We start from the raw sequence: 113,204 nt of genomic DNA on the forward strand, positions 1-113,204 counted from the left end.
TCGTCGAAGGCAATCACTATTTCCCCGCCGACAGCATCGTCGCCGAATATTTCGAGGACAGCGCGACGCATTCGCATTGCCCGTGGAAGGGCGAGGCGAGCTACAAGACGATCGTCGTAGACGGCAAGCGCAACGCCGATGCCGCCTGGTACTACCCCGACCCCAAGCCCAAGGCGGCCGAAATCAAGGACCGCTTCGCCTTCTGGAAGGGCGTCGCGGTAAAGTAAGACGACGCCGCGCCGGCGCCCGATGCGGGGCGCTGGCGTCGCATCGCGCGAGGCGCTATTCGCGTTGGCCATGTCCACGACCTTCACGATCGACACCGCGACCAGTCGCGCCAATCCAACCCCGGCGCCGATGAAGCGCCTCACCGTTCCGGCGATCCGCGCCCGCAAGGCGGACGGGCAGGGCGGCGGCGAGCCGCTGGTGATGCTCACCGCCTATACGGTCCGCACCGCGCAGTTGCTCGATCCGCATTGCGATATGCTGCTCGTCGGCGACAGCCTCGGCCAAGTGATCTACGGCCTCCCCTCAACCATTCCCGTCACGCTCGAGATGATGGCCGCGCATGGCGCGGCGGTGGTGCGTGGGAGCTATCACAGCGTCGTCGTCATCGACATGCCGTTCGGCAGCTATGAGGCGAGCCCCGAAAAGGCGTTCGAGAGCGCGGCGTGGTTGCTCAAGCAGACCGGCGCCGCCGCGGTGAAGCTCGAAGGCGGCACGGCGATGGCGCCGACCGTCGCCTTCCTGTCCGAGCGCGGCATCCCGGTGATGGGGCATGTCGGGCTCACGCCGCAGGCGGTCAACGCGCTCGGCGGCTATGGCGCGCGCGGCCGTAGTGCTGCCGAGGCCGCCAAGATCGTCGCCGATGCCAAAGCGGTGGCGGAAGCCGGCGCCTTTGCGGTGGTGATCGAAGGCGTGGTCGAGCCGATTGCGATCCAGATCACGCGCAGCATTGCCTGCCCGACGATCGGCATCGGTGCTTCGGCCCAGTGCGACGGGCAAGTGCTCGTCACCGAGGACATGCTCGGCATGTTCGAACGCACCGCGCGCTTCGTGAAGAAGTTCGACGATCTGTCGGGTCGTATTTCCGCCGCGGTAGACCAGTACGCCACCGACGTGCGATCGCGGGCCTTCCCCGGCGTGGAGCAGATCTACGCCCCGAAGGACTAGCGTCCGCACCCGTTTTTTGAACGCTTTTGTTTGGCGGGCGGCGCGGCTAAGGTCCGTGCCTTCCTGCCCTGATCCGATGGAGTTCCCCCTTGGCCCTGCCGCCGAATACCGATGCCGCATTCCTGCGCGAAGTCGACGAGGAACTGCGCCGCGATCAGATGGCGAAGGCGGCGCGGCGTTACGGCGTCGCGGCGATCGCGGTGATCGTGCTCGCGCTCGTCGGTTTTGCCGGCTGGCTGCTGTGGCAGTCGCACGAACAAAGTGTCGCTGCCGATGAAGGCGCGGCGCTCTCCAAGGCGTATGACGATCTCAACGCCGCCAAGCCCGATGCGGCGCAGGGCGAACTGACCGCGCTCGCCCAGTCGCGCGGCGAGGGCTATCGCGCGCTCGCGCTGATGAGCCAGGGCGACGCGCTGCTGCAGAAGAAGGATTTGCGCGGTGCCGCCGCCAAGTTCGGCGCGGTCGCCAGCGACACGTCGATCGGCCAGCCGTTCCGCGACCTCGCGCTCGTCCGCCAGACCACCGCCGAGTTCGATACGGTGAAGCCCGACGTCGTCGTCGCGCGGCTGCGCGGCATCGCTGTCAAGGGCAATCCGTGGTTCGGCAGCGCGGGCGAGCTCGTCGCGATCTCGTATCTGCGGATGGGCCGGCGCGATCTGGCGGGGACGCTCTACGGACAGATTGCGCAAAACCCCGATATGCCCGAAACGATCCGGCAACGTGCGGTTCAGATGGCGGGTATATTGGGCGTCGACGCTGTGGCCGGGTCTAAGGAACAAAAATCGCAATGAAGATGACCAACCGCTATCTCCTGATCGCCGTCTCCGCCGTTGCGCTGAGCAGCTGCGCCGCGTTCAAGGGCAAGAAGAAGACCCCGGTGCTCGGTCAGCGGATCGCGATCCTCGCCAGCGAGAACGACGTCGTTGCCGACAAGACGATCGCCGGCGTCGAAGTGCTGGTGCCGCCCGCCACGGCGAACGAATCCTGGGCGCAGCCGGGCGGCAACCCGTCGAAGGCGCTTGGCCAGGTTGCCCTCGGCACCAATCTTTCGCGCGTCTGGACCGCCGCGATCGACGGCGGCAGCAACCGCCAGCGGCTCGGTGCGGCGCCCGTCGTCGCCGGTGGGCGGCTTTATACGATCGACGTCGATGCGACGATCCACGCTTTCTCCGCGACCACGGGCGCGAAGGTCTGGGCGACCGACATCGCCAAGACCGAGAAGGCCAAGGCCGACAAGAAGGCGCGCGGCGCGCGCTTCGGTGGCGGCGTGAGCTTCGATGAGGGCAAGGTGTTCGCGACCGACGGCCTCGGCGACGTCGTCGCGCTCGAGGCGGCGACGGGCAAGGTGCTGTGGCGCGTCAAGCCGGGCTCGCCGCTGCGCGGGGCTCCGACCGTCGCCAATGGCCAGGTCTATGTGCTGAGCCAGGACAATCAGCTGTTCGCGCTGTCGCAGGCCGATGGCACGGTGGTGTGGAACCAGTCGGGTTCGGTCGAGACGCAGGGCGTGTTCGGCGTCGCGGCGCCTGCGGTCAGCCAGGGGACGGTCGTCGCCGGCTTCTCCTCGGGTGAGCTCAACGCCTATCGCTACGAAAACGGCCGCACGCTGTGGCAGGACGCGCTGTCGCGCTCGACGATCTCGACCTCGGTCTCGTCGCTTGCCGACGTCGATGCCGATCCGGTGATCGACCGCGGGATCGTCTATGCGGTCGGGCAGGGCGGTCGCATGGTCGCGATCGAGATCGATTCGGGCCAGCGGCTGTGGGAGCAGAATTTCGCAGGCATCTCGACCCCGTGGGTCGCGGGTGAGTGGGTGTTCATCGTCACCGACGATGCTCGGCTCGTTTGCCTCGCGCGTGCGACGGGCAAAGTACGGTGGATCAGCCAGCTGCGCCATTACATGAGCGAGAAGACCAAGAAGGACGGCACCCTCAAGGAAGGCAAGAAGGCCAACCCGGTGACGTGGTTCGGCCCGGTGCTGGCGGGTGGGCGTCTGGTGCTGACCAATTCGGCGGGGCAGATCGTCTCGGCCTCGGTCGACAGCGGCAAGGTCGGTACGGTGATCGAGAACAAGACGCCGTTCACGCTGCCGCCGATCGTGTCGAATTCGACGCTCTATGTGCTCGATCAAAAAGGCCGCGTCGCAGCCTATCGCTGACCTGTTACCCGGTAGTACCGGGCGGGGGTGACGAAACGTTGCGCGTGCCGTAAGGAGCGCGCATGTCCAAAACCCCCGTGGTCGCGATTATCGGCCGGCCGAACGTCGGCAAATCGACGCTATTCAATCGCCTTGTCGGCAAGAAGCTCGCTCTGGTCGACGATCGCCCCGGCGTGACGCGCGATCGCCGTGAGGGCGATGCGACGCTTGTCGGTTTGAATTTCCGTATCATCGACACCGCCGGCTACGAGGACGAGGACGCCGCGTCCTTGCCCGGCCGGATGCGCCAGCAGACCGAGGCGGCCGTCGCGCAGGCCGACGTCGCATTGTTCATGTTCGATTCGCGCGTCGGGCTGGTGCCGCTCGACGAAGAGATTGCGCGCTGGCTGCGCGGCTCGAAGACCCCGGTGATCCTCGTCGCCAACAAGGCCGAGGGCAAGGCGGGGGCCGACGGCATCCTCGAATCGCTGTCGCTTGGCTTTGGCGATCCGGTCGAACTGTCGGCCGAGCATGGCGAGGGGCTGGTCGAACTGTTCGACGCATTGCTCCCCTATATCGAGCCCGAGAAGAACGCCGCTGGCGAAGACATCCCGCACGGCCTCGACGAAGACGAGGAATATGCCCCCGACGCGCCGCTCAAGCTGGCGATCATCGGCCGGCCTAACGCGGGCAAGTCGACGCTGATCAACCAGATCCTCGGCGAGCAGCGCCTCATCACTGGCCCCGAGGCGGGCATTACGCGCGATTCGATCGCGGTCGACTGGATCTGGCACGATCCCGAGCGCGAACATGGCGAGGATGCGCGCAAGGTCAGGCTGATCGATACCGCGGGAATGCGCAAGCGTGCCAATGTCCAGGACAAGCTCGAAAAGCTGTCGGTCGCCGACGCGCTCCACGCGATCGACTTCGCCGAAGTCGTCGTGCTGCTGCTCGACGCGACGCGCGGGCTCGAATCGCAGGATCTGCGGATCGCCGACGCCGCGCTGCAGGAAGGCCGCGCGCTGATCGTCGCGATCAACAAATGGGATATCGCCGAGAACGGCTCGAGCCTGTTCAACGGCATTCGCGGCGCGCTCGAGGAAGGGCTCAGCCAGATCAAGGGCATGCCAGTGCTGACCGTGTCGGGCGCGACCGGCAAGGGCATCGACACGTTGCTCAAGGTCGCGTTCGAGACGCGCGACACTTGGTCGCACCGCGTCGGTACCGGCGAGCTCAACCGCTGGTTCGAGAAGGCGGTCGAAGCCAACCCGCCGCCCGCACCCGGCGGCAAGCGGATCAAGCTGCGCTACATGACGCAGGCCAAGACGCGGCCGCCAGGCTTCGTGCTCTTCGGCACGCGAGTCGATCAATTGCCGATGAGCTATCAGCGGTATCTGATCAACGGTATCCGGCGCGACCTGGGCTTTGGGGCCGTTCCGGTCCGGCTAACCTTGCGGGCGCCGAAGAACCCATTCGATCGCTAATCGAACGGGCAAGTCTTTATCCACACTATTGATTGAACCATTATTCTGCGCTCAATTTTGGTGTTTCCTGCTCGATATCAACCACTCGTTTACTTCAACTGCCTAATATTACGGTAGTGGAGCGGTAGGTCCGTGGGAGGTTGCAGTGGCGGTCGAAGAGAAGGATTTGGTCGACTGGACCGCATTCGCGCGTGCGCGTGCCGAACTGGGCGCCGGGTTCGTACGGATCCTCGGCTATTTTCGCGAAGACGGCGTCAAGTCGGTCGCCGCGATCGAAGCCGCGATGCGCGCTGGCAGCGCCGCCGGGATGGTGATCCCGGCGCATACGCTTAAAGGCGAGGCGCTGCAGTTCGGGGCAGGGCCACTGGGTGCTGTGGCAGAGCGGATCGAGACGATCGCGCGCGATTGCGTCGAGAGCCGCGATACGCCCGAGGAAGCGCTCAGCGACATCGTCGCGCTGCGCCCGCTGTTCGATGCGACGCTGGCGATGCTCGAGCGCGAGTCGAACCCGCTGGTGGCACGCCGCCCAGCCTTTGGGCGTCGCGCGGTCTGACGGCGCGGCTCAGCGCAGGCGTTCGATTGCCTGCGCCAGCGCCACGTACAATTTGCCCATGTCCGACGACAGCAGCGTCACGCCGAGCGGCGAGCCGTCGCGCTGCGACAGGATTGCGCGCAGCATCGCTTCGAAATCATGGATGTAGCGATTGACCTGGTCGCGGAAGGCCGGGTCCTCGTCATGCAGCCGTGCGATCTCGCGCGCTTCGCCGGCATCGATCAGCCGCACCGCGCGACGCGTGAAGACGCCGCGATCGCCCTTGAGATAGGCTGACCAGGCGCTGTCCGAGACATCGGTCGAAAACGCCTTGGCGATGTCGATCGAGGCCGAGTTGAGCGATTCGATCAGCAACGAGACGCGGCGCGTCAGCGTATCCTGATCGGCCTTGTCGCGCTCCTGCCGCGCCTCGACCAGCCGGGTCTCGACGATGGCGGTCGATGCGGCGATCGCCGCCATCTGGTGCGTCAGGCGCTCGGCGACGCGTTCGGCAGCGTCGGCTGCGACGTTGGCCGCGTCGCCGATGCTGGCGATCTTGCGATCGAGCGCGCTGGCGGTCGCGCGTTCAATCGCCGCGGTGCTTTGTTCCTCGAGCGCAGCCGCTGCTGCAGGGATGACATTAGCGAGCGTATCGCGCGCGCGGTCGGCAGCGGCGCTGGCGGAATCGCGCACGCGCAACAGCGCCTCGACCAGTCGCGGCGCGGCCTCTTCGGCGAAGCGGTGCGTGCGATCGATCGTGTCGTCGACCATCTGGCCGAGCGCATCGGCGCGAAGCTTGCCGTCGCTGAGCGTGTCGAGCAGCGTCCCCGCCAGCTTCTCGACGGTGTCGCGCTGCGTGGCGATGACGTGGGCGATCGCCTCGATCGCGTCGTGCGTGCTTTCGGCGGCGGTGACGAGCGCCAGCAGTTCGGGCTTGGCCAACGCGACGATACGCCGGCTCTCGGCGGTGCGCGCGTCGAGCCGGGTCAGCGCGTCGGGCAGCGTCTCGTCGATCTCGCGCGCGGCGGCATCGAGCGCGAGCAGCAAGCGCTCGGTCGTCGCAATGGCGTTGGTCGCCATCGTGTCGCCGCTCCGGAGCGCTTCGGTCATCGCATCGGCCGATCCGCCGAGCGCGCTGATCGAGGCTGCCAGCGCTTGCGCGCGGACGACGCCTTGCGTGTTGAGCTGGTCGAACTGCGTGCTGACATGCGCAATGCCCTGATCGATATCGCGCACGATCCCGTGGCTGAGCTCGCGCTGCTCGCCGAGCCGCGCGACGACTTGTTCGATCAAATGCTCGATGTCGATAATGCGCGCGGCAAGACCCTCGGCGCTGTCATGCGCCGCGCGATCGAGCGCCGCCTGGTTCGTGCCGAGCATCGCCAGCATCGCGTCGCCTTGGGCGGCAATGCCCTTGCGCGCTTCGTCGACCGCGTCGGCGGTGCGGCCGAGCAGCGCGTCGACCGCATGTGACATGTCGCCGGTGACCTGTTCGAGCCGCGCGCCCGCGGTCTCGCTTGTGGCCTCCATCCGGGTGATATGCGCCGCGAGCTTTTGCGCGGCGCCGTTCGCGACGGCATCGGCCTCGCGCCCGCGCTCGGCGAGCGCGGTGAGCTGCGCGTCGAGCGCCGCTGCATGTTCGCTCGCGGTGACGCCGGTAGTCTTGAGCAAATGCGCGAGCGCATCGGTCTCGCCATGCGCGCGCGGCAGGAGCGCGAGCAGCACTTCGAGCCGCGTATGCGCCTGGTCGGCGGCGGTCGCGAGAGTTGCGGCATGCGCATCGGCGTGCGCGACTTGCGCGGCGAGCCCCGAGCCGACGCTCGCGAGCCGCGCGGCGGCACCATCGCCGAGCGCCAACAGCGCGGTGGTTTGCTCGGCGAGGTTGGCGCGGTGCGTGTCGATGCTGCGGCCGAGCACTGCGACGGTCCGCTCGAGGCTTGCGGCCTCGGCGCGCATCGCGCGTGCGGTCATGCCGAAGCGCTTTGCCTCGGCACGGCTCGAGCGCATCGCGAGCTGGAAGACGATCCCGATCAAGGCGGGTGGCACGCACAGGCTGGCGACGAAGCTGGCAAGCGCCGGGGGCGTCAACGTGGGCAAGCTCGTCCACGACAAGGCGACCATGCCGCCGACCCAACCGACCGACGCAGCGGTGCCGAGCAAAGCTGGCCAAGGAAACGGACGGCGCCCGGATTCGTCTTCGATCGTGTCTTCGATCACGTCATCAATTACGTGGGTCAGCTCGATCGGTTCCTCATAGGGGCGTGTCAGGGGTAGGGGTTCGGCCGCAGCGACGCCGTCGCGCGCTTCGGCCGAGAGCGCGGCGCCGTTTGGCCGCAAGTCGATGATCCGCGAACCCCCGTTCATCCCCCATGTTTACCACGATTATGCCGCGCGCAAAGCGAATAGCGAAACCTTGGCTTAACCGGTCGTTCGGTATGCGAGGGGCATGGCCTATGATCCCGGTGCAATCGATGCGACGTTGGCGGCAGCCGTGGGCGACGAGCCCGCGCTGATCGCCGAGTTGCGCGCAGCCTTTCTCGAGAGCGTTCAGCACGGGCTCGACGTGCTCGAAGCCGCACGCGGTGACGTGGCGTGGCGCGAGGCAGCCTTCCGGCTGCGCGGGTTGGCCGCGAGTTTCGGTGCGGTGCGGCTGATGGCGATAGCGACCGAGGCGGCCGAGGCGGAAGCGCACGATGCCGCACTGCTCCGCCGGCTGCGGCGCGCGGTCGAGCGCCTCTAAGCATTTCTCGGGCTTTGCCTTAATCGCGCTAAGGCCTTAACAGCCCTGCGATGCTGGCAGGACTGATTTTTGCGACCGAAGATGCCGATGACCGGATGGGTGTGCTCGCCGCGACGCTGCCGTTCGGCGGATTGACGCTGATCGAGTTCCAGGCGCGCTTGCTCGCGGCGGCCGGGGCAACGCAGATCATCCTGATCGTTGCGCGGATGACCCCCGAATTGCTTGGTGCGATCAGCCGGATCGGGCGCCGCGGCGTCTCGGTCGATGCGGTGCGCACCGCGGCCGAGGCGCTCGAGAAGCTCCACCCGCTCGCGCGCGTGCTCGTCGTAGCGGACGGCGTGGTGACGACGGGCGACGTCGTCCAGGCGATCGCGCTGATGCCGCACGATACCCTGCTTGTCACCAACGAAGGCGATCCGCATTACGAACGCGTCGGCGCGGACACCGCGTGGGCGGGCCTGGCGTTGCTCGACGGCAAGCGCGTCGCCGAGGTGGCCGCAATGCCGCGCGACTATGATTTTCAGTCGACGCTGTTGCGCGTCGCGGCGCAGGGCGGCGCCGATCACGTCCATCTCGACTCGCATATGGCGGTCAACCACAGCATCGAGCGGAGCGCACAGGCGCTGGCGCGGCGCGGCAACGGGATGGTCGCCGCGCTCGTCGCCAAGCCGTTGCGCTGGGCGGACCGCTATCTGCTTGCGCCGCTCGTGCGATTCGCGCTCCCGCCGCTGATGGCGCGCACCGTGCCGACGCTCGGGCTGATCGCGGCGAGCGGCGCCGTGGCGATTGGCGGGTTCTTCACGATCCTTTCGGGGCATCCGGCGATCGGCATGGGCATCACCTGCCTCGCGATTGTGCTCGCGACGGTAGCTTCGGCGATCGCGTGGGTGCGCGATGAGAGCGGGCTCGCGCAGTTCGCCGACCATGCCAAGCCGGGCATGGCTGCACTTGCGGCGCTGCTGGTCGGCTATGGCGCCGCGCGACCGGCCGGACTGATTCTCGCGGTCGCGTTGGTGATTGCGGCGGCGTTGCTCGAGCGGGCCGCCGATCCGGCGTTGCAGCGGCGCTGGTGGGCGAGCCCTGCGGCCTATCCCGCGGTGCTGTTCGTCGTGCTGCTGCTTGGCCAACCGCTGCTCGCGCTGGCTGCGGCGGGGCTTTATGCTGCCGGGACGCTTGCCGCTGCCATTGAGGGGTTTCGTCAAAAGCCTTAGCTTGGCTTTAACGACAACCCCCTAGATGCTTGACGCATGTCGATCGAACGTCGCGACATCGATGACGGCGCCCAAGCGGGTGCCATGGCGCTGCTTGCCCGGGCAGCGGCGGCGGATGGCCGTGCCGATTCGCGGCTGCGCGGCGCGATCGACGATTTCTATCTTTCCGATCATGCCCGGCTCGACGACCGGATGCGCCTGGCGATGGGGCGCGTGCTCGATGATCTTGCGCTTGGCGTGGAAGCCGCGCTGCGGGGCCATGCCGCGCGCCTGCTCGCGGCGCGCGCGGTGCCGCACCTGGCCGATGCGCTCGGTCGCCAATCGCCTGCGACGCGCGATCGCTTGATCGGCTCGGGGCTGATGCGCGATCCCGATCTGATGCGCGAACTGTTCGGGCGTGTGCGGCAGGATCTGCTCGCCGACGCTTTGCCGAGCGAAGCGCCCGAGGATCCCGATCGTGCAAGCTTGTTGCCGCGGCTCGTCGGCGCGGCCGACGGCGTCGTCGCGGCGGGCGCGATGGCTCTGCTCTCGGCGGAAAGTCGGCGGCGCATCCCGCTGCCGCCCGGCCAGCCCTTGTCGACCGAATTGCCTGCGGAATTGCATCACCGCTTGGTCTGGTGGGTCGCGGCGGTACTGCGCGAACGCTTTGGAGATGGCGCGCCCGATGCCCTGGCACAGCTCGATCGTGCGCTGTCCGAGGCTGCGTTGCGCAGCATCGCCGCGCATGACGAGGGCGAGCGGCTCGAAGCGGTCGCGCTGCGGCTTGCCGCCGCGCTCGATCCGCAGGCGGACGAATTCGCCGGGCTGCTGGTCGAAGCGCTCGCCGACCGCCGGCTCGCTTTGTTCATCGCCTTGCTCGCGCATGCGATGGGGATCGATTACGACGACGCGCGCGAGATCGTGCTCGATCCGGGCGCCGACCGCTTGTGGCTGTTGCTGCGCGCGCTCGAGCTCGACCGCCAATCGATTGCGCGAATCGGGCTGGCGTTGAGCGAGGCCGATCCGGCGCGCGATATCGATCGCTTCGCCGATGGACTTGATGCCATCGCCGCGATCGATCCGGTGCTCGCGCGACAGGCGCTCGCGCCGCTGCTGCTCCACCGCGATTACCGCGCCGCGCTGGTTGCGCTAGGGCGCGGACGATGAACGTGAACGAACCGATGCTGCCGCCGGTGCGCGGGCTGATCGACCGCGATGGGGGGCTGGTCGAGGCCGACCAGCGGCTGTACGATCTGAACGCACGCGCGGGCGGGGCGATCGGGCTTCCGCTCGCAGTGCCGCAGATCGCGACGCTCGTGCATCTGGCGCAGCGGCTCGGCATCCTCGTCTCGCGCGGGATCGTCGCGGCGGACGGCGACGAAGACCTCGAACTCTGGGTGCGCGCGCAGCCCGAGACCGGGCCGAGCAAGGCGCCCGACGGCGTGCGGCTGACGATCACCGGCTGGCGTGTGCGCGCGCCGTGGTATCCCGGCGACATCGCCAATGACCGCGCCAGCGATTTCCTGCGCAGCGAAGCCGACTGGCTGTGGGAAACCGACAGCGCGCTGCGGCTGACCTTCCTGTCGATCACCGCTGGGCCCCGCTACGGCTTCGATGCGGCCGCGATGCTTGGCCAGCCGCTGACGCGGCTGTTCATTCTCGGCGAGAGCGATGGCGGTGCGTTCCCGATCCTCGGCGGGCTCGCCTTGCAGCAGCGCTTCGACGATCAACCCGCGCGGATCCGCGATTCGGCACGCGCGGTGCGCTTGTCGGCGACGCCGCGGACCGACGCGAGCGGGGCGTTTGCCGGGTTCGTCGGCGCGGTCGAGATGCTCGACGATGCGCCGGTGGCAGAACCTACGCCTAGCACCGACGCGACGATCAGCGCGTTTGCCGAGCGGCTCGATCAAGCGCTGCGGCTGCCGCTCGACCGGATCATTGCCAATGCCGACAGCATTCACGACCAGTCCGAAGGGCCGCTGCGCCAGGATTATGCCGATTATGCTGCCGACATCGCGAGTGCGGGGCGGCATCTGCGCGGGCTGGTCGACGATCTGGTCGACCTCCAGGCGATCGAGCGACCCGATTTCGCGGTGCTGCACGAGTTCGTCGATCTGGCCGACGTTGCGCGTCGGGCCGCTGGCTTGCTGCAAGTCCGCGCGAGCGAGGCGCGTGTGCGAATCGATCGGCCCGGGTTTGGCGAGACGCTTGCGGCAACGGGTGAATTCCGCCGTGCGCTCCAAATTCTCGTCAATCTGATCGGCAATGCGGTGCGCTATTCGCCGACCGACGGGATGGTGTGGGTCCGCGCCGAGCGTGAGGGTGGCATCGCCGCGGTGATCGTTGCCGACCAGGGCAAGGGTATCGCGCTCGACGACCAGGCGCGCATTTTCGAGAAGTTCGAGCGCGTCGATCCGCGCGAAGCCGGCGGCAGCGGGCTCGGCCTCTATATCGCGCGGCGGCTGGCGCGGGCGATGGGGGGCGATGTCACGGTCGATTCAGCGCCGGGGCAGGGCGCCCGCTTCGTGTTTACGCTGCCGGCGGCGTAGCGCGGGACTGTCACCCCGGCCTCGTGCCGGGGTCTACCGTGCCGAGCGTTCTACGCGGGCAGTACGCGTATCCGAGTGGGCCCCGGCCCGAGGCCGGGGTGACGATAGGGGAGGCGCCTCAGCGACGCGCCCACCAGATCAAACCAGCGCCCGCGAGCGCGACAATCGCGCCATACAGCACCCAGCTGCTTTGTTTGAGCATGAAGCTCGAGGCCGGCCACATGATGAGCCCGGCCCCCTGGCCTGCGAACAGCAGGCCGAACGCAAGGATCAAGACGCCCGCCATCAGGACGAGCGCCTTGACCCCGCTCACGTGCGGTCAGCCAGCGGCACGAAGTCGCGCTGCGTTGGACCCGTGTAGAGCTGGCGCGGACGGCCGATCTTCTGCTCGGGATCCGAGATCATCTCGTTCCACTGCGCGACCCAGCCGACGGTGCGGGCAAGCGCGAACAAGGCCGTGAACATCGTCGTCGGGAAGCCGATCGCCGAGAGGATCACGCCCGAATAGAAATCGACGTTCGGGAACAGCTTCTTCTCGATGAAGTATGGATCGCTCAGCGCCATTTCCTCGAGCGCGATCGCGACGTCGAACACCGGATCGGTCACGCCGAGCTCGCCGAGCACTTCGCGAACGGTCTGCTGCATCACGGTCGCGCGCGGATCGTAGTTCTTATAGACGCGGTGACCGAAGCCCATCAGGCGGAACGGATCGTTCTTGTCCTTGGCGCGCGCGATATATTCGGGAATGCGGTCGACAGTGCCGATCTCGCGCAGCATGTTGAGCGCCGCTTCATTGGCGCCGCCATGCGCCGGGCCCCACAGGCAAGCGATGCCGGCCGCGATGCACGCGAACGGATTGGCGCCCGACGAGCCGGCAAGCCGGACGGTCGAGGTCGACGCGTTCTGCTCGTGATCGGCATGGAGAATGAAGATGCGGTCCATTGCCTTTTCGACGACGGGGTTCACGACATACTCTTCGGCCGGAACGCCGAAGGTCATCTGCAGGAAGTTGCCGGTGTAGCTGAGATTGTTCTTCGGCGACATGAACGGCTGGCCGATCGAATATTTGTACGCCATCGCGGCGATCGTCGGCATCTTGGCGATGAGGCGATGGCTCGCGATCATGCGCTGCTGCGGATCGGTTATGTCGGCCGAATCCTGGTAGAAGGCCGAGAGCGCGCCGACGACGCCGCACATGATCGCCATCGGATGCGCATCACGACGGAAGCCGCGATAGAAGGTCGCGAGCTGCTCGTGCAACATCGTGTGGCGGCTGATCGTGTAGCTGAACTTGTCGAGCTCGTCCTTGGTCGGCAGCTCGCCGTTGAGGAGGAGATGGCAGACCTCCATGAAGGTCGACTTCTCGGCGAGCTGGCCGATCGGATAGCCGCGGTGGAGCAGCACGCCCTCGTCGCCGTCGATATAGGTGATCGCCGAGTCGCACGACGCAGTCGACGTGAAGCCCGGATCGTAGGTGAACATGCCCGTTTGCGCATAGAGCTTGCGGATATCGATCACATCGGGACCGACGCTGCCCGACAGGACCTTGAGATCGAGGTCCTTGCCTGCGGCGTTCAGCTTGACGGAGTCAGTCATCGTGGTCCTTTCGAAATCCTAAGCGGCCATCTGGTCGGCGATACGCCCCAGGCTCTCGTCGCGCCCGAGCAGATCGAGCACGTCGAAGATTCCGGGCGAGGTCTTGCGTCCGGTCAGTGCGGCGCGCAGCGGCTGCGCGACTTGACCCAACTTGACCCCTGCATCCTCGGCGACCTGCCGGACCGCAGCTTCGAGCGTCTCCGTATCCCAGCTTTCGGTCGCGTCAAGCGCGACGTGCAGTCGGGCGAGTAAAGCGCGTGCATCTGGGCTTAACAGCGCGGTCGCTTCGGCGTGCATTTCCACCGGTCGAACGTGGAAAAGGAACGCTGTTCCCGCCGCCAGCTCGTTGAGGTTGGCGGCGCGCGGCTTGAGCGATGCCATACTGCGACGAAGTATGTCTGCCTGAGCGTCCGTCGGTTCGAAGCCGAGCTGCGGCGTAATGAGCGCGGCAAGGCGCGCATCATCCGCCTGGCGGATATATTGACCGTTAAGGTTCTCGAGCTTCTTGAGATCGAACCGCGATGGTGATTTGCCGACGCCGTCAAGATCGAACCATTCGATTGCCTGGTCGCGGCTGATGAGTTCGTCATCGCCATGCCCCCAGCCGAGACGCAGCAGATAGTTATCGAGCGCCTCGGGCAGCACGCCCAGTTCATCGCGATAATATTCGACGCCGACCGCGCCGTGGCGTTTCGATAGCTTGGCACCGTCCGAGCCGTGGATCAGCGGGATGTGCGCATAGACCGGATCGGGCCAGCCACCCTCGATCGCGTGCATCGCGCGGATGATCGGTAATTGGCGGAAAGCGTTGTTGAGATGATCGTCGCCGCGAATCACGTGCGTCACGCCCATGTCGTGATCGTCGACCACCACCGCGAGCATATAGGTCGGCGTGCCGTCCGAGCGGAGCAGGACGAGATCGTCGAGCTCGGCATTCTGCACCGTGACCGATCCCTGGACCTTGTCCTCGATCGTCGTCGCGCCATCGAGCGGGGCCTTCAGCCGGACGACGAACGGGCGCGTCTCGGCGCTGGTGTCGGCGTCGCGATACGGGCTGCGCACGCGCAGCGGCTTCTTCGCGGCATCGGCCTCGGCGCGCATCGCGGCGAGTTCGTCCTGCGTCAGATAGCAGCGATAGGCATGGCCATGCTCAACCATCGTGTGCGCGACCTGCGCATGGCGGTCGGCGCGCTGCGATTGATAGACTTCGGTGCCGTCCCAATCGAGCTCGAGCCAGCGCAGCGAGGTGACGATCGCGTCGATCGCCGGCTGGGTCGAGCGCGCGCGATCGGTGTCCTCGATCCGCAGCAGGAACTCGCCGCCGTGATGCCGCGCGTACAGCCAGTTGAACAAGGCGGTGCGCGCCCCGCCAATGTGCAGAAATCCGGTCGGCGACGGCGCGAACCGCGTGACGACCTTGGTGTCGGATGCGCCGGCGGCGGGGGCCGCGGCGGGGTCAGATATTGCGCTCAATCGCGCATGCTCCCAGACTAGAGATTGGATGGCCGGATCAGCCTTGAGCGCCTCTAGCACGCACCTTCCTGCGCTTCAAATCGGCGTGCCGCGGGGGTGGTTCGGCGTCGGCGATCGACTCGAGAGCTGGCTCGAGGCCGAGCGCGATCAATTGCCGCTGTGGTTGCCGGTGGCGCTCGGCGCGGGGATCGCGCTGTGGTTCGTGCTGCCCGATCCGGCGGCATGGGAAGCGGCTGGTCTGGTGGCGATCGCGGTGGCGCTCGCCGGGGTCGCGCTGGCGCCGCAGGGGCGTGCGGCGCGGGTCGTCGCGGTTGGCGGGTTTGCGGTTGCGATCGGGCTCGGGCTGATCTGGTGGCGCGCCGAGCGCGTGGCACACGTGGTGCTCGCAGAACCGACGATCGCAACCTTCACTGCACGAGTCGAGCGGATCGAGCCGCTTGCGGCGCGCGACGTGGTGCGGTTGCGGCTGGCCCCGCTGCACGTGCTGGCGGTGCCCGCGACGCGCGGGCCGGTTCGGCCGTTGCCGACGCTGCCAGCGCATATTCGCGTCAATCTCGTCGATGCCGACGTTCCCGTGGGACTGGTGCCGGGGGCGACGCTGCGGCTCTCGGCGCGGCTGATGCCGCCGCCGCCGCCAGGCGTGCCCGGCGCGTACGACTATGCGCGGACCGCCTGGTTCGACGCGATCGGCGCGACCGGGCGTGGCTTTGCGCCGATCACGATCCTCGCTGGCGGTGGGACAGGCGGCGGCGGCCTGCGGCAGCGCCTATCGCAGCATATCCAGGCGAGCGCTGGCGGGGGCGGGGTGGGCGGCATCGCCGCATCGCTCGCGACCGGGGATCAGGGCGGGATCCCGCTCGCCGACAATGAGGCGATGCGCCGATCGGGGCTCGCGCATTTGCTGTCGGTGAGCGGTCTGCATATCACCGCGGCGGTCGGCGCGGTGATGTTGCTGGTCGGGCGCTTGCTCGCGCTCAGCCCGTGGGTCGCGCTGAAGACGCGCGTTCCGTTGATCGCGGCGGGCGCGGGGGCGCTTGCGGCGATCGGCTACACGCTGCTGACCGGGGCCGAGGTGCCGACGATCCGCTCGTGCGTCGCGGCGTTGCTCGTGCTGGTCGCGCTGGCGCTGGGCCGGCAGGCGCTGACGCTGCGGCTGGTCGCGGCGGGGGCGATCGTGGTGCTGTTGCTGTACCCCGAGGCGCTCGCCGGGCCGAGTTTTCAGTTGTCGTTCGCGGCGGTCGCGGCGATCGTCTCGCTCAACGAACATCCGCAATTGCGCGCGTGGTTCGGGCCGCGCGAGCAGACGCGGGTGGCAAGGATCGCGCGTGAACTGGCGTCGCTGCTGCTGACCGGGATCGTCGTCGAGCTCGCTTTGCTGCCGATCGCGCTGTTCCACTTCCACAAAGCGGGCATTTACGGCGCGGTCGCCAATATCGTCGCGATCCCGCTGACGACGTTCGTGACGATGCCGTGCGAGGCGCTGGCGTTGCTGTTCGATACGGTGGGGGCGGGGCTGCCGTTCTGGTGGCTGACGGCGCGCTCGCTCGATCTGCTGTTGTGGATTGCGCATACGACGGCGGCGGTGCCGGGCTCGGTCGCGCCACTTCCGGCGATGCCGGGCGCCGCTTACGCGCTGATGGTGGTAGGCGGATTGTGGATCGGCCTGTGGCGCACGCGCTGGCGGCGGCTGGGGGCGCTGCCGCTTGGGATCGGCTTAACATGGGCGCTGCTGACCCCGGCGCCCGATCTGATCGTCACCGGAGACGGTCGGCATGTCGCGATCCGGACCTCGGCGGGCGACGTCGCTTTGCTGCGCGACCGGACCGGGGACTACACCGCCGACATGCTTGCCGAGAATGGCGGGATCGCTGCGCTCCCGGTGCTGATGTCCGAGCAGCACGAGGCGCGCTGCAGCCGCGACCTCTGCCTGATGACGCGGACCGTGGCGGGACGACAGTGGCGCATCCTGGCGACGCGCAGCGCGTATCACGTCCCGACGCTCGACCTCGTCGCGGCGTGTGCTGGCGCCGACATCGTGATCAGCGAGCGTCGCTTGCCGCGCCGTTGCGTGCCGCACTGGCTGCGGCTCGACCGCGAGACGCTGGCGCAAACCGGCGGCGTCGCGATCGCTCTGGCATCGCATTCGGTGCGGACCGTTCGCCATCCGGGCGACCGGCATCCGTGGATCGCTGCGCCGGAGGGCGACGCTGGTCGGCGGCGGTGGGCTGGCGGGATGCGTTGGCGCTCGCGACCGCCGGGGAAGGGTGGGACCGCCGTGATGGACAGGAAGTGATTGGGCGGGGTGTCCTTGCGGCTCTTCCCCAGATACCGGAAGATGCTCGGGACGTTACCGCATCTTGGAGCCTGCACGCCGTGGCTGACCAACCGATCACAGGGCCCGCATCGTACTTTCCATCGATCGAGAAGACCTATGGCCGTCCGATCGCAGAGTGGCAGGCGCTGGTGCGCGTGCGTTTGCCGGCAAAACACATGGCGCTCGTCACCATGCTGAAGACCGAGCATGGCATGGGCCACGGCCATGCCAACGCGATCGTCGCGCACACCCTTGCCGAGCACAAAGACTGAGCCGCTCGATCGCTCGCCGCGCGACCATCAAGCGCGACGGTCGATCACGCCGACCGTGGCTCAGTCGTACCGGCGCAACAGCCCGGCGAGCTTGCCCTGCACGCGCACTTGGGCTGGGGCATAACGCTGCGGGTCGTAGGCACGGTTGGCCGGATCGAGCCGCACCATCGCACCTTCGCGGCGGAAGAATTTGAGCGTCGCCTCGCTCTCTTCGATCAAAGCCACGACGATCTCGCCGTCGCGCGCGACATCCTGGCGCTTGATCAGCGCATAGTCGCCATCGAGAATGCCCGCCTCGACCATCGAATCGCCCGACACCTCGAGCGCATAATGCTCGCCATTGCCGAGCAACGCCGCGGGAACCGAGAGCATCGACGCGCCCTCGAACGCCTCGATCGGGACGCCTGCCGCAATCCGGCCGTGCAGCGGGATTTCGATCACGTCGTTGGCAGGCTGTGGTGCTGCGCGTGGAACGGCGGCGGGGGCCGCCTTGGTCGGGGTCTTGATCCCACGCTCGGGCATCTTGAGCACTTCGAGCGCCCGCGCGCGGTTGGGCAGGCGGCGGATGAACTGGCGTTCCTCGAGCGCGCTGATCAAGCGATGGACGCCCGACTTCGACTTGAGGTCGAGCGCTTCCTTCATTTCCTCGAAGGACGGCGATACCCCGGTCTCGTCGAGCCGGTCGTTGATGAAGCAGATCAACTCATGCTGCTTGCGGGTAAGCATCGCGCGGCCCTTTCGTCGGAACAGACGACGAACCTATACGGAACGAAAAATCGTCCGTCAAGCGATGCTGTCACCGTCCGGCGCAGATATCCTGCGAGTCGCTGGTCGCACTTCCCGCGATGCCGCGGAGCTTTTCGATACATGCGTCATGGTCAATGTTGGTGCCCTGCAGCCCCCCGCGAAACGCGCTGGCCAGCGCGAGCCCGACATTGTGGAAGGGTTCGCCGATCCGGCGATCGACGCGCCGCGGCGGCGGGGTGCCGTAATCGGGCGTCGGGGCGGGCGGCGGGGTGCCGATCGCGCTGACCGGGAGCGCGAGCGCGGCGCTATGGCCTGCCGAAATCAGCGTGTGGAAGTGCGTGCGCACCGCTTCGGTTGCGTTCACGAGCAGCCGCCCGATCTGGGCGTCATCCGCGTCGGCCGCGGCGCCGGCGCGGGGTGCGCCATGGTCCAGCCGCCGAATTCGTGGGGGCGAATATGGCGGTGCTGGAGGACGGTCGGCGCATGATGACGCGGGTCGGCGAGGATGCGGGCGAACGTCGCCATGACGCTCACGCGCGAACGCTCGAGCACTTGCAGGAAGCTGCGACCATCCGACCATCGCAGCCCGGTGATCCTGTCGAGCGCGGTATTATGCCGCGATTGTTCGCGGATGCCGGCGAGGTCGGCCGTGACGCTCGAAACGGTGTTCCCGCTGACATAAAGGATTCGCCGCATGCCCTTGTGTCCTTCTCGTGAGGGCCGGGGCTAGGGGCGTGTCGGCAGCCTGTCGTTGCGGTGGATCGTGTATTCGTATCGTATCCTGAATCAGGTGCGCACTGTCGCTGATGATCGCGCCGTGGTCGGCGTCGTGCAGGCCCCGGTGCAACTCGAAAGCCACAGCCAGCCGACAAAGCAGACGTGGCGGCACACCTGTCATAATCGCGTCACAATACCGACCTAGCCGCGCGGTGGGGGTCACACCGCACCACGCAGGAGCGCGGACGCGTCGCCGCGCAGGACAACAAGTCCGCTGCGGCGAACGGTGTGGGCAGCCTATTTCATCTATCGGGGGAACATCATGTCCAAGTCACACGCCGCCAAGGCGCTCCTTCTGCTCGGTACCGCGTTCGGCGCGATCGCCAGCACCGGTTCGGCCAGCGCGCAGGACGCAGCAGCGCCCGTCGCCGCGGTTCAGGCCGCGCCAGAGAGCGACAGCCTCGGCGACATCGTCGTCACCGCGCAGCGCCGCAGCGAAAACCTGCAGAAGGTACCCGTCTCGGTCGGCGTGCTGTCGGGTGCCGATCTGCGCACCTACACTTCGGGCGGCAGCGACACGCTGCTCGAACTCGCCAACCGCGTGCCCGGCCTCTACGCCGAGACGACGACCGGCAAGATCTTCCCGCGCTTCTACATCCGCGGTCTCGGCAACATCGATTTCTACCTCGGCGCATCGCAGCCGGTGTCGATCATCCAGGACGAGGTCGTGCTCGAGCATGTCGTGCTCAAGTCGAACCCGGTCTATGACGTCAACCAGATCGAAGTGCTGCGCGGGCCGCAGGGCACGCTGTTCGGCCGCAACACCACCGCCGGCATCATCAAGTTCGACACCAACCGCCCGACCAACGAGTTCACCGGCCGCGCGACTGCGTCGTATGGCAGCTACAACACCGTCAGCGTCGATGCCGGCGTCGGCGGGCCAATCGTCAAGGACGTGCTGAGCTTCCGCGTGTCGGGCCTGTACCAGCGCCGCGACAACTGGATCGACAACACCTATACCGGCCCGAGCGACGACGGCACCGTCGGCGGCAAGGACAAGCTCGGCGGCTTCGAAGAGAAGGACATCCGCGTCCAGCTGATGCTGACCCCGCCCGAGACCGGCTTCACCGGCCTGGTTTCGGCGCATGCGCGTGATTATTCGGGCACCTCGACGATCTTCCACCGCGGCGCGATCCTGCGCGGCAGCAACGACGTCAGCGCGGCACCGCGCGCCAGCGTCGCGCTCGATGAGGGCGGCGGTAACCGTCAGGCGTACAAGACCTATGGCGGCTCGTTCAACGCGAAGAACGATTTCGGCGCGGTCACGCTGACCTCGATCACCGCATACGAGACGACCAAGGGCTATAGCCGCGGCGACACCGACGGTGGTGCCGCGAGCAACTTTGCGGGCGGTAAGTTCTACGGCGAGAGCCAGGGCCGCGTGCGCGATCTCGACCAGCTGAGCGAGGAAGTTCGCCTCGCCAGCAACGGCACGGGCCGCTTCAAGTGGCAGATCGGCGGGATCTACTTCGAATCGCGCGACACGACCGAGTTCGACCAGCGCGGCTTCTTCCTGCTCAACAACTCGTTCGGCACCAATCCCAACCCGAACAACTTCGTCGTGCTGCGCAACACCAACACGTCGTATGCGGGCTTCGGCCAGGCGAGCTATCAGATCCTCCCCAAGCTGACGCTGACCGGCGGCGTGCGCGTGACCTATGACGAGAAGAAGACGCGCCTCGTCACCCCGCCGCGCACCGCAGCGGGCGTGTCGACCTTCCCGGCGACCGCGGCGACCAACGTCCGCCTCGCCGACACGCAGCCGAGCTGGGAAGCGAGCCTCAACTATGCGGTCGATCCCGACGTCAACGTGTTCGCGCGCGTCTCGCACGGCTTCCGCGGGCCGACGATCCAGGGCCGCAACGCGGTGTTCAGCTCGGCGTTCGTGACCGCAGGGTCGGAGACGATCACGTCGTACGAGGCAGGCTTCAAGTCGAACCTGTTCGGCAACACGCTGCGCTTCAACGCGACGGGCTTCTACTACAAGGTCCACAACATCCAGCTGAACGGCAACGATGCCAACAACAACGGACTGCTGTTCAACGCCAACCAGGCGCAGGCGTGGGGCGGCGAGGCCGAGCTGACGTGGCGCCCGGTGCGCGACTTCACGCTGGGTCTGGGGGGCAGCGTGCTGCACACCGAGATCAACGATACGCGCGTCTATACCCCGGCGTGCTTCCTCAACGGGGCGCTGACCTGCACCGTGCTCAACCCGACGATCGCGATCCGCAACGCCGCAGGGGTTACGACCGCCACGCTCGCGCAGATCAACGGCAACGCGCTCCCCAACGCGCCGAAGTATCAGCTCGACGCGAACGCACGCTACGACTTCCCGCTCGGCAATGGCGGCAAGCTGTTCGTCGGCGGCGACGTGACGCTGCAGGGCTACACCAGCTTCGTGCCGTACAAGACGGTCGAATATACGTCGAAGGGCACGTTCGAGGCTGGGCTCAAGGCGGGCTATACCGGTCCCGACAGCAAGTATGAGCTGGCGGTGTTCGTGCGCAACCTGACCAATGAGAAGAACCTCAAGGGCGTGCTCGACAACTATAATGCCGCGGTGTTCAACGACCCGCGGATCATCGGCGTGACGCTTAGCGGCAAGTTCTGATGCGGTGAGGGCGGGGCGCTGTAGCGGCCCGCCCTTACGATCCGGACTCATCCCCGTCATCCTCGCGAAAGCGAGGATCCCGCTTCTTCTGCTGGTATCCGGGCAAGGCAGCGCGATCCCCGCTTTCGCGGGGATGACGAAGGTTTGGTCAGACGTCTAAGCCGGGGCCGCCCGGCGAAGCGGTGTCGCCCGACCGCTCAGCCGACCAGCGTGCGCGTCGCGGCTTCGACGTCCTGCTGGCGCATCAGCGCCTCGCCGATCAGGAAGCAGCGGATGCCGTGCTCGGCCATCGCGTCGAGATCGGCGCGCGTCGTCAGGCCGCTCTCGGCGACGAAGGTGCAGTCCTTGGGCGCTTTCGACACCAGCTCGTAGGTCCGCGCGAAATCGACGGTGAAATCGCGCAGGTTTCGGTTGTTGACGCCGATCAGCCGCGACTTGAGCTTGAGCGCGCGCTCCATCTCGGCCTGCGAATGGACTTCGACGAGCACGTCCATCCCGCATTCGATCGCGCTCGCCTCGATCTCGGCGAGCGTCACGTCATCGAGCGCCGACATGATCAGCAGGATCGCGTCGGCACCGAGCCCACGCGATTCAGGGACCTGCCACGGATCGACCATGAAATCCTTGCGCAGCACCGGCAGGTCGCACACGCCGCGCGCGGCGGTCAGGAAGCCGTCCGCCCCCTGGAACCAGGCTTCGTCGGTCAGCACCGACAGGCAGGTCGCGCCGCCCGCCTGATAGGCGAGCGCATGCGCCGGAGGATCGAAATCCTCGCGGATGAGGCCCTTTGACGGGCTCGCTTTCTTGATCTCGGCGACCAGCGCGTAGCCGCCCTCGGCCGCGCGCGCGTCGAGCGCGGCGCGGAAGCCGCGGGGCGGCGACTGGCCGGCGATCCGCGCGTCGAGTTCGCTCAGCGCGGTCGTCGCCTTGCGCGCGGCGACGTCGGCGCGCTTGGTTTCGAGGATACGGTTCAGAATATCGGTCATGAGTAAGCGATCCAACGATCGAGCAAGGCGTTCGCCGAACCGCTGTCGAGCGCTTCGGCAGCGATGGCTACGCCTTCGGGAAGGGTTTGCGCGGTCCCCGCGACGATCAGCGCGGCGGCGGCGTTGAGCAGCACGGCGTCGCGATACGCGCCATGCTCGCCGGTGAGAAGGCGGCGCAGCGCGGCGGCGTTGTGCGCGGCATCGCCGCCGCGGATCGCGCTGACCGGGTGGCGCGGCAGGCCGGCATCATCGGGCGTGATGGTGTCCGGAAGGTCGATCTCGCCGACCGCGACCGCGATGCTCGGGCCAGCGCTCGACAGTTCGTCGAGCCCTTCCTCGCCAGAGACGACGAGCGCCGCCTCGGTACCGAGCTGCTCGAGCGCGGCGGCATAGGTCGCGGCATAATCGGGGCGGGCGATGCCGATCAGCTGGCGCGTGACGCCCGCCGGATTGGCGAGCGGTCCCATCAGGTTGAAGATGGTGCGGCGGCCGAGCGCCTGGCGGATCGGGGTGATGCGCTTCATTGCCGGGTGGTGGTTGGCGGCGAACAGGAAGGCGATGCCGATATCGTTGAGGCTCGCCTCGGCGTTGAGACCGGCGCGGTGCATGTCGAGCCCCAAAGCCTCGAGCGTATCGGCGGCGCCGGACTTGGAGGAGGCCGCACGGTTGCCGTGCTTGGCGACGGGCACGCCGGTGCTCGCGACGACGATCGACACCGCGGTCGAGACGTTGAGCGTGTGGTGGCCGTCTCCGCCGGTGCCGCAAACGTCGAGCGCGCCGGCGGGGGCCGCGATCGGCAGCATCCGGTCGCGCAGCGCGCGTGCGGCCGCGGCGATTTCGATGCTGGTCTCGCCGCGTTCGGTCAGCCCGATCAGGAAGCTCGCGATCGCCGCATCGGGGACGTGGCCGTCGAGCAGGTCGGCGAACGCTTGCGCTGCGGACTCCCGGCTCAGCGGGGAGGACGGGTCGGGGAGGAGGGCGAGGGTCGTCAAATTCCCCTCCCGCTTGCGGGAGGGGTTAGGGGAGGGGAGTCCGTCCCGTGCATCTCGAACAGGCCCTCCCCCGGCCCCTCCCGCAAGCGGGAGGGGAGGATCATACCCGCATCCGCCAGGAAATTGCCGAGCAATGCGTGACCATGCTCGGTCGCGATGCTCTCGGGATGGAACTGCACGCCGTGGATCGGCAGCGTGACGTGGCGTACGCCCATCACCGAGCCGTCGTCCGCGCGCGCATTCACCACCAGCGCATCGGGCAGATCCTCGACGATCAACGAATGATAGCGCGTCGCGGTGAAGGGCGAGGGGAGGCCGGCGAACACGCCCGACCCGTCATGCGTCACGGGCGACGTCTTGCCGTGCATCAGCCCGCCGCGCACCACGCTGCCGCCGAAATGCTGGCCGATCGCCTGATGCCCGAGGCATACGCCGAGCAGCGGCCGTCCCGCGTCGGCGCACGCTGCAACCAGATCGAGCGACACGCCCGCCTCGGTCGGCGTCTTTGGGCCGGGGGAAATGAGAAATCCGGTGGCGTTGCTCGCGAGCGCATCCGCCGCGGTGATCGCGTCGTTGCGCACGACCTTCACCTCGGCGCCAAGCTCCATCAGATAATGGACGAGGTTCCAGGTGAAGCTGTCATAATTGTCGATGACGAGGATCTGTGCACGGATCATAGCGCGCCGCTACCGCTTTTGTGGTGTAGCGACAATGATCGAATGTGTGCGTTCAGCTTGGATCAAGCTGGCCTGGCAGACGTTGTTGATCCTCGAGGAGATTTTTCACCATGCTGCGCCCCTTTGCCATCGCCTTGACGCTGGCCGTCCTACCCATGTCGAGTTTCGCGCAGACCGCGGACCAGAACGACGCCGCCGCCAAGCAGGCCGAGTCTGGGAAGCCCCCGCTGCGCATACGCTCGATCACGCTGACGGGGAACCAGGCGTGCCCCAAGTCGACCAATCCCGATGCCGAGATCGTGGTATGCGCGCGCCAGGGCGAGCCGTATCGTATCCCGAAAGAACTGCGCAACGACAAGCCGATCCCGGCGCAGAACCAGAGCTGGGCCAATCGCGTCGCAGTCGCCGATGAGGTCGGCCGTCGTGCAGCTGGGCTGCCGGACACATGCTCGCCGACGGGGTCGGGCGGCCAGACCGGCTGCGCGATGATGCGCGCGCAGCAATATGCCGCCGAAAAGGCCGAAGCCAAGCGTCAGGCGGCAGCGATCCCGTGATCGCCGCCGGATGATTACTGCCCGAAACTGACCTCCGCCGCGCGCGCGATCGCCTCGCGCGCGGCGGCGAGCAGCGCGCCGGCCTTGGCCTCGCACTCGCGTTGCTCATATTCGGCGACGCTGTCCGCAACGATCCCGGCGCCGGCCTGGACGTGCATCGTGCCGTCCTTGACCACTGCGGTGCGCAGCACGATGCATGAATCCATCGATCCGTCCGGCGAGAAATAGCCGACGCCGCCGGCATACGCCCCGCGCACCGCATCCTCGAGCTCGGCGATGATCTCGCACGCGCGCACCTTCGGCGCGCCGCTGACGGTGCCTGCGGGGAAGCCGGCGAGCAGCGCATCGATCGCGTCATGCTCTGGCGACAGTCGGCCGACGACGTTCGACACGATGTGCATCACATGGCTGTAGAATTCGGTGGTGTAGCTCGCAGTGACCGTGACGCTGCCCGACTCGGCGACGCGGCCGACATCGTTGCGACCGAGATCGAGCAGCATCAGATGCTCGGCACGCTCCTTGGGGTCGGCGAGCAGGCCGACGCGGTTGGCTTCGTCCTCGGCGGCGGTCTTGCCGCGGGGGCGCGTGCCCGCGATCGGGCGGATCGTCACTTCGCCGTCGCGCACGCGGACGAGGATCTCGGGGCTCGAGCCGGTCAGCGCGAAGCCTGGCAGGTCGAGGTGATAGAGGAACGGCGACGGGTTGATCCGCCGCAGCGCGCGATAGAGCTCGAACGGCGGCAGCGTGAACGGCGCGGTGAAGCGCTGGGCGAGCACCACCTGGAAGATGTCGCCCGCGACGATATAGTCCTTCGCCGCTGCGACCATCTCGGCGTAACGTCCCGGCGCGAGCGTCGGCGTCAGCGCGATCTCCTGCGCGGCGGGGGCGCGCACAGGGGCGGGGAGCTGGGCCGTGGCGAGCCGCGCAGCGGTCGCCTCGATCCGCTCGCTGCCCTCGGCGACGATCGCCTCGGGCGTGCGCTTGGCATCGGGCCAGACCGGGGCGACGAGGAACAGCGCATCGGCGAGCCGATCGAAGATCAGGATCACCGTCGGACGCACGAACATCATGTCGGGCAGGCCGAGCGCGTCGTTGGCGGGGCGTGGGAGCCGCTCGACCAGCCCGATCGTCTCATAGCCGAAATAGCCGACGAGGCAGGCGAGCGCGCGCGGCAACTCGGCCGGCACGTTCATCCGGCACAACGCGACGAGCGCGCGCAAAGCGTCGAGCGTCGGCGCGTCGCACGGCGCGAAGGCGTCGCGGTCGGTCAGCCAATGCGGGTTGATCGCGGCCTCGGCACCGTGCGCGCGGAACACCAGGTCGGGGGCGAGCCCGATCAGGCTGTGCCGCCCGCGCGTCTCGCCACCCTCGACCGATTCGAGCAGGAAGTCGCCGCGGCCGGGCTCGATCAGCTTGAGGGCGGCGGCGACCGGCGTCTCGGTGTCGGCGACCTGGCGCTGCCACAGCAGCGCGGGCTTGCCCGCCGCCAGCGCGGCGCGGGCTGCGACCCGGTCGGCGCGATCAGGGCTGCTGGTCATCTGCGCTCACGCCGCCCATCAATTGCGCCTTGAGCTTGGCGATCGCCAAGGCATTGCGCTTGGTGCCGACGGCGTTCTGCACCGCCTTGCCGAACTGCGCGACATATTCGCGACCGATCACGCTGCCGATATCGCTCTGCGTTCCCGCGATGACCTTGGGATTGGCGCTCGCGTCGCCCGGCGTGATCGTGTCGAGATGGACGATCAGATAGCCCGCATTGTTGGGCGCCTCGAGCAATTTGGTCGTCTTCGCCGGCATCGCGAAGAGCATCTGCAGCGGCGCCGAGACCGCGCGCGGATCGGCGAGCAACTGCGCACGCGGACCTGCGATCGGGCGGAGCGGCGGCAGCTTGAGCTTGGTCGCGGCGAAGGCTTGTGCCAGCGGCATGCCCTTATTGGCTGCGGCGACGACACCCGCGGCGATCTGGCGGACCGCCTTCTGCGCGCGCGCCAGCTCGAAGTCGCGGATCACGAGATCGCGGATCTGCGCGAGCGGGCGCGGTGCGGCCGGGACGATCTTGTCGAGCGTGACCAGCGCGAAGCTGCCGTCCTGGCCGAGCGGCACCGTCTGCGGCGAATCGCCGGAATGCGAGGCGAACGCTGCGGTGAGGATCGGCGCGATCGCAGGATCGGGCTTGGCGGTCGGGTTGGCGATATCCTGGCCGCTCGCGAGCAGCGCCGGCGTCGTCTGCACGGCCAGCTTCTGCTGCGCGACGATCCCGTCGAAGCTCGTCTTCGACAGCGTATCCTCGAACGCGTTGCGCTTGTCGGTGAGCAGCTTGGCGGTCTTCTGGGTTGCGAGCGTCTTGGTCAGCTCTGGCGTCGCGGCGGCGAGCGTCGTCGCGGCACGAACGCGCTGGCTCTCGACCTTGAGCACGATGAAGCCGAGCGGCGCGCGCAGCGGCCCTGCGACGTCGCCCGCCTTGCTACCGAACGCCGCGTTCGCGATCGCCGGCGAGGTCTGCGCGGCATAATCCGCCTTGGTCGTATCGGTGAGCGTCACCGGCTCGAGCCCGGCGGCCTTTGCCGCCTGTGCAATCGGGGTACCGGCGCGGACCTTGGCGGCGAGCGCGTTGGCGGCGGTCTGGTCGGCGACGACGACCTGGACGATCGTGCGCAGATCGGCGGCGGCATATTTGCCCGACTGTGCCTGGTAGGCAGCGGCGATCTCGGCTGCGGTCGGCGTCGCAGCGGCAGCAACGGCGGCGGCGTTGACGAGCGCATAGCGCACGACGCGGCGCTCGGGCACGCGGTAGCGCGAGGCGTTGCGCGTGTAATAGGTGTTCAGCTCGGCATCGGTCGGCACGGCGCCGGCGGGCACCGCCTGCGACGGGATGAAGCCGATCGTGCCGGCGCGCTTCTCGAGCAGTAAGCTCGCATAGGGAAGCGCGAGCTGGAGCGGGACTTGGTTGGCCTTGAGCGGCGACTGCCACAATTGCTTGACGAGGATCTGGTCGGTGGTCTGCAGCCGGACGTCGGCGTCGGTCATGCCGATCTGGCGCAGCACGCCTTCATACTTCTCCTGGCTGAACTTGCCGTCGAGCCCCGAAAGCCCAGGCTGCGCGGCGATCACCGCATCGACTGCGGGCTTGCCGACGACCATGCCCTGCGCCTGCGCGTACTGGCGATAGGCGGTCGAATCGATCAGCCGCTCGAGCGTCGCGTCGAACCCGCCGCCCGCGACGAACTGCGCCATGTCGAGCGTCGGGTTCTGCTGGCGATAGCCGTCCATGTCGCGCTGAACGGCAGTCTGCAGCTCGCTGACCGAGATCGTCTTCTTGCCGACGGTGGCGACGATATCGCCCTTTGCGACGGGATTGGCGCTGCCCGACAGGCCGGCGCGGTCCCCCAGCACGAATGCCAGGCCGAGCAACGCGACGAAGCCGAGCGCGATCGCGCCTCCGAACCGGTGGGCAATCATTCGGCGGAAAAAGCTGAGCATGGTCGGAAACGGCCAATCTGTCTGGAGCGTGGTGCCGCTGCTTTAGGGGGCAGGCGAGGTCGCATCAACCCAGGCGGTTGGACTTGTGCCGCGCGCACGCTTCGGTATCGCTGTCGCGCAACGATCAAAACGGGAGAGACGCAGGATGGCGCGACGCAAGCTGGTGGCAGGCAATTGGAAGATGAACGGCAACCGTGCCGCCTTGGCCGAACTGGTCCTGATCGCCGAGGCGGCGCGCGCGGCGCCCGGGGTCGACGTGTCGATCGCGCTGCCCGCGACGCTGATCGCGCCCGCGGTGGCGCTGGTGCCTGGCTTCGCGTTCGGTGGCGAGGATGTCCATGCCGCCGAAAGCGGCGCGCATACCGGCTGCCTGTCGGCGTCGATGCTCGCCGAGGCGGGGGCCAGCTTTACGATCGTCGGGCATAGCGAACGCCGCGCCGACCAGGGCGAGACGAGCCAGGACGCCTGGGCCAAGGCGAGCGCGGCGCACCGTCACGGGCTCGGCGTGATCCTGTGCGTTGGCGAGACCGATGCCGAGCGCGATGCCGGCCGTGCCGCGCGCGTCGTCCAGGCGCAGATCGAGAAGTCGGTCCCCGATCTCGCGACGGGCGACTGGCTGACGATCGCGTACGAACCGCGCTGGGCGATCGGCACGGGGCGCACCCCGACGCTCGACGAGATCGGCGAAGTCCACGCGATCGCTCGCGCCAAGCTGCGTACGCTGGTCGGCGATGCCGCCGACGGGATCCGCATCCTCTATGGCGGATCGGTGACGGGCGCGAATGCGGCGGCGATCCTCGAGACCGAGGATGTCGACGGCGCGCTGGTCGGCGGCGCGAGCCTCACGGCGGCGAAGTTCGTGCCGATTATCGAAGCGGCGTAGCGGGACCCTGGGCATGGCGCGGAAGCTCAAGGTCTTCGTCGTGCCGGCCGGGTTCCATGACGCCTATGTCGCAGCGCCGAGCCGCAAGGCCGCGCTTGCGGCGTGGGGAAGCGAGCACGACCTGTTCGCGCGCGGGATCGCGCAGGAAGTGAGCGATCCCGCATTGATGGCCGAGCCGCTGGCGCATCCGGGCGAGGTGATCAAGCGTTCGCGCGGGACGAGCGCCGAGCAGATCGCGGCGTTGCCGGCGCTACCGGCGCGGGCGGCGAAGGCGGCGGAGGATGTGCCGGCCGAGCGCGCCAAGGTTCGTCGGGGCGGGGCCAAGCGCGCGGCGTCGGCTCCGCGCAAAGCTGACCCCAAACCCGAACCACCGCCCAAGCCCTCGAGCGAAGCGCTTGCCGCCGCCGAGCAGGCGCTGGCCGATCTCGAAGGCAGCTACCGCGCCGCCGACGCCAAGCTCGTCGCCCGCCAACGCGCGCTCGACCGCGAGCGGCGCGATCTCGACTCACAGCACGACCGCGAGAGCAAGGCGCTGAGCACAGCGCTCGCGGCCGAGCGCGACCGTTACGACACGGCGATGGCGCGCTGGCGGAAGGGGCGGGGCGCTGGCTGATCGTTTAAGGCGCGGCGCCGGGCGGTTGACTCGATTGACCCCAAGACGCGGTGTTTACAATCGCGATCGTTTCCGTTTTCGTGCTAATGCAGTCCTGCCGGTCCGACGATGTCAAAGAGCGAAACAGTCTATATCATAACCGCCGACATGTAGGACAGCGTCATGGGTAATGGTGACCCGATACCGACGTCAGGAGCGCGGTTTTCCGCGCGGCGGGCCGATGATATACGGCGCACACGCGAAGGCGGGGTTGCAGTCCGTGGGCAGCCGTCCGCGCTTGTCGGGAAACACCAGGACCAAGGCAACGTAAGGGGGCTTCTTCGACTCCCGCACCTTTAGCCGATCCTCTGCGGTCAGGCGGTAGAGGGAGGTCGCGCCAAGGGCGGACGACCGGACCTCCTGACGATGGGGTTCGACCGCTTCGATCGTGCAGCCCGTGAGCGTCCCCCGCGCAGCGACCTTGCAATACACCATGGCGCGCGCGCCGCCGGTGATATGCGCTGCTGGCATCGCTGCGATCTGTTTCGCCGTCGGCTGCACCGCCCAATGCGCCTGCTCGGTTTCCGGTCCAGATCGCGGTCGCGACGAGCGATAGACGGAGAGCGTCGTATATGGGTGCGCGATCAACCCCATCGTCGCGACCGAGAATTGGAGCAGGAGCGATGCCGCCATCAGCATGGGCCGTAATCCCGACTGCGAGTCATTTTCCGACGGTCCTTTCGATCGAGAGCTTCGCCCATTTCAACGGGGCGCGCCAGCGATACCAGTGCAATCACCGTCCGGCCGATCCCGCCGCCGGCGGGACCCGTTGCATCCGCTTCCTCGCCAGCGCCTGCGCGATCACCGTCACCAGCAGGGACAGGCTGGCTGCCGCGATCTGTCGGGTTGGCGCTTCGCGAGCGCGACCCCCGGTCCCGACGCGTCGACGCCCGCGTTCTGACGCAAAAGGGGATCGGCGGAAATCGATCAATCACAGTCGTTCGATCAAGCCCAACGATGCCAGAAAGCAGTCGGTATGATTGCCCCGATTGCCAAGAATGGCATCGATTTGAAAACAAGAAACGAGACGACCTCGATTGCCCATTGCCATAGCTGCGATACTCCACAGAACGGAGTTCTAGAATGAAACTGATCGACGGTAAGGTCGCCATCATCACCGGCGCGAGTTCGGGAATCGGGAAAGCTGCTGCCCTGTTGTTTGCAGCGAACGGTGCAGCGGTGGTTCTGGTTGCCCGTCGACAAGATCCTCTAGATCAGTTGGTTCGGACGATCGAGGAACGGGGTGGCCGAGCGCTTGCGGTCGTTGGAGATGTAAAAGAGGAGCGGACGCATCAGCAGGCTCTCGCTGCCGCGCAATCGACGTTTGGCGGATTGCACATCGCCTTTAACAACGCGGGTCTGGTTGGTGCCGTGAAACCGCTCGCCGAGATACAGCCCTCGGAATGGGCGGAGGTGCTGGCAGTCAATCTTACCGCAGCATTTCTCGGAGCCCGCGCGCAAATTCCGACGATGCTGGAGCAGGGAGCGGGTGCTATTGTGTTTACGGGCAGCTTCGTCGGGAACAGCGCGGGACTGCCGGGCATGAGTGCCTATGCGACAGCAAAAGCCGGGCTGATGGGATTGGTTCGCGGCATAGCTGCGGATTATGGCGCAGTCGGCATCCGTGCGAACGCTCTCTTGCCGGGTGGCACCGCGACCGAGATGGCAGGTGACGCTGCCCAGCGCGAATGGGCGGCGGGCCTTCATGCGATGAAGCGGATTGCTGACCCTGACGAAATAGCCAACGCGGCATTGTTTCTGGCAAGCGATATGGCAAGCTTCGTTACGGGCTCCGCTTTGTGGGCCGATGGCGGTAACGCCGCGGTAAAAACCTGAAGATCTTGGAGCAGTCCGCTTTCGGTTTGAACCGGCTGAAAGCGGACCCTCTGCTCCCCACCAATAATTGACGTTCAACCGCTCGCCGACATCAAGCCGGCGGCGGGACCAGTCCGATCAGCTTCATAGCCACCGCCTGCGCCACCATCGTCACCAGCCAGAACAGGCTGTCCCCGACGATCCGCCGCGGCGCCGCGCCGTGGTAGCGCTGCGTGACGGCCACCACCGGCAACACGAACCCCGCCCAGATCACCACCGCGCTGCCCACCGCCATGATCCACGGTGCCGCCTTGGGCGGCGCAAGGATCAGCGCGCCGGCGAGGATTGACGCGAACCAGAACAGGCCGAGTGCCGCCACGACGATCACGCTGACCGCTACGCGGCCGCGCCCGAACGCCACGTGATAGGCGGCACCCAGCATCAGCCCGATCAGCGTCGCGACGAGGATCGGCACGAGGTTGATCAGGATGTAGATCATGCCGGGAAGCGCCCTTTCAGCATCGCCCAGGCCGCGCGCAGGCCGAGCGCCTCGCCGCCCTTGGGGCGCCCGGGCTTCGAAGTCGGGCGCCACGCGAAGGTGTCGAAATGCGCCCAGGGCGTGCCCTCGGGCACGAAGCGGCGCAGGAACAGCGCGGCGGTCACCGATCCGGCGAAACCGCCGTCGGGGGCGTTGACGAGGTCCGCGATGTCCGAAGACAGCATGTCGTCATACCCGTCCCACAGCGGCAGCCGCCACAGTGGATCGCCGACCGCCGTCCCCGCCGCGAGCAAGGCCGCCGCCAGCGTCTCGTCATTGGCAAAGGTCGCGGGCAGATCGGGCCCGAGCGCGACGCGCGCCGCGCCGGTGAGCGTCGCGAAATCGAGGATCAGCGTTGGGTTTTCCTCGACCGCGCGCGTCAGCGCGTCGCCGAGCACGAGCCGGCCTTCGGCATCGGTGTTGGTGTTCTCGACCGTCAGCCCCTTGCGCGTGCGGAGCACGTCGCCCGGGCGGAAGGCGTTGCCCGCAATGCTGTTCTCGACCGCGGGGATCAGCAAGTGCAGCCGCACGGGGAGCCGCGCCGCCATCACCAGTCCGGCAAGCGCGAGCGCGTGCGCCGCGCCGCCCATGTCCTTCTTCATCAGCCGCATGCCCGACGACGGCTTGATATCGAGCCCGCCCGAATCGAAGCACACGCCTTTGCCGACGATCGCGATGCGGGGATGCGCGGGGTTGCCCCATTCGAGCTCGATCAGCCGCGGCTCGCGCCCGCGTGCGGCGGCCTGGCCGACCGCGTGGATCATCGGATAGCCCTTTTCGAGTGCGTCGCCTTTGGTCACGGCCACGGTCGCGCCGTGCGCCTGGGCGAGTTGCTGCGCCTCGGCTTCGAGCTCGGCCGGGCCGAGATCGGCGGCGGCGGTGTTGACGAGGTCGCGCACCTTGGCGGTGGCGCGGGCAAGCCGAACGGTTTCCTCGATCCGCGCGGGCTCGCCCGTCAGCAGTACGCGGGCGCCGACCGGGGTCTCCTCGCTGCGATAGCGATCGAACTTATGCTGCGCGAGGCACCAGCCGAGCATCGCCGCGCCGGGCTCGCCATTGGCGAGGCGATACGTTCCCTCGGGCAATTGCTCGCCGAGCGAGGCGATCCGCCACGGTGAGTCGAGGCTTTCGTTGCAGACGAGCAGCATCGCCCAATCCTCGGGCTTGTCGCCCGGCAGCACCGCGCGATTGCCGGGCTTGCCGGTCAGCCGGTGCGCGGCGACCACGGTGCGGATCCGCGGCGGCTGCGCGCCGAGCCACGCCTCCCACGCCTCGGGGCGAACGACGTGGATGAGGCGCGCGGACTGGCCGCGATCGGGTTGCAGCAAAGCCGCGGGGTCGAAGGTCATACCCCTTTATCGGAAGCGCAGCGCCGGGGCGCAACCCGCGGGTGTTTCAGGCGACGGGCACGCCGTACAGATCGTGCTCGTCGGCATCCTCGATGCTGACCGCCACGATGTCGCCCTGCTTGAGGTGGCCGGCGTCGCGCAGGAAGACCTCGCCGTCGATCTCGGGCGCGTCGGCCTTCGAGCGGCCGGTGGCGCCGCCCTCTTCATCCACCGCGTCGATGATGACGTCGAGCGTGCGGCCGACCTTGGCCTGGAGCTTGTCGGCCGAGATGCGCGCGGTGAGCTCCATCAGCCGCGCGTAACGCTCTTCCTTGATTTCGTCGGGCACGTGGTTGGGAAGGTCGTTGGCGGCGGCGCCCTCGACCGGCTCGAAGCGGAACGCGCCGACGCGGTCGAGCTGCGCTCCCTCGAGCCAGTCCATCAGATAGGCGAAGTCGTCCTCGGTCTCGCCGGGGAAGCCGACGACGAAGGTCGAGCGGATCGCGATGTCGGGGGCGATCGTGCGCCAAGTCTTGATGCGCTCGAGCACCTTGGTCTCGTTCGCCGGGCGCTTCATCAGCTTGAGCACGTTGCGGCTGGCGTGCTGGAACGGGATGTCGAGATAGGGGAGGATCAGCCCCTCGGCCATCAGCGGGATGACCTGGTCGACGTGCGGGTAGGGGTAGACGTAGTGCAGGCGCACCCAGGCGCCGAGCTTGCCGAGTTCGCGCGACAGATCCGTCATGTGCGCGCGGACTTCTTCGCCGTGCCACATGCGCGGCTGGTGGCGGATATCGACGCCGTAGGCCGAGGTGTCCTGGCTGATCACCAGCAATTCCTTGGTGCCCGCCTCGATCAGCTTCTCGGCTTCGCGCAGGATCGCATCGGGGCGGCGGCTGACGAGGTCGCCGCGCAAGCTGGGGATGATGCAGAAGCTGCAGCGGTGGTTGCAGCCTTCTGAGATCTTCAGATAGCTGTAGTGGCGCGGGGTGAGCTTGAGGCCGCTGTCGGGAACGAGGTTGAGGAACGCGCTCGGCGGCATCGGTGCCGCTTTGTGCACTGCGCCGACGACTTCTTCGTACTGGTGCGCGCCGGTGACGGCGAGGATGCCCGGGAATTTGGCGCGGATCATCTCCGCTTCCTTGCCCATGCAGCCCGTGACGATGACTCGGCCGTTCTCGGCGATCGCTTCGCCGATCGCTTCGAGCGATTCTTCCTTCGCCGAATCGAGGAAGCCGCAGGTGTTGACGAGCACGACGTCGGCGCCGGCATAATCGGGCGACATCGCATAGCCATCGCTGCGCAGCTTGGTCAGGATCCGCTCGCTATCGACCAGATTCTTGGGACAGCCGAGCGAGACCATGCCGATCTTCGGCGGGGAGGGGAGTGTTGTTGCCATGTGAACGGCGGCACATAGGCGTGTTCGCGCGAATTTTCCAGCGCTAGCCGTCGCGGCGCTGCGCGCGCGTGCTCTGGCAGGCCGATTCTTGGCTATCGCGGTGGCGCGATCGCATTTATTCCCTCGGCCGCATGACCCATCGCGCATCCTGGCTGGCCGTGCTGCTCCTCCTGGCGGGGTGTAGTCCCGACCGACCGCCCCCGGCGACGGTTCGCTATGCCGGCCTGCCCGTCAGCGGCAGCGTCGGCGATGCGCGCCGCGCGGGCTTCACCGACTGCGTCCAGCCCGATTGGGGGCGCCTGCGCTGCCGCCGTCACGACGTGAGGTTCGAAGGCGCGGGGCCGTATGAAGCGGCGGTCGATCTGGTCGGCCATGATGGCGGCGGCGGGTTCGACCAGCTGACGCTGTGGCACGCGGACGACCAATATGCCGTCTACAAGATCACCGACGCGCTCGAGAAACAGGGCTGGCAGAATTGCAGCACGGGCGATGGCGAGCGCGGCGACCAGATCGTCTACACGCGCAAGGGCGCGCCGGTCCGCGTCTCGATGGACCTTAGCTATTGGGGCAAGCGGCGGTTGCGGCTGATCCCCGCATGGAACACGAAGGAGCGACGCTGTTGAGCGAATTTATTCCCGAGGCCCCGCGGCCGCTGGCAACGCGCTACCGGTTGGTCGCGCATCCCGATCTGCCGCCCACCGCGGTCGAAGCGGTCGATGTCGATGTCATCAGGGACGGCGACACGCTGCTGCTGACCTTCATGGTCGAGGGCAACGACCATGTCGCCTTGCCCGATTGGGTCGCGGCGGCGCGCACCGACGATCTCTGGAAGACGACGTGCTGCGAGCTGTTCCTCGGCGTGGCGGGCGATTCCGGCTATGTCGAGTTCAACTATTCGCCCTCGACTCGCTGGGCGGCGTATCGCTTCGCGGCGCATCGCGCGGGTGGGCACGATCTGCCGCTCACGGTCGACCCCCGTGTCGACCGCGGTGATGACAATTCGGCGTATCTCGTCGAAGTCGAGCAATCGCTCTCCGATCTCCCCAGGGGGCCGTTCGAGATGGCGCTGACCGCGGTGATCGAGGAAACCGACGGCACCAAATCCTTCTGGGCGCTCGCCCACACCGACGGGCCGCCCGATTTCCACAACCGGGATTGCTTTATCGCGACCCTCCCGGCCGCCGACCACCCTTGACCCCAATTCGTTCCCCGGCGAAGGCCGGGGCCCAGTCGTGGAACAGCGGTTTGCCGACGCAGCGCTCGCCAACGATCGCGGTCGCGACTGGGCCCCGGCCTTCGCCGGGGAACGGACGAACCAGCGAGACCTTTGACCCATGAAATTCGGTATCGATCGCCTCCTCGCCGACCCCGCCTTGCGCGCCCCGCTAGAGGGCAAGCGCGTCGCCTTGCTCGCGCATCCTGCCTCGGTCACCGCCGACCTGACGCATTCGGTCGATGCGCTAATCGCGGCGGGGCTCACTGTCACCGCTATGTTCGGCCCGCAGCACGGCGTACGCGGCGACCTGCAGGACAATATGGTGGAGTCGCCCGACTTTACCGATCCGACTTACGGCATGCCGGTGTTCAGCCTGTATGGCGAAGTGCGCAAACCCACCGGGCAATCGATGAGCACGTTCGACGTGATGCTGGTCGACCTGCAGGATCTCGGCACGCGGATCTACACCTTCATCACGACGCTGCGCTACGTGCTCGAGGCCGCCGCCGAGCACGGCAAGACGGTGTGGGTGCTCGACCGCCCGAACCCGATCGGCCGGCCGATCGAGGGGCTGACTCTGCTGCCAGGCTGGGAAAGCTTCGTCGGCGCCGGGCCAATGCCGATGCGCCACGGCCTGACGATGGGCGAGCTCGGCCACTGGTTCATCGACCTGCTGAAACTCGACGTCGAATATCGCGTCATCGAAATGGAGGGCTGGCAGCCCGACGTCGCGCCGGGTTTCGGCTGGCCGAGCGACCGCGTGTGGATCAACCCCAGCCCCAACGCCCCCAACGTGATGATGGCGCGCGCTTACCCCGGCACGGTGATGCTCGAGGGCACGACGCTGTCCGAAGGCCGCGGCACGACGCGTCCGCTCGAACTGTTCGGCGCCCCCGATATCGACGCCCGCGCGGTCGTGGTCGAAATGCGTCGGCTGGCGCCCGAGTGGCTCGATGGCTGCCAGCTGCGCGACATCTGGTTCGAGCCGACTTTCCACAAGCATGTGAAGACCTTATGCAACGGTGTTCACATCCATGCGGAGGGTCCGGGCTATCATCACGCCGCGTTCCGTCCATGGCGCGTCCAGGCGCTGGCGTTCAAGGCGATCCGTGGGTTGTATCCCGATTACGATCTGTGGCGCGATTTCCCGTACGAATATGCCTTTGGGAAATTGCCGATCGACGTGATCAATGGCGGCCCGGGCTTGCGCGAGTGGACCGACGACTCGGCAGCGACGCCGCGCGACTTGGACGCGATGACACAGCCCGACGAGGCCGATTGGGCCGAGTCGCGGGCGCGTTTCCTGCTCTATTGAGCGATAGGACGGATACGACACTCGTTTCGTCGCGCTTGCGCAACGACTCGGGGGTGTGACGGGATTCGAAGGTGGCGCTTCATCCCTCGGTATTCCATGACAATTCTATCGATTGCCGGCCCGGGGGGGTCGTATCGTGTGCCGGAGAAACGTCGTGGAATCCGATCGTCACTTCTACATGCGCCGTGTCGTCGCAGAACGCCTTGCCGCCGCTCGCGCCGTTACCGAGGAGGGCCGCCAGCGCCGCCTCGTCCTCGTCGAGACCTATCTGCAGAAACTCCAGGCGATGCCGGCCTGACCCGGATCACCGCTTGCGCGTCAACTCGCGCATCGCCTCGTCGAGGCCGGCGAGCGTCAGCGGGTACATCCGGTCGGTCATCAGCTCGCGGATGATGCGCAGGCTCTGCGAATAGCCCCATTGCTGTTCGGGGATCGGGTTGAGCCACACCGCCGCTGGGTAGGTGTTGGTCAGCCGATGCATCCACACCGCGCCCGATTCCTCGTTGAAATGCTCGACCGAGCCGCCGGGATGCGTGATCTCGTACGGGCTCATCGAGGCATCGCCGACGAACACCAGCTTGTAATCATGGCCGAACTTGTGGAGCACGTCCCACATCGGCGTCCGTTCGGAAAAGCGGCGGGTGTTGTCCTTCCAAACGCCCTCGTACGGGCAATTGTGGAAATAGAAGAATTCGAGGTTCTTGAACTCGGTCGTCGCCGCCGAGAACAGCTCCTCGCAGAGCTTGACCCACGGGTCCATCGATCCCCCGACATCGAGGAACAGCAGCAGCTTGACCGCATTGCGCCGCTCGGCGCGCATCACGACGTCGAGCCAGCCCTGCCGCGCGGTGCCAGCGATCGTCGCGTCGATATCGAGCTCGTCCGCCGCGCCGTCGCGCGCGAACTTGCGCAGGCGGCGCAGCGCGATCTTGATGTTGCGGGTGCCGAGCTCCTTGGTGTTGTCGAGGTTCTTGAAGTCGCGCTGGTCCCACACCTTCAGCGCGCGCTTGTGGACGCTTTCGCCGCCGATACGGACGCCCTCGGGATTGTAGCCGCTATTGCCGTACGGGCTGGTGCCGCCGGTGCCGATCCACTTGCTGCCGCCTTGGTGGCGCTCGTGCTGCTCGTCGAGCCGCTTCTTGAGCGTCTCCATGATCTCGTCCCACGAACCGAGCGATTCGATCTTCGCCATTTCCTCAGGGCTGAGATATTTCTCGGCGACGGCCTTCAACCAGTCGGCGGGGATATCGGCGCTGGTCTGGCCGAAGGTGGTGGCGATGCCCTTGAACACCTTGGCGAAGACCTGGTCGAACTTGTCGAGCAGCCCCTCGTCCTTCACGTAGACGGCGCGCGACAGATAATAGAAATCCTCGGGCGTGCGGTCGATCACTTCGGCGTCGAGCGCCTCGAGCAGGAGCAGATGCTCCTTGAGGCTGGCGGGGATGCCGGCGGCGCGGAGCTCGTCGAGGAAATTTAGGAACATGGCGCCATGCTAGGGCCGGCGCTCGTACAGTGTCCAGTGGGATCCGGACAGGCCATGCGCGCGCGCGGACGCAAAGGCGCGATAGCGTACCCCGCATCGGACCGGATCGACCGGGAAGGTCTCGCCCTTGAACCGATCGACGAACAGGAAGCGGACGGGCTTGCACCCGGGGGCCAGGACCCTGATCGGGTAGTGCAGATGCGCTGCGGCAACCTCGAGCATCGCTTGTCCCATCCAGCGGTCGATGACCACCACGCCACCGCGCGGCGCGCGCGCGCGCATCGCGATGATCGCTTGGGTGGGGTCTCCGCGCTGGTTGCGGATGAGGTCGACATCCTGCCACAGGCTGCCGGCGGTTATTCCTGCCAGCGCGAGCAAAGCGAGTCCGCGGTGCCACCCGCCCCGCGCGATCATCGTTCCGCTGGCCTCGGCGATCAGCAACAGCAAGGCAAGCGCTGCCACCAGGTAATAGCGCGGGTGCCCGGGATTGCCGGCGTGGAGGATGGCGAGGGTCACCGGAAACGCCGCTATCGCAAGCGTATAGAAGATCGCGCGGTCGGTGCCGAGACGCCGCGCCAGAACCACCAGGATCAGCGCGGCGGGCATCAGCCAGAGCGAAACGATCGGCCAGCCAATCGTGTAGCCGAGCATCTCGACGATCGCGTGGAGGAAGAGCAGAAGCTCGAACGGTTTGTAATCGCCGAATTGAAACCCCAGCGGGCTGGCCAAGGCCGCCCCGGCGAGGACGCCGAGCACGATGCCGAGCGTGATCACCGCTGGAAAGAACAGGACGAGCGCCCGCCTCGCGGCCACGACCACGCCGTGTCGCGCGTACAGCGTCAAGCACACCCAGCCGATCAGGGCAATGCAGCCGAACAGCATCGTCAGTTGCGACAGCGCGCCGAGCGCAAAGCACAAGGCCAGCCGCATCCGCGTACGCTCGCCGCGTTCGTCGACCAGCCAGCGATCGATGAGCAGGATCGCGAGGAGCAAGGCGAGCGACATGCCCGCATAGCCGCGCGCTTCCGATCCCATCGTCACGACCATCGGCGAGACGGCGAACAGCAGCGCTGCGATCAGCGCGATGCCGTGGCTGCGTCGGCGAAAGATCTCCGCGGCGACGGGAATCGCCAATGTGCCAGCGACGATCGACAGCGCGCGCTGCAGCAATGGGGGCGCGTCGAATCCGACGAACTGCAACCATAGCGAATTGAGATGGTGATTGTTGTCGTGATTGATCTTGAGGAAAACCCCGAGCGGCGTCCCCGCCATGTGCGCGAGCTCGGCCGACCACGCTTCATCGAGCCACAGCCCGCCCGTCGCCGCGGCGGTTCGCAGGCCGAGGCCAAGCAGCATGATCGCCGCGAGGAAGAAGGAAAATTGCCGCTGCACTCGATACGCCCCCCGATACGGCGGGTCTAGCGACGCGATGTTGCGCGATGGTTAACGCTTTACCGAACGTACGAGTCGATCAGCGCACCGACATAATCGGGATCGCGTCCGGTGAGTTCGGGGGCGGGCTGGGCGCGGCTGCCATGATCGAGCGTGCTGCCATAAACGAAGCCGTAGGTCGGGTAGATCGTGCTCCCCAGGCCATCCATGTCGCGGTACCACACCTTGACCGCGCTCCAGTCGCCGCGTGGCGAAACGTCGGTGAGCGTGACGTCCTGCTCGGCATGGCCGCGTTCGCCGTTCTGGCGCGACCAATTGGCGTGCGTCACCATCACGACATGGCTGTCGACCACGCGACTGATCACCGCGACATGGCCGAGCGGCAGCCGCGACGTGCGTTCGAACACGATCACCGCGCCAGGGCGGGGGATATCGCCGCGCTGATACCGTCCCGCGGCTTGCGTCCACCAGGTCCAGGCGTCGCCATAGATCGCGATGCCCGAGGCCGCGCGCGCGAACGGTACGCACTGGCCGACATAGTCGAGCAGCGAGGTCTTCGCGCCTGCGGGCATACCGAGCGGCAGCAGCGCGGCCGCGAACAGCAAGGGAAAAAGGTTACGCATACAGGCATCCGATACCGGGTGCCCCCCAAAGACCGCGTAACGGGAAAGGGTTTAAGCTGAGGTTACCATCGTTCGACCGGACCCCGCGCGATCAACCGCTCAGCCCTTGTTCTGCTGTCGTTTGGCCATGAAGGCGAGGCGTTCGAACAGCATCACGTCCTGCTCGTTCTTGAGCAGCGCGCCGTGCAGCGGCGGGATCGCCTTGGTCGGATCGCGGTTCTGCAACACGTCGAGCGGCATGTCCTCGTGGAGCAGCAGCTTGAGCCAGTCGAGCAATTCGCTCGTGCTCGGCTTCTTCTTGAGGCCGGGGACGTCGCGCACGTCGTAGAAGATATCCATCGCGCGGTTGACGAGGATCTTCTGGATGCCGGGGAAGTGGACGTCGACGATCGCCTGCATCGTCGCACGGTCGGGAAATTTGATGTAGTGGAAGAAGCAGCGGCGTAGGAATGCGTCGGGCAGTTCCTTCTCGTTGTTGCTGGTGATGATGACGATCGGGCGCTCGATCGCGCGGACCGTTTCCTTGGTTTCGTAGACATGGAATTCCATGCGATCGAGTTCCTGCAACAGATCGTTGGGGAATTCGATGTCGGCCTTGTCGATCTCGTCGATCAGCAGGACGGGGGGCGTGTCGCGCGTAAAGGCTTCCCACAATTTGCCGCGGCGGATGTAATTGGCGATGTCGTGGACCCGTTCGTCGCCGAGCTGACCGTCGCGGAGCCGCGCGACGGCGTCATATTCGTACAGGCCTTGCTGTGCCTTGGTGGTCGATTTGATGTTCCACTCGATCAGCTCGGCACCCAGCGCCTTGGCGATCTCATACGCGAGCACGGTCTTGCCGGTGCCGGGCTCGCCCTTGACGAGCAGCGGCCGGCGCAGCGTGACGGCGGCGTTGACCGCGACCTTGAGATCGTCGGTCGCGACATAGCCCTGTGTGCCCTCGAAACGCTTCATCGCTGCAATCCCGTTTCATTTGAATACCGGGTACGGCGATAGAGGGAAACGGGGGCGCAGCGCAAGCCGCGGCTAGAGCCGATCGCGCGCGATCGCGCGCGCCTCGATCAAGTCGCACAGGCCACGATGCTGCGCGAAGGTTTGTTGCGCACCGAACGCCATCGCGCGGCGGACCGCAGCGCTGGCGCCGTGGCCTTCGGCGATCGTCTTGGTTTCGGCGATGTCGGGAAGCTGCGTCGCGGCGATCGTCGAGCCGGCCCGGCGCGCCGCCGCATCGAGGATTGCGCGGAAGGCGTGCCAGTCGATCACCAGCGCGAGCGCCGCGCCGGTCGAGCAGCCCGCGCGATCCGACCGCGCGAGCATGTCGAAGGTATGGCGCATCGCGGCGAAGGCGGCGTCGCTCTCGGCCTGGCCCGGTGTCGATGGCAGTGGCCCGACCGCGGCCGTCAGATGCGCGAGGTAGCCGCGTTCGAGTTGGAAGCCCTCGGCGGCCGCGGCGATCCAGCGATTGTCGAGCTTGGCCACGCTGCGTCGCGCGGCTTCGTCGAACAGATCGTTGAGCCGGCCGTGGACCGAGCACAAGGCGTGCACGGCATCGGCGAGGTCGCGCCCGGCAGCGCCAGGCGCCGACAGCCGCCGGAACAGCGTGTGCCCGGCAACGCCGTCGTCGATCGCCAAGGCCGCGATGCAGCCTGCGTCTGCCGCTGTCGTGGAATGATTGGATGCGATCGCCATGAGCTCCGTATTGTCCCTCTTGTCCCGAGCCGGAAGTGGCGCGGGCGTTGTTCGCTGCGAGGAGTGCAACAAAGGGATATACCGAACCGCGTAAAGAGCTGGTTTAGAGGCAGTTAAGGGTACCTAAACCAGATCGCTGATCTGACACGCGGCTATGATCACCGCGACCGCCCCGACGATCGCGCCATCGCGGCGGATCGGCGCGAGCGCAATCCGAACGCGAAGCGCCGGATGGGCGGCGCGGAGCAGAGCGCTGTCGAGCGGGGCGGTCGCCTTGCCGCCGAGCGCGTCGGCGAGCGCCGCCTCGAACGCGGGGCGTTCGTCCGCTGCGAAAAAAGCGGCGAAGCGCTGCTGGAGCGGCACCGTAGAAGCGAGGTCGAGCATCGCACCGAACGCCCCGCTGATCGGCTCGCCGAGCATGCCGTCGGGATCGAGTGTTACGGTCGCGATTCCGGCGACGGCGAGCGCCGCGCTGGTAGCGTGCGCTGCGCGCGAGTCGCGATCGCGTGTCGCGTCTTGAGCGATGATCGCGACGCCGGCACCGGCCGGCTCGATTGCGAGCAACAGCATCCGCCCCGCGCGCGCCGCCGATGCGATTTCGAGCCGCTCGCCGATGCCGCGGTCGATCACTTGGCGGATTGCCGTGGCAAGCGTCGCGCGGACGCCAGGCGGCACGATCGCATCGACGGGCGCGCCCGGTCGCGCCAGAACGCCGAAATACGCGCGCGCCGCCCGGCTCGAACCGAGGATCGCGCCAGACGAATCGGCGACGAGCACCGAGTCGCCGATCGCATCGAGCACCGCGATCGCATCGATGGGCGTTGGAGCGGGCAGAGAGGGTTGCGCCGCGCACAGCGCATCCATCGTCTCGATTGAGGTCAGCACGAAGCGCGGGCGACCGCGATGGAGGACATAGAGCGGGGCACGCGCGGCGCGCTCCTGCCACGCGCCGAAATGGCGCACGAGGTCCGAGGCGGTAACGAGCTGGTCAGCGGCGAGGGCGGGGTGCGACGACATCGCGCAAGGCGTACGCAAAAGTCGCCGCTGCCGTCACACGGTCACGCCGATATGGACCCATCTTGCGGCGGATTTGCAAGGGTCGGCGGTACGCAAATCGCGTATCTGACGGTATCGCGGCGGAGCGGTCGCTCGGCCGCGCCCAGCGAAGCGGCAGCGGTGGCGCCGGGCCACCGCTGCCGTCTGGCTTATTGGTCGAGGAACGACCGCATCTTGCGGCTGCGGCTCGGATGCTTGAGCTTGCGCAGCGCCTTCGCCTCGATCTGGCGAATACGCTCGCGCGTGACCGAGAATTGCTGGCCGACTTCCTCGAGCGTGTGGTCGGTGTTCATGCCGATCCCGAAACGCATGCGCAGCACGCGCTCCTCGCGCGGGGTAAGGCTCGCCAGCACCCGCGTGACGGTTTCCTTGAGGTTCGCCTGGATCGCGGCATCGACCGGGATGATCGCGTTCTTGTCCTCGATGAAATCGCCGAGATGCGAATCCTCCTCGTCGCCGATCGGCGTCTCGAGACTGATCGGCTCCTTGGCGATCTTCATCACCTTGCGGACCTTCTCGAGCGGCATCGACAGACGCTCGGCCATTTCCTCGGGCGTGGGCTCGCGGCCCTGCTCGTGGAGGAACTGGCGGCTGGTGCGCACCAGCTTGTTGATCGTCTCGATCATGTGCACCGGGATACGGATGGTGCGCGCCTGATCGGCGATCGAGCGGGTGATTGCCTGACGGATCCACCACGTCGCATAGGTGCTGAACTTGTAGCCGCGGCGATACTCGAACTTATCGACCGCCTTCATCAGGCCGATATTGCCCTCCTGGATGAGATCCAGGAACTGCAGGCCGCGGTTGGTGTATTTCTTGGCGATCGAGATCACCAGCCGCAGGTTCGCCTCGACCATTTCCTTCTTGGCGATACGCGCCTCGCGCTCGCCCTTCTGGACCATGTTGACGATGCGGCGGAATTCGGTGAGCGCCATGCCGGTGGCCTGGCTGATCTCCGAAATCTCGGTGCGGATGCGGTCGGCGGCATCGCTCTCGTTGGTGACGAAGGCGGTCCACTTCTTGTCGATCTTGGCGACCGACGGGAGGAACTGCTCGTCGAGCTCGTGGCCGATATAGCGATCGAGGAAGTCCTTGCGCGGCACCTTGTGGCGCTCGGCAAGGCGCAGCATCTGGCCGCCCAGCGCGGTCAGGCGCCGGTTGAAGGCGTAGAGCTGGTCGACCAGATATTCGATCTTGGCGTTGTGGAACTGGACGCTCTCGACCTCGGCCGTGAGCTCCTCGCGCAGCTTGTGATACTTCTTCTCGTCGCCGCTCGACAGCTCGCCGCCGCCCGCCATCGCGTCGAGCCGCGCCTGCTGGATCTTGGAGAACTTCTTGTAGAGCGCGGTGATGTTGGCGAAGCGTTCGAGCGCGATGGGTTTCAGCTGCTCTTCCATCTGCGCGAGGCTGAGGGTGTTGTCCTCTTCCTCGTCGTCCGAAGCGCGCGGCGTACGGCGCTCGCCATCCTCGTCCTCGTCGACCGACGGCTCTTCGGGCTCGGCCTCTTCCTTGAACGACGGGCCGGCGTTCTTCTCGGAGATCTCGCCGTCGCCCTCTTCGGCTTCGGCCATCGCCTCAGGCGCCGGGTCCTTCGACAGCATCGCGTCGAGATCCATGATCTCGCGCAACTGCATCGTGCCCTCGTTGAGCGCGGTCGACCAATCGATGATCGCGTTGAAGGTGATCGGCGATTCGCACAGACCGAGGATCATCGTGTCGCGGCCGGCCTCGATCCGCTTGGCGATGGCGATTTCGCCCTCGCGGCTGAGCAATTCGACCGCGCCCATCTCGCGCAAGTACATCCGCACCGGATCGTCGGTGCGATCGATGACTTCCTTCTTCTTGACGTCGAGCGCGGGGCCGGCGTCTTCGCCCGGCTCGGCCGTCTCGGCATCGTCCTCGTCGTCCTGCTTGGGCTGCTCGTCGCCTTCTTCGCCCTGCTCGTCATTCTCGACGATGTTGATGCCCATTTCGCTCAGCGCGGCGCTGATGTCCTCGATCTGGTCGGACGACATCTCGCCCTGCGGGAGCGCTTCGTTGAGCTGCTCGTAGGTGATGTAGCCACGCTTCTTTGCGCGGGCGATCACCTTCTTGATCGACGCATCGTTCAAATCGATCAGCGGCGCATCGCTACCCTCGGTGGTTTCACCGACATCCGCCATATCCGTCTTCGCCATCAACTGCCCTCAGCAAAAGCCCTGGCGTCCTCGTTCGACTGCACCAGATTGGCGAGTCGCGCGTCCAGAGCCTGTTGTTCCTTCACGAGCGACACTTGCCGCTCGAACGCCTCATCCGAATAATCGGTCTGCATCATCGCCGTCGCTTCGGCCAGAGCCGCGTCCACTTCAGGCCGCGCCACCAGGATCGCGATCGCCTCATCGAGCTCCTCGCGTGCCCTGGCGGGCTCGGCATCTCTTTGGGTGAACGAACACATGAGTTGGTCGGCCCGCAACAGATCGTGCGCGATTATATCAAATCCAGATGTGGCCAATATGGTAAGAAGGCGCTCACTATCAAGCGTCTGTTCTTCAACGGCTGCATCAATCATCGCATCGAGCAGGTGCGAGAGGCGGTGATCGGTGATGGTGAGGCGGCTGAGCTCGCCGATATGGCGCCCGATTTCGGTCGGATGGCGGAGCAGGCCGATCAGCACCGGTTTGGTCAGCACGCCGTCCATGCCGCGTGCGTGGATGCCCTTGGCGCCGTCGCCGACCGGGCCGGGGGCGGGCTTCCACGGCTGGTTGCCTTTGCGCCCGCCACCGCCTTGCGGGCGGGGGACGAACGGCGCGCGGGGCGGGCGGGCGTTGAGCGCGTCGGTGCGGCGGCGGAATTCGGCGATATATTCCGACTTCACATTGGCATCGGCGATGGTGTTGGCGATCTCGGTGAGGCGTTGCTTGAGGCCGGCGCGCTGTTCGGGGGTGGTGAGCGGTTCGGCGGCGAATTCGCTCGCCCACAGCCGGTCGACCAGCGGCTCGGGCTTGGCGAGCAGCGCCTCGAGCGCGCCGGGGCCCTTGGTGCGGACGAGATCGTCGGGGTCGACGCCCGGCGGGAGCGTGACGAAGGCGAGGCTGCGGCCGGGCTGGAGCAGGGGAGTGGCACGGTGCGCGGCGCGGATCGCGGCCTTCTGCCCCGCGCTGTCGCCGTCGAAGCACAGGATCGGGACCTCGGCGAGCCGCCACAGCCGCTCGAGCTGCGCTTCGGTCAGCGCGGTGCCGAGCGGGGCGACCGCCTCGCGGAACCCCGCCTGGGCGAGCGCGATGACGTCCATATAGCCCTCGACCACGAGCACGCGGCCGGTCTTGCGCGTGGCGGGGGCGGCCTTGTCGAGATTGTAGAGCGTGCGGCCCTTGTCGAAGAGCGGAGTCTCGGGGGAGTTCAGATATTTCGGCTCGCCATCGCCGATGATCCGCCCGCCGAACGCGATCGTGCGGCCGCGCGGATCGCGGATCGGGATCATCAGGCGGCCGCGGAAGCGATCGTACGGGGTCTTTTCCTCGACCTTGATGAGCAGGCCCGCCTCGACCAGCAGCGGGTCGCCATAGTCCTTCAGCGCGCCCTTGAGGCTCCCGCGCGAATCGGGGGCGAAGCCGAGCCCGAACTCGCGCGCGGTCTCGGGCTTGATCCCGCGCTTGGCAAGAATGTCGCGTGCGGTAGCGCCGGCGAGGCCGTTGAGCTGGTCGGTGAACCAGCTGGCGGCGTCGGCACAGGCTTCGTGCAGGCCCTTGGCGGCTTCGGCCTTCTCGGCGGCGCGCGGGTCCATCGCCGGGAGTTCCATCCCGGCGTTTTGCGCGAGTTCCTTGACGGCATCCATGAAGGGCAGGCCGCGCTGGTCGGTCATCCAGCGGATCGCGTCGCCATGCGCCGAGCAGCCGAAGCAATGGTAGAAGCCCTTGTCGTCGTTGACGTAGAACGACGGCGTCTTCTCGTTGTGGAACGGGCAGCACGCGCGCCATTCGCGGCCGGCCTTCTGGAGCTTGGTGGTCTGGCCGACCAAGCTCGACAGCAGGGTGCGCGCGCGAAGTTCGTCGAGGAATTGCGGGGAGAGGGTCATGCGCGAGGTTCTGCGACTGAGGGAGCATCCGCCCATCCGTTCGTTTCGAGCGAAGTCGAAAAACCGGAGCTGCTGCCGGGTTTCTCGACTTCGCTCGAAACAAACGGGGAGCAAATGGTGTCTGTTGGGGCGGCGGTTCGCTCTTTCGGCGGGCGGGCGAAATGCGACACCAAGGACCAATTTCCCGCGATCAACGCCTCCTTCTTCGCGCGCGACCAGCCGCCGCCCATCCGCTCGGCCTCGAGCGCTTCGATCCGGCTTGGGAAATATTCGCTCCACACCAATGCCACCGGCATGCGCCGCGAAGTGAACTCACAATGCCCGCCGGTCTGGTGCTCGCCAATCCGGCGATCGAGATTGTCGGTGTGACCCATGTAGAATTTGCCGTCGGAGCAGCGGAGTATGTATGCCCAAAACGCCATGCGCCCATAATGCGCGCATCGTACCGTTCGTGTCGAGCGCCGTCGCCGGTTTCTCGACTTCGCTCGAAACGAACGGTGGAGGAGCGCGTCCTCCCGTCGACGATTACGAAAGCGCCGCCTTCACCGCGGCACTCGCCTTGCTCATATCGAGCGTCGTCGCATGGCGCGCCTTCAGCTCGGCCATCACGCGGCCCATGTCCTTCATGCCGGTCGCCCCCAGCTCGGCCTTGATCGCCTCGATCGCCGCCGCGGTCGCGGCTTCGTCCATCTGCGTCGGCAGGAAGCGCTCGATCACCGCGACTTCGGCCGCTTCGCCATCGGCGAGCTCCTGGCGCCCGCCCTTGACGAACATCTCGATCGACTCGCGGCGCTGCTTGACCATCTTCTGCAGCACTTCGACCACCAGCGCGTCGTCATCGTCGGGCGCCTTGCCGGTACGTGCCTCGATGTCGCGATTCTTGATCGCGCTCTGGACGAGGCGGAGGGTGGCGGTGGTCGCCTTGTCGCCGCCCTTCATGGCGGTGATGAGGGCAGCCTTGATGTCGTCGCGAATCATTACGGGTCCTTTTCGTGTGGCGGAGACCCTAGCGGGTTTATCCGATCGACGCCCCGTTTATCAGATTGACCTCGGGGCCGAGCACTTCTAGTTCCCGCCCCTTAGCGACATCGACAATTAACACGGAGTGCCCGCCGCAATGGCCGACGCCTATCCTACGACCGCGTCCAAGGCTCCTGAAGGCGCCACCGGCGTGCTGGTGCTCTCCAGCGGCGAGGTCGTGTGGGGGCGTGGCTTCGGCGCGGAAGGGGCGGCCGTCGGCGAGGTGTGCTTCCACACCGCGATGACGGGCTATCAGGAGATCATGACCGATCCGAGCTTTGCCGGGCAGATGGTAACCTTCACCTTTCCGCATATCGGCAATGTCGGCGCCAATGCCGACGATATCGAGGCCGACAACCCCCACGCGCTCGGCATGATCGTGCGTGAGGACGTGACGGGCCCGAGCAACTTCCGCTCGGTGGAGCGGCTCGATGCGTGGATGGCCAAGCACGGGCGGATCGGGCTGTCGGGCGTCGATACGCGGGCGCTCACGCGGCGGATCCGTAGCGGCGGCGCGCCGAACGCGGTGATCGCACATGCGGCGGATGGTGTGTTCGATGTGCCGGCGTTGCTGGCGATGGCGCAGGCGTGGCCTGGGTTGGAGGGGATGGACCTCGCGATCGAAGTGACCACCGCGATGGATTACGGCTGGGCCGGCGGCGTGTGGAATCTGGGCGCGGGGTACGGGGAGAGCGGTGTCTCGACTTCGCTCGACACGAACGGAGAAGAGAGTGCGCCGCTCAACGCGGACGCGAGCACGTCTCTCCAGCCGTTCGTTTCGAGCGAAGTCGAGAAACCTGCACCCAAGCGCCCCCACGTCGTCGCGATCGATTACGGCTCCAAGCGCAACATCTTCCGCAATCTCGTCGCCGCCGGCGCCGACGTCTCGGTCGTCCCCGCCGGCGCGACCTTCGACGAAGTGATGGCGCTCGAGCCCGACGGCATCTTCCTGTCGAACGGCCCCGGCGACCCCGCCGCGACCGGCATCTATGCCGTGCCGGTGATCCGCCAGCTGCTCGAGACCGGCAAGCCGCTGTTCGGCATTTGCCTCGGCCATCAGCTGCTCGGCCTCGCGGTCGGCGCGACCACCACCAAGATGTTCCAGGGCCATCGCGGCGCCAACCATCCGGTGCAGCGCCTGAGCGACGGCGCAGTCGAGATCACCTCGATGAATCACGGCTTCGCGGTCGAGCGCGCGAGCCTGCCGGCGAGCGTGCGCGAGACGCACGTCTCGCTGTTCGACGGCTCGAACGCCGGCCTGGAGCTGACCGACCGGCCCGCGTTCAGCGTGCAATATCACCCCGAAGCGAGCCCCGGCCCGCAGGACAGCCTGTATCTGTTCGAGAAGTTCGTGGGGATGTTGGGTTGACCTTAGAGCTTCTTTCCGTTGCGTCGGCTTTGGCTCTCCTAGCGGGTGGAACTTCGGATTCGGACCGAGCTTCTCTTCAACGAGAGCTGAACCGCATCGACGTTACCTGCACTCTCGGCGAATCAATGAAGCTTCGCGCGGTTTCATCGAGTCTCGCAACGATCGACTTCGCCGACGGACCGAATTTTCCGGGAGCGAACAGCCCCAAAGTTCGGTGCGTCGCGGCGGAAATACAGAAACTTCACGGCGTGACACTCGGTTTTATTGGAACCGAGCAATACGATAAAAGTGACGGAGCCAAATGATGACCCTCCCAGACGTCGATCCCGCCCGGCTCGAAGAAGAATGGAGCGCCGACAAGGAGGTGCTCGCCAGCCTCGCCGAGAATGGCGACCGCTCCGACATCGTCCGCGCCGTGGACGTGAGCTTCCGCGGGTCCGAGCCGGCGCTTGACCGGCTTGAAGAGGATGCCGAGGAGCTCGGCTTCGAAGTGATCGAGCGCGAAGAGGATGAGGAGGGCGAAATCTCGCTCTTCCTCGGCTGCGAGCAGACTTCGGACGAGGCCGCGATCCGCGCGCTGACTAAGCGCTGCCTGCAGATCGAACTGATCTACGACGTGGAATATGACGGCTGGGGTTGCACCGCCGAAACCGGACTGATGAGCTGACATGCCAAAACGCACCGACATCACCACCATTCTCGTCATCGGCGCAGGCCCGATCGTCATCGGCCAGGCGTGCGAGTTCGATTATTCGGGCACGCAGGCGATCAAGGCGCTGCGCGAGGAGGGCTATCGCATCGTCCTCGTGAATTCGAACCCGGCGACGATCATGACCGACCCCGAGCTGGTCGGCTGGAGCGAGGCCGAGGGCGCGACCTATATCGAGCCGATCACGCCCGAGATCGTGGCGAAGATCATCGCCAAGGAAGTCGCCGCGCGCCCGAACGACGTGATGGCGCTGCTGCCGACGATGGGCGGGCAGACCGCGCTCAACACCGCGCTCGCTTTGTTCAACGACGGCACGCTCGCGAAATACAATGTCGAGATGATCGGCGCCGATGCCGAGGCGATCGACAAGGCCGAGGACCGGCTGAAGTTCAAGGATGCGATGACCAAGATCGGTCTCGAAAGCGCGCGATCGGCGATCGCGCACACCGTCGAGGAAGCGCTAGCCGGGTTGGAGCGCACCGGGCTGCCCGCAATCATCCGGCCGAGCTTCACGATGGGCGGATCGGGCGGCGGCATCGCCTATAATCGCGAGGAATTCCTCAACATCGTGCGCAGCGGGCTCGACCTTTCGCCGACCACCGAAGTGCTGATCGAGGAATCGCTGATCGGCTGGAAGGAATATGAGATGGAAGTCGTGCGCGACCGCGCCGACAATTGCATCATCATTTGTTCGATTGAGAATGTCGATCCGATGGGCGTCCATACGGGCGATTCGATCACCGTCGCGCCCGCGCTGACGCTGACCGACAAGGAATATCAGATCATGCGCAACGCGAGCATCGCGTGCCTGCGCGAGATCGGCGTCGAGACCGGGGGCTCGAACGTGCAGTTCGCGGTCAACCCCAAGGACGGGCGCTTGATCGTGATCGAGATGAACCCGCGCGTGTCGCGCTCCTCGGCGCTGGCGTCGAAGGCGACGGGCTTCCCGATCGCCAAGGTCGCCGCCAAGCTCGCGGTCGGCTACACGCTCGACGAGATCACCAACGACATTACCGGCGCGACGCCGGCGTCGTTCGAACCGACGATCGATTACGTCGTCACCAAGATCCCCCGGTTTGCGTTCGAGAAGTTCAAGGGCGCCGAAGCCGTGCTGTCGACCGCGATGAAGTCGGTCGGCGAAGTGATGGCGATCGGCCGCAACATCCATGAATCGATGCAGAAGGCACTCCGCGGGCTCGAGACGGGTCTCTCGGGCTTCAACATCGTCGACCGCCTCGCCGGTGCGCCGCGCGAGGAGATCGAGGCGGCGCTGTCGATCGCGACCCCCGACCGGCTGCTCGTCGCGGCGCAGGCGCTGCGCGAGGGTTTCTCGGTTGCCGAGGTGCACGCGCTCGCCAAATACGACCCGTGGTTCCTCGAGCGGATCGCCGAGATCGTTGCGGCCGAGAATGAGGTCTGCACCGATGGTCTGCCGCGCGATGCGGCGGGGATGCGGCGCTTGAAGGCGATGGGCTTCAGCGACAAGCGCCTCGCCTTCCTCGCGCTGCAATCGGCGAATTTGCGCGAGCGCGGCACTGCGCGCGGCGGGCTGATCCACGACGTCGTCCAGATGATGACTGGCGGCACGACCGAGGCCGAGGTGCGCGCGGCGCGCCACAAGCTCGGCGTGCGCCCGGTATTCAAGCGGATCGACACCTGCGCGGCCGAGTTCGACGCCAAGACGCCCTATATGTATTCGACCTACGAAGCGCCGAGCTTCGGCGAACCCGAATGCGAGAGCCAGCCGACCGATCGCAAGAAGGTCGTCATCCTCGGCGGCGGTCCGAACCGGATCGGGCAGGGGATCGAGTTCGACTATTGCTGCTGCCATGCGTGCTTCGCGCTGGGCGACGCGGGCTATGAGACGATCATGGTCAACTGCAACCCCGAGACGGTGTCGACCGATTACGACACCTCCGACCGCTTGTATTTCGAGCCGCTGACCGCCGAGGACGTGCTCGAGATCCTGCACGTCGAGATGTCGAACGGGACGCTCCACGGCGTGATCGTGCAGTTCGGCGGGCAGACCCCGCTCAACCTCGCGCAAGCGCTGCAGGATGCCGGGATCCCGATCCTCGGCACCAGCCCCGACGCGATCGATCTCGCCGAGGATCGCGAGCGGTTCGCCGCCCTCATCAACAAGCTCGGCCTGCGCCAGCCCGCCAACGGCCTCGCGCGCAGCCGCGAGGAGGCGATCGTCGCTGCCGAGCGGATCGGCTATCCCGTGCTGATGCGCCCGAGCTACGTGCTCGGCGGCCGCGCGATGGAGATCGTCGACGGGCGTCCGCAGCTCGAGGAATATATCCAGACCGCGGTGCAGGTGTCGGGCGAATCGCCCGTGCTCATCGACCAGTATCTGCGCGACGCGATCGAGGTCGATGTCGATGCGATCTCTGACGGCACCGACGTGACGGTCGCCGGCGTGCTCCAGCATATCGAGGAAGCCGGCGTCCATTCGGGGGACAGCGCCTGCTCGATCCCGCCTTACTCGCTCTCGCCTGAGATCATCGCTGAGATCGAGCGGCAGACCGTCGCGCTCGCCAAGGCGTTGTCGGTGGTCGGGCTGATGAACATCCAGTTCGCGGTGAAGGATGGGCTGGTCTACCTCATCGAGGTCAACCCGCGCGCCTCGCGCACCGTGCCGTTCGTCGCGAAAGCGATCGGCGCACCGATCGCCAAGATCGCCGCGCGCGTGATGGCGGGCGAGAAGCTCGCCGACTTGCCCAAGATCGACCGCCACATCGACTATTACGCGGTCAAGGAAGCCGTCTTCCCGTTCAACCGCTTCCCCGGTGTCGATCCTGTCCTGTCACCCGAAATGAAGAGCACGGGCGAAGTGATGGGAATCGATCCCGATTTCACGCTCGCCTTTGCCAAGTCGCAATTGGGGGCAGGGACCGTCCTGCCCAAGGCCGGCGCGCTGTTCGTCAGCGTCAAGGACGGCGACAAGCCGGTCATCCTGCCGGGCGTGCGCGCGCTCTCGGCGCATGGCTTCACCATCGTCGCGACCGGAGGGACCGCGGATTACCTGACCGAAAACGGCGTTACGGTCGAGCGCGTCAACAAGGTGGCGCAGGGGCGGCCGCACATCGTCGACCGGATCAAGGATGGCGGAATCGACCTGATCTTCAACACCACCGAGGGGTGGCAGAGCCTCAAGGACAGCTCGCCGATCCGCGGCTCGGCGCTCGCGCAGAAGATTCCGTACTTCACCACGGCGCCGGCAAGCGTCGAGGCGGCACAGGCAATCGTCGCGCTTTCGACACGCAGCCTTGAAGTACGGCCGCTGCAATCCTATTATTCGCACTCGCACAAGTAATTCCCCACATCATAACATCGTGCGGGCGGGCCCAGGGCGGGTCGGCCAACCGGGGAATTTTGAAGACGAAGGACGAAGAGGGATGGCTACCGTCGAAAAGATGCCGATGCTGCAAGAGGGTCATGACCGGCTCAATGCGGATCTGAAACGGCTTAAGGCGGAGCGTCCGACCATCGTCGACGCGATCGAGGAAGCGCGTGCGCACGGCGATCTCTCGGAGAACGCCGAATATCACGCCGCCAAGGAGCGCCAGGGTCAGATCGAAGCCTCGATCAGCGACATCGAGGACAAGCTTGCGCGCGCGCAGGTCATCGATCCCAAGGATCTGTCGGGCGACAAGGTGGTCTTCGGCGCGACCGTGACGTTGCTCGACGAGGACGACAAGCCGGTCAAATATCAGATCGTCGGCCAGACCGAGGCCGACGCCAAGGGCGGTCGGATCTCGTACAATTCGCCGCTGGGCCGCGCGCTGATCGGGCGCAAGCTCGAGGACGAGGTCGAAGTGACGGTGCCGTCGGGCGACCGCTACTACGTCGTCTCGAAGATCGAATTTATCTGATTATCTCCCTCTCCCGCTTGCGGGAGAGGGGTAGACGCCGAAGGCGGCGCGGGGTGAGGGCAGTGCTGTTCGCATACAGCCCTCACCCGACCTCGCTGCGCTCGGCCACCCTCTCCCGCAGGCGGGAGAGGGGATTTGCTCACGCCCCCGGCGCAAGCAGATCCGGCTGCAGCAGGCGGTGCAAATGCACCACGACATACTTCATCTCGGCGTCGTCGACCGTCCGCTGCGCGGCCGCGCGCCAGGCCTTTTCGGCGCTGGCATAATCCGGAAACACCCCGACGATATCGATCGACGACAGATCGTCGAAATCGAGCGTGCGCGGATCAGCGACGCGGCCGCCGAAGACGAGGTGGAGCTTGCTCATGTGCGGTTTCCCGAAATAAAAAGGCGTGGTTCGCGACGTCCTAGTCGCGAACCACGCCTTCGGGAACCGTAGAGGCGGGATTATTCGCCCGTTGGCGCCTTTTTGGCCGCCGACGTGTCGTTGGCGGCGGTCAGCGCGGCGAGCGCTGCGGTCGAGATCGCCTTGATCACGCCCTCGAGGATACGCGAGGCTTGATCGCGCGCCGAATCACGCGACAGGCCGAGCACGCCGAGCTCGGACTTCGCGGTATCCTTCGCCGCATCGACAGCGCCGTATGCGGTGTTGCTCAGCCGCTGGCCGACCGTTGAGAGCAAGCGCGCCTCCTGCGCGGTGCGCGGGACGAACGCCGCGACGATCGCGCCGAGCGCGATCCCGCCGACGAGCGCCGACATCGGATTGGCTTCGATCCCGCTTGCGGCCTTGCCGGTCAGATCGCGCACCGAAGCGGTCGTCGTGTCGAGCGCATGGCTCGCACTCGCGCGTACCGACTCGACGCTCGTCGGCTTGCTCGAGGATGTGGCGTGGGGGTGGGCATCTTTCATCGCTGGGATCCTCTGTGTCATGGGGTGGCGAGCGATTAACTCTCGCGCTTTGAAGCGGTTGTGCGACGGAGCAGCTTTGCGATCGGTCCGCGCGCGAGGAACAGGCCGAGCAGCCCGAGCCCGACACCGACCGGCACCGGCTGGCGCTTGGCGGTATCGACCGCGACCGCCATCGCTTCCATGCCGCGCTCCTTGATCGTGTCGGCGACATCCTGCGCCATCACTTGCGGGCTGGCCTTGTGCTGCAACGCGCTGACCGTCGTCGACAGTCGGGCGCGTGCCGCATCCGCGCGGGCCTGGGCCAGCGCGACTTTCGGATCGAGACCGGTCATGCGATCGTCTCCGCAGATCCGAAGATCCGCTTGAAGTGGCGGGTCGCGAGGAACCCGAGCAAGCCGGCGAGCGCGAGCGGAATACCAGCCACGATCGCGGTTGCCGCGACCGGCCCGATCAGCGGCGTCAGGATCATCAGCAAGCCGACGACCAGCGCGGTCGAGCCAAGGCTCGCGAGCAGCAGCGCGACCACGATCAGCACGACGCCGCTCTTGGCCTGGCCGACCTTTGCGCCGACCTTGGCCTTCTGCAGGTCGATCTCACTGCGCACGACGTCCTGCGCGTCGCAGACGACGCGGGAGAGCAGGGTGGCGATCCCTTCGTCCGCCACCACGCCCGAACTAGCTATGTCCTTCATCGGTGCCCCCGAAACGCTTGCGCTCAAGCCTTGTCGTCACGATCGGCGGCGAGCCCGGCCTGCAACAGGCGGACGAGCACGAAACCGACCGCCGCTGCGGTGCCGATCGCAACCGCCGGGCTCTTCTGGACGAAGTCACGCGCGTCCTCGATCAGATCGTCGAGCTGCTTGGCCTTGAGGCCTTCGGAGAAGTCCGAGACCTTGGTCGCGGCGGTACGGGCATAGGCGCCGTATTGCTCGCCGAGCTTTTCGTCGACCGTGCCCGCAGCATCGTTGATCATCTTGACGACTTCATCGAGTGCACCGCCAGCGCGGGCCTTGGCGTCCTCGGCATAGCTCTTCGCGCGATCGACGGCTTCCTTGCCGATCTTGCTCGCGCTGTCCTTCAACAGCTGCGACGCAGTCGAGGTCGCCTTGACGGCCTCGTCGGTCGCGGTCTTCGCGGCGTCCTTGGCTGCGTCGAGATGGTCGTGTGCAGTGGTGGAATCGGAGGTGGTAGCCATGACAAGCGCCCTTCGTTGGAATATCGAAACAAGATAACCGGTCAGCGTATCCGCCGGTTCCATCAGATCCACGCGAATTGCCGCGGCGCGTGATAGCCGGTAGAGGCACGCGCGAACCGCTCGTCCATATCGTTAGAAGGATCGTTCCGTGACCGCAATCATCGACATTCATGCCCGCACGATCCTCGACAGTCGCGGCAATCCGACCGTCGAAGTCGATGTGATGCTCGAAGATGGCAGCTTCGGCCGCGCCGCGGTGCCGTCGGGCGCCTCGACCGGCGCACACGAAGCGGTCGAGAAGCGCGACGGCGACAAGAGCCGCTGGGGCGGCAAGGGCGTCGAGGACGCGATCGACGGCGTGAATGGCGAGATCGCCGACGCGGTGATGGGCCTCGAGGCCGAGGATCAGCGCGAAATCGACCAGGTGATGATCGAACTCGACGGGACCGAGAACAAGAGCCGTCTCGGCGCGAACGCAATCCTCGGCGTCAGCCTCGCGGTCGCCAAGGCCGCGGCGGATGCGCGCACGTTGCCGCTCTATCGCTATGTCGGCGGTGTTTCGGCGCATGTCCTGCCGGTGCCGATGATGAACATCATCAACGGCGGCGAGCATGCCGACAACCCGATCGACTTCCAGGAATTCATGATCGTCCCGGTCGGCGCGACCTCGATGATCGAGGCGGTGCGCTGCGGGTCGGAAATCTTCCATACGCTCAAGAAGGCGCTGCACGACAAGGGTCTGGCGACGTCGGTCGGCGACGAAGGCGGCTTTGCGCCCAACATCGCCTCGACCAACGAAGCGATCGAATTCATCCTGCGCTCGATCGAAACCGCGGGCTACACGCCGGGCGACGACGTGATGCTGGCGCTCGATTGCGCCGCGACCGAGTTCTACAAGAACGGCAAGTATGAGATTTCGGGCGAGGGCAAGAGCCTCTCCAGCCACGAAATGGCCGAATATCTTGCCGACCTGACGCGCCGCTACCCGATTTTTTCGATCGAGGACGGTATGGGCGAAGACGATTGGGAGGGCTGGAAAGCACTTACCGACATGGTCGGCGACAAGGTCCAGCTGGTCGGCGACGACCTTTTCGTGACCAATCCGAAGCGCTTGAAGCAGGGCATCGAGACTCGCACGGCGAACTCGCTGCTAGTCAAGGTGAACCAGATCGGTACGCTCACCGAAACGCTCGAAGCCGTATCGATGGCGCAACGAGCGGGCTATACCGCCGTCATGTCGCACCGCTCGGGCGAGACCGAGGACTCGACAATCGCCGATCTGGCTGTCGCGACCAATTGCGGGCAGATCAAGACGGGGAGCCTCGCGCGCTCCGACCGGCTTGCAAAGTACAACCAGCTGATCCGCATCGAGGAGGAGCTCGAGGGGGCTGGCGTCTATGCCGGTCGCTCCATCCTGCGTGCTTAACATGAGGTAAATACGGGCTTGATCCACGAGTCGCGATGAGTCAGAGTCGCGACCGTGGTCAAGAAACGTTCAACCCTCCGCCCGATGCTGCGCCGCGCGATTGCGCCGGCGGCTTTGCTGATCGTCGGTATCTTCTTCGGGGGGTATGCGATCTTCGGGCCGAACGGCGCGCTGGCCTATGGCGATATCGAGCGGCAGTTGGCGGTCAAGCAGCGCGAACTCGCGATGCTCGACCGCAATCGCACCGAATTGAAGAACCGCGTCGAGCTGCTCGATCCGCGGCATGCCGATCCCGATCTGGTTGATGAGCTTGCGCGCAAGGATCTTGGCGTGGCGCATCAGGACGAAGTGATCGTCCCGCTCGACAAGTAGCGCTGCCCTAAAGCCCCTCCCCGAAAGGGAAGGGGCTTTCGTTCGCCGCAGCCGCTTATTTCCCCAAGAACGTCAGCAGGTCGTTGGTGAAGCGATCGCTCTCGGTGATCGTCAGGCCGTGCGGCGCGCCGTCATATTCGACCAACTGCGAGCCCGAAATCCCCTTGGCTGCCTGACGCCCGGTCGCATCGATCGGGACGGTCTGGTCGCTCGTGCCGTGGACGATCAGCGTCGGGACGCGGAACGCCGGCAGATCGCCACGGAAGTCGGTGTGGCCGAACGACTGCGCGCAGGCGAGGATCGGCTTGAGCCCGGCAAGGTTGGTCTGGCCCCACGCCCAGTCCACGGTCTCGCTGCTCACCGGCGACGAGATGAAGCCCATGCCGAGGAACTGCTTGAGGAAAGTCTGGAAGAAGCCGTAGCGATCCTTCTTGATGCCTTCGCCGATGCTGGCGAGCTGGTCCTCGGGAACGCCGTGCGGGTTATCTTCGGTCTTGAGCATGTACGGCACGACCGAGGCGATCAGGCCCGCAGCGACGACGCCCTTGCCCTCGTGGCGCGTCATGTAGCGGGCGACTTCGCCGCCGCCCATCGAGAAGCCGACGAGCGTCGCATCCTCGGTCGCGCCGGTCTGCTCGAGCACTTCGGCGAGATCGTCGGTCAACGTGTCGTAATCATAGCCGGTCCACGGCTGGCTCGACCGCCCGAAGCCGCGGCGGTCATAGGCGATCGCGCGGAAACCGGCGTCCGCGAGCGCCATCGCCTGTGCGTCCCAGCTGTCCGAGCTAAGCGGCCAGCCGTGGATCAGGACGACCGGGCGGCCGCTGCCCCAATCCTTGACGTAGAGATCGGTACCATCGCGAGTCTTGATATACGGCATCGGGGCGCTCCTTGAGATGTCGCTAGGCTCAACGATGGCAGACGCTCGGCGTTCCGCAGGGGTGGCGCGATCGGCCACAAGCTGCCAGCTTCGCGCGACCAACGAATCAAAGGATGGGTATGCGCAAGGGTTTGCTGGCGGGGATTGCGGGTCTGGCGTTGATGTCGTGTTCGGCGCAGTCGGCCGAGCCACGGGGCACGATGGCGCCGCTCGCCGCATTGCCGACGACCGACTGGAAGAGCTTCCGCGACACCTTCATCGAGGATTGGTTCAAGATCTCGCCCGCCGATGCGGTCTATCAGGGACGGCATGATTTCGACGGGGGCTTGGGCGACTGGACGCCGGGCGGGCTCAAGCGGCAGGGCGATTTCTTCCGCGAGGCGATCGCCAAGGCCAAGGCGTTCGACGCGACCAAGCTGACCAAGGACGAGGCGTTCGAGCGCGACTATCTGGTGGTGGTCGCCTCGGGCAAACTGTTCTGGCTCGAGGATGCCGATTTCCCGCACAAGAACCCGGCCTGGTACGTAAATGCCGGTCTCGACCCCAACGTCTATATCGCGCGCCATTACACCGATGCGCCGACGCGGATGCGCGCGATGGTCACCTTCCTGCGCAAGATCCCCGACGCGACCGCGCAGATCAAGGCCAACCTCAAGACGCCGATGCCGCTGAGCTACGTCAATTTCGGCGTCGCGGCGTTCAACGGTTTCGGCGATTACTACACCGGCGATGCGAAGAAGGCCTTCGCCGAGGTGAAGAGCCCGGCGCTGCAGGAGGAGTTCGACAAGGCCGCCGCCGCCGCGTCGAAGGCGATGCACGATCTCGGCGCGTGGGTGGAGAGCCAGCGCGGCACCGCGACGCAGGACTTCGCGCTCGGGCCCGATCGCTTTTCGCGGATGGTCAAGCTGACCGAAGGCGTCGACGTGCCGCTCGCCACGCTCGAGGCGGCGGGCAAGGCCGATCTGCTCCGCAACCAGAAGGCGCTCGCCGAGGCGTGTGCGACCTACGCTCCCGGCGCGACGATCCCGGCGTGCATGGCGAAGATGAACGCCAACAAGCCCGCCAATAACGACCCCGTCGCAGAAGCGCGCAAGCAGATCCCCGAACTGCGCGCGTTCGTCACCGCCAACCAGATCGTGACGATCCCCGACCAGGAACAGGCATTGGTCGAGGAGAGCCCGCCGTATAACCGCCAGAACAGCGCGTATATCGATCCGCCTGGGCCGTTCGAGAAGGGCATTCCCTCGGTCTATTACATCTCTCCGCCAGACCCGGCGTGGAGCAAGGCCGAGCAGGACGGGTTCATCCCCGGCAAGATGGATCTGCTGTTCACCACGGTGCACGAAGTGATGCCGGGGCATTTCCTGCAGTTCCGCCATGCCAACGCCTCGCCGTCAATCTTCGGGCGGTTGTTCGTCGGTTATGCCTTTGCCGAGGGCTGGGCGCATTATTCCGAGGAAATGATGTGGGAGGCCGGGCTCCATAAGGGGGATGCGGAAACGCATATCGGCCAGCTGTCGAACGCGCTGCTGCGCAATTGCCGCTATCTCTCGTCGATCGGGATGCACACCGGAACGATGACGCAAGCCGACTCGCTGAAAATGTTCCAGGAGCAATGCTATCAGGACGCGGGCAACGCGCGGCAGCAATCGGCCCGCGGGACGTATGATCCGGCCTATCTCAACTACACGATGGGCAAGCTGATGATCCGCAAGCTGCGCGCCGACTGGACCGCTCAGCATGGCGGCCGCGCGAGCTGGAAGGCGTTCCACGACCAGTTCCTGCGCTATGGTGGTCCGCCGATCCCCTTGGTGCGCCAGGCGATGCTTGGGGGCGACGGGAAGGCGGTGTTCTGATCTCTGCGGTCCCCGGCGAAGGCCGGGGCCCAGTTGCGATGGCCGTCCTCGATGGAGAGGCGCCCGCCATTGCCACCTTCGTTACTGGGCCCCGGCCTTCGCCGGGCTGCGGTCACGGTTCAGCGCGCCTGCTTGAGCGTCGGCACTTCGTCGGCAACTTCGGCCGCCTGCGGATTGCGGATCGACGGGCGCAGTCGCGCGACGCTGCACAGCCCGGCGATCAGCGCCAGTGCGACCGACACCAAGGGCGGCACGAACCCTTCGCCGACGCCCAGCGCGAGCAGCAGCGCGACGACGGTCGCCCCCGTCGTCTGCCCGGCAAGCCGCACCGTCGACACCAGGCCGCCTGCCGCCGCGGCGCGCTCGCGCGGGGCCGAGCCGACCACCAGCCGCGCATTGGGCGGCAGGAACAGCCCGAACCCCGATCCGCACAGCGCCATCCGCCACGCCACGTCGAAATAGCTCGGATCGGCGGGCAGAGCCGCGAGCAACAGCAGCGCGCAGATCGACACCACCATCCCGATCCCGCCGAGGATCCCCGCCGGGATGCGGTCCGACAGAAACCCCGACAGTGGCGCGACGACCATGTTGGTCAGCGGCCACGGCGCGATCGCCGCCCCGATCGCCGCTGCACTAAACCCCAGCGCATGCAGCCGGAACGGCGTCGAGATCAGCAGCGTCATCGACGCGGTGAAGGCCGTGAACCCGCCGATCGCCGACAAGGCCAGCACCGGCCGCGCGAGCAGGTCGATCGGCAGGATCGGGTCGGTCTCGCCTTTCTCGCGCCGCACGAAAAAATATCCGATCACGATGCCGAGCAGGACGATCGCGCCCGATACCACCGGGCTGTCGCCATGCACCATCGTCTCGAGCCCGCCGATGATCAGCCCGAACATCGCCGCGCACATCACCGCGCCGATGACGTCGAAGGTCGTCGCGCGGGGCTTGGGGGCGGGGATCGCGCTGCCGAGCGCGAGGCTGGCGATCGCGAACGGGATCGCGCTGGCGAACACCCACGGCCACGGCGCGACCGATAGCACCAGTCCGCCGATCGTCGGCGCAGCGGCCGCCGAGCTCGTTACGACGACCGAGTTGATCCCGAGCCCGCGGCCGAGTTGATTGGCGGGGTAGATTTGCCGGATCAGCGCCGAGGCGACGCTCAGCACGCCCGCCGCGCCGATCGCCTGGACGGCGCGGACGAGCAGCAGGAACGGCAGGCTCTTGGCAAAGAAGCACAGCAAGGTCGCGACGGTGAAGACCAACTGCCCGCCCTGATAGATGCGCTTGAGTCCGACGCGCTCGCCCAGACCGGCAAAGGGCAGCATCAGCACCACCAGCATGACCTGGTAGATCGTGACGACCGCGACGACCGAGCTTTGGTCGACATGCAGGTCGCGCGCGATCGTCGGCAGCGCAACGTTGGCGACGCCGCCATCGATGATGACCAGCGCCGAACCGAACGACATCGCGGCGATCGCCAGATAACGGCGGGGGAGGGGGAGTCCGTCGGTCACGATGCTTTGCCTAACGTTTGGCGGCCGGGGGAAGCAAGGCGAACCGATCCGCGACGACGCGGTTCCTTCGTCCGCGCGTCGGATCGAGCATGGCGGCGGAAACTTTCGGTTTCGCGATCGTTGCTTGTTGCAGCGCACCATTTTTGGTACAGCGTTGTCACACGTTCCTTCAATCAGGCGAGTTTGCCATGTCTAACGGTCCCGTCCCAACCGTATTCGAAGCGATCGTCCGCAAGCGCTGCCTGCGTGCAACGTACAACCGCACCGATATCATGCTGGCGCCGCACATCATCTATACGCGGCATGACGATCTGTTCGTCGACGGTGTCGTGCTCGAGCGGGACGGCAGGCCGCCCAAGGAACTCAAGCTTGGCACGTTCAAGCTCGCCGGCCTCAACGGGGTCGGCCTGACCGAGCGCAATTTCGACGCCAACCCGCTCTTTGCGGCGAATGATCCGAAATATAGTGACGCCGCGCTGATGGCAGTCGAAGCCTAAGCGCGAGCCCGCGCCGCCATCGTGCGGCGCAGCACGCCGACCGCCACCAGCGCGGTGACCGCGACCGCCGCACCGGCGATCATGTCGGCGAGATAGTGGGTTCCCTCGATCGGCGTCGACAGCAGCATCGCGCCGTTCAGCACGACGACGGTCCAGCGCAACCGCGCGATCCGCCATCCTGCCGCCATGTAGAGGACCGCGCTGACGGTGTGGAAGCTCGGCGCCGAAACCAATCCGCGAAGAGCACCGAGATCGACCTCGCGCAGCATGTGGGTGCGCAGCGCCGGCAGCAGGTCGGCCTCGTACAACCCGCTCTCGGGCAGATACGGCACGGGGCCGTGCCACAGCGTCGCCAGCGGCCCGAACGCCGGGATATAGCGAAACAATACCAGCGAGATCACCGCGGCGAGCCAGAAGGTGACGAGGAAGCGGCGCGCCGCGGCGCGATTGCCGCTCACCGCATAATGGCCGAGGATCAGCGCGGGCGTGACGAAGATGCTTTGATACGCCGCCGTGCCGAGGATCTGCAGCGAGCGGTGCGAAGCGACCAGCTCGTACAAAGCCAGCCAATCAAAATGGAGCGCCTGGTCGATGCGCTGCAGCACCGCGTCGACCGAGCCGTGCGTGTCGGCGGAAAGCGGATAGGTCGCGACCGCGCCGAGCAGGCCGACCCCCATGAACAGTCCGACCGACTCGGCGAGGTCGCGCCCGATACGGTGCGCGGTGGTGGCTGGATTGCGCGTGAGGAAGCGGATCGCGGCGAGCGTCGCGAAGGCAAGACCGAACAGCAGCGTGCTCGGTGCCCATGGGTCGATCACCATCGCATCGTCGTAGAGCAAGGCGGCAACGCACAGCACGCTCAGCACAAAGCCCAGCGCGATCCAGCGACCCGGAATCAAACCGGGCTGGCGGACCGCATCGAGCCGGAGCGGTGCGGCGATTGCAAAGGGAGAAGTGGTTGGGATCGACACGGGAGACGCCTGCTTGCGAAGACGATTTTCCCGATCGTCGCCTGATGGATGGCCCTACGAAAGGGCCGATACCCACCATGGCGTGAAGACTATGTGACGTCCAGATGACATCCTGTCACGAACGACGGAACGAGCCGGGGGCGCCGCAGACGCGGCACCCCCGACCCGAGCTTAGCGGCAGACCGTCATACGGCGATGATGGCGCCATTCGGTGCGGCAACGACGATGGGTGTTCCAGCCGTTGTGGCGGCCACGGTCACCGCGCCAGTTGCGGTCGCCACGGTCGCCATGATGGCCGAAGCCGCGGTCGCCGCGCTGTTCGTAGCGGCGGTCGTCGCGATGGCCCTGCGCCGACGCAGCGGTCGTCGACACGCCGATGCCGGCGATCATGAGCCCGGCGGCGATGAGGTGGGTGATTTTCATGGAATGTCCTTTCGGCCCGATGATCGGGCGAGACCAGGACAGTACGCGCCACCGTAGCTATGGTTGCTGAATGCGTCCGTTTGGCTAGGTACAGGTTAAAGCGCGATCCCGAGCCGCGGCGCGAGCGCCAGCATCGCGAAGTACAACGCGATCGTCAGCGCGCAGCCAAGCCCGAGCGCGGGCCAGAAGCCGATCCCGGCGCGCAGCAATGCGGGGATGACGAGGAACATCGGCAGCGACGGCAGGATGAACCAGAACGTCGCCTGGACGTGCGCCGCCATGTTGCTGGCATCGGGCTTCTCCCCCCACAGCCACAGCATCCCGAGCACCGAGACGAGCGGCAGCGACGCGATCAGCGCCCCGAAACCCGGGTAGCGTTTGGCGAGCGTCGAGGCGAGCGCGATCAGGATTCCCGAGATCAGCGCCTTCAGGGTGAGGAACAGCATTGCGGCGTTATGCGACGCTCGACGGGTTTACGCCAGCGATCGCCGCACGCGTTACTTGCCCACCCAGTCGGCGATCTCGGCGGCGACTTGATTGGCCGCGGTGTTGAGCGCCTGGCCAACGGGGGCCGCAGCGATCGCCGTCACCGGCACGCGCGCTTCGAAGCGGCGCTTCTCGACGACCTTGCCGCTCGTGCGGATCAGCGACCCGTCAAAGGTCACGACGGCCTGGTTGGTCGCGGCATCGACGCCGAAATTGCGCAATTCGCCCGAGAGGACTGCGCCGGGGTCCGAAAAGGACTGTGCGCTGCTGAGCACGATCCGCCCGGTCCGCGCCGGAACGGTGTCGATCAGCAGCCGCACGAACATCCGGTTTGGCGGTTCGACCCACTGCGCGTTGGTGACATAGGCGATCGACGTCTCGCTCGCCTGGACGGGCACGCGCGTGCCGGCAATTGCCTGCGCCGCGCCGGGGACGAGGATCGTGATCGTCGGCGAGGTCGCCGAGGATTGCGTCTGCCCGGCGGGAACGCTCACTGCCGAGGTCAGCGACAGCAGCGAGGGCGGGGGCTTCGCGCCGAAGCTGATGCAGCCCGCGAGCGGGACGGCGACGAGGAGCGCCAGCAGCGTCTTGGAGCGGATCATGGTCACTGTCCCTTTCCGGGCTTGTAATCAGGCAATTTCGGCTGGCCGATCAGCGAGGTCGCGCCGCCGCGGTCGAGCTTTTCGGCAACCGAGGTCAGCGCCTGCGACATCTGGCGCAGATCGTGGACGAGCTGGCCGACCTCGGGGATCGTCTGCTTCGAGAACGCCTGCAGCCCCGGCCGTGCATCGCCGATCGCGGCGTCGAGCGTTTCCATGCTGTGCTGCGCCGATGCGATCGTCTTGTTGAGGTTGCCCATGATCGGATGGATATCCTCCTTGAGCATCCCGTTGGTGGTCTGTGCCAGCACTGCGAACTGATCGGCGGCGGCACCGGCCTTCTGGATCGCGGTGCGCGTCTCGGCGAGCGTCGCGGCGATTTCGGGCCCGCGATCGGCGAGCGCCGCGGTCAGCTTGTTGGTATTGGCGAGGATACCCGCGATCGACTGCTGGTTCTTGTCCGACAGCATGTCCGACAGCCGCTCGGTCAGCGTCGAGATCCGCTCGAGCAGCTGCGGCGCCGAGCTCAGCAACGCGCCGAGGCCACCGGGCTTGGTCGGAATCGTGGGCACCCCGTTGGGGCAATCGCTCAGCGGGTTCTCGACCGGGCAGGCGATCGCCGGCGCACCCTTGATCGCGCCGTCGAGCTGCACCGTGCTCGTGCCGGTGAAGCTGCCCTGCAGCGTGGCGGTGGTGCCGACGAGGATCGGCACGTCGGGATTGACGCTGATGCGCACGCGGACGAGCTGGGGATCGGGCTTCCACAGCGTGATCTCCTTGACCTGCCCCGACGGCACGCCCGAGAAGGCGACCGCCGACCCTTTCGCCAGGCCGTCGACCGACTGCTTGAAGAAGATGTCATATTCCTTGTCGGTCGCGGTGCCCCAGCGCGCGATCCAGACGAGGAACAGCAGCATGACGGCGAGCAGGATCAGCACGACGCTGCCGACCAGCACATGGTTCGAGCGGGTTTCCATCAGCTTGTGCCCTCAGCTTTCGCCACGTCTTTGTTATGCTGGATCGTCGCGGTCGCGGCGCGACCACGCGGTCCCTTGAAATATTCCTGGATCCACGGATGGTCCAGTGCGAGCAATTCGTCGATCGTCCCGACCGCGATCACCTTCTTGTCGGCAAGCACCGCGACGCGGTCGCAAATCGCGTACAGCGTGTCGAGATCGTGCGTGATCAGGAACACCGTCAGCCCGAGCGTCTTCTGCAGCGAAGCGATCAACTCGTCGAACGCCGCCGCGCCGATCGGATCGAGCCCCGCGGTCGGCTCGTCGAGGAACAGCAGTTCGGGGTCCATCGCCAGCGCGCGGGCGAGCCCGGCGCGCTTGCGCATCCCGCCCGACAGTTCGGCAGGGAATTTGGGACCGGCATCGGCGGGCAGGCCCGTCATCACGACCTTATAGGCGGCGATTTCATCGAGCAGCGCCGGATCGAGCCCGGGATAGAATTCGCGCAGCGGCACCTGGACGTTCTCGGCAACGGTCAGCGTCGAGAACAGCGCACCGCCCTGGAACAGCACGCCCCAGCGCTTGGTCAGGTTGGTGAGCTCGGTTTCCTCGCGCTCGATCGTCGATTCGCCAAACACCTCGATTTCGCCCGCCATCGGGGTCTGCAGCCCGATGATCGAACGCATCAGCACCGATTTGCCGGTGCCCGACCCGCCGACCACGCCGAAGATCTCGCCGCGCCGGACGCTCAGATCGAGCCCGTCATGGACGATCTGCTCGCCAAAGCCGTTCTTGAGGCCGCGCACGACGATGACGTCGTCGCCCTGCTTTTTGTCGTCGCGTTCGGTCTGCGTCATATCCAGCCGATCGAAGTGAAGAAGACCGCGAAGAACGCATCGATCACGATCACGAGGAAGATCGCCTGGACGACGGCGGCGGTGGTCCGCGTGCCGACCTGTTCGGCGTCGCTCTCGACCAGCATCCCCTGGAAGCAGCCCGCGACCGCGATGATCAGCCCGAACACCGGCGCCTTGACCAGCCCGACATAGAGGTCGGTGATCGGCACGACTTCGCGCAACCGCTGGATGAAGGTCACCGGCGGAATGCCGAGCGTGATCCAGCACAGCAGCCCGCCGCCGATGATCGTCACGATCGAGGCGTACATGCCGAGCAGCGGCATCATGATGACGGTCGCGAGCACGCGCGGCAGCACCAGCGCCTCCATTGGCGAGACGCCGATCGTGCGCATCGCATCGACTTCCTCGGTCAGCTTCATCGTGCCGATCTGCGCGGCGAACGCCGAGCCCGAACGGCCGGCGACCATGATCGCGGTCATCAGCACGCCGAGCTCGCGCAGCGTGATTCGCCCGACCAGGTTGATCGTGAGGAATTCGGCGCCGAACTGCTGCAGCTGCACCGCGCCCTGCTGCGCAATGACGATCCCGATCAGGAAGCTCATCAGCCCGACAATCGCGAGCGCGTTGACGCCGACGACTTCGAAGCGCTGGACGACAGCGTTGAAGCGGAAGCGCTTGGGATGCGTCACGACGTGCCAGAAGGCGATCAGCGTCGCGCCCAGGAACCCGAGCAGCCCGTACAGCGTGTGCCCGGTCGTCACGACGGCATCGCCGATCTCGCCCACCATCCGCGTGAACGAGCCCGCAGTGGCGGGGCGCATCGCGACGGGCTGATCGGCCGCGGCGACTTGCGCGAGCAAATGTTCGCCATCGGCATCGAGGCCGGTGATCTCGGCATCGTGTTCGGCGGCAAAACGGTGGACGAGCCACGCCCCAACGGTATCGATTCGCTCGATTTCACTGAGATCGACGCTCGACACCGTGCCGTCGAAAGCGCGCAGGCGCTCGGGCAAGTCACCGATATTCGCCAAGGAAAGGCTACCGGTGAAGCGAACGACGTCGGTATCGTTGGAGAAGGCGGCCATTTCGGTCATCTGACGCCTTCTCTGCTGCAATCGGGCTGGATCGGCAAGGCTCCTGCGGCGTATGGCGCGTAAATGCATCACTTTGCCGTCTACGATATGGACAAGACGATTACCTACGCGCCGACCTGGACATCGTTCCTCGTGCGGACCGCCGCGGTCGAAGCACCGTGGCGGCTGGCCTTGCTGCCGGTCGCGGCGGGGGCGACGCTTGGGTATGTGTTCGGGCTGCTGTCGCGCGCCCGATTGAAGGAAATCACGCACGCGCTGCTGCTCGGGCGGGCGATCCCCGAGGCGACGGTCGCGCGCGCCGCGGCGCGGTTTGCCGATCGCATCGTCGAGTCGGGCATCTATTCGGGCGCGATCACGCAGATCGCCGAGGACCGCGCGGCGGGGAACCGCATCGTGATGGCGACCGCGTCCTATGGTTTCTATGCCGCGGCGATCGCCGAGCGGCTCGGTTTCGAGGCGGTGATCGCGACGGGGGTGGTGCGCGAGCACGGCATGATTCGCGCGCAGATCGCGGGCGAGAATTGCTATGGCCGCGCCAAGCTCGCGATGCTCGAGGCGTGGATGGCGGGGCAGGGGATTGCGCGCGGCGATGCCGTGGTGCGCTTCTATTCGGACCATGTCTCCGACGAGCCGTCGCTCGAATGGGCCGACGTCGCGATCGCGGTCAATCCGCACACGCAATTGCGCGCGATGGCGTGGTCGCGCGGCTGGCGAGTCGAGGATTGGCCGAAGTGAAGCCCGCGACCGATGGCGCAGCACAGGGAAAGTCGATGACCGAGCCAAGCGCGTGGGACGGCGAGATCGTCCGCAAGTGGCTCGAAAGCCGCTTTGCCGCTGCGCGCAGCGAGCAAGCCTCTGCCGATCGGCAGGGGCGTTCCGCCGAGGGCGATTTCGACAAGGCCGCCGCCGAGGAGTTCGTCTGTCGCGCCGCGATGGTGCACGGCGCGACCGACGATCAGGCGAAGTTCGCCGATCGGCTCAAGGCGCTGCTCGATCAGGACGAGTATCGCCACGCCGGCGCGCATGACGACCGCCGCTTCGAACGCGAGGTCCGCTCCTATCTCCGCAAGCTGATCAAGATGACCAAGGCGAATAGCGGCTTCGAAAACCGGCTGCGCTATCAGTGAGCGCCGCGCGGCGCGCGCTCACAGCGTCACGTCGACCGCGTGGATCACCAACCCGACCAGCCCGCCGACGAGCGTGCCGTTGACGCGAATATATTGCAGGTCGCGGCCGACGGCGTTTTCGAGCCGCCGCGTGATCGTGCCGGCATCCCAGCCCTGGATCGTTTCGGACACCAGCCGGACGATCGCGTCGCCATAATCCGCCGCCATGCCGACGACGGTGCGGCGCACGAAGCGGTTGATCGTGCGGCGCAGCTTGGGATCGGTCTGCAACGTGCCGCCCAATTGGCGCAAAGCGTCGCCGACCGGGCCGGCGAGCAGCTTGTCGGGATTGCGCGCGATCCGCAGCATCCCGCCGCGCGCTTGTTCCCACAGCCCGTCGAGCCAGCGCTGCATTGCAGGATTGTCGATGATCTCGCCCTTCACCGCGGCGACGCGCGCGCGCATCTCGGGATCGTGGACGAGATCGTGCGCGAGCGTCGCGAGCGCTTCCTCGGCCTTGGCGCGCAAGGGGTGGTCGGGATCCTCCGCAATGCCCGTCAGCAGCCCGTTGAGCCCGTCGATGATCTTGGTGGCGAGCGTCTCGTCGAGCCCGGTCCAGCGCATCACCGTGCCCGCGCGATCCGACACCATCTGGCGGATCACTTGTTCGTTCGCGGCGAGCAGGCGTGCGCCCCACTTCACGATCCCGTCGAGCAGCGGCAAATGCCGGTCCTCCGCCATCGCCGCGGTCAGCGCCTGGCCGAGCAGGGGCGAGACATCGAGCGCGCGTAGCCGCGCGCCGATCCCGGCCTTGACCATCCCGCCGAGCCGTTGCTGGTCGAACGCTTCGAGCATGTGCGTCGCGAGTCCCGCCGCGCCGCGCCGGATGCGACCGTCGCCGCCGGGCGGATTGGCGAGCCAGCGCCCCGCCGCACCCGCGACATCGACACGCCGCATCCGCCGCGCGACGACGCCCGGGATGAGGAAATTGTCGCGCAGGAAGGCGGCGAGCGTCGTGCCGATACGATCCTTGTTGCGCGGGATGATCGCGGTGTGCGGGATCGGCAGGCCGAGCGGATGGCGGAACAGCGCGGTCACCGCGAACCAGTCGGCAAGCCCGCCGACCATCGCCGCCTCGGCAAACGCGCGCACGAAGCCGAGCGCGGGATAGGTCGGCGCATAGGCACGCGTGACGAGGAAGGTGATGGCCATCACGACCAGCAACCCTCCGGCGATCCAGCGCATCCGGACGAGGCCGGCGGGCGGGGCTTCGGAAGCGCGAGGGGGGCGGGTACGTCTCATGCCGCGACCAATCCCCGAGCGGCGCGATAGTTCAAGGAGAAAGGTTGGTGGGCATTTAGCCCCTCCCCCTCAGCGGAGGGGTTGGGGTGGGGCCGTGCCGCGACTGGGCCGGCGGAATCAGCGGAGGGCGGATGATCGGCCGCCTCGCACTTCCCCACCCCTAACCCCTCCCCTGAAGGGGAGGGGAACGTTGTGCCCATCACTCCGCTGGATGCGGACCCTCGCCCGAATAGACGATCCGCGGCGGGGCGCCGGGGAGGGTGGGGCCGGTCGGCGGGCGGTTCTCGATCAGCGGGCCGAGATCGTCGCCGGGGCGATAGGTCAGCAGGTTGCGCCGCAGATACGGCCCGACGCGCGCCTCGACCCCGACCGCGAGGCTGAACAGCGCCGGCGTGATGAGCAGCGTCAGCACGGTCGACATTGTCAGACCGCCGATCACGGTGATCCCCATCGGCACGCGCGACGATCCGTCGCCGGTCAGCGCGAGCGCGGTCGGCATCATGCCCGCGACCATCGCGACCGTCGTCATCACGATCGGCTGCGCGCGCTTGTGCCCGGCATCGATGATCGCGGTGACCTTGTCGACGCCCTTGTTCATCTCCTCGAGCGCGAAGTCGATCAGCAGGATCGAGTTCTTGGCGACGATGCCGAGCAGCATGATCAGGCCGATATAGACCGGCATCGAGATCGGCGTGCCCGTCACCGCCAGCCCGATCAACCCGCCGAGCGGCGCGACCGCAAGCGAGATCACGTTGACGAACGGCGGCAGCAAACGGCGGTAGAGCAGCACGAGCACCGCAAAGAGCAGGAAGACGCCCGCGACCAGCGCGATGATGAAGTTCTGGATCAGCTCGACCTGCCATTTCGATTCGCCAAGCGTGAGTTCCTTCACGCCGAGCGGCAGGTTCTTCATGATCGGCAGCGCGTGGATCTCCTTTTGCGCGGTGCCGCTGACGACGCCGGGCGAAAGATCGGCACCGACCGTCAGCTGGCGCTGCTGCGCGACGCGTTCGATCTTGGTCGGCCCCGCGCCGAAGCCGATATCGGCGACGACGTTGAGCGGGACCGAACCGCCGCTCGCGGTCGCGACCGGCAGGTTCTGGATCGTCGACAGGCGCTGGCGCGAATCCTGGTCGAGCGCGACGCGGATCGGGATCTGGCGGTCCGACAGCGAGAATTTTGCGCTGTTCTGGTCGATATCGCCAAGCGTCGCGAGCCGGATCGCGTTCGACAACGCCGCCGTCGTCACGCCCATCGTCGCCGCCAGGTCCATGCGCGGCGTGATGACGAGTTCTGGGCGCTTGAGATCGCCCGAGATGCGCGGCGCGACGAGATCGGGCAGCGTCGACATCGCCTCGACGATCTTCGCGCCGGTCTCGGCGAGCAATTTGGGATCGTCGCCGCCGAGCGTGACGGTCAGCGCACGGCCACCGCCGCCCCAGCCGCTCGACGAGCGGAACGAGACGCGCGCATCGGGAATCGTCTGGAGCTCGGGCGCGAGCGCGCGCTCGAACTCATAGCTCTTCATCGTGCGCTCGGCCTTGGGCTTGAAGATCGCGGTGACACGACCGTTGCCGACAAAGGCGCGCGAATAGACCGATTCGACGCTCGGCTGCTTCTGCAGGAAGTCGGCGACGCGGCGCACGACGGCCTGCGTTTCGGCAAGCGTCGTGCCCGGCACCATGTCGATCTGCGCCACGCTCGAATCCGAATCGCGCAGCGGCTGGAAGGTCGAGGGGATGCTCATGAACAGCAGGATCGTCGCGGCAAACGCCGTCGCCCCGCCGACCACCGCCGACCAGCGATGGAGCAGCGTCCATTTCAGGATCGCCATGTAGCGATCCATCAGCCAGCCTTCGCCGTGCGACGCCTGGCCGTGCGCCTTGAGGAAATAGGCCGCGAGCATCGGGGTGATGAGGCGCGCGACGGCCAGGCTCATCAGCACCGAGGCGACCACCGTCAGGCCGAAGTTCATGAAGAACTGGCCCGAGATGCCCGGCATCAGCCCGACGGGCAGGAACACCGCGACGATCGCCATCGTCGTCGCGAGCACGGCGAGCCCGATCTCGTCGGCGGCGTCGATCGACGCTTGATAGGCGGATTTGCCCATCCGCATGTGCCGCACGATATTCTCGATCTCGACGATCGCATCGTCGACCAGCACGCCCGCGACGAGGCTCAACGCCATTAGCGTCATGTTGTTGAGCGTGAAGCCAAGCAGCTCCATCACCCAGAAGGTCGGGATCGCCGACAGCGGGATCGCGAGCGCCGAGATGATCGTCGAGCGCCAGTCGCGCAGGAAGATGAAGACGATCACGACCGCGAGGAACGCGCCCTCGACCATCGCCTCCATCGCGGCGTCATATTGCGCCTTGGTGTATTTCACGCTGTCCGAGATGCGCTTGAAATGCACCTTGGGGTTGCGCGCCTCGAGCGCGGCGAGCTTCTTCTCGGCCTCGTGGAAGACGGTGACGTCGGAATAGCCCTTGGCGCGCTGGAAATCGAAGCTCAGCACCTGGCGGCCGTTAAGCTCGGACGCCGAGCGCTGCTCGGCATAGAGATCCTCGACGCGGCCGAGATCGGCGACCTTGATCGTGCGGCCGGTGCCGGTGGCGATCTGGACCTGCCCCAGCGCATAGGCGGTCTGCGCGTTGCCGAGCACGCGAACCGATTGCTCCGAACCGGCAAGCTGTGCGCGGCCGCCCGCGGCGTTGAGGTTGACCTGGCGCAGCTGCTGGTTGACCGCGCTCGCGGTCAGGCCTTGCGCCGACAGCTTGAGCGGATCGAGGATCACGCGGATCTCGCGATCGACGCCGCCGTTGCGGCTGACCGTGGCGAGGCCGGGGACCGACAGCAATTCCTTGGCGACGTCGTTGTCGATGTACCAGCTGAGCTGCTCGACCGTCATGTCGGTGGTGATCGCGGCGTAGCTCGCGAGATCCTGGCCCGTCGTATTGGCGCGCATGATCTGCGGCTCGAGGATCCCGTCGGGCAGGTTGCTGCGGATCTGCGAAATGGCCGAGCGCACGTCCTCGACCGCACGGTCGATCGGCGTGCCGATGTTGAGCTGGACGATCGTCTGCGAGCTGCCCTCGGTCACGGTCGAATCGATCTCGTCGATTCCCTGGAGCGAGCGGACGGCGGCTTCGACGCGTTGCGTGACTTGCGTTTCGAGCTCGGTCGGCGCGGCGCCCGGCTGCGAAATTTCGACGATGACGACCGGAAAATCGATATCGGGCTGGTTGTTGACGTCGAGCCGCATGAAGCTGACGATCCCGGCGATCGTCAGCATGAAGAACAAGACGATCGACGGGACCGGGTTGCGGATCGACCAGGCCGAGATATTCCGGAAGTTCATCGACTACCTCTTATTCGCTGCGTCCGCCGTCACCAGCGTCGGTTTTACCTTCTGCCCGGCGTTGAGGAACGCACCGGCCGACTGCACCACCTTCTCGGTGCCGTTCAAGCCGTCGCTGATCGCCACGCCGCTGTCGGACACTTCACCGACCTTGATCGAGCGCCGGACGAGCTTGTCGTCCGCGCCGACGATATACACGTAATTTCCCTTGTCGTCGCTCTGGATCGCGGCGTTGGGAAGTTCGGGAACATTGGTCGTGCCCGCGACGATCGCCGCCGAGGCGAAGCCGCCCGGACGCAGCGCCGGATCATAGCTGAGCGCGATGCGCGCGACGCCCTGGCGAGTCGTCGGATCGATCACCGGGGAGACCTGCCACACTTGGCCGGCGAACACCGTGCTCCCGCCGACCGGGGTGACGCGCGCCTGCGATCCGACGTGAAGCCCGCGCAGATCGTTCTCGCTGACTTGCGCGCGCAGTTCGAGCTGGCCGCCCTCGGCCATGCGGAACAGCACGCCCGAGCCGGCGCTGACGACCTGGCCCGCCTCGACGCTGCGTGTCAGCACGAGGCCGCGCGCGGGCGCGCGGACGTCAAGCCGGCCGTTGCTCGCTTGCTGCTGCGCGAGCTGCGCTTGCGCAACCTTGACTCGCGCAAACGCGGCGTCGCGCGTCGCGGTCTTGGTTTCGATGTCGGCACGCGAGATGAACCCGCGCGAGACGAGTTGCTTGGCGCGGTCGAGTTCGGACTGCGCGAGCGTCGCATCGGCCTGCGACACCTTGATCTGCGCGGACAGCGAGGCAGCGGTCTGCGTCTGGACCGAGCGATCGACCTGCGCGAGCACCTGCCCCTTTTCGACCCACTGGCCGGGTTCGACCAGCACGCGCGTGACGATGCCGCCTTCGCCCGAAACGCCGATCGGCATTTCCCGCCGCGCCGCGAGCGAGCCCGTCGCAGTGATCGTCCGCGCGACGCTCGAACGACCGGGCACGACGACCGAGACGAGCGGAAGCTGTTCGGTCGTCTTCGCCGGCGGCGCTTTGTGGCCGAAGAACGAATAGGCGAAGATCGCGATCGCAACCACGGCGACGACGATGCCCGCGATCAGACCCCAACGCCGCCCGCGCGGCGCACCCTCGCCGGGCAGCGCGATAACGTCTTCGGTACCGATCGTCCGCGTCTCATACTGCATCTGCGTCACATCCCCGACCTTTTGGCCCGCCCCGTGGGCTTCGGCCCGGACCACCGACCCTTGCCGGCACGCCTCTTCGTCACTGTATTATCGAAATATATCACCGACCTCAAGAGGGCCGCTCTGTTCGCATGCGCAATGGCGCGATTCGCCCGGGTTCGCAACCGTTTCGCAACAGGATCACCGGTCATCGTGGCAACTTCGTTTCGCAGCGCGGCATTGTCATGATACGAATGTGGGGCGGTGCGATGTGCCGCATGCCGTGACGGAATGGCGCGCTCCGCAAAATGGCTTGGGTCGTTCATCGCTCGTTGCCGCAAAAGCTGGCAAGGCTTGGGGAACGGGCCGACCGGCCCCGAACACCGGGAGTATGATATGCGTTCGACCTTCCTTCTTCTTGCGCCTGCCCTGCTCGTCGCCGCCGGGACTGCCGGTACCGCGTCGGCGCAGACCGCGACCGTGCCGAGCGTGCTCGCCGACGGCACGCTGCTCGACATTTCGGCCGAGGGTCGCACGACGCGCGTGCCCGATATCGCGACGATCCGCGCGGGCGTGATGACGCAGGGGCAGACCGCCGCCGCAGCGCTCGCCGAGAATGCCAGCCGCATGGCACGCGTGCTCGCAGCGCTGAAGCAGGCGGGCGTGGCGCCGCGCGACATCCGCACCGCCAACGTCTCGCTCAGCCCGCAATATCGCTATGCCGACGGGCAGGCACCCGTCGTGACGGGGTATCAAGCGTCGAACAGCGTCGCGATCCGTTTCCGCGATGTCGCGAAGTCGGGCACGATCCTCGACACGCTGGTCGCCCAGGGCGCCAACCAGATCGACGGCCCGAGCCTGTCGCTCGACCAGCCCGACGCCGCGCTCGACGAAGCGCGCATCTCGGCGGTCAAGATCGCGACGGCACGCGCGCAGCTCTACGCCAAGGCGGCGGGGATGAGCGTCGTGCGGATCGTGTCGATCACCGAAGGCGGCGCCAACGATGGCGGTTCGCCGCAGCCGATGGTATTCATGGCGCGCGCCAAGGCCGCGGATTCGACCGCGATCAGCGCCGGCGAGACCGCCGTATCGGTCACGCTCGCGGTGCGCTTCCTGCTGAAATAAACCAAAAGGGCCGCCGGGATTGCTCCCGACGGCCCTTTCTCGCAGTCTGTCGCTAGGTTTAGCGGACAGTACCGCGACGGATCAGATTGACGATCGCGAGCAGGATGATCGCGCCGATCAACGAATACAGGAAGGTCGTGATGGTAACGACCTGGTTGATCCCGGCGCCGAACAGGAACGATGCAATGACCGAACCAATGATGCCGACAACGATATTCAGGATGACGCCCTGCTGACCATCGGTCCGCATCACCATGCTGGCAAGCCAACCACAGACGCCACCGACTACAAGCCAAACAATGAGACCGATCATCTTACCCTCCATTTGCCCGGGTGCATCCGGGATACGGGGGTAAGACTCACGACCCGCGAATTTTGTTCCGGGCCCGGTTCGAGCCGGATGCGATCACCTCAATATTTTTGCTGGCGCTCGTACAGCGACTTGTAATGCTGGATCCGCGTAACGCGCAAACCGGGCATGCCCGAGCGATCGATCGCGCGCTGCCAGCCGGCGAATTCCTCGACCGTTAGGCCATAGCGTTCGCACACTTCGTCGACGGTGAGCAGGCCGCCATTCACGGCTGCGACCACCTCGGCCTTGCGGCGCACGACCCAGCGCGTCGTCTCCGGCGGCGGGAGCGATTCGAGCGTCAGTGGCTCTCCGAGCGGTCCGATCACCTTGGCTGGGCGGATCTTCTGGTTTTCGATCATCGTTGAAACCTCGTGTGGGGCGGGGGACCCCGTCATCTCAGTAACGGCTTGTAGCCGGCGGACTTGAACGCCGGCTAAAGCGGCTCGGTAAACAACATCTTCATTCTCGTGCCCCGCAGAGGGGGGTTGCGATCAGCCGTGCAACGGCCAGGTTGAAGCAGCCGTGCGCGGGGGCAAACCAATCGGGCATGCTGTGCACGGGCGGAAGTTGCGCCTGCATCATCGCCGTCGGGCTTGCCGCCTGGCGCGCCGCGACCCCGACCATCAGCACGGCCAGGTCGGGCGGGAGCGCCACGACGGTGGCGTCGGCTTCAAATCGGGTAAAGTTCAGGTCCACGCGGCACATCCGATTGCGGTTCGAAGGGATGCTGTACGGGCAAGGTCCTAAAGGGCAGGTAAAGCTGCCGAAGATCTTTTCGATACTTTTGCATCGCGGCGGGCGAACGCCTATCTGGCGGGGCATGGATACTGGTGAATTTCAGCTGGGCGCCGATCTGGCGGGCAAGCGTATCGTCGTCGCGATGTCGGGCGGGGTCGACAGTTCGGTCGTGGCAGCGCTCGCGGCGCGGACCGGGGCCGAGACGATCGGCATCACGCTCCAGCTCTACGATCACGGCGAAGCCGTCGGGCGCGCGGGTTCGTGCTGCGCCGGGCGCGACATCCGCGATGCGCGGAGCGTGTGCGACCGACTCGGCATCGCGCATTATGTCTTCGACCACGAATCGCGCTTCCGCGACCAGGTGATCGACCGCTTCGCCGACGATTATCTCGCCGGACGCACGCCGATTCCGTGCATCCAGTGCAACATGGGGCCGAAATTCACCGACCTGCTCGCCGCCGCGCGCGATCTCGGCGCGGATTGCCTCGCGACCGGGCATTACGTTCGCCGAGTCGAAGGGGCGGGGGGTGCCGAGCTCCACCGCGCCGCGGATCCGGCGCGCGACCAGAGCTATTTCCTGTTCGCCACGACGCAGGCGCAGCTCGATTACCTGCGCTTCCCATTGGGGGCGATGCCCAAGCCGCGCGTGCGCGAACTGGCGGCCGAGCTTGGCCTCGGCGTCGCGGGCAAGCCCGACAGCCAGGACATCTGCTTCGTCCCCGACGGCGATTACGCTTCGCTCGTCAAGAAATTGCGCCCCGATGCCGACACCAGCGGCGAGATCGTCGATGAGACCGGCCGCGTGCTCGGCAAGCATCGCGGGCTGATCCACTTCACCGTCGGCCAGCGCCGCGGGCTCGAAATCGGCGGGACGCCTGAGCCGCTCTACGTCATCCGGCTCGATGCCGCAGCTAAGCGCGTCGTGGTGGGACCGAAGGCGGCGCTCGGGGTGGGCGCGGCGCGGCTGAGCGGGGTCAACTGGCTTGCGGGCGACTATCGCGGGCCGATGACCGCCAAGGTGCGCTCGCTCGCCAAGCCGGTCGCGGCGCATTTCGATGGCGATCGCGTGGCCTTCGACCTGCCCGAATATGGCGTCGCGCCGGGGCAGGCGACGGTGCTCTATGCCGGCGACCGGGTGCTGGGCGGCGGCTGGATCGAGGAAACCGAGAGCGCGCTGGTCGCGGCGTAAGCGCGCCTACGGGTGCGGGAGTAGCAGGGCGGCGGTTCGAGTCGTTGCGCCGCGTCCGGCTCCGGTTCGCTTTCAAGGCTGTAACAGCGTTCCCAAACGCCGCCGCGACGGTCAGATCGGATCGTCCCAAATGTCGGGTGCCAGCCCGAACAGGCGGGTCAACGCATCCCGACCGAGCGGAGTCACGATCACTGCGCGCGATCCGGCGATCGGGCGGAGCCATAGCGTGTCGATCGAATGTGCGAGCAAGGCTTTACCGACCGCCCCGGCAATGTGCGGCCGACGCTCGCTCCAGTCGAGGCACGGCCGGCAAAAGGCTCGACCGCCACGCCGGCCATCGGCCCGGGGGATTTCGATGCCGAGGCTTTGCAACAGCTCCGCGCCGCGCTCGGTGACTTCGCCGCCATCGGCGCCCAGCCTGATCTCGCCGCGCGTGATCATCCGATCGGCGATCCCGACCGCCACCCGCCCGGCCAGATGATCGTAGCAGGTCCTCGCCCGCCGCAGCATCGCATCCCGCGGGCCGGTGCAGAGCGGGCGGCGTCGCGCGATCGTCCCGGTCGCGGCGACGGCCATCATCGATTCGATCATCTCTGCGATCGCAGGCGTCGCAACGCGGTGATACCGGTGGCGGCCCTGGCGCTCGACCGCGAGCAGCTCCCCCGCGACCAGCTTGGCGAGATGACTGCTCGCCGTCTGTGGGGTCACGCCTGCGACAGTGGCGAGCTCGGTCGCGGTGAGCGCCCGCCCATCCATCAGGGCGACCAGCATGCTGGCGCGCGCCGGATCGCCGACGAGCGCGCCGATGCCCGCAAAGGCGTTGGTCGTGAGCATGCGGCACTCCTCTCGAGATAGGCCGGGGTACCATGTTCCCGACAGGAACGCTTCGATCGGGCTCGAAGCGTCGAGGCCGTCCGGGCGGCTAGATCGCGGTGCCCGACAGGAGACACACCGATGCTGACATGCTTCATACGCTATGAAATCGACCCGTACCGCGTCGACGCCTTCGACCATTACGCTCGGACCTGGGGCGAAGCCATCCCCCGCTGCGGTGCCGATCTGATCGGGTATTTCGCGCCGGCGGAAGGATCCGCCACCACCGCTTACGGTGTCTATTCGGTTGCCGATCTGGCGGCGTACGAGGCGTATCGTGCGCGCTTGCGAGACGATCCGCTGGGTCGGGAGAATTACGCGTTCGCCAAGCGCGAGCGGTTCATCACGCGCGAGGACCGCATCTTCTTGCGTCTGGCCTCCACGCCCCATGCCCCTTTGGTGATGGGATGATGGCGGTCATTTTCGAGGTCTTCCCAGCAGAAGGCCGCAAGGCGCACTATCTCGATCTCGCTGCGGCGCTGGCACGGGAGCTCAAGGCGATCGACGGCTTCATCTCGGTCGAGCGGTTCCAGAGTCTGGGCGATCCGGAAAAGATGCTGTCGCTTTCGTTCTTTCGGGACGAGCAGGCCGTCGCGCAATGGCGCAACACCGCGGCGCACCGCGCCACCCAAGCGCGCGGGCGAGCCGAGGTGTTCGCCGACTATCGGCTGCGTGTTGCCGAAGTGGCGCGCGATTACGGCATGTTCGAGCGTGACGAGGCACCATCGGACAGCCGGCGCGTGCATAAGGCGGAACGATAGCGCGGGGAGCTCACGCGCGGTCGGCGTAGCGGTCCGCGAGTTCGGCGTGTGCGACTGGCACCCTTGAAGCCATGGCTTTCGCGCTCGCAGCGCGTTCTCCAAGCTCGCGCTTGAGCGAACAGTCGATGTCGTACAACGGGATCAGGGCAGGCACTCGGCTCGGCAAACGGGGGCATAAGCGGCTCCCTGTCACCATCGCGCTCGCGGCAGGATCGGTGATCATGCCCCGCTAGAGCACGGATCGCCGCGTCAACCGAGGAAGAACGTCCCCTCCATCACGGTCACGCACGATCCCCCGAGCACGACCCGCTCGCCCTCGAGCCGACACGTCAGATGCCCACCCCGCGCGCTCGCCTGGTAGGCGGTGAAGCGGTCGCGGCCGAGGCGGGCCGTCCAATAGGGGGTCATCACCGCATGCGCCGAGCCCGTCACCGGATCCTCGTCGATCCCCGCGCCCGGCGCGAAGACGCGGCTGATCACGTCGGTGTCGTCGCCGGGCGCGGTGACGATCGTCAGCACGTCGACCTCGGCATCCGCACCCGCCTGCGGGTCATCGCCCGAAGGACGGCCGAGCCGCCGGAAATCGGGATCGAGCGCGCGGATCTGGTCGGCATGCTCGAGCACGATCAGCGCGTAGCGATGCGGATGCCACAGCGTCTCGACCGCCGAGTCGAGTCCGAGCGCTGCAACGATATGCGGCAGCGGCTTGGGAGACGGGGCCCAGGCGGGCAGCGCGAGTTCGTAACTGTCGCCGGCGCGCGTCACGGTCAGGATGCCGGCCTTGCGCGTACGGAAGGTCACTGCGTCGCGCTCGGGATCGCTCGACAGCACGAAATGGCCGCTGGCGAGCGTGGCGTGGCCGCACAGCACGACCTCGTTGGTCGGCGTGAACCAGCGCAGTTCGAAATCGGCCTCGCCGCTCGCATCGGGCAGGATGAAGGCGGTTTCGCTGAGATTGTTCTCGGCGGCGATCGCCTGCAGCACCGCGTCGTCGAGCCACGCGGCGAGCGGCATCACCGCCGCTGGATTGCCCGTGAAGGCTTCGCTCGCGAAGGCGTCGATTTGAACGATCGGCAGTCTCATGCGCGTTTCCCGAACCAGTGAGGGGTGACGTCGGCTTCGACCAAGGGATTGTCGGTGTCGACATGGCCCTCGGGGTCGAGATGGATCAGCAGTTCGACCTTGGGGAACGCCTTGCGCAACGCGCGCTCGACGCCTTCGACCACGACATGCGCATCCGCCACGGTGATGTCGCGCGCGACCTCCATGTGGAACTGCGCGAAATCGTGCGCGCCCGAATGGCGCGTGCGGAAATCGTGGATGCCCTTGATGCCCGGCTGGCGCGCGGCGACCTCGATGAAGTCGCGGCGCATGTCCTCGGGCCATTCCTTGTCCATCAACTGGTCGATCGCGCTCGACGAGGCGCGGAACGCCCCGAACGCAAGCCACAGCGCGATGATGATGCCGAAGATCGGATCGGCCTGATGCCAGCCGAGATATTGGTCGAGCACCAGCGCGACGATCACCGAACCGTTGAGCAGCACGTCGGACTGGTAGTGGACATTGTCGGCGACGATCGCGACCGAGCCGGTGCGGCGGATCACGCTGCGCTGATACGCGAGCAGCACCACCGTCGCGACGATCGCGATCACCGACACGCCGATACCGAACTCCGCGCCCTGCGTCGCCTCGTTGCTGCCGAGCGCCAGCACCGCGCGCCACGCGATGCCCGCGGCCGAGGCGGTGATCAGCATGACCTGGAACAGCGCGGCGAGCGCCTCGGCCTTGCCGTGGCCGAAGCGGTGGTCGTGATCGGCCGGCTGCGCGGCGAGGCGCACCCCGTAGAGCGTGACCAGGCTGGCGAGCAGGTCGAGCCCCGAATCGGCGAGGCTGCCGAGCATCGCGACCGAACCCGTCGACCAGGCGGCATAGGTTTTCAGCGCGATCAGCCCGCACGCCATCGCCACGCTCGCGAGCGCGGCACGGACGGTATGCGGGATGGCGCGGCGCTGGTCCTCGGTCACGGGTAGAGCAATCCTTCGGTCCAGCCGTCCGCGGTGCGGGTGAAGACGCGGCGCTCGTGCAGCCGGTGCGCGCGGTCCTGCCAGAATTCGATCACGGCGGGGGTGACGCGATAGCCGCCCCAGAAGGGCGGGCGCGGCACGTCCTGGCCGTCGAACTTCGCCTGCATCTCGGCGAAACGCGCCTCGAAGGTCGCGCGATCGTCGAGCGGGCGCGACTGGTCCGAAGCCCAGGCGCCGAGCTGCGAATCGCGACCGCGGCTGGCGAAATAGGCGTCCGATTCGGCATCGGTCGCGCGGGCCACGCTGCCCTCGATGCGGATCTGGCGGCGCTGCGATTTCCAGTGGAACAGCAACGCGACATGGGCATTGGCGTCGAGCTCGCCCGCCTTGCGGCTGCCGCGGTTGGTGTAGAACACGAAGCCGTCGGGGCCGTGGCCCTTGAGCAGCACCATCCGCGACGACGGGCGACCGTCTGCATCGGCGGTGGCGAGCGCCATCGCGTTGGAATCGTTGATCTCGCTTACGCGCGCCTCGGCGTACCACGTGTCGAACAGCTGGAAGGGGTCATCGGCCATGGCACGCCTTTACGATTCCGCAGGCGTGCTGTCGAGAAACGGAACGACTCCCGCGTTGAAGGATTGTTGCGCTATCGAATCGGCTTCGAAACGAAGGATTTCACCGCATGGCCGCACGCGCATATTGGCAGGGGCAGATCCGGCTCGCCTTGGTCTCGATCCCGGTCGAGATCTACTCGGCGACCAAATCGGGTGCGGCGGTGAGCTTCAAGCAGATCCACGAACCGACCGGCAAGCCGATCCATTACGAAAAGGTCGTCACCGGCGTCGGCCCGGTCGATGTCGACGAGATCATGAAGGGCTTCGAGTTCGAGAAGGGCGAATATGTCCTGCTCGAACAGGACGAGATCGATGCGGTGAAGCTCGAATCGAAGAAGACGCTCGAATTGACGCAGTTCGTCGATGCGAGCGAGATCGACGTGCTCTATTACGAGAAGCCCTATTTCGTCGTTCCGGCGGATGATCTCGCTGAAGAGGCGTTCATCGTGCTGCGCGAGGCGCTGCGGCGGACCAAGAAGGTCGGGCTCGGGCAGCTCGCGATGCGCGGGCGCGAATATGTCGTGAGCCTCAAGCCGTGCGGGCGCGGGATGGTGCTCGAGACGCTGCGCTATGCCGACGAGGTCAACACGGCCCAGGGCTATTTCCGCGACATTGCCGATACGACGCCCGACGCCGACCTGTTGGATCTCGCCGAAGCGTTGATCGAGAAGAAGTCGGGCGCGTTCCACCCGCAGGATTTCCACGATCGCTATGTCGATGCGCTGAAGGATCTGGTCGAGCGCAAGCGCAAGGCCAAGGGCGGCAAGATCATCGAGGATAAGGACGACGGCAAGCCGGTAAAGGGGTCGAACGTGGTCGATCTGATGGCCGCGCTGCGCAAGTCGATGGGAAGCGCGGCGCCGGCCAAGACGGCGGAAAAGCCCGCGGCGGCGAAGAAGGCGCCGGCCAAGAAGGCGCCCGCGAAAAGCACGCCGGCCAAGAGCGCGGCGGCGAAGAAGCGTGCTTGAGCTTCTTCTTCCCCCCTCCCGCTGGCGGGAGGGGGCGGGGGTGGGCGCGCGCTTTCAGCGTGAGCACCGTTCGATCGCGCGCGCCCACCCCCAGCCCAGTTCGGGGTCGGATGTGCCCCCGGCACATCCTCGACAGCGCGGGGCGCCGTCGACCTCGAACTCGCAAGCGGGAGGGGAGGGATGAGCATCGACCCGCTCGCCAAATACAATGCCAAGCGCGACTTCGCGAAGACCGCCGAGCCCGCCGGCACGCTCGCGCCCGGCCACGGCAACCGCTTCATTGTCCAGAAGCATGACGCCTCGCGACTCCACTGGGATTTCCGCCTCGAAGTCGACGGCGTGCTCAAGAGCTGGGCGGTCACGCGCGGCCCGAGCATCGATCCCGACCAGAAACGCCTCGCCGTCCGCACCGAGGACCATCCGCTGTCCTATGCAGATTTCGAGGGCACGATCCCGCAGGGCGAATATGGCGGCGGCACGGTGATGCTGTGGGACAGCGGCACCTGGGCGCCGATCGCGGGCAAGAGCGCGAAGGATCTCGAGCAGGGCCACCTCCACTTCGTGCTCGAGGGCGAGCGGATGAAGGGCGAGTGGATGCTGATCCGGCTCAAGCCGCGCGGCAAGGAGAAGGGCGAGAACTGGTTGCTGCGCAAGGTCGGCGATGCCGAGGCGGGCGGGACCGATACGCTGGTCGAGACCGGGCTGACGAGTGTGACGACCGGGCGCACGATGGCGGAGATCGCCGAGGGGAAGAAACCGTCGAAACAGTCCACCCCGTCGTCCCCGCGAACGCGGGGATCCCGCTCGTCTTCGACCGCAGGCCAGAAGCGGGATCCCCGCGTTCGCGGGAATGACGGAAAGATGCCGGTGTTTCAGGAGCCGCAACTGTGCACGCTCGTCGACGCGGTGCCGGCGGGGAACCAGTGGCTGCACGAGGTGAAGTATGACGGCTACCGCGCGCTGATCGCGGTCGCCAAGGGCAAGGCCAAGGTCTTCACCCGCTCGGGCCTCGACTGGACCGACAAATTCCAGGCCATCGCCGACGCCGTCGCCAAACTCCCCGTGAAAACCGCCTTGCTCGACGGCGAAATCGTCGCGTTCAAGGACGGCAAGCCCGATTTCTCGACGCTCAAAAACGCCATTTCGAGCGGCGGCGAGATGACCTTCTTCGCCTTCGACCTGATCCAGCTCGACGGCGAAGACCTCACTGGGCTCGCCACCATCACGCGGAAGGAACGGCTCGCGCCGCTGATCGACGGCAAGGACGCGCGCGTCCAATATTCGCAGCACATCATCGGCCAAGCCGAGCAATTGTTCGAGACGATGTGCCGCGAAGGCTATGAAGGCGTCGTGTCGAAGCGCGCCGATGCGCCGTATCGCGGCAAGCGGACGCAGGCGTGGCTCAAGATCAAATGCACGCAGCGCCAGGAATTCGTCATCGTCGGCTGGACGACGAGCGCGAAATCGCGCGGGTTTGCCTCGCTGCTGCTCGGGCTCAACGGGCCCGACGGGCTGGTCTATGCCGGCAAGGTCGGGACCGGGTTCAGCACCGACCTGATGATGGAATTGCGCGAACGGCTCGAGAAGATCGAGCGCAAGACACCGACGGTGAAGGCTCCCCCAGCGGCGGTCCGCGGGGCGCATTGGGTCAAACCGCAACTCGTCGCCGAAGTCGCCTATGCCGAGACCACGCCCGACGGCGTGCTGCGCCATTCGAGCTTCCTGGGTTTGCGCGAGGACAAGGCGGCGAGCGAGGTCGTCGCCGAGACGCCGGTGGCGGTCGACGCGCCCGAAAGCCACATCCCCGAAACCCACATCCCCGAAACCCACATCAAGGTCAGCAACCGCGACCGTGTGATCTTCCCCGAATCGAACGTCACCAAGGGCGAGCTCGCCGATTATTACGCGCAGGTCTCCAGCATCATGCTGCCCTTCGCCGGCAGCCGCCCGATCAGCCTGGTGCGCTGCCCGCAAGGCCGCGCAAAGGCCTGCTTCTTCCAGAAGCACGACGCGGGCAGCTTTAAGGGCGATCACGTCCACAAGGTCGCGATCCCGGAGAAGGACGGGTCGAGCGAGGACTATCTCTATGTCGACGATGCCGACGGCCTGGTCGCTTGCGTCCAGATGGGGACGATCGAATTTCACGGCTGGGGCTCGTCGGTCGGCAGCCTCGAACAGCCCGATCGGATGGTGTTCGATCTCGACCCCGACGAAGAGCTCGGCTTCGACGTGGTCAAAAAGGCCGCGGCGGACCTCAAGGAACATCTCGCCGAACTCGGCCTCGTCAGCTTCGCGATGCTGTCGGGCGGGAAGGGCGTCCACGTCGTCGTGCCGCTCACGCCGCAAGCCGAATGGCCCGCGGTCAAGGATTTCGCCGAACGCTTCGCCCGCGCGCTCGGCGCGGCCGAGCCCGATCGCTTCCTCGCGACGATGTCGAAGGCCAAGCGCAAGGGGCGGATCTTCATCGACTGGCTGCGCAACCAGCGCGGCGCGACCGCCGTGCTGCCCTATGTCGCGCGCGCGCGGGCCGGCGCGCCGGTCGCGGCACCCGTGTCGTGGTCCGAGCTGCGCGATATCGACGCCGCGAGCCGCTGGGGCGTGCGCGATGCCGCCGCATTGATCGCGCGCGCCCGATCGCGCGATCTCGCGGGATGGGGCGTTGCGGACCAAGTTCTGCCCGATCTGTAATCGTAATCGATCTTAGCCTGTTGCACCTGCGAAGCGATTGTGGCCTTGTCGGCCGCGTTCTTTGGGGGATTTGAGAAATTTCGATGGCCACGGCCTCCGCGCCTTCGTTGCTCGACCCCGCCACGCATGCCGCGCGCTGGATCGCCGACTATCGCGCCCGCGCGATCCAGGGCGACGTGCTCGGCACCGCGCCCGATCCGGCGTGGAGCGCGATGTTCGAGGAACTCGCCGCGGTGGCGGGCGACGATCTCGGCCAGGCGCGCGAGCGCGTCCAGCGCCATGCCGAGGATATCGGCACGGGGTTCCGCATCATCGGCGAAAGCGAGGAGCGCCCATGGCCGCTCTCGCCCGTCCCGCTGCTGATCGACGCAGAGGAATGGCGCACGATCGAGCGCGGCATCGTCCAGCGCGCCGACCTGCTCGAGAGCGTGATCGAGGATCTGTACGGCGATGCAAGCCTCGTCACGCGCGGGCTGATCCCAGCGGCGTTGGTCGGCGGATCGCCCTTCTTCCTGCGCCCGATGGCAGGGCTGGTGCCGCCGGGCGGGCATCACCTCAATTTCATCGCGGTCGATCTCGGGCGCGGGCCGACCGGCGAATGGCGCGTGCTCGCCGATCATTTGCGCAGCCCCGCCGGCGCTGGCTACGCGTTGGAAAATCGTCTGGCGATCGCGCGCACCCTGGGCGGGCTGCAATCGCGGCTCAACGTCCAGCGCCACGCACCGTTCTTCGCGGCGTTCCGCGATGGCCTTGCCGCCGCCTGCCGCCGCGTCGAGCCGCGGATCGGGCTGCTCACCCCCGGCCGCTATAGCGCGAGCTATGCCGAGCAAGCGCATCTCGCGCGCTATCTCGGTTTCCTGCTGGTCGAGGGCGCCGATCTCGCCGCGCTCGAGGACAAGCTCTACATCCGCACGATCGACGGGATGAAGCGCGTCGATGCGCTGTGGCACCGCATCGATCCGCGGCTGCTCGATCCACTGGCGTTCGATTCGCACTCGCATATCGGTGTCGCCGGGCTGATCGACGCGGCGGCGGCGGGCAATGTCGTGATCGCCAATGCGCCGGGCGCGGGCGTGCTCGAATCGGCGGCGTTCGGGGCGTTCCTGCCCGCGCTCGCGACGCGGCTGCTCGGCGCCGATCTGATCCTGCCCAATATCGCGACCTGGTGGTGCGGGCAGGACCGTGCGCGCAACGAGGTGATGGACGATTTCGACCGGATGCTGATCGGCCCCGCCTTCGGGGTCGCGCCGCTCGGGCTGCCCGGTGGCATCGCGCTGCACGGCGCCGATATCACCGGCGCCGCGCGCGACGCCTTGCTCGACGATATGGCGCGCCGCCCGCAGGATTATGTCGGGCAGGAAATCGTCCGGCTCTCGACGATGCCGGTGGTGACCGACGCCGGGCTCGCGGCGCGCCCTTTCACGCTACGCGTCTTCGCGGCGCGCGGGGCGGACGGCGGCTGGGTCGTCCTGCCGGGCGGGTTCGCACGGATCGCCGAACATCCCGATCCGCGCGCCGCGGTGATGGGCGAGGGGTGCTGGTCGGCCGATGTCGCGATCCACGGCGCCGAGACGGTCGCGCCCGTCTCGCTGCTGCCGCCCGCCGACACGATCCATGTCCGTCGCAATCCCGGTACCTTGCCGAGCCGCGTCGCCGACAATTTCTTCTGGCTCGGCCGCTATCTCGAGCGTGGCGAGGCCCTGCTCGGCATCGTCCGCGTGATGCTCGGCAATTCGATCGATGCCGATGCCGGTGCCGCGCTGTCGGCGGAGACGGTCGGGCGGCTCGTCGGGCTGGTGGTGAGTGGCGGTGGTGCGCCGCATCCCGCGACGCTGCGCCGGAGCGATCTCGCAGCGTTTGCGCGCACCGCGATGGAGGATGCCGGCTGGCACAGCGTCCGGACGATCAACCGGCTCGCGCGCGGGATCGGGCAGGGCTCGCGCGATCGGCTTGCGGCCGACGTCGTGCGGCTGCTCGACGCGCCCTATCCCAACAAGGGCGGGATGCTCGATCGCGCGGGTTCGCTCCAGCGGCGCTATGCCGCGCTGTCGGGGCTTTCGGCCGAGCACATGGGGCGGACCGCGGCGTGGCGTTTCCACGATCTCGGCCGCCGGCTCGAACGCGCGCTGAGCGTCACGCGCGCGGTGCGCGCGTTCGGCATGGCGCAGGCGAGCCTCGACGATCTCTCGACGCTGCTCGACCTCGCCGACAGCCAGATCAGCTATCGCCAGCGCTATCTGACGGGGATCGCGCGCGTGCCCGTGGTCGATCTCGTCGCGCTCGATCCGGGCAATCCACGCTCGCTCGCCTTCCAGATCTGCCGGATCTGCGAGCATCTCGCCGCCTTGCCCGTGCTCGAGGATGACGGGATGGAGGAGCCGCAGCAAGTCCAGGGCAGCGTGCTCACCGCGATCGTCTCGACCGCGACCGCGGCGGCGCTCGACGCCGACATTCTCGGCGATGTCGAGCGGCGGCTGTTCCAATTGTCCGAGGCGATCGCACGGCGCTATTTCCTCCAGGGCGCCGAGCCGCTGCGCGCGGCCGGGATGACACTGGCGTGAGGGGGCTGCGCGCGATCCCATTTCCTCCCCTCCCTGGAAGGGAGGGGCTGGGGGTGGGTTGGCCCGTGGAGAGATCGACGCCTGCATTAGGCCGACCCACCCCCAACCCCTCCCTGTCAGGGAGGGGAGACCGCGCAGCGAGTGAAGGCGCACCATGATCTACGACATCCGCCACGTCACACGCTTCGACTACGGCGCGCGCGTCAAGTTCGCGCGCTGCAATCTGCGGCTCAAACCGATCCACTGGTCGGGCCAAAATCTGCTCGATTATCGCCTGACGATCTCGCCCTCGGGCCGCGTCGCGCCCGCGCGCGCCGAGGCGGGGCTCGCCAATGTGATGCGGATGGTGGTCGAACAGCCGGTGCGGCATCTGATGATCGAGAGCGTCTCGCGGATCGAGATCGACCGGCCGGTGCCGATGCCATCGAACGGATCGCCGCCGCTGCGCGAGATCGCCGCCGCGGCGCGCGTCAGCCGTGATCCCTCGCCGGCGGGCCCCGCCGCCTATCTCTTCCCCTCGCCGTTGATCCCGCTCGACCGCGACATTGCCGACTGGTGCGCGCAGGATCTGCACCCCGATCGGCCCGCGCTCGACGCCGCGATCGGCCTTGCGCAGCGGATCCAGCACGATTTCGCCTTCGATGCCGAGGCGACTTTGGTCGACACCACCCCGCACGAGGCGTTCCTCAAGCGCGGCGGCGTCTGCCAGGATTTCGCGCAGATCATGATCACGGGCCTGCGCGCCGCCGGTCTGCCCGCCGCCTATGCCTCGGGCTATATCCGCACGATCCCGCCGCCCGGGCAGGCGCGGCTCGTCGGCGCCGATGCGACGCATGCCTGGGTGCTGCTGTGGTGCGGGCCCGAGCTCGGCTGGGTCGGGGTCGACCCGACCAACGGCATCTGGATGGCGGGCGATCACATCGTCATGGCGATCGGCCGCGATTATGGCGAGATCGCGCCGATCGACGGCGTCGTGCTCGGTTCGGGCGCGCAGAAGATGGACGTCAGCGTCGACGTCGCCCCCGTCCTTGAGGCGGCGGCGTAACGAACGGCGTTTGCACTCGAGGCGGCGATACCCCAGATAGGCCGCACTGAACCTATTCCAGACTACCGGGGACTTTTGTGGCCGATCCATACACAACGCTGGGCGTGGCGCGGACCGCGTCCGAGGCCGAGATCAAGAAGGCGTATCGCAAGCTCGCCAAGGAGCTGCATCCGGACAAGAACAAGGACAATCCCAAGGCGAGCGAGCGCTTCAGCACCGTGACGCAAGCCTATGATCTGCTTAACGACAAGGACAAGCGCGCACGCTTCGACCGCGGCGAGATCGACGGCGACGGCAACCCCGCGGCGCCATTCGGCTTCGGCGCGGGCGCAGGCAATCCCGGCGGCTTCCGTCCCGGCCCGGGCGGTGGCGGCTTCCAGGCCGATGGGCCCGATCTGAGCGACATCTTCGAAAACATGTTTTCGGGCGGCGGCGGTGGGCGCGGCGGCTTTGCCGGCGGGTTCGGCGGCTTCGGGCGGCGCGAGCAGCCCAAGGGCGGCAACATCCTCTACAAGCTCGACGTGCCCTTCATCGACGCGGTCGCCGCCAAGCCGCAGCGCATCACGCTCGGCGACGGCAAGACGATCGACCTCAAGATCCCCGCCGGGCTCGAAAGCGGCGCGCAGATGCGGCTCGCCGGCAAGGGGCAGGCGGGACCGGGCGGCAATGGCGACGGCATCGTCACGATCACCGTGCTGCCGCATCGCTTCTTCGAACGCGTCGGCGACGACGTCCGGCTCGACTTGCCGGTGAGCCTGGTCGAAGCGGTGCTCGGCGCGAGCGTCCGCGTGCCGACAGCCGAGGGCGCGGTGATGCTGACCGTCCCCAAGGGATCGACTTCGGGCAAGACGCTGCGGCTGCGCGGCCGCGGTTTTCATCGCAAGGATGGCACGCGCGGCGACCAGCTCGTGACGCTGATGATCGATCTCCCCGCCGACGACGCGGCGCTGGTCGCGTTCGCCGAGGGCTGGAAAGACGAGTCGGCACGGAACCCGCGGGCAGGGATGGACGTCTGACCGTTTTAGCCGGAGCTTAGCTTGAGTCAGATTTCCCCCGTCTCGCCCGAAGTCCGCGCGGTGCGTGGCGAGGCGGGTGTCACCCCGTCCGATGTTCCGCCCGCCGTGCGGCTTCCGGCGCGCGCCTGGCAAGTGCTGCGGCGCGTGCTGATCGGCGTCTTTTCGGACGGGTTCATCCACGCCGGAAACTTGGCCTATCTCGCGCTGCTGACGGTGTTCCCGTTCTTCATCCTCGCCGCCGCGATCGCCTCGCTGATCGGCCAGAGCGCCGAGACGCAGCGCGCGGTCGCCTCGTTCCTCCACGTGTTGCCCGCCAACGTCGCCGAACTGCTCGAAAAGCCGATCCACGACGTGCTGCTGGCGCGCACCGGATCGCTGCTGTGGATCGGCGCGGTCGTCGCCTTGTGGTCGGTCGGCAGCTTTGTCGAGACGATCCGCGACATCTTCCGCCGCGCCTACGGCGTCGTCTCGACCAAGCCGTTCTGGCATTACCGGCTGAGCTCGATGCTCGTCATCATCGCCTCGGTCGTGATCGCCTTGCTGTCGTTCCTCGTCCAGGGGCTGATGACCGCGGTCGAGCGCTTCATCTACACGCTGCTGCCGTTCGCGCAGAATATCGCGGGCTGGGTCGGGCTGTCGCGCATCGTGCCCGGCGTGGTGATGTTTGGCGCGCTGTACATGCTGTTCTTCTCGGTCACCCCGTCGAAATACCGGTTGAGCAAATGCCCGAAATGGCCCGGCGCGCTGTTCACCACCGTCTGGTGGGTCAGCATCACCGCGTTGCTGCCCGTCGTGCTGTCGCGGCTGGGCAGTTACGATCTCACCTATGGCAGTCTTGCCGGCGTGATCATCGCCTTGCTGTTCTTCTTTCTCGTCGGCCTCGGCATCGTGTTCGGCGCGCATTTGAACGCGGCACTGGCGGAACCGACCGAACACGGGGTAGAGAGCACGCCTGAAACGAATGAGGCGGTGATAGCGTGACGGAATTGATGGCAGGCAAGCGCGGGCTGATCATGGGGCTCGCCAATGATCGTTCGCTCGCCTGGGGGATCGCGAAGAAGCTGAGCGAAGCGGGGGCGGAGCTCGCCTTCAGCTATCAGGGCGAGGCGATGGAGAAGCGCGTGCGCCCGCTTGCCGAGCAATTGGGCGTCGCGCGGCTGTTCGATTGCGACGTGTCCGATATGGGCGCGCTCGATGCGACCTTTGCCGATCTGGCGAAGGAATGGCCGACGATCGACTTCGTCGTCCATGCGATCGGCTTCTCCGACAAGAACGAGCTGCGCGGCGGCTATGTCGACACCAGCCTCGACAATTTCCTGATGACGATGAACGTCTCGGTCTATTCGTTCGTCGCGGTGTGCAAGCGCGCGGCGGCGATGATGCCCAATGGCGGGTCGCTGCTGACTTTGAGCTATTACGGCGCCGAGAAGGTCATCCCGCATTACAACGTGATGGGTGTCGCGAAGGCGGCGCTCGAGACGAGCGTGCAATATCTCGCGGTCGATCTCGGCCGCGACAACATCCGCGTCAACGCGATCTCGGCCGGGCCGATCAAGACGCTGGCGGCGAGCGGGATCGGCGACTTCCGCCTGATCCTCAAGTGGAACGAGCTCAACTCGCCGTTGAAGCGCAACGTTACGATCGAGGATGTCGGCGGCGCTGGCCTGTACCTGCTCAGCGACCTGGCGAGCGGTGTTACCGGCGAGACGCATCACGTCGATGCGGGCTATCATGTCATCGGCATGAAAGCGGAGGATGCGCCGGACATCGCGCTGGCGTAACCGGCGGTGCCGGTCATCTTCAAGCAGGATGGATTTCGGTTCTTCTTCTATTCCGACGAAGGCGACCCGCGCGAGCCTCCCCACGTCCATGCCCGCAATGCCGACGGCGAAGCCAAATTCTGGCTGCGTCCGAACGTCCGGCACGCACGCAGCCGAGGCCTGGACTTTCGCGCCCTGCGAAAATTGGCGATACTGATCGAAGCCCGTCGCGATGAGATTGAGGACGCGTGGAATGGACACTTCTCCTAGGCCGATGGCGGCCCGGTTCGATGACGATGCGATGTGGGTCGATCTTGAGGACGGTCGAACGCTGGGCATCCCGCTGGCGTGGTTCCCGCGGCTTTTGCACGCGTCCCCCGAGCAACGGGCGGCTGTGGAGCTGAGCCCCTACGGCTTGCACTGGGATGCGCTGGACGAAGACATCTCGGTCGATGGTCTTCTGGCGGGGCGCAGGGACATGACGCGTCCGTCGCGCGACGCCGCATGAGCTACAACACCTTCGGCCACGCCTTCCGCTTCACCACCTGGGGCGAGTCCCACGGTCCCGCGATCGGCGCGGTGGTCGATGGCTGCCCGCCCGGCATCGCGATCACCGAGACTGATCTCCAGCCATTCCTCGACCAGCGCCGCCCCGGCACTTCGCGCTTCACCACGCAGCGGCAGGAGCCAGATCAGGTCCGCATCCTCTCGGGCGTGTTCGAGGGGCGCACCACCGGCACGCCGATCAGCCTGATGATCGACAATGTCGATCAGCGCTCGAAGGATTATAGCGACGTCGCCAAGGCGTATCGCCCCGGCCATGCCGACTACGCCTATGACGCCAAATACGGCTTCCGCGACTATCGCGGCGGCGGGCGCTCCTCGGCGCGCGAGACCGCCTCGCGTGTCGCCGCTGGCGCGGTCGCGCGGCTGGTGATCCCCGAGGTGACGATCACCGCCTGGGTCGAGGCGATCGGCGGCGATGCGATCGACCCTGCCAATTTCGATGCCGCCGAGATCGGCCGCAACCCGTTCTTCTGCCCAGACCCGGTCGCCGCAGCCCGCTGGGAAGGCCTGGTCGACACCGCGCGGAAAGCCGGATCGTCGCTCGGCGCGGTGATCGGCTGCGCGGCGACGGGCGTGCCCGCCGGCTGGGGCGCGCCGCTCTATGCCAAGCTCGATGCCGAGCTCGCCGCCGCCTGCATGGGGATCAACGCTGTCAAGGGCGTCGAGATCGGCGACGGCTTCACCGCGGCGACGCTGCGCGGCGAGGACAATGCCGACGCGATGCGCCCCGGCGACAACGGCCCTGCCTTCCTTGCCAACCATGCTGGCGGCATCGCCGGCGGAATCGCGACCGGGCAGCCGATCACGCTGCGCGTCGCGTTCAAGCCGACCGCCTCGATCCTCACTCCCGTAGAGACGATCGACCGCGACGGCGCGGCGACCGAGATCATGACCAAAGGCCGCCACGATCCATGCGTCGGGATTCGCGGTGCGCCGGTCGTCGCGGCGATGGTTGCCCTGGTATTGGCCGACCATAAGCTGATGCACCGCGCGCAGGTCGGCTGACGGCGCGGCGCGGTTGCGTTTCGCCACAACCACTTGTCATCCCAGCGCAAGCTGGGATCTCAAGCGGCAAGGGCGGACCGAGGCCGCTTGAGACCCCAGCTTTCGCTGGGGTGACGCATTCGGTTTTGGTTTCCTTGAAACGCTCGAGCAATCGATACGCGGCGCATCTTGCTGCAGTGCCGCGCACATCGAAAGATACCGCAAACATTTCGTGTGACCTGCGCCCGAGTCGGCAACAAGAAGGCAAATTGTTGCTTTAGAGCGACAAATCGAGCGACCAAATGCCCGCAAGGTCGTTCTTATGCATGACCCATTTGATGGTCACGTCATTCAAAAGGACAGACCCATGCGTATCGCAACCCTTACCGCAATTGCCGCAATGACGCTCTCGTCGGCAGCACTCGCGCAGACCACGCCGGCATCGCCCGGTGCGCCGACCACGTCGTCGCCGTCGACTTCTGATCCGATGACTTCCGCGCCGAGCACGATGACCCCGGGCACGCCTGCACCAACGACCGCAGACCCCGCCATGTCGACGCCGGACTCGACCGCAACGACGACGTCCACCACCGATTCGACGATGTCGACCCAGACGCCGACTGACTCGACGACCACCACGACGAAGAGCAAGTCCAAGAAGAAGCGCCCGATGTAATCGAGGTCCCTGTCGGTTCGTCACGGCCCCCGGTCGCGCGCAAGCGCGGCCGGGGTTTTTTGTGCATCAGTCGGAGAAGGGATCGCGGACGAGGATCGTGTCCTCGCGCTCGGGGCTGGTCGAGACCAGCGCGACCGGGCAGCGGATCAGTTCTTCGATCCGGCGGATATATTTGATCGCTTGCGCCGGCAGGTCCGCCCAGCTGCGCGCGCCTGCAGTGGTTTCCTGCCAGCCGGGCATCTTCTCATAGATCGGCTCGACCTCGGCCTGGTCGGCGGCGTGCGCGGGATAATAATCGAGCGTCTCGCCGCGCAGGCTGTAGCCAGTGCAGATCTTCACTTCGTCGAAGCCGTCGAGCACGTCGATCTTGGTCAGCGCGATGCCGGTGATCCCGCCGACCGCGGCCGACTGGCGCACCAGCACCGAATCGAACCAGCCGCAGCGGCGCTTGCGCCCGGTGACGGTGCCGAACTCATGCCCGCGGACGCCGAGCTTTTCGCCGGTCGCGTCTTCGAGCTCGGTCGGGAAGGGGCCCGAGCCGACGCGCGTCGTATAGGCCTTGGCGATGCCCAGCACGAAGCCGACCGCGCTCGGCCCAAGGCCTGAGCCCCCCGCAGCCGTGCCCGAGATCGTGTTCGACGAGGTGACGAACGGATAGGTGCCATGGTCGACGTCGAGCAGCACGCCCTGTGCGCCCTCGAACAAGATGCGCTTGCCCGCGGCCTTCGCGGCGTTGAGGTTGCGCCAAGTCGGCTTGGCGAAAGGCAGGACGAACGGCGCGATTTCGCGCAACGCCTCGACCAAGGCGGCGCGATCGACCGGCGGCTCGCCGAAGCCCGCGCGAAGCGCATCGTGATGCGCGCTGATCCGGTCGAGTTGCGCGTCGAGCGCATCGAGATGCGCGAGATCGCACACGCGGATCGCACGGCGGCCGACCTTGTCTTCATAGGCCGGACCAATGCCGCGCCGCGTCGTGCCGATCTTGCCGGCGCCCGAGGCGTCCTCGCGCAGCCCGTCGAGATCGCGGTGGAACGGCAGGATCAGCGCGCAGGTGTCCGACACCATCAGCGTGTCAGGCGTGATCGTCACGCCCTGGCCGCGCAGCTTCTCGACCTCGGCCTTCAGCGCCCACGGATCGAGCACCACGCCATTGCCGATCACCGACGGCGTACCGCGCACGATGCCCGAGGGCAGCAGCGACAGCTTGTAGACGCTCTCGCCGACGACGAGCGTATGGCCGGCATTGTGCCCGCCCTGGAAGCGCACGACGACATCGGCGCGCTCGGCGAGCCAGTCGACGATCTTGCCCTTGCCCTCATCGCCCCATTGGGCGCCGATTACTGCTACGTTTCCCACGGTGTTCTGCCTGATTGTTACGTTTTCGGTGCAGCCCTAATGCGAGGGGGGCGGGGGGTCCATGTCTAATGCGCGCCACGCGTGCGCGCGACGGGTCGAAGCGCCGCTGCGCGCGTTGCCAATTATCGGCGTGCGGTTCATGCTGGAGACGGGTTCATCGGATTAGACAGTCGCCATGATACTTTCGCCGCACGCCGTTCGTCCCGCACCTGTGCTCCGTCTCGCGCTGGCGGCGGCCTTCGCCTGCGCGCCGGTCGCGGTGTTCGCCCAGGCTGTCCCCGTGCCCGAGGCGGCGCCCTCGACCGACACGATCCGGCTGACCGACGAACAGCGCCGCGCGATCCTCGACCACGCCACCCCCGAAAGCGCCGCCGCCGCGCGCGGCGAAATGCCCGAAGCGGAGCGCAAGACGCTCGGCATCCACGGCGAGGTCGGCGCGATGGTCGGCTCGAACGGCCTGCGCTCGCTGTACGGCGTCGCGCAGATCCCGCTGGGCGATTCGGCGGCAGCGACGGTGGCGTTCGAAAGCAGCCGGTTCGGGTATCGGCGCTAGGAAAGGCCGCGCGGGCTGCGCGAACGGAAATCTGCGAGGACGCTTGCGCTTCTCGGCGCACCCCCCTAAGCGCATCGAGCGTCGGGGAGTGGCGCAGTCCGGTAGCGCGCCTGCTTTGGGAGCAGGATGTCGCAGGTTCGAATCCTGTCTCCCCGACCATTCCATTTTTATTGTTTAATGTCAGGCGCTTGTTTTTAGGGCCTTGGCATAGACGTAGCATAAAAACGTAGCGCTCCTTTCCGTCAAGATTTGTGGCGGAAGGATCATGATCGCACAGGGTCCGATTGAGTTTGAAAACACGTAGTTGTTCCCACTACCTGACTCCGTGGGTCGGGCACATCCGATCGCGAATATGGCCAACTGCACTTCGATGCGACCGTTCGGTAGATCAATCGTAGTTAAATCCAGTTCTTACTTATCATTCACGAATTCCGCGCTATGAGATACGCGGTATGGGTACGATCAAATTCAGCGTGTCGGTTCATGGGTGAGTTTCCCGACTGGTTTCCCAACGGATGCCCGCAACAATCAGACGAAGTGAATTTGACCGTCTATCACGGCTGCGAAACCAACCCAGCCACCGAAGAGGATTTCACCCCGCACGCGCGGTCCCAACGTCCGCGTAAGCAGGCTATGGCCCGCAACGGCGGCTGTATGGCGTTCGGCCTATCGTGCTGGACGACAGAGATCGATGCTCTTCATGCTCAAGAGCTATTTCCCTATGCCGCTCGCTGGCATATCTTCAGTGGGAACGTAACCCCGGAAGACGGTCGGCTGGCTCCGACGCCAACCGGCAATCAGCCTACGCATCACACTTTCTGGCCCTATGATGGTGTCGATCTGCTTGGGAAGTTTGAACCTGCGTTACCGCCAATGGTAGGTGCGGCTTAACATGTGGCACGAGTGGATCACAGGTCAGCGTGACTGGGATTTGGGGCGTATCGTTCCGGATGAGATCCTGTATTACCTGAACGGCCCGGCGATTTTTACCTGCCGCATCGGACTTGATACTTATCTCTTTTTCAAATCTGACGAATACGAGGATGGCGATTATTATATTGCGTCTAGTGTATCAAGTCGGGAGCTTGAAGCGCTGAAGCGTGGTCGTCTTTCGGTTCACGGTGCGCTGCGTCACGAAAACATCTGGCTTTTTCAAACTGATTTTGACCTTGGCGTTATGCGCTACGAGATGCGATCGGAGAGTTTAGCAAGCTCATTCTTGCCAAAAGCTGGTGTTCCTCTTGTAGGATCTTTCCCTACTGCTGCTGACTCGCTCGCGCAGGTGGAGTCGCTCTTTGCATTTAAGTTTTTCGGTGAAGAGCTATCCGAGGAGGGGTTGCCACTCACTACATTAAGAGGATTGATCGATAAAGTTCATGATGTTGTTCGAGAAGCGCTTACACCCATCGCACTTAGCGGAGGTCGCGATCGTAACTTTATTGACTATACCGTAAAACCGCTTGAATTCGCGAGCTTATTAATTGCGATCGACCATCCTGAACTAGATGTTGCTAAGCTTCGGTCGCAGCGACGTACTAGGAACGTCCAACCAGAAGAGGTATTGCGACAGGCATTTGAGCGAGGACGTGAGTTTGCCGATCAAATCGAACGAACAGTCGAATTGGCTTCATTTGGCGATCTGCCGAATAACTTTGGAGCAGACAATTTTCAATTTCTCCAGCAGATTATTGATATCTTACCTTCGTCCGATAGTGACGTTTCGAGGCTTCAATTTTCGTCGTCTTCAGCTGGAAACGAAGTATTCGTAGAAGTGAATGCTGCTGTAGGTGATAGGATTAGGGGTTCGTACGCCGGAGTAGTCGGACGGGATGTTTATATAACTGGGACCGTGGATGGTTTGATAGGCGCGTCTAAGACGATTCGCCTTCGCCGAGACAACGGTCGCGAAGTGACTTGTCAGCTCGGATGGAATCAATTTGATGAATTGGCGGCAAACGGACGAATTAGTTTTGGAGTTCGCGTTGGGTTGCAGGGTCGTTATATAGAGAGGCCGAGAAGAGATTTCATGAAAGTTGAGGCCGATCCAGTCTTCTTTTAAACCGGAATTGGCGTGCCATAAAATTTGACCTAGTCTTCTGCCTAGCCTGCTAAAAAAAATTAAAGTATTTTTGGTGCAATCTTGCGGCCATCGTCCGATTACAGGGCTTGCCATAGAATGGCTCCCTCCGGCGCGGGAACGTCGTTGGCGATCGACCCAGCGGACATTTCGACAGACCCCACCGTACGATCGGCAATCTTATTCACGATGGCGTGCTTCGAGACTTAAATGCGGGTCTGGTCGCAAACCGATATCTCCGGCCCGTATAGCGACGCGCGGTTACACGTGCGCTTCTTGCGAACCGCGCCCGCTACGAAAGCATCCGGCAATACCGGCGAGGGCATCGTAATATACGTTGTTTGTACGGACACGCTTCGGGAACTGGCGATTGTATCGTTAGCGGTCGTTTTGGTTACGCCAGCGGCGAGCGCTCTTAAATATGGCCCGACGTATTTCGATGCGTAACCGCTTTCGAGCCACGTTTTCGATCGCGTTCAAGCGGTGGCCTCTATGACTCGCTTGACTTGCGACGCCTGCCACTGACCGCCGCGAGGTGTTGTTATTCCGGCTTGGTTCAAGGCGCTGGCAATCTCTCGCAAAGACACTGCGCCATTTGCTCGCGCCTGCTCAATCGAAACTCGAACGTCTCGTGCGGATGCCTGCGACGCGTTGCTCCGCACTGCTGCGCTTAAAGCCGCAGCTCTATGGTGAGGCAACACATGCCCTCTGTGACCGCCTAGGGTCACTCCACGAGCCTTTGCGGCAGCGAGGGCGGCCTTCGTGCGGGCGGATATAGCCTCGCGCTCCTGTTGCGCCACGAGAGCCATGACACCCACTGTGAACGTGTTCGCTCCGGGCATATCAGCCGCGACGAACTGCGCACCCGAATTTTTTAGTTGCATTAGAAACGCGGCATCGCGCGAAAGTCGGTCGAGCTTGGCAACAATCAGGGTCGCGCCGGTGGCGCGGCATAGGCGTAGAGCTTCCAACAATTGAGGGCGGTTGTCGTCTCGCTTCCCCGACTCGACCTCGGTAACTTCACCTGTCAATTCCCATGAACCGCCGTTCAGGTAAGCCGTCACTGCCGCGCGTTGCGCGTCCAAGCCAAGCCCGCTCCTACCCTGCTTCGCAGTGCTCACACGGTAGTACGCAACATGCTTTCCGTTCGCCATTCGAGTCGTTCCATTAGCTACATCGTTCGCTGTAGCTAATGTAACAGCTTTCCGGTTGTTTGCAATGGTGATCTTTGCGCCGGTTTAACCCTTTCGTTGAGCTGACGAACACAGTCGGGCCTTGCACGCGCGAAAGCCGCAGGGAAGGCCCTAGGAAGGCCACAGGCGCTATCTAAGGCCTAGCAGGCTGAAATCCTCGCTAAGCGCGCACAGGGCGTCTCCCTGGGCGTTTGAGCGGATGCGCATGGTGTATCTCGTGCTGCAATCCAGCGGATCGAACTGCGAGCGCGCGGTTAGGTAGACACCGGCAACGGCGGCGCATATGTCTTTCTCGTTGCTCCGACTTTGAACGGAAGGAGTGGCCCGCATTCGGCGGCGAACACAGGCTCTCGGCTACGCCGGGCGGCCTGCGGAATATAATACCTTCGGGAAATACGCGGGAGGCGTGTTCCTGTGTTCGCGTCGTTCAACCGTCCCGGTCTGTCGGGCGGAGCGGTCTAACATGGGAACGACGATTGATGCGGCTCACCTTGATCGCAGCCCTTATGCTGCTTGCTAACGTTATGCCTGTTGCAGCCCAACCGATGGCGGCACCCGAGCCGGTCATAGGCGCGGAGCCTCGAGACCCTGTAGGCGCTACAAAGAGGCTAATGCTTGATACGCTTCGCGATCCGGATAGCGCGCAATACCGCTTTGTCGGGATTCACCCAGCACACTGCAAGGCCGGATGGGCTAAGGGCGATAATAGCTGGTCGGGTTATGCCGCCACGATCGAGATCAACGGAAAGAACGCCATGGGCGGGTACACAGGCTATACCACCTACACCATCCTGTTCGAAGGCGGGAACGCTTGGAAGGCAATCGAAGGTTCCGAGTTCGGGCCATACGGTCCTTCGAAGGGGATGTTAGGCTTAGGCGGTGGCGCGGGCATATGCCGGTGGCTGGATCATTGACGATTACCATAAGGCTTCTTTTCGAAGATAAGCCTAATGTTGGAGTGGCGGCGTAGAGCGAAGTCCTAATAGAAAGCCAATTATATCAATAGGTTGGAGTCCCAGGGCTGGCCTGGATATTGGTCATCCTCACACTAAGGAATGATCGATAAATCGGATAAAACGATAGCGCGCGTTGGTTGATTAGAACGGCAAAAATAGCAGTCCCTACCCAGCAGCTTTTCCGCCCAATAGCTGCCGGTCGGCTTTTGGGCATAACGATCGCGCGGGCGGATCGCGAACGGCGATAGGTGGTGGATGGCAGCCCGGCTGAAATCGGGTAGATGGAGAACGTAAGCAGACGTATGTTAAGGAAGCCCAAGATGGTAGCGATGCGCGGCAGCGCTAAGGGGGCTCGTCCGAAAAATGGATATCCAAGGTTATCTCGGTGAAATTCGTACGCTTTACGCCAGCGGACGATCTACTGAGCACAGTTTTCGCCCCGCCCTGGCCAAATTGTTCGGCTCCATCGATCCCGCGCTGACCGTTATCAACGAACCCAAGCACCTTACCGATGTTGGCGCGCCGGATTTCGTGTTCAACCGTGGAGATGTTGCCATCGGCTGGTGCGAGGCCAAGGACATTGGAAAGGACGTGCGAAAATTCGCTGCCACCGACTACAGCAAGGCTCAGAAGGAACGCTACAAGAAGGGCCTACCCAACCTGATCTACACCAACGGGCTGGACTTCGAATTCATCCGCGATGGCGAGTTGGTGGATTTCATCACCGTGGCCGACCTGACTCCGACGCTGCCTGCGCGAGCCGAAAACTTCCCCACGCTCGAAAACCGCCTACGCGACTTCGTCCAAGTGACCCCGCTTAGCATCACTTCGTCGGCAAAGCTGGCCGCGATGATGGCTGGCAAGGCGGCGATCATCAAGGACATCATGGGGCGTGCCCTTGTGGCAGATATGAAAGCCAAGGACGCCACCACCACGACGACCGACCTGATCGGTCAGTATGAGGCGTTCAAGACCAGCCTGATCCACGACATAACCGTCGAAGAGTTTGCCGACGTTTACGCCGAAACCATCGCCTATGGCCTGTTTGCCGCGCGCCTGCATGATGAAACGCCGGACACATTCACTCGCACCGAGGCGCTGGACCTGTTGCCAAAGAGCAACCCCTTCTTGCGCGAACTGTTCATCTACATAGCCGGCCCCAATTTAGATGAGCGCCTGCGCCGCGTAATCGATGAGCTGTGCCATGTGTTTTGCGCCACGAATATGGAACGGGTGCTGCGCAATTTTGGCAAGATCACCGCGCGGCAAGATCCGTTCCTGCATTTCTATGAAAACTTTCTAGCCGAATATAATCCTGCCAAGCGCAAGGCGCGCGGCGTGTGGTATACGCCCGAACCTGTCGTGAATTTCATCGTGCGCGCCGTGGACGAGGTGCTGAAAACCGAATTCGGGCTGGCCGATGGTTTGGCTGATACATCCAAAATTACGATTGATTGGGACACCGGCCAGAACAACCCCAAAACGGGCAGGGCCGCCACCATCAAAAAGGAAGTCCACCGCGTCCAGATCCTTGATCCAGCGACGGGCACCGGCACCTTCCTTGCCGAGGTGGTTAAGCTGGTATCTGAGCGCATCAAGGGCGTCGCGCCGGGGCAATTGTCCGCTTACATAGAACGCGATTTGATCCCCCGTCTGCATGGGTTCGAATTGCTGATGGCCTCCTACGCCATGTGCCACATGAAGCTGGACATGATCCTGACCCGGCTAGGCTACAAACCATCGGCCAACCCGCCCCGCCTTGGAGTTTATCTCACCAACTCGCTGGAAGGTGGGGAGCGCGTATTACAGACCTTAGATTTCGGCATTCAGCGCGCCATCGCCGAAGAGTCCAAGCAGGCTAACAACATCAAACGCCAGACCCCCATCATGTGCGTGATAGGCAACCCGCCATATTCGGGCATTAGTCAGAACAACGATAAATGGATCACCGACAAGATCGAGGATTACAAATATGTGGATGGCGTCCATTTCGGCGAACGCAAACACTGGTTGCAAGACGATTATGTAAAGTTTCTCCGCTTAGCGGAACATATGATCGAGCAAAATGGCGAAGGCGTTTTGGGCTTCATTACCAATCACGGCTACCTTGATAACCCGACCTTTCGCGGAATGCGCTGGCACCTCATGCGCACATTTGATCGCATCCATATTTTAGACCTGCATGGCAATTCTAACAAAAAGGAAATCAGTCCCGACGGCTCGCCAGACAAGAACGTGTTCGACATTATGCAGGGCGTAGCAATCATCATTGCCGTAAAACATCGTCACAAGAACAAGGCACCCATGACACTGGCGGAGGTGCGTCACGGCGAGCTATGGGGCACCCGCGAGCGCAAATACGCCCGGCTTTGGGATGGCACTACGGCCAGCCTAGCCCCCAAGGCACTGCCACACAAAGCCCCAATCCATCCTTTCGTGTTACGCGATTATGACGTGGAGGGCGAATACTCCAAGGGCATCTCAGTCACAGAACTGATGCCTGCCAACGTCGCAGGCATTGTAACAGCGCGCGATGGACTGGTAATCGCCCTAAATACGAAGGAATTAACCGAGCGCGTTACCGCGTTTGCCGATCCAACCGCCACCGACGCTGAAATTCGCGAGCGTTTTTTTGGCGGCAAGGCCGGTGGAAAATATCCGCCAGGCGATTCAAGGGGCTGGAAGTTGCCAGCCGCGCGCAAGGCGCTCCAGTCAGCAGATTGGCGCAACGACATTAAGTCAATTGATTATCGCCCCTTTGACAAGCGTGCGATTTTATCGCGTCCTGATATGGTCGATTGGGGACGCGTAGAGTTTATGCAGAATTTGCAATCTCACGCAAACCTATCAGCTTCATTCACGCGCACGATCGAAGGCGGCCGAAGTTTTGCAGATTTTCTAGTTCACGACCTACCAATTACTCATCACACGCTCAGCATTAAGGAGGTGAATTATTTAGCCCCGCTCTACATTTACCCCAGTGAAGGCAATCTGGACCAGAGTATCCGCATAAATTTCGATGCGAAGCTGTTCGCCCAAATCCGCAACGTGGCTGGCCTCAATGGCAAACTGATGGCCCCCAATGGTACCGACGCTTTCCGCCACGCTACCGGCGGTGCCCGCCCCGATGAGGTCAAGGTGTTCGATTACATTTATGGCATCCTGCACAGCCCCGCTTATCGCGCCACCTATGCTGAGTTCCTGAAAATCGACTTCCCCCGTATTCCCTATCCGGTGAGCCCGAAAGCATTTCGCGCGATCAGCGACCGGGGCGAAGAGCTACGCCGCCTACACTTGATGGAGGATGCAGCCGTCGGCGCAACGCCCTATCCCTTCCACGGGCCAGACGACGGCAGCGGAGACAGCGTGGTGGACAAGCCGCGCCTTGAGAACGGGCAAGTCTGGATCAATGCAGACCAGTATTTTGACGGCGTGCCCGCGATTGCATGGGAATTCTACATCGGCGGCTATCAGCCCGCGCAAAAGTGGCTGAAAGATCGCAAGGGACGCGCCCTGACCTATGACGACATTCGCCATTATCAGCGCATCATCAAAGTCTTACATGAAACTTATCGGATTATGCACACCATCGACTTGCTTAATTGAGTTCGTAGCTGCTGACATGAAATTGCAAGCGGCCTGCTATCCGGCAATCGACGGTGACTTACCTACAAGGCTGCAGTTTGACCCATCGCCGAAAGCCATCATGAGGGGAGCGAACGGGGAGCGGCGGCTTAATCACTAGGATTCGCCTCCAATCGCTGTTGCGGTCTTAATTCGCACCGATGAATGAACGTCGGAAGTCGGGAGGGCATCAAGGCGGCGGTAGTAGTTGCTTTTGGTCGATTTTTGCCGGTCTGCTTTTCTGCCCGATAGCGGACGGTCGGCTTTCGGCATGAAAAAACCATCGAATCGGTTGCTATATGTTCCTGCTTCGTTCTAATTTTGCTCTATGGCAAAAAGAGTGAACCCAGACCCCGCTTTGATCGATCACGCTAAGGACGCCATTAGCCAGTCTCCTTGCTGGGCTAGGGTCGGTTTGACGTGCGGTAACGAACGCTTGCGTGAAGAAGCCCTAACGACGCTTGCCGGTGCGGTGGTGGATCGCCTGACCAACCCGCCACCGGCGATCGACCCGAGGCAGCTACAGCTTTTTTAATGTCGCATGGGCGCAAATATCAAACTGACCACGATCGGCGACGTGGTTCACCATAAGGGCAACTTGCGGGTCGAATGCCGGTGCGGTCATCGCAGTGTCATCGATGCCGCCAAGCTCGATCGCTATTACACTGTGCAACGCTGGAGCACCGTTTTGGAGGTCGTGGGGATGCATCTACGATGCTCGTCATGTGGATCACGCGGCGCGCACTGGCGCATCACCCTAGAGCCACCGCGCGGGCCTCGCTGGGGTCCACAGACCGAAGAGGCATGGCGCTTCCTAACGGCACGGTTGCGAAATCGATAGCGCGACGGCAGGCCGAAAGCCTGGTTGAGCCAGATCAACGACGGCAAGCGTTTTTGGGTGCATGTTTGAGATAGCGATGTTTACGGCATTAGGACGGCATCGACTGGGGGTAACTGGATCGCTCACGCTTTGGCGAAGGTTTATGATGCCCAATCTTGATGATGCCGATGGCTTCGCTGCTCGCGCAATACGGGCTGCCGAGCTTGCAAAATTGGTTAAAGACCCTGCAATTGCTGATTGTAATCGGCGGATGGCAGCGAGCTATTCTCAATTAGCAGACTTAAGGCGACCACAGCGGGTGCAACTGCGCAGTGTTCGAGACTCGGCGAGATTCAACTACGGATTTTGATACGCTCGCCTGCGTCTCGTGTGATCCCGAGACATTTGCTTGAATTGCCTGTAACGTTTATAGCTGTCGGGGTATGAAGAACCCAAGATTATTAATCCACGTTGGCGATATCGTTGCCGCCCATGTCGCCTCGAATGTCGTTGCCGTGCAGGACGTGCCGCAACTGATTAAGACGGTCTATGACAGCCTAACGGGGCTTGGGACCACGAACCCCACTATCGTCACCGAACAGGCACCCACGCCCGCCATGACGATCCGGGCAAGCGTTAAGCCGGACTCGGTTGGCTGCCTCGAATGCGGAAAACGCTTCAAATCGATAAAGAGGCATTTAGCGATGCATGGCCTAACCCCTGATCAGTACCGTGCGAAGTGGTCGCTTCCTGCATCGTATTCGATGGTATCGGCCGAATACGGCGCGTTACGGGCTGGCTTGGCTAAGGCCAACGGTTTGGGCCGATCGAAGAGCCGGAGCTGATTACGCTTGTAGCGTCGGCGGGTTCCTCGAAGCCGATCGATTGTGCCCGCCTCATCTGAACGCTTCCATGATAGCGGGCGCAATCAACTTTCTTTATGCGGCCTTCGAAAGGAAGCTGCTTAAATCTGTCGTCGCTCCCAACCCACATATCGGCACGACGTTATCCATTCGACCTAAGCTGACAGGGCCAGGGCTATTAAAAACGAAATGCTTATTATTTTGGCTAATTCCAATTGCGAGCAGTGCGGCACCAAGCCCGCGTGTTGCTAGAACCTGACCAAACCGCGCGGCGGTGGCGATCTCCACGGTGGCACAAACCTTGGCTTTGGCGATCGTTTCAACCTCTCCCGTTTCTGCGATGCGCTGAAGTTCATCAAATACCCGCTTCGCTTGGCCCTTCAACACCGTGCCAAACGGTTCCCAGACTTCGACGGTGCAGCCAGGGAAAGTCTCGCGCACAAGCGTGTCTGGGTTGTAGTTGGCTGGCATAACAAGGTGGACGACGCATCGACCACAGCCACCGTCAACGCCGTTTCGAACGTTACCCCGGCTAACCGCTTGCAAGAGGTTATGCTTCAATTCGGAACGTCGAAAGTCCAACCACTCCGTGCCCTTCGACCCCGATATATCGATGCCAGATGCAGCGAGATAGGATGCCTGATAGCTGGCTTGCGATTGCGGGAAGCCGCCCATGACAAAGAGATTTTGAATATCAGCAAACTCGTTTGTCCCGTAGTGTCTACCCCAGTGTCGAAATCGCAAATCCTTGGGAATAGCGATACCTTCTAAAAGTTCGCGTTCAATATCAAATAGGTCCCGAGACTTGTATCCGATCACAAGGGATTTCTGTCCCGGGATGGCGTCGATCGCCTTCGCAACTCCCCGCAGCAATCGGCTACGGGCGTTAGCATCTTCCAAAACTTCGATGCCGCAACCAGCTTGCCAAATGTTAACTGTTAGGCCCTCGAAGTTTCTTGTTGCGGGGGGCAGGATTTCGACGTTGCCATCCTTTTCACCCCAAAGCTTATAGGTATCGCGGACACGTGCAGAGGCGTCAAAGATGAACATAGGGGCTAGGTCAGCCGGTAACGCAGCTCCCGCGCCAACGAGGATTTTCCCATACCGCCCGCTATCGATCACTAGAAGACGACACCCTGCCGCAGCTTTCAAAGTCTTGGCAATTCGCTGTTGCTCGCTACTAAGTGCGGGCGGCGCTTTCTCGTGATAAACGAACTGCTTGCCGGTGCCAAATTTGGTAGGAACCAGTGCCACGCTTCCAGCTTCACTCGCCCGCGCTTCGGCAACGAACGCCTCAATGCCCGCGATCCATTCCGGGTAACGAGGACGCACAGGCCCTACCAACTTGACAACATCGTCGAGGCGTATAGTAATCGGCTCCGCCTGCACCGCCGCTTCGTCCCAAATCCGTAGCGTTCTTGGTTGTCCCTTGTAATAGAACTCTTCTGCTGAATTGAATTTCTTCTTTCTGAGTCTCTCTCTGATCATTTTATGAGTTGTGAATAGGACTCTAGCATCTGGACTATTATTCGACCCCCGGCCTAATCCATTGAGCTTTTCGTCAGATGTGTAGACCGAATAATCTTGAACTTCTAATCCACAGCCTGCGGCAAATTCCTTAATCTCCGCCTTGGTATTGAGAGCTATCAGGACGCTCCCCCCATTTTCAAATCCTTCGGATTTCCATTCCGCGAGGAAGGATTTTATGAAGGTGGATTTTCCTAATCCAGTCTCCCAGGGAACGACATAGAAATTTGGATTTGATTTACCTTCTAGAGCTTTCTTGAATCTACAATGTAGATCGTCAAAATGAGATACCATTCCGGGATGGTGTTTAGATATTTCTTTAATAAATGCAGAATCAAATAGCTTCACTGGTTACCTTCTTTATAGCATGGAATAGCATTCAAAGTTTCGTTTCGTTCTTAATACCTACGGAGAAAACGAAACTTGCTGGGTGCTGCGGCGGTTATACCGCCGCCATTGCCACGGCTCCACTGCTCTCAGAAGGATTTTGTATTCTTAGTTTATTTATGTTGATTGTAAGTTAATCTATATTTGAAGATATAGTTTATTTTTTTAGCTGCAACAGTTTATAGAATCGTTCCATAAACTTTCTCGCGGCCAAAAAATGTCTTTCCACCGGCTTGAGGCATTAGTTGGAAGGACACCTTATCGATAAGGCGGAGGGAAAAGGGGTAGCCTCACACGGTCACTCGGCAAATCTAATGGGTCTGCTCGCTATTAACTGTGGTCGGCGGAATAAGATGATCGAAAAGAACCCCTTTGAACTCCACTTTTTCGAGCATGGCAGAGATACGGGCGACAGTGCCTTGCCGAACCTGCCCATAGCCACCGGTAACGCTGACCTGATTGTGACCCAAGGCAACTTCGATCTCATCGTCGAGATAACCAGCAAGGCGTAATTGATCCGCTAACCCGTGTCGGAAGGAGTGTGCGCCATACCCATCACCACCACTCTTTACACCGATGCCAGTGAGGTAAGTCCGCCAAAAGCGTGATGGCACCCAGCTAATTTGCCCTCGCCCATTAGGTCGCAATTCAGGGAAAAGCCGCGTGTCGCCATCTTCTCGCGCCCGCTCTCTCTGCCGATCTACGTATTGTAGAAAGCCCAGGAATTGAAGCTTGGTATGGATAGGGGAAGGGCGGCAATGGCCGGATTTAGTAGTTTGACCGGTGGCGTCGTCATCTTTGATCCAAAGGAACGCAATGCCTCCGTCGTCGCGCACGTCATCGACACGAAGTTGAGCAATTTCACCAATTCGGGCTCCGGTAAAAAGGCATATTAGCGGAATCCAATACCGCCAGTCGTACGCGCGTTGCGGCCCCGGCTGCCACTCCTTGCCGTCCTTAGCAAAGCCGGTGAAGAGGGGTGATTTGAGTATCTGGTTTAGCTGCTCGACGGAGAATGGTGGGCGCCGATTCCGACCGCTCTTTTTCCCTCGTTGAAGATCAAGGAACAGCCCATCGCAAGGGTTACGATCGACATACCCCTCTCGCTTTGCCCAATCAAACAGGGGGGAAACCGTGCTCATGTACTTGTTTACAGTGCTTGGACTGATACCCTTTTCGCCAGTCTCGCGCGCGCGATCCGAAGCTTCGCGCACTGACAAACCAGAATTCGCTGCCCGCTTTCGATACGCGGGGGGCAGTGAAGCAATCGCGTTGCGCCAGTCCCGAACCTCGCTTGGAAGAATTGACCGGAGGCTGCGCTGGCTTCCGACAAAGCTTGAGAAAAGCGAGATTACCTTTCGATCCTGATTGATGGTGTCGGTTCGCTTGCGCCCCTCTGCCAGCCTCGTTGCGGCATAGCGCTCAAACAGGTCGAGTACAGTCTCGCCGTCCTTAGCTCGGCTCTGTTTTGCTGCGATCGTGTCGCGGACGATAGGCGACGGCTCGAAGGCGTTGGCGGTTCCATCCATCTTCGCTTTGGCCTGCGCAAAAGTGTCGATTCCCGCGTGCGCCATAGTTCTAACGAACAAGGCGAATTCGATGCTGGTTTCGTCCAACGGCCATCCACGACGCCGATATAGTTGTCGTATTCGTTCGGCCCAATAAGACGAGTTTCCTGCGTTCAGGTCGCGAATGGATTTCCGATGCCATTCATCGAATTTCGCATACAACGCGTCGTAACTGCTTTCCGATTTCGCCTTCGCTGCAATCAACGCCGACGCCTTCACACTGGCAAGTTCGAAACCGATAGCGACGGCAGCCTGCTCGATTTCGGCGGGAGACTTGGGAGCCGGTGTAGCCGATCGCGGCGCAGCAACCGGTGGACCAGCCTTGCCGTTCATCAGTGCGTGTTCGACCTGCGCTTTCCACTCTGCGAGTTGGCGGTAGGCAAGCCCTTCCGCCTCCGCCCGGTCGGTAACGCGCAGCGATTTCGTGAACTCTGCCTTGCCGATAAGCGGCCTTGCGGCCTTGGGCACCATCCATCGCAACTGCCAAGCTTGCGAGTGATCGCGCTTGTGAAGATAGCTGTTGAGGTTCATCGGGGGCGCGATCTGGCGGGGGTAAAACGTAGCATAGGGACGTAGCATACACGTTTCGAACTGGCGGAAAACCGTTGTTCCTGGGCTTACTAGGCTCTAGTTTTCATTCGATCCGCTTCCTGTCTCCCCGACCATTTTTGCAAAAAACACGCTGAAACAGCCGCTTGTCGGGTTACCGCGATGAGTAGGTTCCTCATCGCCAATGACGACTGCTCGATACCGCATGCCGGTAAGAGCGTCGAACGCCCGGTCTCGCAACGCCGACGATCTCGCCTCGCCGATCAGATCCGACAAAACCCGGCCAGCTGATCTGCAACGCGCAGACCAGTTGCAAAACCGCCGCAAATCGTCTCTCGGGGCGCGATGAAGAATTTCTACGGCTCGATCCTGTTCACGATCGTCTGCCTGCTGCTCGCGGGCGGGCTCGCTTTCTGGCAGGGCGGCGGGATCGAGCTTGCTGGCCAGTTCGTCTTTGTCGCGGCGGTGCTCGGCGCGATGGAGACGTCGCTCAGCCTCGACAATGCCGTCGTCAACGCCTCGATCCTCAAGGACATGGCGCCGATCTGGCAACGCCGCTTCCTCACCTGGGGCGTGCTGATCGCGGTGTTCGGGATGCGGATCGTCTTCCCGATCCTGATCGTCGCGGTGTCGGCGATGATCTCGCCGTGGGAGGCGGCGCGGATCGCGGTGGTCGATCAGGCGCGCTACGAGGCGATCGTCACCGGCGCGCATATCGGGATTTCGGGGTTCGGCGGCGCGTTCCTGCTGCTTGTCGGGCTGTCCTTCTTCTTCGACCCCGATCGCGAGCATGTCTGGCTGTCTTGGATCGAGCGCCCGCTTGCCGTCATCGCGCGGATGCCGTTCGCGGCCTATCTCGTCGTCGCGGTGGTGATCGTCGGCCTGTCGTTCGTGCTTTCCGGCGCGCCGCGGCAGACCTTCCTGATCGCGGCGTTTTGCGGGGTAGCGGCGTTCTTCTGCGTCCACTGGATCGGCGCGCTCGTCGGCGGCGATGTCGACCATGCGACCGGGGCGGTGGTCCGCTCGGGGCTGGGGGCGTTCATCTATCTCGAGTTCCTCGACGCGAGCTTCTCGTTCGACGGCGTGATCGGCGCGTTCGCGATCACCAACGACATCGTGCTGATCGCGCTCGGGCTCGGCATCGGCGCGATGTTCGTGCGCTCGATGACGGTCGCGCTGGTGCATGGCGGCCACCTCGCCGAGTTCCGCTATCTCGAGCACGGCGCCTTCTACGCGATCCTCGCGCTCGCAACGATCATGCTGCTCAGCATCCGCATCGAGACGCCCGAGATCGTCACCGGGCTGATCGGCGCGGCGATCATCGCGCTCTCGCTGTTCGCCTCGGTCCGCCACCGCAAGCGCCATCCCGGCGACTATGCCGATAACGGCGTCGGCGAGGTGATCCTGCCCGACGGCGATTGTCAGCCCGACAGCCGTACGCGCTGAGCAAGCCGCCCGGCAAAGGCCTCAACGCAGCCGCACGCCGATCCACAGCGTACGCGGCGTGCCGAGGTCGATCGATCCGCCGGCATTGCGCGTCAGCACGGTCGCATCGAGCACATTCTCCGCGCGCGCGACGAGCGACACGCGGTGGCCGACCGGCAGCGTGATCACCCCGTCGAGCGTCGTCACCGCAGGCAGCAGCCCGGTCTGAAGATCGTCCTCGAACTGATCGCCGACATAGCGCACCGTCGCCGACGCGCCGAAGCCGTTGCGGCCCCAGCCAAGCGTCGCGCTGCCGGTATGGCGCGGGCTTTGCGCCGGGATCAGGCCGTCGAGCGGCGCTTGCCGGCCCGATGCGCGAACGCGGCTGTCGCTATACGCATAGGACGCGTCGAGCGAGAGCGCGCCGTGCGCCGCATGCCCGGTCAGCTCGATCCCCCTCGCAACGATCGCAGCGACATTCTGCCGCTGGCGCAGGTTGGGCGCGATCGTCACGTTCGCGATCGCGCCGTCGAGCCGGTTGTAGAAGGCGGTCACGCCGAGCGTCACCCCGGCGACGGGCGTAAGGTCGATCCCGCCCTCGACCCCGCGCAACCGCTCGAGCCCGAGCGCGGCATTCGCCTGCGTCGTGATCGGAAAGACAACGAACGGGCGATACAGCTCGTTGAGCGTCGGCAGCC

The 113,204-nt window shown here is 65.3% G+C and carries 109 protein-coding genes, 1 tRNA gene and 1 pseudogene (2 of these 111 cut by a window edge); 54 read left to right on the top strand and 57 right to left on the bottom strand.

What is annotated here, in order from left to right; genetic code table 11:
- The 6 genes from IE187_RS14190 to IE187_RS14215 all read left to right on the top strand — a co-directional run.
- Positions 1–227 carry the 3' portion of a DUF427 domain-containing protein gene (locus IE187_RS14190; protein ID WP_189676780.1) on the top strand. 55 nt of this gene lie to the left of the window's left edge, so the window shows 227 of its 282 coding nt (coding positions 56–282); the start codon falls outside the window, past its left edge; it ends in the stop codon at positions 225–227.
- Between the two features lie 70 nt (positions 228–297).
- Entirely contained in the window at positions 298–1,173 is an 876-nt protein-coding gene (gene panB, locus IE187_RS14195; RefSeq protein ID WP_133187181.1) for a 3-methyl-2-oxobutanoate hydroxymethyltransferase, read from the top strand.
- 89 nt (positions 1,174–1,262) lie between these two features.
- Entirely contained in the window at positions 1,263–1,964 is a 702-nt protein-coding gene (locus tag IE187_RS14200; RefSeq protein ID WP_189676781.1) for a tetratricopeptide repeat protein, read from the top strand.
- The gene (locus IE187_RS14205) at positions 1,961–3,328 is read left to right on the top strand and encodes a PQQ-binding-like beta-propeller repeat protein (RefSeq protein WP_189676782.1); all 1,368 of its coding nucleotides are present in this window, start codon (positions 1,961–1,963) and stop codon (positions 3,326–3,328) included. The genes IE187_RS14200 and IE187_RS14205 overlap by 4 nt, the downstream gene beginning before the upstream one ends.
- Positions 3,329–3,390: 62 nt before the next feature.
- Positions 3,391–4,791, top strand: coding sequence for a ribosome biogenesis GTPase Der (der, locus tag IE187_RS14210; RefSeq protein ID WP_189676783.1), 1,401 nt, complete (start codon positions 3,391–3,393; stop codon positions 4,789–4,791).
- Positions 4,792–4,936: 145 nt separating this feature from the next.
- A complete protein-coding gene (locus IE187_RS14215; RefSeq protein WP_189676784.1) occupies positions 4,937–5,344 on the top strand; it encodes an Hpt domain-containing protein in 408 nt (135 codons plus the stop codon).
- 9 nt (positions 5,345–5,353) lie between these two features.
- Here IE187_RS14215 and IE187_RS14220 read toward each other — a convergent pair whose 3' ends face one another.
- Positions 5,354–7,687, bottom strand: coding sequence for a coiled-coil domain-containing protein (locus IE187_RS14220; RefSeq protein WP_189676785.1), 2,334 nt, complete (start codon positions 7,685–7,687; stop codon positions 5,354–5,356).
- 82 nt (positions 7,688–7,769) lie between these two features.
- On the opposite strand from IE187_RS14220, the gene IE187_RS14225 reads away from it, so the two are divergent.
- Genes IE187_RS14225 through IE187_RS14240 form a run of 4 tightly spaced genes read left to right on the top strand, consistent with a single transcriptional unit; the run spans position 7,770 to position 11,802 of the window.
- On the top strand, positions 7,770–8,063 hold the full coding sequence (locus tag IE187_RS14225) for an Hpt domain-containing protein (RefSeq protein ID WP_189676786.1): 294 nt from the start codon (positions 7,770–7,772) through the stop codon (positions 8,061–8,063).
- A 50-nt stretch (positions 8,064–8,113) separates the two neighbouring features.
- Positions 8,114–9,274: a hypothetical protein gene (locus tag IE187_RS14230; RefSeq protein WP_189676787.1), complete on the top strand. Its 1,161-nt coding sequence runs from the start codon at positions 8,114–8,116 to the stop codon at positions 9,272–9,274.
- Positions 9,275–9,310: 36 nt separating this feature from the next.
- Positions 9,311–10,420, top strand: coding sequence for a DUF2336 domain-containing protein (locus tag IE187_RS14235; RefSeq protein WP_189676788.1), 1,110 nt, complete (start codon positions 9,311–9,313; stop codon positions 10,418–10,420).
- The gene (locus tag IE187_RS14240) at positions 10,417–11,802 is read left to right on the top strand and encodes a sensor histidine kinase (protein ID WP_189676789.1); all 1,386 of its coding nucleotides are present in this window, start codon (positions 10,417–10,419) and stop codon (positions 11,800–11,802) included. Before IE187_RS14235 ends, IE187_RS14240 begins: the two co-directional genes overlap by 4 nt.
- 118 nt (positions 11,803–11,920) lie before the next feature.
- Here the strand turns inward: IE187_RS14240 and IE187_RS14245 are convergent, their stop codons facing one another.
- From IE187_RS14245 to gltX, 3 genes are read right to left on the bottom strand one after another with little or no spacing between them, the layout of a single operon-like run.
- A complete protein-coding gene (locus tag IE187_RS14245) occupies positions 11,921–12,115 on the bottom strand; it encodes a hypothetical protein (protein ID WP_189676790.1) in 195 nt (64 codons plus the stop codon).
- On the bottom strand, positions 12,112–13,398 hold the full coding sequence (locus tag IE187_RS14250) for a citrate synthase (RefSeq protein ID WP_189676791.1): 1,287 nt from the start codon (positions 13,396–13,398) through the stop codon (positions 12,112–12,114). Before IE187_RS14250 ends, IE187_RS14245 begins: the two co-directional genes overlap by 4 nt.
- Positions 13,399–13,416: 18 nt before the next feature.
- A complete protein-coding gene (gltX, locus tag IE187_RS14255; RefSeq protein ID WP_189676792.1) occupies positions 13,417–14,871 on the bottom strand; it encodes a glutamate--tRNA ligase in 1,455 nt (484 codons plus the stop codon).
- Between the two features lie 85 nt (positions 14,872–14,956).
- Here gltX and IE187_RS14260 point away from each other — a divergent pair, with 85 nt between their 5' ends.
- Both IE187_RS14260 and IE187_RS14265 read left to right on the top strand, forming a co-directional pair.
- A complete protein-coding gene (locus tag IE187_RS14260; protein ID WP_229839438.1) occupies positions 14,957–17,164 on the top strand; it encodes a ComEC/Rec2 family competence protein in 2,208 nt (735 codons plus the stop codon).
- Between the two features lie 80 nt (positions 17,165–17,244).
- Entirely contained in the window at positions 17,245–17,457 is a 213-nt protein-coding gene (locus IE187_RS14265; protein ID WP_189676794.1) for a DUF4287 domain-containing protein, read from the top strand.
- A gap of 60 nt (positions 17,458–17,517) precedes the next feature.
- On the opposite strand, the gene lexA is transcribed toward IE187_RS14265, so the two are convergent.
- The 3 genes from lexA to IE187_RS14280 form a co-directional block, all read right to left on the bottom strand.
- A complete protein-coding gene (gene lexA, locus IE187_RS14270; protein ID WP_189676795.1) occupies positions 17,518–18,183 on the bottom strand; it encodes a transcriptional repressor LexA in 666 nt (221 codons plus the stop codon).
- Between the two features lie 70 nt (positions 18,184–18,253).
- Positions 18,254–18,568: a hypothetical protein gene (locus IE187_RS14275; protein WP_189676796.1), complete on the bottom strand. Its 315-nt coding sequence runs from the start codon at positions 18,566–18,568 to the stop codon at positions 18,254–18,256.
- Complete coding sequence (locus IE187_RS14280) at positions 18,565–18,900, bottom strand: BLUF domain-containing protein (RefSeq protein ID WP_189676797.1); 336 nt, start codon at positions 18,898–18,900, stop codon at positions 18,565–18,567. The genes IE187_RS14275 and IE187_RS14280 overlap by 4 nt, the downstream gene beginning before the upstream one ends.
- A gap of 343 nt (positions 18,901–19,243) precedes the next feature.
- Between IE187_RS14280 and IE187_RS14285 the strand changes: the two genes are divergently transcribed.
- Complete coding sequence (locus IE187_RS14285; protein WP_189676798.1) at positions 19,244–21,592, top strand: TonB-dependent receptor; 2,349 nt, start codon at positions 19,244–19,246, stop codon at positions 21,590–21,592.
- Positions 21,593–21,789: 197 nt separating this feature from the next.
- Here the strand turns inward: IE187_RS14285 and trpC are convergent, their stop codons facing one another.
- From trpC to IE187_RS14300, 3 genes and pseudogenes are all read right to left on the bottom strand, one after another.
- On the bottom strand, positions 21,790–22,578 hold the full coding sequence (trpC, locus tag IE187_RS14290; protein ID WP_189676799.1) for an indole-3-glycerol phosphate synthase TrpC: 789 nt from the start codon (positions 22,576–22,578) through the stop codon (positions 21,790–21,792).
- Positions 22,575–23,570: an anthranilate phosphoribosyltransferase gene (trpD, locus tag IE187_RS14295; RefSeq protein WP_189676800.1), complete on the bottom strand. Its 996-nt coding sequence runs from the start codon at positions 23,568–23,570 to the stop codon at positions 22,575–22,577. Before trpD ends, trpC begins: the two co-directional genes overlap by 4 nt.
- An 86-nt stretch (positions 23,571–23,656) precedes the next feature.
- A pseudogene (locus tag IE187_RS14300) lies at positions 23,657–24,247 on the bottom strand (anthranilate synthase component II); the annotation flags it as partial.
- 110 nt (positions 24,248–24,357) lie between these two features.
- On the opposite strand from IE187_RS14300, the gene IE187_RS14305 reads away from it, so the two are divergent.
- Positions 24,358–24,801: a hypothetical protein gene (locus IE187_RS14305; protein WP_189676801.1), complete on the top strand. Its 444-nt coding sequence runs from the start codon at positions 24,358–24,360 to the stop codon at positions 24,799–24,801.
- 14 nt (positions 24,802–24,815) lie between these two features.
- Here the strand turns inward: IE187_RS14305 and trpE are convergent, their stop codons facing one another.
- Positions 24,816–26,339, bottom strand: a complete 1,524-nt coding sequence (trpE, locus tag IE187_RS14310; protein ID WP_189676802.1) for an anthranilate synthase component I — start codon at positions 26,337–26,339, stop codon at positions 24,816–24,818.
- Positions 26,323–28,281 (bottom strand): peptidylprolyl isomerase, encoded by a 1,959-nt coding sequence (locus tag IE187_RS14315; RefSeq protein WP_189676803.1) that lies wholly within the window; start codon positions 28,279–28,281, stop codon positions 26,323–26,325. Before IE187_RS14315 ends, trpE begins: the two co-directional genes overlap by 17 nt.
- Positions 28,282–28,426: 145 nt before the next feature.
- Between IE187_RS14315 and tpiA the strand changes: the two genes are divergently transcribed.
- Complete coding sequence (gene tpiA / locus IE187_RS14320; protein ID WP_189676804.1) at positions 28,427–29,164, top strand: triose-phosphate isomerase; 738 nt, start codon at positions 28,427–28,429, stop codon at positions 29,162–29,164.
- Between the two features lie 13 nt (positions 29,165–29,177).
- A complete protein-coding gene (locus IE187_RS14325; protein WP_189676805.1) occupies positions 29,178–29,777 on the top strand; it encodes a hypothetical protein in 600 nt (199 codons plus the stop codon).
- Between the two features lie 189 nt (positions 29,778–29,966).
- On the opposite strand, the gene IE187_RS14330 is transcribed toward IE187_RS14325, so the two are convergent.
- Positions 29,967–30,449, bottom strand: a complete 483-nt coding sequence (locus IE187_RS14330) for a hypothetical protein (RefSeq protein ID WP_189676806.1) — start codon at positions 30,447–30,449, stop codon at positions 29,967–29,969.
- Positions 30,450–30,899: 450 nt separating this feature from the next.
- Between IE187_RS14330 and IE187_RS14335 the strand changes: the two genes are divergently transcribed.
- Positions 30,900–31,652: an SDR family oxidoreductase gene (locus tag IE187_RS14335; protein WP_189676807.1), complete on the top strand. Its 753-nt coding sequence runs from the start codon at positions 30,900–30,902 to the stop codon at positions 31,650–31,652.
- A 91-nt stretch (positions 31,653–31,743) separates the two neighbouring features.
- On the opposite strand, the gene IE187_RS14340 is transcribed toward IE187_RS14335, so the two are convergent.
- The 3 genes from IE187_RS14340 to rimO are packed head-to-tail and all read right to left on the bottom strand — an operon-like array spanning position 31,744 to position 34,896.
- Positions 31,744–32,130: a hypothetical protein gene (locus IE187_RS14340; RefSeq protein ID WP_189676808.1), complete on the bottom strand. Its 387-nt coding sequence runs from the start codon at positions 32,128–32,130 to the stop codon at positions 31,744–31,746.
- The gene (locus tag IE187_RS14345; RefSeq protein WP_189676809.1) at positions 32,127–33,518 is read right to left on the bottom strand and encodes a leucyl aminopeptidase family protein; all 1,392 of its coding nucleotides are present in this window, start codon (positions 33,516–33,518) and stop codon (positions 32,127–32,129) included. Before IE187_RS14345 ends, IE187_RS14340 begins: the two co-directional genes overlap by 4 nt.
- A gap of 46 nt (positions 33,519–33,564) precedes the next feature.
- Positions 33,565–34,896 (bottom strand): 30S ribosomal protein S12 methylthiotransferase RimO, encoded by a 1,332-nt coding sequence (rimO, locus tag IE187_RS14350; protein ID WP_189676810.1) that lies wholly within the window; start codon positions 34,894–34,896, stop codon positions 33,565–33,567.
- Between the two features lie 158 nt (positions 34,897–35,054).
- Between rimO and IE187_RS14355 the strand changes: the two genes are divergently transcribed.
- The 4 genes from IE187_RS14355 (at position 35,055) to IE187_RS14370 (ending at position 37,725) form a co-directional block, all read left to right on the top strand.
- Entirely contained in the window at positions 35,055–35,519 is a 465-nt protein-coding gene (locus IE187_RS14355; protein ID WP_229839420.1) for a hypothetical protein, read from the top strand.
- The gene (locus IE187_RS14360; protein WP_189676811.1) at positions 35,516–36,091 is read left to right on the top strand and encodes a DOMON-like domain-containing protein; all 576 of its coding nucleotides are present in this window, start codon (positions 35,516–35,518) and stop codon (positions 36,089–36,091) included. The genes IE187_RS14355 and IE187_RS14360 overlap by 4 nt, the downstream gene beginning before the upstream one ends.
- Positions 36,092–36,230: 139 nt before the next feature.
- Entirely contained in the window at positions 36,231–37,427 is a 1,197-nt protein-coding gene (locus IE187_RS14365; RefSeq protein WP_189676812.1) for an exo-beta-N-acetylmuramidase NamZ family protein, read from the top strand.
- 154 nt (positions 37,428–37,581) lie between these two features.
- Positions 37,582–37,725 (top strand): hypothetical protein, encoded by a 144-nt coding sequence (locus IE187_RS14370; protein WP_157134576.1) that lies wholly within the window; start codon positions 37,582–37,584, stop codon positions 37,723–37,725.
- 6 nt (positions 37,726–37,731) lie between these two features.
- Here IE187_RS14370 and IE187_RS14375 read toward each other — a convergent pair whose 3' ends face one another.
- From IE187_RS14375 to IE187_RS14420, 10 genes are all read right to left on the bottom strand, one after another.
- Positions 37,732–38,910: a vWA domain-containing protein gene (locus IE187_RS14375; protein ID WP_189676813.1), complete on the bottom strand. Its 1,179-nt coding sequence runs from the start codon at positions 38,908–38,910 to the stop codon at positions 37,732–37,734.
- A gap of 9 nt (positions 38,911–38,919) precedes the next feature.
- Positions 38,920–40,302 (bottom strand): hypothetical protein, encoded by a 1,383-nt coding sequence (locus IE187_RS14380; protein ID WP_133187245.1) that lies wholly within the window; start codon positions 40,300–40,302, stop codon positions 38,920–38,922.
- 59 nt (positions 40,303–40,361) lie between these two features.
- Positions 40,362–40,925 carry a CHAP domain-containing protein gene (locus tag IE187_RS14385; RefSeq protein ID WP_189676814.1) on the bottom strand — a complete coding sequence of 188 codons (564 nt, stop codon included), beginning with the start codon at positions 40,923–40,925 and terminating at the stop codon, positions 40,362–40,364.
- 99 nt (positions 40,926–41,024) lie between these two features.
- A complete protein-coding gene (locus tag IE187_RS14390; RefSeq protein ID WP_189676815.1) occupies positions 41,025–41,879 on the bottom strand; it encodes an AAA family ATPase in 855 nt (284 codons plus the stop codon).
- A gap of 72 nt (positions 41,880–41,951) precedes the next feature.
- Positions 41,952–42,614 carry a DUF6975 family protein gene (locus tag IE187_RS14395; protein WP_189676816.1) on the bottom strand — a complete coding sequence of 221 codons (663 nt, stop codon included), beginning with the start codon at positions 42,612–42,614 and terminating at the stop codon, positions 41,952–41,954.
- A 123-nt stretch (positions 42,615–42,737) separates the two neighbouring features.
- Positions 42,738–43,631: a PAS domain-containing protein gene (locus IE187_RS14400; RefSeq protein ID WP_189676817.1), complete on the bottom strand. Its 894-nt coding sequence runs from the start codon at positions 43,629–43,631 to the stop codon at positions 42,738–42,740.
- A 188-nt stretch (positions 43,632–43,819) separates the two neighbouring features.
- On the bottom strand, positions 43,820–45,847 hold the full coding sequence (gene rpoD, locus IE187_RS14405; protein ID WP_189676818.1) for an RNA polymerase sigma factor RpoD: 2,028 nt from the start codon (positions 45,845–45,847) through the stop codon (positions 43,820–43,822).
- Positions 45,847–47,724 carry a DNA primase gene (gene dnaG, locus IE187_RS14410; protein WP_189676819.1) on the bottom strand — a complete coding sequence of 626 codons (1,878 nt, stop codon included), beginning with the start codon at positions 47,722–47,724 and terminating at the stop codon, positions 45,847–45,849. Before dnaG ends, rpoD begins: the two co-directional genes overlap by 1 nt.
- Complete coding sequence (locus tag IE187_RS14415; RefSeq protein WP_189676820.1) at positions 47,721–48,146, bottom strand: GIY-YIG nuclease family protein; 426 nt, start codon at positions 48,144–48,146, stop codon at positions 47,721–47,723. The genes dnaG and IE187_RS14415 overlap by 4 nt, the downstream gene beginning before the upstream one ends.
- Positions 48,147–48,249: 103 nt before the next feature.
- Entirely contained in the window at positions 48,250–48,702 is a 453-nt protein-coding gene (locus tag IE187_RS14420; protein ID WP_133187261.1) for a GatB/YqeY domain-containing protein, read from the bottom strand.
- Between the two features lie 139 nt (positions 48,703–48,841).
- On the opposite strand from IE187_RS14420, the gene carA reads away from it, so the two are divergent.
- From carA to greA, 4 genes are all read left to right on the top strand, one after another.
- Positions 48,842–50,113: a glutamine-hydrolyzing carbamoyl-phosphate synthase small subunit gene (gene carA / locus IE187_RS14425; RefSeq protein WP_189676821.1), complete on the top strand. Its 1,272-nt coding sequence runs from the start codon at positions 48,842–48,844 to the stop codon at positions 50,111–50,113.
- 304 nt (positions 50,114–50,417) lie between these two features.
- Entirely contained in the window at positions 50,418–50,780 is a 363-nt protein-coding gene (locus IE187_RS14430; protein ID WP_133187267.1) for a ribonuclease E inhibitor RraB, read from the top strand.
- A 1-nt stretch (position 50,781) separates the two neighbouring features.
- Positions 50,782–54,141, top strand: coding sequence for a carbamoyl-phosphate synthase large subunit (gene carB / locus IE187_RS14435; RefSeq protein ID WP_189676822.1), 3,360 nt, complete (start codon positions 50,782–50,784; stop codon positions 54,139–54,141).
- An 82-nt stretch (positions 54,142–54,223) separates the two neighbouring features.
- A complete protein-coding gene (gene greA / locus IE187_RS14440) occupies positions 54,224–54,700 on the top strand; it encodes a transcription elongation factor GreA (RefSeq protein ID WP_133187271.1) in 477 nt (158 codons plus the stop codon).
- 139 nt (positions 54,701–54,839) lie between these two features.
- Here the strand turns inward: greA and IE187_RS14445 are convergent, their stop codons facing one another.
- The 5 genes from IE187_RS14445 to IE187_RS14465 form a co-directional block, all read right to left on the bottom strand.
- A complete protein-coding gene (locus IE187_RS14445; protein WP_133187273.1) occupies positions 54,840–55,067 on the bottom strand; it encodes a DUF4170 domain-containing protein in 228 nt (75 codons plus the stop codon).
- 80 nt (positions 55,068–55,147) lie between these two features.
- Positions 55,148–55,609 carry a hypothetical protein gene (locus IE187_RS14450; protein WP_229839421.1) on the bottom strand — a complete coding sequence of 154 codons (462 nt, stop codon included), beginning with the start codon at positions 55,607–55,609 and terminating at the stop codon, positions 55,148–55,150.
- A gap of 35 nt (positions 55,610–55,644) precedes the next feature.
- Positions 55,645–55,941, bottom strand: coding sequence for a DUF3618 domain-containing protein (locus IE187_RS14455; protein WP_189676824.1), 297 nt, complete (start codon positions 55,939–55,941; stop codon positions 55,645–55,647).
- Positions 55,938–56,300, bottom strand: a complete 363-nt coding sequence (locus tag IE187_RS14460) for a phage holin family protein (protein WP_229839422.1) — start codon at positions 56,298–56,300, stop codon at positions 55,938–55,940. The genes IE187_RS14455 and IE187_RS14460 overlap by 4 nt, the downstream gene beginning before the upstream one ends.
- A gap of 23 nt (positions 56,301–56,323) precedes the next feature.
- Complete coding sequence (locus tag IE187_RS14465) at positions 56,324–56,803, bottom strand: hypothetical protein (RefSeq protein WP_189676825.1); 480 nt, start codon at positions 56,801–56,803, stop codon at positions 56,324–56,326.
- A gap of 148 nt (positions 56,804–56,951) precedes the next feature.
- Here IE187_RS14465 and eno point away from each other — a divergent pair, with 148 nt between their 5' ends.
- On the top strand, positions 56,952–58,229 hold the full coding sequence (gene eno / locus IE187_RS14470) for a phosphopyruvate hydratase (protein WP_189676826.1): 1,278 nt from the start codon (positions 56,952–56,954) through the stop codon (positions 58,227–58,229).
- Between the two features lie 84 nt (positions 58,230–58,313).
- A complete protein-coding gene (locus IE187_RS14475) occupies positions 58,314–58,601 on the top strand; it encodes an FtsB family cell division protein (protein WP_133187283.1) in 288 nt (95 codons plus the stop codon).
- Positions 58,602–58,656: 55 nt separating this feature from the next.
- Here the strand turns inward: IE187_RS14475 and IE187_RS14480 are convergent, their stop codons facing one another.
- Positions 58,657–59,481 carry an alpha/beta fold hydrolase gene (locus tag IE187_RS14480; protein WP_189676827.1) on the bottom strand — a complete coding sequence of 275 codons (825 nt, stop codon included), beginning with the start codon at positions 59,479–59,481 and terminating at the stop codon, positions 58,657–58,659.
- A gap of 119 nt (positions 59,482–59,600) precedes the next feature.
- On the opposite strand from IE187_RS14480, the gene IE187_RS14485 reads away from it, so the two are divergent.
- Positions 59,601–61,337 carry a DUF885 domain-containing protein gene (locus IE187_RS14485; protein WP_133187287.1) on the top strand — a complete coding sequence of 579 codons (1,737 nt, stop codon included), beginning with the start codon at positions 59,601–59,603 and terminating at the stop codon, positions 61,335–61,337.
- Between the two features lie 119 nt (positions 61,338–61,456).
- Here the strand turns inward: IE187_RS14485 and IE187_RS14490 are convergent, their stop codons facing one another.
- Complete coding sequence (locus IE187_RS14490; RefSeq protein ID WP_189676828.1) at positions 61,457–62,851, bottom strand: MFS transporter; 1,395 nt, start codon at positions 62,849–62,851, stop codon at positions 61,457–61,459.
- A 188-nt stretch (positions 62,852–63,039) separates the two neighbouring features.
- Between IE187_RS14490 and IE187_RS14495 the strand changes: the two genes are divergently transcribed.
- Positions 63,040–63,348 (top strand): hypothetical protein, encoded by a 309-nt coding sequence (locus IE187_RS14495; protein WP_189676829.1) that lies wholly within the window; start codon positions 63,040–63,042, stop codon positions 63,346–63,348.
- Here the strand turns inward: IE187_RS14495 and IE187_RS14500 are convergent.
- The 7 genes from IE187_RS14500 to IE187_RS14530 form a co-directional block, all read right to left on the bottom strand.
- The gene (locus IE187_RS14500) at positions 63,345–64,319 is read right to left on the bottom strand and encodes a phosphatase PAP2 family protein (protein WP_229839423.1); all 975 of its coding nucleotides are present in this window, start codon (positions 64,317–64,319) and stop codon (positions 63,345–63,347) included. The two genes, IE187_RS14495 and IE187_RS14500, sit on opposite strands and share 4 nt — an antisense overlap.
- A 171-nt stretch (positions 64,320–64,490) precedes the next feature.
- Entirely contained in the window at positions 64,491–64,742 is a 252-nt protein-coding gene (locus IE187_RS14505; RefSeq protein WP_189676830.1) for a hypothetical protein, read from the bottom strand.
- A 95-nt stretch (positions 64,743–64,837) separates the two neighbouring features.
- Entirely contained in the window at positions 64,838–65,188 is a 351-nt protein-coding gene (locus IE187_RS14510; protein ID WP_189676831.1) for a DUF3147 family protein, read from the bottom strand.
- 51 nt (positions 65,189–65,239) lie between these two features.
- Entirely contained in the window at positions 65,240–65,836 is a 597-nt protein-coding gene (locus IE187_RS14515; protein ID WP_189676832.1) for an ABC-type transport auxiliary lipoprotein family protein, read from the bottom strand.
- Entirely contained in the window at positions 65,833–66,804 is a 972-nt protein-coding gene (locus IE187_RS14520; RefSeq protein WP_189676833.1) for an MlaD family protein, read from the bottom strand. The genes IE187_RS14515 and IE187_RS14520 overlap by 4 nt, the downstream gene beginning before the upstream one ends.
- Positions 66,804–67,640, bottom strand: a complete 837-nt coding sequence (locus IE187_RS14525) for an ABC transporter ATP-binding protein (RefSeq protein ID WP_189676834.1) — start codon at positions 67,638–67,640, stop codon at positions 66,804–66,806. Before IE187_RS14525 ends, IE187_RS14520 begins: the two co-directional genes overlap by 1 nt.
- A complete protein-coding gene (locus IE187_RS14530) occupies positions 67,637–68,734 on the bottom strand; it encodes an ABC transporter permease (RefSeq protein ID WP_133187303.1) in 1,098 nt (365 codons plus the stop codon). The genes IE187_RS14525 and IE187_RS14530 overlap by 4 nt, the downstream gene beginning before the upstream one ends.
- A 63-nt stretch (positions 68,735–68,797) precedes the next feature.
- On the opposite strand from IE187_RS14530, the gene IE187_RS14535 reads away from it, so the two are divergent.
- Together IE187_RS14535 and IE187_RS14540 are read left to right on the top strand one after the other, a co-directional pair.
- Positions 68,798–69,469: an HAD family hydrolase gene (locus IE187_RS14535; RefSeq protein ID WP_189676835.1), complete on the top strand. Its 672-nt coding sequence runs from the start codon at positions 68,798–68,800 to the stop codon at positions 69,467–69,469.
- A gap of 35 nt (positions 69,470–69,504) precedes the next feature.
- A complete protein-coding gene (locus IE187_RS14540) occupies positions 69,505–69,861 on the top strand; it encodes a hypothetical protein (RefSeq protein ID WP_189676836.1) in 357 nt (118 codons plus the stop codon).
- An 18-nt stretch (positions 69,862–69,879) separates the two neighbouring features.
- On the opposite strand, the gene IE187_RS14545 is transcribed toward IE187_RS14540, so the two are convergent.
- The 3 genes from IE187_RS14545 to IE187_RS14555 all read right to left on the bottom strand — a co-directional run bounded on the left by IE187_RS14545 (position 69,880) and on the right by IE187_RS14555 (position 75,688).
- Positions 69,880–71,142: a DUF445 domain-containing protein gene (locus tag IE187_RS14545; protein ID WP_189676837.1), complete on the bottom strand. Its 1,263-nt coding sequence runs from the start codon at positions 71,140–71,142 to the stop codon at positions 69,880–69,882.
- Positions 71,143–71,341: 199 nt separating this feature from the next.
- A complete protein-coding gene (locus IE187_RS14550; RefSeq protein ID WP_133187307.1) occupies positions 71,342–74,500 on the bottom strand; it encodes an efflux RND transporter permease subunit in 3,159 nt (1,052 codons plus the stop codon).
- Positions 74,501–74,503: 3 nt separating this feature from the next.
- The gene (locus IE187_RS14555; RefSeq protein WP_189676956.1) at positions 74,504–75,688 is read right to left on the bottom strand and encodes an efflux RND transporter periplasmic adaptor subunit; all 1,185 of its coding nucleotides are present in this window, start codon (positions 75,686–75,688) and stop codon (positions 74,504–74,506) included.
- 375 nt (positions 75,689–76,063) lie between these two features.
- Between IE187_RS14555 and IE187_RS14560 the strand changes: the two genes are divergently transcribed.
- Entirely contained in the window at positions 76,064–76,792 is a 729-nt protein-coding gene (locus IE187_RS14560; RefSeq protein ID WP_189676838.1) for an SIMPL domain-containing protein, read from the top strand.
- 58 nt (positions 76,793–76,850) lie between these two features.
- Here IE187_RS14560 and IE187_RS14565 read toward each other — a convergent pair whose 3' ends face one another.
- The 3 genes from IE187_RS14565 to IE187_RS14575 form a co-directional block, all read right to left on the bottom strand.
- Positions 76,851–77,102 (bottom strand): GlsB/YeaQ/YmgE family stress response membrane protein, encoded by a 252-nt coding sequence (locus IE187_RS14565; protein WP_133191909.1) that lies wholly within the window; start codon positions 77,100–77,102, stop codon positions 76,851–76,853.
- A gap of 101 nt (positions 77,103–77,203) precedes the next feature.
- Entirely contained in the window at positions 77,204–77,503 is a 300-nt protein-coding gene (gene sciP, locus IE187_RS14570; RefSeq protein ID WP_010185929.1) for a CtrA inhibitor SciP, read from the bottom strand.
- A gap of 100 nt (positions 77,504–77,603) precedes the next feature.
- A complete protein-coding gene (locus IE187_RS14575; protein ID WP_189676839.1) occupies positions 77,604–77,840 on the bottom strand; it encodes a hypothetical protein in 237 nt (78 codons plus the stop codon).
- A gap of 124 nt (positions 77,841–77,964) precedes the next feature.
- Here IE187_RS14575 and mnmA point away from each other — a divergent pair, with 124 nt between their 5' ends.
- Positions 77,965–79,071 carry a tRNA 2-thiouridine(34) synthase MnmA gene (gene mnmA, locus IE187_RS14580; RefSeq protein ID WP_189676840.1) on the top strand — a complete coding sequence of 369 codons (1,107 nt, stop codon included), beginning with the start codon at positions 77,965–77,967 and terminating at the stop codon, positions 79,069–79,071.
- Between the two features lie 111 nt (positions 79,072–79,182).
- Here mnmA and IE187_RS14585 read toward each other — a convergent pair whose 3' ends face one another.
- The gene (locus tag IE187_RS14585; RefSeq protein WP_189676841.1) at positions 79,183–79,905 is read right to left on the bottom strand and encodes an ArsR/SmtB family transcription factor; all 723 of its coding nucleotides are present in this window, start codon (positions 79,903–79,905) and stop codon (positions 79,183–79,185) included.
- 120 nt (positions 79,906–80,025) lie between these two features.
- Here IE187_RS14585 and IE187_RS14590 point away from each other — a divergent pair, with 120 nt between their 5' ends.
- Together IE187_RS14590 and IE187_RS14595 are read left to right on the top strand one after the other, a co-directional pair.
- A complete protein-coding gene (locus tag IE187_RS14590) occupies positions 80,026–80,355 on the top strand; it encodes an NIPSNAP family protein (RefSeq protein WP_189676842.1) in 330 nt (109 codons plus the stop codon).
- Entirely contained in the window at positions 80,355–80,705 is a 351-nt protein-coding gene (locus IE187_RS14595; RefSeq protein ID WP_229839425.1) for an antibiotic biosynthesis monooxygenase family protein, read from the top strand. Before IE187_RS14590 ends, IE187_RS14595 begins: the two co-directional genes overlap by 1 nt.
- Positions 80,706–80,954: 249 nt before the next feature.
- On the opposite strand, the gene IE187_RS14600 is transcribed toward IE187_RS14595, so the two are convergent.
- Genes IE187_RS14600 through pdxH form a run of 3 tightly spaced genes read right to left on the bottom strand, consistent with a single transcriptional unit; the run spans position 80,955 to position 83,304 of the window.
- Positions 80,955–81,788, bottom strand: coding sequence for a PhzF family phenazine biosynthesis protein (locus tag IE187_RS14600; RefSeq protein ID WP_189676844.1), 834 nt, complete (start codon positions 81,786–81,788; stop codon positions 80,955–80,957).
- Positions 81,785–82,729, bottom strand: a complete 945-nt coding sequence (locus IE187_RS14605; RefSeq protein ID WP_189676845.1) for a cation diffusion facilitator family transporter — start codon at positions 82,727–82,729, stop codon at positions 81,785–81,787. The genes IE187_RS14600 and IE187_RS14605 overlap by 4 nt, the downstream gene beginning before the upstream one ends.
- Positions 82,726–83,304, bottom strand: a complete 579-nt coding sequence (pdxH, locus tag IE187_RS14610; RefSeq protein WP_189676846.1) for a pyridoxamine 5'-phosphate oxidase — start codon at positions 83,302–83,304, stop codon at positions 82,726–82,728. The genes IE187_RS14605 and pdxH overlap by 4 nt, the downstream gene beginning before the upstream one ends.
- A gap of 107 nt (positions 83,305–83,411) precedes the next feature.
- On the opposite strand from pdxH, the gene ku reads away from it, so the two are divergent.
- The 10 genes from ku (at position 83,412) to aroC (ending at position 94,953) form a co-directional block, all read left to right on the top strand.
- A complete protein-coding gene (gene ku, locus IE187_RS14615; protein ID WP_189676849.1) occupies positions 83,412–84,311 on the top strand; it encodes a non-homologous end joining protein Ku in 900 nt (299 codons plus the stop codon).
- 180 nt (positions 84,312–84,491) lie between these two features.
- A complete protein-coding gene (gene ligD, locus IE187_RS14620; RefSeq protein ID WP_189676850.1) occupies positions 84,492–86,999 on the top strand; it encodes a DNA ligase D in 2,508 nt (835 codons plus the stop codon).
- Between the two features lie 83 nt (positions 87,000–87,082).
- Positions 87,083–89,560: a circularly permuted type 2 ATP-grasp protein gene (locus tag IE187_RS14625; RefSeq protein WP_189676851.1), complete on the top strand. Its 2,478-nt coding sequence runs from the start codon at positions 87,083–87,085 to the stop codon at positions 89,558–89,560.
- A 154-nt stretch (positions 89,561–89,714) separates the two neighbouring features.
- The gene (locus IE187_RS14630) at positions 89,715–90,605 is read left to right on the top strand and encodes a transglutaminase family protein (RefSeq protein WP_133187329.1); all 891 of its coding nucleotides are present in this window, start codon (positions 89,715–89,717) and stop codon (positions 90,603–90,605) included.
- 77 nt (positions 90,606–90,682) lie between these two features.
- Positions 90,683–91,621 carry a DnaJ C-terminal domain-containing protein gene (locus IE187_RS14635; RefSeq protein WP_189676852.1) on the top strand — a complete coding sequence of 313 codons (939 nt, stop codon included), beginning with the start codon at positions 90,683–90,685 and terminating at the stop codon, positions 91,619–91,621.
- A 21-nt stretch (positions 91,622–91,642) separates the two neighbouring features.
- Complete coding sequence (locus tag IE187_RS14640) at positions 91,643–92,602, top strand: YihY/virulence factor BrkB family protein (RefSeq protein ID WP_189676853.1); 960 nt, start codon at positions 91,643–91,645, stop codon at positions 92,600–92,602.
- Positions 92,599–93,402, top strand: coding sequence for an enoyl-ACP reductase FabI (gene fabI / locus IE187_RS14645; RefSeq protein WP_133187333.1), 804 nt, complete (start codon positions 92,599–92,601; stop codon positions 93,400–93,402). Before IE187_RS14640 ends, fabI begins: the two co-directional genes overlap by 4 nt.
- 6 nt (positions 93,403–93,408) lie before the next feature.
- The gene (locus IE187_RS14650; protein ID WP_189676854.1) at positions 93,409–93,651 is read left to right on the top strand and encodes a DUF4160 domain-containing protein; all 243 of its coding nucleotides are present in this window, start codon (positions 93,409–93,411) and stop codon (positions 93,649–93,651) included.
- Positions 93,652–93,655: 4 nt separating this feature from the next.
- Positions 93,656–93,889 (top strand): DUF2442 domain-containing protein, encoded by a 234-nt coding sequence (locus IE187_RS14655; protein ID WP_268249516.1) that lies wholly within the window; start codon positions 93,656–93,658, stop codon positions 93,887–93,889.
- Entirely contained in the window at positions 93,886–94,953 is a 1,068-nt protein-coding gene (aroC, locus tag IE187_RS14660) for a chorismate synthase (RefSeq protein ID WP_189676855.1), read from the top strand. The genes IE187_RS14655 and aroC overlap by 4 nt, the downstream gene beginning before the upstream one ends.
- Before the next feature lie 330 nt (positions 94,954–95,283).
- Here aroC and IE187_RS14665 read toward each other — a convergent pair whose 3' ends face one another.
- A complete protein-coding gene (locus IE187_RS14665; RefSeq protein WP_189676856.1) occupies positions 95,284–95,589 on the bottom strand; it encodes a hypothetical protein in 306 nt (101 codons plus the stop codon).
- Between the two features lie 85 nt (positions 95,590–95,674).
- On the bottom strand, positions 95,675–96,964 hold the full coding sequence (locus tag IE187_RS14670) for an adenylosuccinate synthase (protein WP_189676857.1): 1,290 nt from the start codon (positions 96,962–96,964) through the stop codon (positions 95,675–95,677).
- A gap of 175 nt (positions 96,965–97,139) precedes the next feature.
- Between IE187_RS14670 and IE187_RS14675 the strand changes: the two genes are divergently transcribed.
- From IE187_RS14675 to IE187_RS14690, 4 genes are all read left to right on the top strand, one after another.
- Positions 97,140–97,517, top strand: a complete 378-nt coding sequence (locus IE187_RS14675; RefSeq protein WP_189676858.1) for a hypothetical protein — start codon at positions 97,140–97,142, stop codon at positions 97,515–97,517.
- An 82-nt stretch (positions 97,518–97,599) separates the two neighbouring features.
- Positions 97,600–97,676, top strand: a tRNA-Pro gene (locus IE187_RS14680).
- 324 nt (positions 97,677–98,000) lie between these two features.
- A complete protein-coding gene (locus IE187_RS14685; RefSeq protein WP_189676859.1) occupies positions 98,001–98,408 on the top strand; it encodes a hypothetical protein in 408 nt (135 codons plus the stop codon).
- Position 98,409: 1 nt separating this feature from the next.
- Positions 98,410–99,576, top strand: a complete 1,167-nt coding sequence (locus IE187_RS14690; protein ID WP_189676860.1) for a hypothetical protein — start codon at positions 98,410–98,412, stop codon at positions 99,574–99,576.
- Between the two features lie 494 nt (positions 99,577–100,070).
- On the opposite strand, the gene IE187_RS14695 is transcribed toward IE187_RS14690, so the two are convergent.
- A complete protein-coding gene (locus IE187_RS14695) occupies positions 100,071–100,748 on the bottom strand; it encodes a recombinase family protein (protein ID WP_189676861.1) in 678 nt (225 codons plus the stop codon).
- A 650-nt stretch (positions 100,749–101,398) separates the two neighbouring features.
- Here IE187_RS14695 and IE187_RS14700 point away from each other — a divergent pair.
- The 3 genes from IE187_RS14700 (at position 101,399) to IE187_RS21730 (ending at position 105,902) form a co-directional block, all read left to right on the top strand.
- Entirely contained in the window at positions 101,399–101,701 is a 303-nt protein-coding gene (locus IE187_RS14700) for a hypothetical protein (protein WP_189676862.1), read from the top strand.
- A 405-nt stretch (positions 101,702–102,106) separates the two neighbouring features.
- A complete protein-coding gene (locus tag IE187_RS14705; protein ID WP_189676863.1) occupies positions 102,107–105,349 on the top strand; it encodes a type ISP restriction/modification enzyme in 3,243 nt (1,080 codons plus the stop codon).
- Positions 105,350–105,695: 346 nt separating this feature from the next.
- Positions 105,696–105,902, top strand: a complete 207-nt coding sequence (locus IE187_RS21730; RefSeq protein ID WP_368855613.1) for a DUF6771 family protein — start codon at positions 105,696–105,698, stop codon at positions 105,900–105,902.
- Here the strand turns inward: IE187_RS21730 and IE187_RS14710 are convergent.
- Positions 105,888–106,076 (bottom strand): hypothetical protein, encoded by a 189-nt coding sequence (locus IE187_RS14710; RefSeq protein WP_189676864.1) that lies wholly within the window; start codon positions 106,074–106,076, stop codon positions 105,888–105,890. The two genes, IE187_RS21730 and IE187_RS14710, sit on opposite strands and share 15 nt — an antisense overlap.
- A gap of 554 nt (positions 106,077–106,630) precedes the next feature.
- On the opposite strand from IE187_RS14710, the gene IE187_RS14715 reads away from it, so the two are divergent.
- Positions 106,631–107,032 carry a Ros/MucR family transcriptional regulator gene (locus tag IE187_RS14715; protein ID WP_189676865.1) on the top strand — a complete coding sequence of 134 codons (402 nt, stop codon included), beginning with the start codon at positions 106,631–106,633 and terminating at the stop codon, positions 107,030–107,032.
- 93 nt (positions 107,033–107,125) lie between these two features.
- Here the strand turns inward: IE187_RS14715 and IE187_RS14720 are convergent, their stop codons facing one another.
- Together IE187_RS14720 and IE187_RS14725 are read right to left on the bottom strand one after the other, a co-directional pair.
- A complete protein-coding gene (locus IE187_RS14720) occupies positions 107,126–108,925 on the bottom strand; it encodes a hypothetical protein (protein ID WP_189676866.1) in 1,800 nt (599 codons plus the stop codon).
- A gap of 350 nt (positions 108,926–109,275) precedes the next feature.
- Positions 109,276–111,063 carry a site-specific integrase gene (locus IE187_RS14725; RefSeq protein ID WP_189676867.1) on the bottom strand — a complete coding sequence of 596 codons (1,788 nt, stop codon included), beginning with the start codon at positions 111,061–111,063 and terminating at the stop codon, positions 109,276–109,278.
- Between the two features lie 363 nt (positions 111,064–111,426).
- On the opposite strand from IE187_RS14725, the gene IE187_RS14730 reads away from it, so the two are divergent.
- A complete protein-coding gene (locus IE187_RS14730) occupies positions 111,427–112,527 on the top strand; it encodes a DUF475 domain-containing protein (RefSeq protein ID WP_189676868.1) in 1,101 nt (366 codons plus the stop codon).
- Between the two features lie 21 nt (positions 112,528–112,548).
- Here the strand turns inward: IE187_RS14730 and IE187_RS14735 are convergent, their stop codons facing one another.
- Positions 112,549–113,204 carry the end of a TonB-dependent receptor gene (locus tag IE187_RS14735; RefSeq protein WP_189676869.1) on the bottom strand. Its footprint extends 1,357 nt past the window's final position, so 656 of the gene's 2,013 nt are visible here — the last part of the coding sequence; the start codon falls outside the window, past its right edge — the gene reads right to left on this strand; it ends in the stop codon at positions 112,549–112,551.

This window comes from Sphingomonas glacialis, from assembly GCF_014653575.1.
GTDB classification, from domain to species: Bacteria; Pseudomonadota; Alphaproteobacteria; order Sphingomonadales; family Sphingomonadaceae; genus Sphingomonas; species Sphingomonas glacialis.

Excerpts from the sequence above, each read along its gene's own strand:
- IE187_RS14460 (WP_229839422.1), bottom strand. The coding sequence starts at position 56,300 with ATGAAGGACATAGCTAGTTCGGGCGTGGTGGCGGACGAAGGGATCGCC.
- IE187_RS14595 (WP_229839425.1), top strand. The coding sequence starts at position 80,355 with ATGGCGGTCATTTTCGAGGTCTTCCCAGCAGAAGGCCGCAAGGCGCAC.
- IE187_RS14690 (WP_189676860.1), top strand. The coding sequence starts at position 98,410 with ATGTGGCACGAGTGGATCACAGGTCAGCGTGACTGGGATTTGGGGCGT.
- IE187_RS14230 (WP_189676787.1), top strand. The coding sequence starts at position 8,114 with ATGCTGGCAGGACTGATTTTTGCGACCGAAGATGCCGATGACCGGATG.
- IE187_RS14400 (WP_189676817.1), bottom strand. The coding sequence starts at position 43,631 with ATGTCGTCGCACCCCGCCCTCGCCGCTGACCAGCTCGTTACCGCCTCG.
- IE187_RS14555 (WP_189676956.1), bottom strand. The coding sequence starts at position 75,688 with ATGCAGTATGAGACGCGGACGATCGGTACCGAAGACGTTATCGCGCTG.
- IE187_RS14535 (WP_189676835.1), top strand. The coding sequence starts at position 68,798 with ATGCATCACTTTGCCGTCTACGATATGGACAAGACGATTACCTACGCG.
- lexA (WP_189676795.1), bottom strand. The coding sequence starts at position 18,183 with ATGCTTACCCGCAAGCAGCATGAGTTGATCTGCTTCATCAACGACCGG.
- sciP (WP_010185929.1), bottom strand. The coding sequence starts at position 77,503 with ATGATCGAAAACCAGAAGATCCGCCCAGCCAAGGTGATCGGACCGCTC.
- IE187_RS14715 (WP_189676865.1), top strand. The coding sequence starts at position 106,631 with ATGAAGAACCCAAGATTATTAATCCACGTTGGCGATATCGTTGCCGCC.
- IE187_RS14415 (WP_189676820.1), bottom strand. The coding sequence starts at position 48,146 with ATGGCGTTTTGGGCATACATACTCCGCTGCTCCGACGGCAAATTCTAC.
- IE187_RS14545 (WP_189676837.1), bottom strand. The coding sequence starts at position 71,142 with ATGAGACGTACCCGCCCCCCTCGCGCTTCCGAAGCCCCGCCCGCCGGC.
- IE187_RS14385 (WP_189676814.1), bottom strand. The coding sequence starts at position 40,925 with ATGCGTAACCTTTTTCCCTTGCTGTTCGCGGCCGCGCTGCTGCCGCTC.
- rimO (WP_189676810.1), bottom strand. The coding sequence starts at position 34,896 with ATGGCAACAACACTCCCCTCCCCGCCGAAGATCGGCATGGTCTCGCTC.
- IE187_RS14540 (WP_189676836.1), top strand. The coding sequence starts at position 69,505 with ATGACCGAGCCAAGCGCGTGGGACGGCGAGATCGTCCGCAAGTGGCTC.
- IE187_RS14335 (WP_189676807.1), top strand. The coding sequence starts at position 30,900 with ATGAAACTGATCGACGGTAAGGTCGCCATCATCACCGGCGCGAGTTCG.
- IE187_RS14495 (WP_189676829.1), top strand. The coding sequence starts at position 63,040 with ATGTCTAACGGTCCCGTCCCAACCGTATTCGAAGCGATCGTCCGCAAG.
- IE187_RS14625 (WP_189676851.1), top strand. The coding sequence starts at position 87,083 with ATGGCCACGGCCTCCGCGCCTTCGTTGCTCGACCCCGCCACGCATGCC.
- IE187_RS14725 (WP_189676867.1), bottom strand. The coding sequence starts at position 111,063 with ATGAACCTCAACAGCTATCTTCACAAGCGCGATCACTCGCAAGCTTGG.
- IE187_RS14420 (WP_133187261.1), bottom strand. The coding sequence starts at position 48,702 with ATGATTCGCGACGACATCAAGGCTGCCCTCATCACCGCCATGAAGGGC.
- rpoD (WP_189676818.1), bottom strand. The coding sequence starts at position 45,847 with ATGGCGAAGACGGATATGGCGGATGTCGGTGAAACCACCGAGGGTAGC.
- IE187_RS14345 (WP_189676809.1), bottom strand. The coding sequence starts at position 33,518 with ATGACCTTCGACCCCGCGGCTTTGCTGCAACCCGATCGCGGCCAGTCC.
- IE187_RS14590 (WP_189676842.1), top strand. The coding sequence starts at position 80,026 with ATGCTGACATGCTTCATACGCTATGAAATCGACCCGTACCGCGTCGAC.
- IE187_RS14630 (WP_133187329.1), top strand. The coding sequence starts at position 89,715 with ATGATCTACGACATCCGCCACGTCACACGCTTCGACTACGGCGCGCGC.
- IE187_RS14235 (WP_189676788.1), top strand. The coding sequence starts at position 9,311 with ATGTCGATCGAACGTCGCGACATCGATGACGGCGCCCAAGCGGGTGCC.
- carA (WP_189676821.1), top strand. The coding sequence starts at position 48,842 with ATGGCCGACGCCTATCCTACGACCGCGTCCAAGGCTCCTGAAGGCGCC.
- IE187_RS14325 (WP_189676805.1), top strand. The coding sequence starts at position 29,178 with ATGGCGCGGAAGCTCAAGGTCTTCGTCGTGCCGGCCGGGTTCCATGAC.
- panB (WP_133187181.1), top strand. The coding sequence starts at position 298 with ATGTCCACGACCTTCACGATCGACACCGCGACCAGTCGCGCCAATCCA.
- dnaG (WP_189676819.1), bottom strand. The coding sequence starts at position 47,724 with ATGACCCTCTCCCCGCAATTCCTCGACGAACTTCGCGCGCGCACCCTG.
- IE187_RS14445 (WP_133187273.1), bottom strand. The coding sequence starts at position 55,067 with ATGAGCAAGCTCCACCTCGTCTTCGGCGGCCGCGTCGCTGATCCGCGC.
- trpE (WP_189676802.1), bottom strand. The coding sequence starts at position 26,339 with ATGACCAGCAGCCCTGATCGCGCCGACCGGGTCGCAGCCCGCGCCGCG.
- IE187_RS14375 (WP_189676813.1), bottom strand. The coding sequence starts at position 38,910 with ATGTTCCTAAATTTCCTCGACGAGCTCCGCGCCGCCGGCATCCCCGCC.
- IE187_RS14730 (WP_189676868.1), top strand. The coding sequence starts at position 111,427 with ATGAAGAATTTCTACGGCTCGATCCTGTTCACGATCGTCTGCCTGCTG.
- IE187_RS14225 (WP_189676786.1), top strand. The coding sequence starts at position 7,770 with ATGGCCTATGATCCCGGTGCAATCGATGCGACGTTGGCGGCAGCCGTG.
- IE187_RS14455 (WP_189676824.1), bottom strand. The coding sequence starts at position 55,941 with ATGACCGGTCTCGATCCGAAAGTCGCGCTGGCCCAGGCCCGCGCGGAT.
- IE187_RS14365 (WP_189676812.1), top strand. The coding sequence starts at position 36,231 with ATGAAATTCGGTATCGATCGCCTCCTCGCCGACCCCGCCTTGCGCGCC.
- IE187_RS14465 (WP_189676825.1), bottom strand. The coding sequence starts at position 56,803 with ATGGCTACCACCTCCGATTCCACCACTGCACACGACCATCTCGACGCA.
- IE187_RS14600 (WP_189676844.1), bottom strand. The coding sequence starts at position 81,788 with ATGAGACTGCCGATCGTTCAAATCGACGCCTTCGCGAGCGAAGCCTTC.
- IE187_RS14220 (WP_189676785.1), bottom strand. The coding sequence starts at position 7,687 with ATGAACGGGGGTTCGCGGATCATCGACTTGCGGCCAAACGGCGCCGCG.
- IE187_RS14240 (WP_189676789.1), top strand. The coding sequence starts at position 10,417 with ATGAACGTGAACGAACCGATGCTGCCGCCGGTGCGCGGGCTGATCGAC.
- IE187_RS14340 (WP_189676808.1), bottom strand. The coding sequence starts at position 32,130 with ATGATCTACATCCTGATCAACCTCGTGCCGATCCTCGTCGCGACGCTG.
- ligD (WP_189676850.1), top strand. The coding sequence starts at position 84,492 with ATGAGCATCGACCCGCTCGCCAAATACAATGCCAAGCGCGACTTCGCG.
- aroC (WP_189676855.1), top strand. The coding sequence starts at position 93,886 with ATGAGCTACAACACCTTCGGCCACGCCTTCCGCTTCACCACCTGGGGC.
- IE187_RS14560 (WP_189676838.1), top strand. The coding sequence starts at position 76,064 with ATGCGTTCGACCTTCCTTCTTCTTGCGCCTGCCCTGCTCGTCGCCGCC.
- IE187_RS14525 (WP_189676834.1), bottom strand. The coding sequence starts at position 67,640 with ATGACGCAGACCGAACGCGACGACAAAAAGCAGGGCGACGACGTCATC.
- IE187_RS14485 (WP_133187287.1), top strand. The coding sequence starts at position 59,601 with ATGCGCAAGGGTTTGCTGGCGGGGATTGCGGGTCTGGCGTTGATGTCG.
- tpiA (WP_189676804.1), top strand. The coding sequence starts at position 28,427 with ATGGCGCGACGCAAGCTGGTGGCAGGCAATTGGAAGATGAACGGCAAC.
- IE187_RS21730 (WP_368855613.1), top strand. The coding sequence starts at position 105,696 with ATGGCAAAAAGAGTGAACCCAGACCCCGCTTTGATCGATCACGCTAAG.
- IE187_RS14550 (WP_133187307.1), bottom strand. The coding sequence starts at position 74,500 with ATGAACTTCCGGAATATCTCGGCCTGGTCGATCCGCAACCCGGTCCCG.
- IE187_RS14675 (WP_189676858.1), top strand. The coding sequence starts at position 97,140 with ATGATACTTTCGCCGCACGCCGTTCGTCCCGCACCTGTGCTCCGTCTC.
- IE187_RS14710 (WP_189676864.1), bottom strand. The coding sequence starts at position 106,076 with ATGCATCCCCACGACCTCCAAAACGGTGCTCCAGCGTTGCACAGTGTA.
- IE187_RS14505 (WP_189676830.1), bottom strand. The coding sequence starts at position 64,742 with ATGAAAATCACCCACCTCATCGCCGCCGGGCTCATGATCGCCGGCATC.
- IE187_RS14480 (WP_189676827.1), bottom strand. The coding sequence starts at position 59,481 with ATGCCGTATATCAAGACTCGCGATGGTACCGATCTCTACGTCAAGGAT.
- IE187_RS14705 (WP_189676863.1), top strand. The coding sequence starts at position 102,107 with ATGGATATCCAAGGTTATCTCGGTGAAATTCGTACGCTTTACGCCAGC.
- IE187_RS14530 (WP_133187303.1), bottom strand. The coding sequence starts at position 68,734 with ATGACCGAAATGGCCGCCTTCTCCAACGATACCGACGTCGTTCGCTTC.
- IE187_RS14510 (WP_189676831.1), bottom strand. The coding sequence starts at position 65,188 with ATGCTGTTCCTCACCCTGAAGGCGCTGATCTCGGGAATCCTGATCGCG.
- ku (WP_189676849.1), top strand. The coding sequence starts at position 83,412 with ATGGCCGCACGCGCATATTGGCAGGGGCAGATCCGGCTCGCCTTGGTC.
- trpC (WP_189676799.1), bottom strand. The coding sequence starts at position 22,578 with ATGACCGATATTCTGAACCGTATCCTCGAAACCAAGCGCGCCGACGTC.
- IE187_RS14695 (WP_189676861.1), bottom strand. The coding sequence starts at position 100,748 with ATGGCGAACGGAAAGCATGTTGCGTACTACCGTGTGAGCACTGCGAAG.
- mnmA (WP_189676840.1), top strand. The coding sequence starts at position 77,965 with ATGGATACTGGTGAATTTCAGCTGGGCGCCGATCTGGCGGGCAAGCGT.
- IE187_RS14655 (WP_268249516.1), top strand. The coding sequence starts at position 93,656 with ATGGCGGCCCGGTTCGATGACGATGCGATGTGGGTCGATCTTGAGGAC.
- pdxH (WP_189676846.1), bottom strand. The coding sequence starts at position 83,304 with ATGGCCGATGACCCCTTCCAGCTGTTCGACACGTGGTACGCCGAGGCG.
- der (WP_189676783.1), top strand. The coding sequence starts at position 3,391 with ATGTCCAAAACCCCCGTGGTCGCGATTATCGGCCGGCCGAACGTCGGC.
- IE187_RS14395 (WP_189676816.1), bottom strand. The coding sequence starts at position 42,614 with ATGGCGATCGCATCCAATCATTCCACGACAGCGGCAGACGCAGGCTGC.
- IE187_RS14585 (WP_189676841.1), bottom strand. The coding sequence starts at position 79,905 with ATGCTCACGACCAACGCCTTTGCGGGCATCGGCGCGCTCGTCGGCGAT.
- IE187_RS14430 (WP_133187267.1), top strand. The coding sequence starts at position 50,418 with ATGACCCTCCCAGACGTCGATCCCGCCCGGCTCGAAGAAGAATGGAGC.
- IE187_RS14250 (WP_189676791.1), bottom strand. The coding sequence starts at position 13,398 with ATGACTGACTCCGTCAAGCTGAACGCCGCAGGCAAGGACCTCGATCTC.
- IE187_RS14700 (WP_189676862.1), top strand. The coding sequence starts at position 101,399 with ATGCTTGATACGCTTCGCGATCCGGATAGCGCGCAATACCGCTTTGTC.
- IE187_RS14315 (WP_189676803.1), bottom strand. The coding sequence starts at position 28,281 with ATGCTCAGCTTTTTCCGCCGAATGATTGCCCACCGGTTCGGAGGCGCG.
- IE187_RS14205 (WP_189676782.1), top strand. The coding sequence starts at position 1,961 with ATGAAGATGACCAACCGCTATCTCCTGATCGCCGTCTCCGCCGTTGCG.
- IE187_RS14305 (WP_189676801.1), top strand. The coding sequence starts at position 24,358 with ATGCTGCGCCCCTTTGCCATCGCCTTGACGCTGGCCGTCCTACCCATG.
- IE187_RS14520 (WP_189676833.1), bottom strand. The coding sequence starts at position 66,804 with ATGGAAACCCGCTCGAACCATGTGCTGGTCGGCAGCGTCGTGCTGATC.
- IE187_RS14475 (WP_133187283.1), top strand. The coding sequence starts at position 58,314 with ATGCTGCGCCGCGCGATTGCGCCGGCGGCTTTGCTGATCGTCGGTATC.
- carB (WP_189676822.1), top strand. The coding sequence starts at position 50,782 with ATGCCAAAACGCACCGACATCACCACCATTCTCGTCATCGGCGCAGGC.
- IE187_RS14280 (WP_189676797.1), bottom strand. The coding sequence starts at position 18,900 with ATGCGGCGAATCCTTTATGTCAGCGGGAACACCGTTTCGAGCGTCACG.
- IE187_RS14330 (WP_189676806.1), bottom strand. The coding sequence starts at position 30,449 with ATGGCGGCATCGCTCCTGCTCCAATTCTCGGTCGCGACGATGGGGTTG.
- greA (WP_133187271.1), top strand. The coding sequence starts at position 54,224 with ATGGCTACCGTCGAAAAGATGCCGATGCTGCAAGAGGGTCATGACCGG.
- IE187_RS14390 (WP_189676815.1), bottom strand. The coding sequence starts at position 41,879 with ATGAAGCGTTTCGAGGGCACACAGGGCTATGTCGCGACCGACGATCTC.
- IE187_RS14285 (WP_189676798.1), top strand. The coding sequence starts at position 19,244 with ATGTCCAAGTCACACGCCGCCAAGGCGCTCCTTCTGCTCGGTACCGCG.
- IE187_RS14685 (WP_189676859.1), top strand. The coding sequence starts at position 98,001 with ATGGGTGAGTTTCCCGACTGGTTTCCCAACGGATGCCCGCAACAATCA.
- IE187_RS14450 (WP_229839421.1), bottom strand. The coding sequence starts at position 55,609 with ATGAAAGATGCCCACCCCCACGCCACATCCTCGAGCAAGCCGACGAGC.